Source organism: Alcanivorax sp. 97CO-5, from assembly GCF_000524665.1.
Taxonomy (GTDB): Bacteria; Pseudomonadota; Gammaproteobacteria; order Pseudomonadales; family Alcanivoracaceae; genus Alcanivorax; species Alcanivorax borkumensis.
Genome location: NZ_KI965878.1, coordinates 1 through 112,927, shown reverse-complemented (window position 1 = coordinate 112,927; position 112,927 = coordinate 1). Strand labels below are relative to the sequence as shown.

Below are 112,927 nucleotides of genomic sequence, written 5' to 3'. Positions count from 1 at the left end.
ATTACCCCGCAAGTGGCGCGTATGGATGCCCATAGCTTGCGCCGTAACGCACCTTCTCGTCTTTGTTACTGCTCCAGCGCCCTGCGCACCCGGCCGGTGGTCGCCGGTGGCACGCGCCTGCCCTATCAGTTGGGCGTAGAGCTATTTGGTCACGCCGGTTCAGACAGTGATCTCGAGGTGATTTCCTTGCTGCTGGAAACGCTGGCATTGTCAGGCGTCGAGCAACAGGTGGTACTGGATTTGGGCCACGTGGGTTTGTTCCGTGGTCTGCTCGAGGGCTGTGATTTGAGCGAAACTGAGCAGAACCAATTGGAAGATATCTATGTGCGCAAAGCGCGGGTAGAGCTGGATTCTTTTATTGCCAGCCATGATTTGCCTGCGCCTGCGGCCAAGGCCTTGGCCGCCTTGCCTTGGTTAGCAGGTGGCGTGGAGGTGCTCAATGAGGCCCGTGCGTTATTGTCCCACTTCTCTGGCGCCCTAGCGGCATTGGATGAGCTGGCGGTGCTGGCCGATGTGCTCGGCGCTCGAGGGGTGCGGCTGCACCTGGACTTGGGTGAGCTGCGTGGTTATCACTACCACACCGGTTGTGTGTTTGCGGCGTATTTGCCCGGTGAGAGCGAGCCCGTGGCCAAGGGCGGTCGCTACGATCACATTGGTGAAGTATTTGGTCGGGCCCGCCCGGCCACCGGCTTCAGTGCGGATTTGAAGATGCTGGCTGAGCGTGCGCAATCCGCCGCGCTTACCGGTATTCTGGCTGAAGGGTCGCTGCAGGACGCCGCGTTCGCGACTAGGGTTGCGGCTCTTCGTGAGCAGGGCGAGCGTGTGGTGCTGGCCCTTCCCGGTGCAGATAATGATCCGGCTGAACTAGGGTGCCAGCGTCGTCTGGTTGCTCAGGCCGATGGTTGGGTTGTGACCGACCTCTAAAACCGAATTTCTTTTTTCCTGAATAGATGGCAGCAAGCAATCATGGGTAAGAACGTAGTCATTCTCGGCACCCAGTGGGGTGATGAAGGCAAAGGCAAAATCGTCGATCTGCTTACCGATCAGGCCTCATTGGTCGCCCGCTTTCAGGGTGGCCATAACGCCGGCCATACCCTGGTGATCGATGGCAAGAAAACGGTCCTGCACCTGATTCCGTCAGGCATTCTTCGTGAAGATGTGCAGTGCCTGATCGGTAACGGCGTGGTGCTTTCTCTGGAAGCCTTGCTTAAGGAAATTGGTGGCCTGGAAGATCAGGGTGTTCCTGTTCGCGATCGCCTGCGTTTGTCCGCCTCCTGCCCGCTGATCTTGCCTGTGCACGTGGCTCTAGATCAGGCTCGGGAAGCGGCCCGTGGCAACAAGAAAATAGGCACCACGGGCCGGGGCATCGGCCCGGCCTATGAAGACAAGGTGGCTCGTCGGGGCTTGCGCCTGGGTGATGTGTACCAGCGTGAGCTGTTTGCCGCTAAGCTGGGCGAAGTGATGGATTACCACAACTTTGTTCTGCGCAGCTATTACAATGCCGAGCCGGTGGATTTCCAGAAAACCCTGGATGACACCTTGCAGCTGGGCGAAGACGTTCGCAGCATGGTGACTGACGTGACGGCGGTGCTGCACGGCGCCCGTGAGCGCGGCGAAAATATCATGTTCGAAGGAGCCCAGGGCACCCTGCTGGATATCGACCACGGCACCTACCCTTATGTCACCAGCTCCAATACCACCGCTGGCGGTACCGCTACCGGCACCGGGTTTGGTCCTCTGTACCTAGATTATGTGCTGGGTATTACCAAGGCCTACACCACCCGGGTGGGGAGTGGCCCGTTCCCTACTGAGTTGTTCGACGAGAATGGCCGCTACCTGGCCGAGAAGGGGCACGAATTTGGTTCTACCACGGGCCGTGCTCGCCGTTGCGGGTGGTTCGATGCGGTGGCGCTGAAGCGCTCCATCCAGATTAACTCCATTACAGGCCTGTGCCTAACCAAGCTGGATGTGCTGGATGGCCTGGAAGAGATCAACATCTGTGTGGGCTACCAGGATGCGGCCGGCAACTCGCTGGAGTGCGCCTGGGATGCGGATAGCTACGAAGAAGTGAAGCCGGTTTACGAAAGCCTGCCGGGCTGGAGTGAATCCACCCTGGGCGTGAAGTCGGAAGACGATCTGCCGGCCAACGCCAAGGCTTACCTGCAGCGCATCGAGGAAATCACCGGCGCGCCCATCGACATTATTTCCACTGGCCCGGACCGGGTGGAAACCATCATCAAGCGGCACCCGTTTTCGTAACGAGTTTCCGTAAAGGAACGACAAAAAGGGTGGCTTCGGTCGCCTTTTTTATGGCTTTTAACCCTCGTTCAAATTCTTTCTCCTAATAATTGAAGCCTGTTCACAAATCACAAAGTTGTCGATTCCCTGTGATCAAAATGCAACAAAATCCCGGTTAGATGGTGTCTCGTTCATTCATCGAATATCGGGGATTTGTCATGTCCAAACGCATTTTGCGGGTGGCGCTGACCGGCCTTGCAGCAGGGATTGTTACTGCTGCTCATGGCGCCAGCGTGTCCGTGCCCTCTTATCAGACATCCAGCCAGTGGTTTGCTGATGGTCAGTCTCAGGTTACTGAGAAAATGGCTCAGGAACGCAATGACGTAAAAGCTAAAAACGTGGTCCTGTTTGTGGGTGACGGCATGGGGATTTCCACCCTAACGGCTGCGCGAATCCTGCAAGGGCAGCTGGATGGCAATGATGGGGAAGAGAACCTGTTGTCTTTCGAACAGTTCCCCTACAGCGCGCTGGTCAAAACCTATAACACTAACCAGCAGACCCCGGATTCCGCTGGCACCATGACCGCCATGATGAGCGGGATCAAGAATAAAGCCGGCATGATCAATATCAGTAGTGATGGCCTGCGTGGCGATTGCGCCTCTTCCCAGGGCAACGAGCTGCACACCTTTCTGGACCTGATGGAAGCCACTGGTCGGTCAACCGGGGTGGTGAGTACTGCCCGGGTCACTCATGCTACGCCGGCCGCCACTTATGCCCATGTTCCGGAGCGTAACTGGGAATCCGATGACAGCCTTACCGATGAAGCAAAAACCAATGGCTGCAAGGATATTGCGGATCAGTTGGTGTCCTACGATTTAGGCGACGGTATCGATGTGGTGCTGGGGGGAGGGCGGCGCCATTTCCTTCCTGCTGCCGATGGCGGCAAGCGTGCGGACAGCCGTGACCTGACACAGGAATGGCAGGACCGCTATGAGGATTCTGATAGCTCAGCCCTGTATGTAGAAACCGGTAATGAGTTGGCCACGGCAGACCTGGCCAATGTCGACAAGCTAATGGGCCTGTTCACTTCTTCTCACATGAGTTACGACGCAGACCGGCAGGCCAGTGGTGCGGATGAGCCCACCATTGGCAGCATGGCGGTCGCGGCCGTTGATGTGCTGAAAAAAAATGAAGAAGGCTATTTTCTAATGGTGGAAAGCGGCCGTATTGACCACGCTCACCATGCTGGCAATGCCTACAATGCTCTGCACGATGCAGTGGCATTTTCCGACGCGGTTCAGGCTGTGGTCGACAAGGTGGATCTGGATGAAACCCTGATTCTGGTGACGGCAGATCATAGCCATGTCTTTACCATTGCCGGCTACCCGACCAAAGGCAATCCCATTCTGGGCAAAGTCGTCACCAATGATGGCGCGGGCGCTCCGGAAGCGGCTCCCACCGGTGATGCCGACGGCAACGCTTACACCACGCTGGGTTATACCAATGGCCTTGGCTATGCGGATTTGGGCGCGGAAACCGATGCTGATGCGCGTTATGCCAGCGCACCCCTGAGTGGTCGTCAGGATCTGAGCGGTGTGGATACTGAAACGCCGGGTTATCACCAGGAAGCGCTTGTGCCCATGGGTTCTGAAACCCACGCGGGTGAAGACATTTCCCTGCACGCTATCGGTGCTGATTCCTGGCTGGTGCAGGGCAACATGGAGCAGAACGCCTTGTTCCATATCATGACCCGCGCCACAGCGCTGACCCCGGCCGAATAAAAGGAGCATGACAATGAAAATGAAATCTTTGGTTCTGGCAATCTCGGCCTCGACACTGCTCTACGGCTGTGGTGGTAGCGATAGTAACAATGACGGCACTGCTGGTGGTGGTGACACCGGAGGGGAAAATTCGCTGTCCTTCAGTAGTGATCAGCTTTCCAGTGAGTGGTACACCCAAGCTGAAGCGAAGGTGGATGCTGCCGCCCAGCGAGAGGTCGTTAACGCCACGGGTGCGGCGAAAAATGTGATTCTTTTTGTGGGCGACGGCATGGGCATCTCCACCGTCACTGCAGCGCGAATCCTGGCAGGGCAAATGCAGGGGCTTGACGGGGAAGAGTACCAGCTCAGCTTTGAAAAAATGCCCTTCACCGGTTTGGTGAAGACCTACAATACCAACCAGCAGACCCCGGATTCGGCTGGCACCATGACTGCCATGATGAGCGGTGTAAAAACCAAAGCTGGCGTACTCGGTGTCAGTGAAGAAGTGGTGCGGGCTGATTGTGCTTCCAGTCAAGGTAAGGAGCTGGTGACTGCTCTGGAGCTGGCGGAAGATATGGGGAAAAGCACGGGGATCATCTCTACTGCACGTATTACCCACGCTACCCCGGCGGCAACCTATGCGAAAAGCCCGGAACGTAACTGGGAATCGGATGATGGGTTGACGGCAGAAGCAGCCACCAGTGGTTGCAAGGATATCGCCGATCAGTTGGTCTCGTTTGATGTAGGCGATGGTATAGATGTGGTGATGGGGGGCGGTCGCCGTCATTTTATTCCGAACGCCGATGGCGGTAAGCGTACCGATGGCCGCGACCTGACGGCAGAATGGAAAACCGCACACCCTTCCGGGTCCTATGTGGAAACCGGTGCCGAGCTTGGTGCGGTGGATGCAGCCACGGTGGGGCAGGTACTGGGTTTGTTTACCAGTAGCCATATGAGCTACGACGCAGACCGAACTGCGAATGCCAAGGATGAGCCCTCTCTGACAGAGATGACGGAAAAAAGCATTGATGTGCTTTCCCGGAATGAGGACGGATATTTCCTGATGGTGGAGTCCGGCCGTATTGATCACGGTCACCATGCTGGCAGTGCCTATAACGCGTTGACCGATGCGGTGGAGTTTTCCAATGCGGTGCAAGCTGCCATGGACAAGACCAATGCGGAAGACACCTTGATTATCGTGACCGCCGACCACAGCCATGTGTTCACTATTGCGGGCTACCCCACTCGGGGGAATCCAATTCTCGGTAAGGTGGTGACCAATGATGGCAGCGGTGAGCCGGAAAGCGCCCCGACGCTGGCGTCAGATAATATGCCCTATACCACACTGGGTTATACCAATGGTTTGGGTTTTGCCGATCTGGGGAATGAAACCGACGCTGACGCGGTTTATGGCGGTGTCCCGGATGTCGGCCGTAAGGATTTGACGGCGGTGGACACCGAGGCTTCCGGTTATCACCAGGAAGCGCTGGTGCCATTAGGTAGCGAGACCCATGCCGGGGAGGATGTGGGTGTCTGGGCGCGAGGCCCTGGGGCGCATCTGTTGACGGGGACCAATGAGCAAAGCCTGATCTTCCACGTAATGGCCCACGCTGGTGGTTTGTTGCCGGAATAATATCTCCCTGCAATATTTACGGGCGTCCGTCAGGGGGCCCGTTTTTTATGGAGTGCAAAAATGAAAATCGTATGGGTGTTGATGGGATTGGTGCTGGCGAGTGAGGCTTGCGCACAATGTGTTGGCGGTTCCCTTCAAGGAGAAGGGCAGGTGTTGCATGCCCGTTATCAGGTTTTCTCAGAAGGAGGTCGTCACCAGGTGGATTTTTATCGTTCCGGTAACCAAGTGGCCTGGCAGCGTGGGGATGTGATCAGCGTCTGGAAGAAAGAAGCAGAAAGTGCATCGCTGCTGCGCTCTTTTCCCGGCTATGAGCGTTCCATCTGGTATCCGGCAGGCGATCTGCGGGCGTTGGGGAAGGAAACCCGTTGGCAGGGTGTAACCGGCTGGCCGCAGCCTGAAGAGGCTGGCTTTGCCCGAGTGGAAGGCGGTGATGCCGTTGTGTTGGGGTGCCCGGTGCGGGCATATCAGAATGGGGAGCATGGGCAGGTGCTGTGGCTGGAGCAGGCGGGCGTGCCTGCCCGGGTGGCGGATGCGGCCCAGCAATGGCAGCTGGTGTCTCTTCAGCGAGCATCAATGAGTGATACGTTTGATCGGTGGCGCGAATGGCCCAGTACCGATTTCGCTGATGTTGGCGATAATGAAGCCGATTCTTTCCTGCGGAAAATGATTGCACTGGGGTTTGTCGAGCATGGCGCCAGTGGCTTCTATCAGGCAGACGGTAAGCCGATGCAGGGAGGAGCACACCACCACTGAGTATGGTGGCGTTTATTTGCGGCGGGTAATCACAATCAGTGCCACGGTGACGCCGACCACGGCGATGGGGAAAAACAGCAGGTAGCGTTTGCGGCGGGCTTCTTTCTCCCGGTGAGCATCGGCCTGCTGAATGGCCGGGTGGACGGATTCGGTGGCTTGCACCGTATTGTCCGGTTTGGCGTAGGTGGCCACGGGGGCCAGGGCCAGGCCACAGGCCAGCACAAGTGCAGCGATCACGGGGCGAAGGAGTGTCATATTGACCTGCGCTATCAGTGATTGAGAGGGGCTAGGCCGGGGCTGAAACGAAAAAGGGCCCCCGCTTGGGAGCCCTCTTTCTTAATTGGTGCCGAGGAGAGGACTTGAACCTCCACGCCCTTGCGAGCACTAGCACCTGAAGCTAGCGTGTCTACCAATTTCACCACCTCGGCTTTGCTATGCATTGACTAAATTTATTAGCCGTTCATCGCGAAAGCGGGTGCATTCTAGTATATGATGGCCCAATGTCAAATTCCTTTTCAAAAAAACCTTCGATGACCTCAAAGAAACGCTATAGCGATCCCCATGCCGACCGAGAGGCGGAAAAGTACGAGAACCCCGTTCCCAGCCGGGAGCTGATTCTGGATGTGCTCAATGATCAGGGTAAGCCCCTGTCGTTTGAGCTGTTGGCTCAGCTACTGGAAGTGGATGAAGAGGGGGAAGTCGGACTGGATCGTCGTATCAAGGCCATGCTTCGTGACGCTCAGCTGGTTCAGAACCGCAACGGTAAAGTCGGCGTGGTGTCTCGTATGGACCTTATTGCCGGTCGAGTGCAAGGCCATAAAGATGGCTTTGGCTTTTTGATTCCTGACGACAAAACGCAAGGCGACCTGTTTCTAGCGCCCCGGCAGATGGAAAACGTCATGGACGGTGACCGGGTGCTGGTCAGCAACGCGGGCTATAACCGCTTTGGCAAGAAAGAGGCCCGCATCGTTGAGATCACCGAACGGGTGGCCACCGAAGTGATCGGTCGTTATTCCCGGGAAGCGGGAATCAGCTTTATTGAGCCAGAAAATCGCCGCATTACCAAAGAAGTCCTGATCGAAGACAAAAACGGCATCAAGCCGAATCCGGGCGATCATGTCCGTGCCACCATTACCCAATACCCCAGCCGAGACCACCATGTATTGGTTCGACTGGAAGAAATTATTGCTACCCCGGACGAGGCAGGCATGGAGGTAGAAGTGGCGCTACGCCGTTTTGAAATTCCTCATGTTTGGCCGGAAGGGGTGGAGGCCGCCGCTGAGAAATTCGGTGACAAGGTTCCTCATGAGCCCAAGGCCCACAGGGTGGATCTACGTGATCTTCCGCTGGTAACCATTGATGACGAAACCGCCCGAGATTTCGATGATGCAGTCTATGTAGAGCGTCGTCCCCGCGGTGGTTGGCGCTTGATCGTGGCCATCGCCGATGTGAGCCATTATGTGCAGCCAGGCTCCGAGTTGGATCAGGAGGCGGCCAAGCGCGGCAACTCAGTGTATTTCCCCAATCGGGTGATTCCGATGTTGCCGGAGGCGCTGTCCAACGGGTTGTGTTCCCTGAACCCCCATGTGGACCGTCTGTGCCTGTATTGCGATATGAAGATTTCTGCCAACGGCCGCCTCACCCGGTTTATTTTCCGTGAAGGGGTGATGCGCTCGCGGCACCGTCTGACTTACAACAAGGTCGGCGCGATTATTGAAGAGCCTGAGTCCGAGCTGGCGCAGGACACCGTGGCCAGCCTGGACGATGAGTCCCTGGACATGATCTGGTCGTTCCATGAAATGTTCTTGGCCCTGCGCCGTCGTCGCGCAGAGCGCGGAGCCATCGATTTCGACAGCGATGACACCCGCATCATTTACGACGAGAACAAAAAGATTGAAGCCATTGTGCCGGTGCAGCGCAATGTGGCGCATATCATGATTGAGGAGGCCATGCTGGCCGCCAACATCTGTTCCGCTAAATTGCTGGAAAAAGTCGGTGTACCGGCGCTTTACCGTAACCATGAGCCGCCCAAGGAAGAGCGCCTGAGCAAGTTGCAGCAATTTCTGGGTGGGTTGGGCTTGAGTATCGCTTGGTCGGAAGGGGCGGCGCCAAAGCCGTATGTCTTCCAGGACCTGCGCGAAGAAATTCTGGAGCGCCCGGATCGCAACGTGATCCAGACCATGATGTTGCGCACCATGAGCCAGGCCAAGTACGAGGCCGAGAACAAGGGGCACTTTGGGTTAGCGTACAAGGCGTACACCCATTTCACTTCGCCGATTCGCCGTTACCCGGATTTATTGGTGCACCGTGCCATCCGCTTCCTGATTCGCAGCAATGGTGAGCCGAATCACGTGGATAACCCTGGCAATTTGCCGGAAATCCCGCGTCAGAAAATCCTGCCTTATAACCAGGCGGATATGGTGGCCATTGGTGAGCAGTGCTCCATGACTGAGCGGCGTGCGGATGAGGCCACCCGTGATGTGGTGTCCTGGCTCAAATGCCAGTTCATGGAGGCACACCTGGGGCAGGTGTTTGAGGGTACCATCAGTGGTGTGGCCAGTTTTGGGTTGTTCGTGCAGCTTAGTGATCTGCATATTGATGGCTTAGTGCATGTGGCGAACCTGGATAGCGACTACTACCACTTTGACGAAGTGAGTCTTACTCTCACCGGTGAAAGTACTGGTCGCCAGTTCGGGTTGGGCGATGCGGTCACAGTCTGTGTGGCGGCGGTGCACACGGAAGACCGTAAGATTGACTTGCAGTTGGAGTCCTTTACCCCCAGCGGCAAAGGCCGGCCCAAAGCTGCCAGCAAGAAAAAGCCGTCCGGTGGCAGAGGCAAAGGTGGGCGCTCTGGGAATGCCGGCAAGGCAGAGTCGGGCCAGTCCGAACGGGAAAAGTTGGCCAAGGGCGATATCCCCAAGGCTAAGGCCAAGCGCAAGGGCCCGCCCCGCGGTAAAAAGGCCGCGCGCCGCACCAAAAAAAGCTAACGGCATTGCCCGTAGGGGCGTCGATTGGGTCGCGAATAGATTGCCTTGATGGCATTAATGCGCGGCTTAAGCGCTGCTCCTGCGTTTTGATTCCATTTTCACTGCGTATCGCGTGCTTGCGTGGTGCGTTTAGCGTGCAGGCGTCGTTATGAATAAACCCCTAATGTATTCCGGCTTCCATGCGGTGGAGGCGCTGTTGCGCCATCGGCCGGAGGCAGTGCTGGAGCTGTTCGTTCAGGATACCCGGGCCGACCGGGATGATCCGCGTCTGGCTGCTCTGATGCAGGCAGCAAAAGATTTCGGTATCGCTATCCAGCGAGCTCGGCGCGAGGTGCTTGAAAAGCACGCAGGGCCCCAGAATCAGGGCATCGTGGCGCGGGCGCGACCCCGTCGCCCTTTAGATGAGAGCGCGTTGTTGCAGTGGCTGGACGGCAAGCCGGCCAAGCCGTTGCTGCTGGTTCTGGAAAACGTTACCGATCCGCATAATCTCGGCGCCTGCCTGCGCAGTGCGGATGCTGCCGGGGTTCAGGCAGTGATTGTGCCGCGCCGTAATGCGGCAGGCCTGACGCCGGTGGCATGTCGCACTGCGGTTGGGGCGGCGGAGAGCCTGGCGTATTACGAGATTGGTAATTTGGCTAGCCTGCTGGACCAGCTGCGCGATCGAGGGGTTTGGGTGGTTGGCACGGCTTTAGAAGAACGAAGTGAGTCCCTGTTTACCTTCCAGGCCCCGGAATCCCTGGCCGTGGTGATGGGGGCTGAAGGGAGTGGGTTAAAGCGCCTGACCCGTGATAAGTGCGACCAGTTGTTAGAGATACCCATGGCTGGGGAAGTGCAGAGCCTCAATGTGTCTGTTGCTACTGGGGTTATGCTGTTTCAGGTGCGGGCTCAACGCAGCGTGGAATGACGCAGTAAGTTGCTGCCGGCCACGCTCCGGCGGCGCGCCCTTGCGACTCTCAACCCTTTTTTATTGCCGCCGCCTCGCTCGAGTGTGCATGGCCGTGTTCCGTTATTGTTTTCCCCTTTATTTCAGGGGGTTGCGAGCGGCATCGTTTTCTTTATACGTGTGTAGAGTTGAATTTTATCCGCGCATGCGTTCGTGATGACTAGATGGCAATGGATATGCCTTGAGGTTGCCCCCTGCAATGGGATAGAATCGCGCGCTTCCTGCGTCTCCCCCGGGTTTCGGGCCGGGATGCAGGTCTCCTTGCTTCACCGTGCGTTGATTGTGATCACGGCGGGAAGCTGAATTGGCGTCGTGAGGCGTCGCAACCGTAAGGAGCTAACATGCGTCATTACGAAGTTGTGTTTCTGGTTCATCCGGACCAGAGCGAGCAGGTGTCTGCTATGGTCGAGCGCTACAGCGCGATCGTGACCGACGGCAAAGGCACTATCCACCGTGTTGAAGATTGGGGCCGTCGTCAGCTGGCTTACCCGATCAACAAGATCCACAAAGCTCACTATGTGATGCTGAACATCGAATGTGACGGCGAGACCCTGGGCGAGCTGGAAAACACTTTCCGCTTTAACGATGCCGTAATCCGTCACCTCGTAATTCGTCGCGACAACGCTATTACTGAGCCGTCGCCGCTGGCGAAGCATGACGAGAAGGAAGGGGCTGCCAGCTAACTTTGGAAAGCAACCACTGCGAACTCACTGGTGTGATCGTCACCTTGGAAAAGGTGGCCCTGACTCCAGCCGGAGTGCCCCGCCAGAGAATCTGGTTGGAGCATCGCTCTCGGCAACTGGAAGACGGACACCCCCGTGAAGTCCAGGCCCGCATTGCCGTTATTCTGGCAGGTGGGATGACCCAGCAGGCCGCAGGCCTGAAAGAGGGTCAGCGAATCAAGGTAATCGGATGCCTCAGCCGCGCCGGTTACAAGGGAGACGCCCGGGACCGTTTGCAATTGCTTGCCCAAACGCTGCAAAGCCTTAACTAAGGATTCGACAGGAGATTATCCAATGGCCCGTTTTTATCGCCGCCGCAAGTTCTGCCGCTTTACTGCGGAAGGTGTTGAGTACATCGATTACAAAGATCTCGACACCCTGAAAGCCTACATCACCGAGACTGGCAAGATCGTGCCCAGCCGTATCACCGGCACCAAGGCACGCTACCAGCGTCAGCTGGCCTCTGCTATTAAGCAGGCTCGCTTCCTGGCGCTGCTGCCGTACTCTGACAGCCACGACAATTAAGCCGAGGGGACCATCATGCAAGTGATCCTGCTGGAAACGATCAAGAACCTGGGCGATTTGGGCGCAGTTGTAGACGTACGTTCTGGTTACGGCCGTAACTTCCTGATCCCGCAAGGCAAAGCGCTGCCTGCCACCAAAGCCAATTTGGCTGAAGTGGAACAGCGTCGTGCTGAGCTGGAAAAGCACGCTGCACAGCAGCTGGGTGCTGCCCAGGAACGCGCCGAGAAGCTGAACGAAACCACCGTTTCCATCGCCGCTAAAGCTGGTGACGAAGGCAAGCTGTTTGGTTCTGTGGGCACCCGCGACATCGCGGAAGCCATTTCTTCTTCCACTGGTGTGGATGTTGAGAAAGCAGAAGTGAAGCTGCCTCATGGTGCGTTGCGCACCACCGGTGAGTTCGAAATTGACCTGGCGTTGCACGCCGAGGTCACTGTGGCCATCAAGCTGGCTGTGGTTCCTGCCGAGTAATCGACAGAACTGACAACCGGTTTGCCCCTGCGGGGGTGCGGTGACAGAATCAGGGCATTGTCTGAAAGGACAGTGCCCTTTTTAATGGTAGCTACAAGCAGAAAACTGCAACGCGACCAGAATGCCTCTTAAATTTGGATGCCAGCCGTCGCGCCTAGCGTTTGGGCATGGATAAGGCCTTTCAAATGATTATGCCTTCTTTCTTGTTATGGTTTGTAGCTTGTAGCTCAAAACTTGGCTGTAGTTATTGCTATGAATGAACCCATGTCGCTGGACAAACATCTGCCTGAAAACCTGCGTATTCCCCCCAACTCTGTGGAGGCGGAGCAGGCGGTGCTGGGTGGTTTGCTGCTCAATAACAGCGCCTGGGATGATGTGGCCGAGCGCGTTGGCGCGAGGGACTTTTACCGTAAGGAGCATCGCCAGATTTTCGAGGTGATTGCCCAGCTGGTGGAAGAAGAAAACCCCAGTGACCTGGTTACCGTCTCCCAGGCGCTGAATAACCTGGGCCAGTTGGAATCCATCGGCGGCATGACCTACCTGTCTGAGTTGGCCCGCAACACTCCCAGTGCGGCTAACATTACCGCCTATTCGGATATTGTCCGTGAGCGCAGCATCCTGCGGCAGTTGATCAATGTGTCCCACAAGGTGGCAGACAGCGCGTTTAATACAGAGGGCCGCAAGTCACTGGAAATTCTTGATGAAGCGGAATCCTCCATCTTCAAGATTGCTGAGCAGCAGAAAAAAGGCGATGGCCCGCAGAACATCAAATCAGTGCTTAAAAAAGCAGTGGATCGGATTGATGAGCTGTACAAAACGAAGAGCTCACTTACCGGCCTGACGTCTGGTTTTGAAGAGTTGGATAAAATGACCGGGGGCCTGCAGCCGGCGGACATGATCGTGGTTGCGGGCCGGCCTTCCATGGGTAAGACCACCTTTGCCATGAACCTGTGTGAAAACGTGGCGATCAAGAGTAACAAGCCCGTGCTGGTGTTCTCCATGGAAATGCCGGCGGAGTCCATCGTAATGCGGATGTTGTCCTCGCTGGGCCGCATCAATCAGGGGGCAATTCGTTCCGGTAATCTGGAAAAGGATGATTGGCCGCGCATTACTTCTGCCATTCACATGCTCAGTGAGCAACGCTTTTTTATTGATGATACCCCGGCACTGAGCCCGCTGGAGATGCGTGCCCGTGCTCGTCGGGTAGCGCGCGAATGTGGCGGTGAGCTGGGCCTGATCATGGTCGATTACCTGCAGCTGATGCAGGTGCCTGGGGTGGAAAACCGGGTGAACGAAATCTCGGAAATTTCCCGCTCCCTAAAAGGGATCGCTAAGGAGCTGAATTGTCCGGTGCTGGCGCTCTCCCAGTTGAACCGCTCGCTGGAACAACGCCCCAACAAACGCCCTGTGATGTCCGATCTACGTGAATCCGGGGCGATTGAGCAGGATGCGGATTTGATCGTCTTCCTGTACCGGGACGAGGTGTATAACAAGGACAGCAATGAGCGCGGTGTCGCCGAGATTATTATCGGCAAACAGCGTAATGGTCCTATCGGTACCGTACGCCTAGCCTTCCGCGGTGAGTTCACCCGCTTCGATGACCTGGCCCCGGAATATTATGCGCAGTTGGCCGCAGGGGATGAATAAAACGCAGAATGAAGGCGGTTGGATGCTGAATGCGCAGCCCCCTTTTTTAAAGGTTAACCGTCAGCCACTAGGCGCTGGACTGCAATTTTTATGAGAGGCACGCGCGTAGAAATTCGTCTCGCCGCGCTCAGGAACAACGCACTCCGCGCAGCGGAGTTGGCCGGTGATGCTCAAGTGTTTGCTATGGTTAAGGCTAATGGTTACGGCCATGGGCTGTTGCTGGCGGCAGAGACCATGCTCGATAGCGTGTCGGGTTTGGGCGTGGCAGTGCTGGACGAGGCGCGGACGCTGCGTGAGCATGGTATAGCCTTGCCAATATTGGTTGCCGAAGGGTTCTTCGATGCGGAAGAGCTAGAGGCAGCGGCGCGACTCTCGCTTGAGGTGGTGGTGCATTCCTTATGGCAAGTGGAGTTGCTGCTGGCGAACCCGTGCCCGGTACGTATTTGGTTGAAAGTGAATACGGGGATGAATCGTCTGGGTTTGCGCCCGAATGAAGCTTTGAGCGCGGCTGCACGGTTAAGCCAAGCAGGTAACGCTCCGGTCGGCGTGATGAGCCATTTTGCGTGTGCGGATATGGATGAGGATATCCATTCCGAAAAACAGCTACTGCTGGCGAGAAGTGTAGCAGAGCAATTGCAGCTGCCGCTGTCTGCTTCAAACTCTGCTGCTTTACTGCGTTACCCTCGTGCCCATGCCCAGCGAGTGCGGCCGGGGATCATGTTGTATGGCTCATCGCCGTTTAACTGGCAGACTGCTGCGGAACTTGGTCTGCAAGTCAGCCACCGCTTCAGTGCACGCTTGATCGCCATTAATGCTGTTGAGGCTGGTGAAAGCGTGGGTTATGGCGCTACCTGGACTGCCTCAGATCCACGACAAATCGGGGTGGTGGCAGTGGGCTATGGCGATGGCTACCCACGCCACGCGCCCAGCGGGACGCCGGTAGCGGTGAACGGGGTCGTTACGACGCTGGTGGGGCGAGTTTCCATGGATATGATCACCATCGATGTGACCGGCTTGAGTGCCAGCGTGGGGGATGAGGTGGAGTTGTGGGGTGACGTGGTCGATGTGGATGACGTGGCCCGTGCCTGTGGGACAATCAGCTATGAGCTGTTCTGCCAGATCACGCAAAGACCGGAACGCACTATCGTCTGATCCGAAGGTCAGTTTAGGCGTCCCGCTTGAGGCGAGAACATCAAGTGCGAATTCATCACAGAGCGTGCTGAACGCTCAGAGTAAACCATTTTATCCTCAGCGTTTTTACGTACTTTGTGTAGAAAAGATTGGCTCCCTTCAGGCCCGAATTCGCACCTCAAGCGGCGTTATTCGCTGCGCTCACCCCTTTGGGGCCGCACTCCGTGCGTTACTCCGCTGCGCTACGTTCCTGCAGCGGCTTTGTAGATAGCAATACACAAGAAGGATTTGTTTGTGGCCAAGAAAAAGATCGCGTTTGTATGCACGGATTGCGGAGCGGATTTTCCCAAATGGCAGGGTCAGTGTCCGGCCTGTAATGCCTGGAATACCTTGCAAGAGTTTGTCCACGATCCGGCTACCCCATCATCAAAAGGGGCGGGCAGCCGGGGCGGCTTTTCCGGCCAGCTGTCAGAAGTGCAAAATCTCAATGATATTGTGCTCGAAGAAACCCCGCGCATCAGTTCCGGCATGGGCGAGCTGGATCGAGTGCTGGGTGGCGGGTTGGTGCCTGGTTCGGCCATTCTGATTGGTGGGCACCCCGGTGCGGGGAAATCTACCTTGCTACTACAAACGCTGTGTAGGCTCTCTGACTCCCAAAGCTGTTTGTATATCACCGGCGAAGAATCCTTGTCGCAAGTGGCTATGCGTGCTGACCGCCTGAAGCTACCCAAGGAAAAACTGCGACTGGCGGCGGAGACTGACGTGGAGCAGATTCTCGAATTGGCCCGCAAGGAGATGCCGAAGGTGTTGGTGGTGGATTCTATCCAGGTCATGTTTCTGGCGGCGTTGCAGTCGGCGCCGGGCAGTGTGGCTCAGGTTCGTGAATGTGCTGCCGCTCTGACTCGCTTTGCCAAGCAGACGGGAACAGTGCTGCTGCTGGTGGGCCATGTAACCAAGGATGGCACCCTGGCGGGGCCGAAGGTATTGGAGCACATGATTGATTGTTCCCTGATGCTGGAAGGATCTACGGATTCGCGCTTTCGTACCCTGCGTGGCCTCAAGAATCGTTTTGGGGCGGTGAACGAGCTGGGCGTATTTGCCATGACCGGCGAGGGGCTGAAGGAAGTAAAAAATCCTTCCGCCATTTTCCTTAACCGGGCCGAGGAGATCGCTTCCGGTTCTCTGGTAACGGTGGTCTGGGAAGGAACCCGTCCGCTGCTGGTGGAGCTGCAGGCACTGGTGGACGCCTCCCACTTCGGTAACCCTCGGCGTATCTGTGTGGGGTTGGAGGGGAATCGGTTGGCCATGTTGCTGGCGGTACTGCATCGCCATGGTGGCATTCAGGTAGGCGATCAGGATGTGTTCATGAATGTGGTGGGTGGTGTGAAGGTTACCGAAACGGCTGCAGACTTGGCCCAATTGCTGGCTATTGTGTCCAGCTTCCGTGACCGGGCGCTGGAGCGCGAGCTGGTGGTGTTTGGTGAGGTGGGCTTGTCCGGGGAAATTCGGCCGGTTCCTCAAGGGCAGGAACGGCTTTATGAAGCAGTAAAACACGGCTTTAAAAAAGCCATTGTGCCGAAAGCCAACTTGCCTAGAAAGCTGCCAGACGGGGTGGACATTATCGGCGTCAGTAACGTGGCTGAGGCGCTGGAATACTTATAATTGGTTGAGAGTGGAAGAGTTAACCGCTCGCGGATCGAATTTTTATTTTAAAGGGTGGAGCCACGTCGAGAGGCTGAGCGCAGCTCGCGCTGCCGCTCTATGTTCGAGCCGCTGTGCACCGTTAAAAGATAGGCCCGTGCCTCGCAAGGGGCGGGTGAGGATTTCGTGGTAGGCGTCCTCCATGCCGTTTTCCTCTTGGTAGGGTGTGTTTACCGGTCGTTCAATGACCAGTTGTAGGGTAAAAACCGCACCTTGATACTGCCCTCGCCCAGTGCCGTTTTGCGGTTGTCGGGTATGTCTAAAATATTGGCATACCGCTGGAGGTAAAGGGGTAAGCTGCCGGCGCTTTCTGCAAAATCCTCTTGGTACCAGTCAAATATTTTCGAAACTTCCAGGGTGTCTGTTTCGCTATTGTAGCGGTTGCGTTCACGATCACGGAGAAAACGCTGGGTGCTATCGACCAACTGTTGCTCAAGCTGGTCGCCGACAAAGGCTTCCGGGCGCAACGCAGGGCAACCGATGGAGGCGCAATTGACCGCAAAGTGAATGCGGGGGTCTTTGAGGTTTGGGTTGCCGCGGATAAGTGTGTGCTCTACTTCATCAAGGGTTCTTTTTTGCCCGAGCAGGGTAAAAAAGCGCTGGTCCCAAGGGCCGGAGAAAAAGGTGCCAATATCGCGGATAGAATCAGGGCGCCCGGGTTCTCGCAGAATTAACTCAATGGTGTACGCGTTGTAGGCGTTGATCAGGAAGGCGAGTTGCTGGTCGTTGCTAAACTGAGAGAACGCGTCGGCAGACACTGCGGAGAGGCTGTTGAGATATTTCTTAAGAGCCGCTCGTTCCGCTGCTATACCCTCGTAATTTACTGCGCTGGCGACACCGTTTCGTTGCCAGCTGACGTGCTTTTTCAGCAGGGCGTCCCAGCCACTGTGATCAAACGCCAGTAATGGGCTACTAAGCAATAACAACAAGGATATTAGCAAGCGCATAAACATAGTTACTCCTACTGGTTTTTGCCATGCAAGTGCGGTCTGCCAAAGCATGAAAGGTGTTCTTCAGAGACCGCTTATCGTCGCACGTTATGAATCCGTTCTACCCAACGTAACAGTCCTTCAGGCTTGCGTGCTTTTTTCCATTCTCCGGCGGCAAACTTGTTAGCCTCGGCCATGGTCGGGTAAATGTGGATGGTGCCGAGGATCTTGTTCAGGCCTAGCCCGTGTTTCATGGCCAGCACATATTCGCTGATCAATTCACCCGCATGCTGGCAAACGATGGTGACACCCAAGATTTTGTCGCTGCCTTTGGCAGTGAGGACTTTTACATAGCCAAGGTCCGCACTGTCGGCAATAGCTCGGTCCAGATCATCAATCCCGTAACGAGTGATGTCGTATTCGATGCCTTGTTCGTCAGCTTCTTGCTCGTTGACGCCCACGCGCGCCACTTCCGGGTCGGTAAAGGTGCACCAGGGGATCACCCGGTAATCCACCTTGAAACTTTTCAGGAAACCAAACAGGGCATTGACGCTGGCATACCAGGCTTGGTGGGCGGCGGTATGGGTGAACTGGTACGGGCCGGCCACATCGCCACAGGCATAGATGTTGGGGTAGCGGCTTTGTAGGCGATCATTGGTCTGAATGGTGCCATTGGTCTCGGTGGGCAATTGCAGGGCATCCAGGCCTAGGCCATCAGTGTTGGCCTTGCGACCCACGGCCACTAGCACCTGGTCAAAAGGCAGGGCAGTTTCTTTGCCATCGTGTTCAACCAATAATACTTTCTCGCTGTTCTCTTCGCTGAACCGAACGGCTTTGTGATTAGTAAGTACGTGTACGCCGCTTTCCTTTAGTGAGCGGGTGACAATCTCGCTGGCTTCCGCATCTTCACGAATCATCAGTCGGGGTAGCATTTCGATTTGGGTGACTTCGCTGCCCAGGCGGGCAAAGGTCTGGGCTAGCTCACAACCGATCGGGCCGCCACCCAGTACCAGTAGTCGTTTGGGTTGTTCTTCAATCTGCCAAAGGTTGTCGGAGGTGAGGATATCGATGTCTTCGATGCCCGGAATCGGTGGCACAAAGGGGCGGGCGCCGGAGGCAATAATAATGCTGCGGGCGGTGAGGGTTTCCACGTGATCGCCGTTGCGGATTTCCACTTCCCAGGGCGAGAGGAAGCGCGCTTCGCCTTGACGGCAGTCCACCCCTAGTTCGCTATAACGCTCCACGGAATCATGGGGTTCAATTTTCTCGATCACCTGTTGGACCCGCTCCATCATGCTGGAGAAGCGGAAGCGGCTATTGATAGCCTCGAAGCCGTACTTTTCGGCCTGCTTGTCATTGAACGCAACACGGGCGCTTTTGATTAATGCCTTAGAGGGTACGCATCCAGTGTTCAGGCAGTCGCCCCCCATTTTGTGTTTTTCGATCAGGGTCACTTTCGCTTTCACGGTGGCGGCAATGTAGGCGCTTACTAGGCCTGCGGCCCCTGCTCCGATAACGATCAGGTTGCGGTCGAATTGTTTCGGTTTATTCCAGCCTTTATAGACTTTGCGTGCTTGCACGCGAGCCATGATGCCCTTGGCGATCCAGGGGAATATGCCGAGCAACACAAAGGCGCCGATGAGTTCTACAGACAGCAGTCCTTTAAGACTGTCAATTTGGCCGAGCTGGGTTCCGGCGTTTACATAGACGGCCGTGCCCGCCAGCATGCCGACTTGGCTGACCCAGTAGAAGGTGCGTGCTTTGATGGGCGTTAACCCCATTAACAAGTTAATGATAAAAAACGGCACCACCGGCACCAAACGCAGAGTGAAAAGATAAAATGCGCCTTCTTTCTTAACCCCTTCGTTGAGTTTTTTCAGCCGTTCGCCGAAGCGGCTCTGAACCGCATCATGGAATAAAAAGCGCGATGCTAAGAACGCCAAGGTCGCGCCGGCAGAGGAGGCAAATGAAACCATCACCAGAGCGATCCAGAAACCGAACAGCGCCCCGGCTGCCAGGGTCATGATGGCAGCGCCGGGTAGGCTCAATGCGGTGACCAGCACATATAGCCCGAAGAAGCCGCCGAGAATGAGCGCGGGATTATCATGATAGAGAGCATCAAAGGCACTTTGCTGCTGCTTGATATAATCCAGGCTGAAATATTGGCCGAGATCAAAAACAAAGTAGCAGGCAATCAGCGCGGCTAGGGCAGTGAAGAGGAGGCCTTTTTTGATACTCATGTCAGGTCCTGTTAGTGGTGCGTATAAGAGTAAGCATGACGGTTTGATGGTTTTTCTGGCTGGATGTTACAACCATGAAGAGACCTGTGACTTAGCAACAGGCCTCTGCTCCTGCGTTGCTGGTTTGCAAAAAAGGAACATCCAATCCGCAGCCTGCAAAGATGCCGTAATGGGTTTCGAAGTTACCGATAAATTCGAAGTGGTCAGCGAAACGGCTTTTTTCCAGCATGAGCCACGTGTTGCCGCAAACGGGGAAGACTTTTCCCGCTTCAATAGCGTGGTGATCATCCAGGGTGAACGTATCGCGGCTATTTGGGAGTGTGCCTTTATAGATTACCGCCTGGCCATAATCCTCACAGGCTGGCTCCAGAGTGTCGATATTGAACAGCCGATAGGTGGCCGAGTAGAAGCGGATGTTGCCTAGGGCTTTTTCGATTGCGGGGTTTTCAATGGTTAGTGGGCGGGATTCCACCAGCCGAGGATCTGCAAACCCACAGCGCTTGCTCAGGTTGATGAAGTCATTCCAGTACAAGGCTCCCGACAGGCACTCCCCATACAGGATGGGATCTTTGGCCAGGGCAGAAGGAATTCGACGATCGGCATAAACGTCAGAAAAAAAGAACTCGCCACCGGGTTTGAGTAACCGTTTTACGTCGGCGATGACCTTGGCCTTGTTGGTGCTCAGGTTGATCACGCAGTTGGAAATAACAATGTCGAAATAGCCGTCCTGTAAATCCAGTTTGTCGAGCTCTTCGATGTAGCCTTTTAGGAAGCGTACATTACTTTTGCTATGACCAAAGGCCTCGCGGTGATAGTCCAGATGACGGTTGGCGACAGCCAACTGCTCATCGGTCATGTCCACCCCGATCACTTCTCCTTCTTCGCCGACCAGTGCAGAGAGTAGGTAGACATCGCGGCCTGAGCCGGAGCCCAGATCCAAAATTCGCATGCCTTCCAGTTGCTCAGGGGCAACCAGGCCGCAGCCATAGTAGCGGCTAATCACTTCGTCATGGAGTTGCGCCAGCAGGGGTTTCAGGTATTCCGGTGGCGCCTGATCGCAGCAGGCATTGGTTTGCAGGTCGGCACTGGAGTGCAGTTGTTTACCGTAATAATTCTGCACGTCTTCATGCATTGCAGACTCTCCTCAAGATCGTTGTCCGGGTAGGGCTATTAGGATGCAGTAAACGGCCACAGGTTACAGTGCTGGTGAAATGTTTAATGACCCAGTAAGTCAATACCCTTGCGCTTGAAGGGCATCGCTGTTCAGTGTCGCATCAAGGTCAGGCGGATAGCGTGAAGGCGACGGCATGACGCAATATACGGTGAGTTGAGACGGTACGTTGAGGTATCAGGCGTGGCCACTTGCGGCTGATGTAGGCTGCCCCTTCCTGAGAAGGGGGCAATCGTTATCGGCGGCTGTCGATGCTGAGCAGCGTGTCCTGATCACGGAGTAAATACAAGGCGATACAGGCGGCCAGCATCGGCCAGGCGGCAAAAAACAACAGGTGGTTGAATGGATCAAGATATTGTTGCCAAGAGGATAGGGTGGAGCCGGCGTGCATCAGCAAGATAGCACCATAGCTGTAACGGCGCAGGGCGCCAGCGACGAAAGCCAGAATGACGATCAATTGCAGGCAGGCCAATACCGTAAGGATGCTGCCATCGAGCCCTTCTAGGCCATAAAACTTGGCAAACACCTTGCCGGTATGGGCGGGATTGATGAATTTGTCCAGGGTCCACATCAACATGACGATGAAGACGCCGAGCCTTAACAATAACAGTGAGAGCGCAAGTTTTCTTTCCATGATCTGCCTAAAGGGTGGGAAATGAATAACAGGGATGCGGTAACGCAGGCATTGTTACACGCGACGTCTTGCCTGAGGCATTTCAACCGTGAGCTAAGGATCTCTCGAGGTGTCGAGCTTTTCCAAGATGTCCCGGGTCTGGGCATCATCCAACCTATCCGTTTCGCGAGGGAGAGTGTTCACCAGCACGCGTAGCTGGCGCACATAGCGGCGACAGTGGTGGCACATCAGCAGGTGCATACGCAACGCGATGCGCTCACGCATGGTCAGGGAGGTGCCGTCTACGAGGGCATCCGCTTTTGCGACGACGTCTTTGCATTTCAACATTCGCCTGTCTCCTGAAAGTGGTCCACCAATTCAAACAATCGTGCTCGGGCACGGTGTAACAGCACTCGAACGTTCGATGCGCTAACGTCTAGCATGTTACAGATATCGTCGAAATCCATGCCTTGCAGGTCCCGCAGCTCCAATACCAGACGCTGATTGTCTGGCATTTTCCCTAAGGTTTTTTCCATGCAATGGCGCAGCTCGTCTCGGGTTAGCAGGGCATCGGGCCCATTTAGGTCCCAGTGTTGTGGCGGATGGTCCCAGTGTCCGTCGTCGCGAAAACGGTGGTCTAAAGGCGCCCGCTCATCGATGGGATTAAATTGGATTTCCCGCCCGCCCTTGCGCAGCATCATACGTGCTTGGTTGATCACAATGCGGGTAAGCCAGGTGCGCAGCAGGCTGCGCCCTTCGAATTTGGCGATGGCCCGGTATGCGGCTATCCAAGCATCCTGTACGGCCTCTTCTGCATCCGCAGCCGACAACAGGGTGCGTGCGGTGGCCAGCAACATGTTGTGATGGGTTTTAACCACTTGGCCAAAAGCTACTCGGTCTCCCTGGCGCAGACGTTCAATGAATTCCGGGCTTTCCAGGGTTGGGTCCAAGGTGTTAGGCCTCCGGTGTGAGTAGGGAGGCGGGGTCATCTTCGCCGTCGTCGCCTTGATGGAGCATGACAATGCGGCGCAAGTGCTGCACGTCATCGATTGATGGCCGGTCGAACATGATCCCGATGTCCCGGCCCGCTAAACGTTTCACTTTTGCGGGGAGGGTCAGCGTGACATCGGAATCATCCAGGGTAATGCTCAGGGTGACTGAGGACGAGTCGGGTAGCGCCAGCGATGTGCTGCTGTTGAGGCGCGCGCCTATGATTGAAATGTCGTCCAGTGACACCGGGTGGCTATCCTGCTGGAAAGTCAGGGTGGCTTCTGCGTCGAAGTCCACCCGGTTGGCCCGTCGTCTTTCGTTCATGTTGTCACCCCTGTTGCGCCCCGATACCGGCATGCCTTTCCCCGGTATTGTGGCGTGCGAATCAGACTTCGATTCGCTTGTACTTCATCCGCTTGGGTTGCAGGGCTGCATCACCGAACTGCTTGCGCTTGTATTCTTCATACTCGGTGTAAGAGCCCTCGAACCACTCTACCCGGGCATCGCCCTCGAAGGAGAGGATGTGGGTGGCGACTCGATCCAGAAACCAGCGATCGTGGGAAATGACGATGGCGCAGCCAGGGAAGGCCAGCAGAGCTTCTTCCAGTGCCCGCAGGGTTTCCACGTCCAGGTCGTTGGTCGGCTCATCGAGCAGCAATACGTTGGCGCCCTGTTTAAGTAATTTCGCGAGGTGCAGACGGTTACGTTCACCACCGGAGAGGTCGCCGACACGCTTCTGTTGATCGCCACCTTTGAAATTGAACCGGCCCAAGTAGGCGCGGCTGGGCACTTCATAATTACCTATGCGCAGGATGTCATTGCCGTCGGAGACTTCTTCCCAGACGCTCTTGTTGCTATCCAGGTCTTCGCGGCTCTGGTCCACGTAGGCCATCTGTACGGTGTCGCCGGTGATGATTTCACCGCTGTCCGGGGTTTCCTGGCCTGCCAACATGCGGAATAGGGTGGTTTTACCCGCACCGTTGGGGCCGATAATACCAACGATGGCCCCGCGAGGAATTTGGAAGTCCAAGTCTTCGTATAGCAGCTTGTGGTCGAACTGCTTGGCCACGTTTTTGATTTCGAAAACCTGTTCGCCCAAGCGCTCGCCCGGCGGAATATAAAGCTCTTGGGTTTCGTTGCGCTTCTGGAATTCCTGGCTGGCCAGTTCTTCAAAGGCGGAGACACGGGCCTTGTTCTTGGCGCGGCGGCCTTTCGGGTTCTGACGTACCCATTCCAGTTCCTTTTCCACTGTTTTACGGTGGGCCGATTCGCTTTTCGCTTCCTGCTCCAGGCGCTGTTCTTTCTGTTCCAGCCAAGAGGAGTAGTTGCCTTGCCAAGGAATGCCTTCGCCGCGATCCAGTTCCAGAATCCACTCGCAGGAATTATCGAGGAAGTAGCGATCGTGGGTTACCGCCACCACGGTGCCGGGGAATTCGTGCAGGAAACGCTCCAGCCAGGCCACGGATTCCGCATCCAGGTGGTTAGTGGGCTCATCGAGCAACAGCATATCTGGTGCGCTCATCACTAGCCGGCACAACGCCACTCGGCGGCGTTCGCCACCGGACAGGGTTTGCACGCTGGCATCCCAGGGCGGCAGGCGCAGGGCGTCGGCGGCGATCTCCAGCTTGCGCTCCAAGTTATGGGCGTCGCTGGCTTCGATGATGTCTTCCAGCTTGGCCTGCTCGGCGGCCAGTTTGTCGAAATCCGCATCTTCGGCGGCATAGGCTTCGTAGACTTCTTCTAGGCGCTGCTGGGCGTCACGAATATCGGCCACGGCTTCTTCCACGATTTCGCGGACATTTTTTTCCGGGTCCAGCTCAGGCTCCTGGGGCAGGTAGCCGATGTTGGTACCCGGCTGCGGCCGCGCCTCACCCAGGTAATCCTGGTCAACGCCGGCCATGATGCGCAGCAGCGTGGACTTACCGGAGCCGTTCAGGCCCAGCACGCCGATTTTGGCGCCGGGGAAAAACGACAGGGAGATGTTCTTCAGGATGTGCTTCTTGGGCGGGACAACTTTGCCCACCTTGTCCATGGTGAAGATGTACTGGCTCATAAACTCCGACCGCAGTCTGTATCAATGTGCGAGGCTCGATGCAGGTTGGCTGCAGGCCCCGGCAGGGGTTCTTGGATTGGCGCCTAAGCTAACGGAAAGCGGCCGGGAGTGAAAGTGCATGGTCTGGGTTGATGCCAGAAAAGCAGGTGCGTTGAGCTATGAGATGACCGGCCGGTTTCCATGAGCGGACTTCAAGTGCCAAAGCGGCTAGATTTGGGTAGAATACGCGCCCCTGAATCCACCACTGACTCCGTAGGGTAGCCCATGTTCCCGAAATCCATGTCCATCGCCGAGTTTGACCCGGAAATCAAGGCCGCTATTGAGGCCGAAGAAGTCCGCCAGGAAGAGCATATCGAGCTGATCGCCTCTGAAAACTATGCCTCGCCAAGGGTTATGGAAGCCCAGGGCTCCGTACTGACCAACAAGTACGCCGAGGGCTATCCGGGCAAGCGTTATTACGGCGGTTGCGAGAATGTGGACGTGGTTGAGCAGTTGGCTATCGATCGGGCCTGTGAGCTGTTCGGCGCGGATTGGGCCAATGTGCAGCCGCATTCCGGTTCCCAGGCCAATGGCGCGGTTTACATGGCTATGCTCAAGGCGGGCGATACCGTGTTAGGCATGAGCCTGGATGCCGGTGGCCACCTGACCCACGGTGCTAAGCCGAACTTCTCCGGTAAGACCTATAACGCGGTGCAGTATGGTCTGGACAACGAAACTGGGCTGATTGATTACGATCAGGTGGCGTCTCTGGCCCGCGAGCACAAGCCGAAAATGATCGTGGCCGGCTTCTCTGCCTATTCGCAGATTGTCGACTGGCAGCGTTTCCGTGACATCGCCGACGAAGTGGGTGCGATCCTGCTGGTGGACATGGCCCACGTGGCAGGTCTGGTTGCTGCGGGTGTGTACCCGAGCCCGGTAGGCATTGCGGACATCACCACGACCACTACCCACAAGACCCTAGGCGGCCCCCGTGGCGGTCTGATCATGGGTAAGGCCAGCGAAGAGATTCAGAAGAAGATCAACTCTGCTGTGTTTCCCGGTGGCCAGGGTGGCCCGTTGGAGCACGTGATCGCCGCTAAAGCGATTTGCTTCAAAGAAGCCATGCAGGACGACTTCAAGGGCTACCAGCAGCAGGTAGTGAAGAACGCCCAGGCCATGGCCGGTGTGTTCATCGAGCGTGGCTTTGATGTGGTTTCCAATGGCACCGAGAATCACCTGTTCCTGCTTAGCTTGATCAAGCAGGACATTACCGGTAAAGATGCGGACGCCGCCTTGGGCCGCGCCAACATCACCGTGAACAAAAATGCTGTCCCCAACGATCCGCGCTCCCCGTTCGTTACCTCCGGCCTGCGTATCGGTTCCCCCTCCATCACCCGCCGTGGTTTTGATGAAGCGGATGCCAAGGCGTTGGCTGGCTGGATCTGCGACATCCTCGAGAACATGGGTGATGAAGGCGTGATTGAGCAGGTTAAAGGCAAGGTTAAAGAGATTTGTGCTCGCCTGCCGGTGTACGAGCGCTAAAAAAGCCGCAAGCAGCAATGCGGATAGATGTGCTCGTAGTTTGCCGTTTTGAGGGCCGCGACCGAATTTCGGTGGCGGCTTTCTTGTCTCTGAAATCTCGGTGTTGTGACGCTATCATTGGTAAGGTTTGTGTTTGAAGCTTGTTGCTTTCCGCTAGGCCGTTAGGAGACGTCCATGTACTGCCCGTTTTGCTCTGCTCAGGACACCAAGGTGATCGATTCCCGTCTGGTGGCGGATGGGGTGCAGATTCGTCGGCGTCGCGAGTGCTTAAGTTGTACGGAGCGCTTCACCACCTTTGAGACAGCGGAATTAGTGATGCCGCGGTTGGTGAAAACTGACGGGACCCGTCAGCCGTTCGATGAGGCCAAGCTGCGGGCGGGTATGTTACGGGCGCTGGAAAAGCGGCCGGTGAGTATGGAAGATCTGGAAGCAGCGATCAGTCGTATTTGCCATCGTCTACGGGCCACTGGAGAACGGGAGTTGCCCGCTCGGGAGCTGGGTGAGTTTGTGATGGAAGAGCTGCAGCAGCTGGATGATGTGGCTTATGTGCGCTTCGCCTCGGTGTATCGCAGTTTTCAGGATATTTCCGAGTTTTCCGCTGAAGTGGATCGCCTGAAAAAGGCGGGCGGCAAACCCGGTGACAAGCTGGGTGAGCCAAAAGAATCATGAGTTTTTCGGCTGCCGACCACCAGTACATGGCTCGAGCGTTGCAGTTGGCACGTCGTGGGCTGTATACCACGGACCCTAATCCGCGGGTAGGGTGCGTGTTGGTGCGTGATGGCGCGGTGGTTGGTGAGGGTTTTCATGCCCGCGCCGGGACTCCCCACGCCGAGCGTCATGCACTGGCACAAGCCGGTGAGCGGGCGCGGGGCGCTACTGCCTATGTGACCCTGGAGCCCTGCTCTCACACTGGGCGCACCGGCCCCTGTGCTGATGCGCTAATCGATGCCGGCGTCACGCGGGTGGTGGCTGCCATGGAAGATCCGAATCCGCTGGTGGCGGGGCAGGGTTTGCAGCGCTTGGCGGATGCGGGAATCGCCACTGCAGTCGGTTTGCTGGAAGCGGAGGCCCGAGCCCTGAATCCGGGTTTTGTTTCCCGCATGACCCGTCAGCGTCCCTATATCCGTATCAAGATTGCCGCCAGCGTGGACGGGCGCACCGCCATGGCCAATGGCGAATCCCAGTGGATTACCGGCCCAGCCGCCCGCGAAGACGTGCAGCGTCTACGCGCGCGCAGCTCTGCGGTGATAACCGGTGTGGGTACGGTGCTGGCGGATCGACCCTCTTATACAGTGAGGCCTAGACAGTGGCGCTTGGCCGAATACCGCCAGCATGCGGCTGACGACGATTGGGTGCGACAGCCTCTGCGGGTGATTCTAGATCGCACCCTACGCACGCCGCCGGATGTGCCGGTGGTCAGCGCCTTAGGGCATTGTTTGTTGGTGGCAGGGGAACAACACCCAGGACGCCAGAATGCGCTGGAGTCCGCCGGTGCGGAAGTAATGCTCTTGCCCGCCTCCGGTTCCGGGATCGACTTGCAGCAGTTGTTAATCGAATTGAACCGGCGCGAATGTAACGAAGTGCTGGTAGAATGTGGCGCCACACTGGCCGGTGCCTTTGTTCGCGAGGGTTTGTTCGACGAAATTCTTGTGTATATGGCGCCAACTCTGCTGGGTTCGTCCGCCCGGCCGTTATTGGGGTTGCCGCAACTGGCCAGCATGAGTGAGAAAGTGGCGCTGAAATGGCAGGATGTGCGCCAAGTTGGTGATGATCTGCGTCTGACGCTGGTTTCGGCCTGATCAACGACCCTCCTTTTTCCGCCCGAATTCAAGAGGTTTCCATGTTTACCGGCATTATCGAATCCATGGGCAAGGTGGCCGCGATGACCCCAAAAGGGGGCGATGTGACCTTGTTAATCAAGAGCGAAGGGCTAGATTTCGCCGATGTTAAGCTAGGCGACTCCATTGCGGTGAATGGCGTATGCCTTACTGCAACCGCCCTGCCTGGCGGCGCTTTTGAAGCAGATGTGTCTGGCGAAACCTTATCGTTGACGTCATTGGCGCAGATCAGCGTGGGTAGCACGGTGAACTTGGAAAAAGCGCTGACGCCGTCTTCCCGGCTGGGAGGACACTTGGTCAGTGGTCACGTGGATGGTCTGGGCAAAATTGTCGAGATGAAGCAGGATGCTCGCTCGGTGCGCATCGATATTGAGGCACCTGCGGAGTTGGCCAAATACATTGCCCACAAGGGCTCAATAACCGTTGATGGCATCAGCTTGACGGTGAACAGTGTGGCGGGTGCGGTGTTTTCCCTGAACATCATTCCGCACACCCAGGAGGTGACCACCATCGGCCAATGGAAGGTGGGGACGCCAGTGAACCTAGAAGTTGATATTATAGCGCGCTATCTGGAACGCCTGCTCTTGGGAGAGAAGGCCGCCGAGCCCGCTTCTGAAGGTATTTCCATGGCATTCCTAGCGGAAAATGGGTTTCTGAAAGGCAGTTAAAGGTTGAAAGTTAGAACGCAAATCAGGCGTTGAGGATGGTATTACGCGCCTTGGCCACGATTTGGGCTAAGCGCGGGCACGGCACAGGTGAAGTACTGTGCCAATCCGCGTTCCCACGTTTAATTTTTAACTTTCAACTCCAACAGCGAGTGAAGTTATGCAGCTCAATAGTATTGAAGAACTGATCGAAGATATCCGTCAGGGAAAGATGGTTATTCTGATGGACGATGAGGATCGCGAGAACGAAGGTGACCTGGTGATGGCTGCGGAACATGTGACTGCGGAAGCCATTAACTTTATGGCCAAGTATGGTCGTGGCCTGATCTGTATGCCCATGTCCCGCGAGCGGTGTGAGTTGCTGGATTTGCCCTTGATGGTGCAGAGCAATGGCAGCGGTTTTGGCACTAAATTTACCGTCTCCATCGAGGCCCGCGAAGGTGTCACCACCGGTATTTCTGCGGCCGACCGTGCCCGTACCGTGCAAGCCGCCGTCGCCCGTAATGCCCGCGCCGATGACATTGTGCAGCCGGGCCACATTTTTCCGCTGATGGCGGAGCCGGGTGGCGTACTACGCCGGGCCGGGCATACCGAGGCCTCCTGCGATCTGGCTGCACTGGCTGGCTGCGAGCCGTCCGGGGTGATTTGTGAAGTCATGAATGAAGATGGCTCCATGGCCCGCCGCGAAGACTTGGAAGTGTTTGCCGCGGAGCACGATCTGAAAATCGGGACTATTGCGGACCTGATTCAATATCGTGCCCTGAACGAACAGACCATCGAGCAGGTGTCCGATCACGAGCTAGAGACCTGGTACGGGAATTTCCGTTTGGTGGCGTTCCGCGACACCGTGGATGGGTTGACCCATGTGGCGCTGGTGAAGGGCGATATTCACGAGGATGAAGAAGTGGCAGTGCGGGTGCACCAAGTGGATCCGTTGCGTGATTTAATGAGCGCGAAAATGAATGGCCGCACCGGCTGGAACATGCACCGAGTGCTTGAAACTGTTTCCCAGTCTGATGCCGGTGTGGTGATTATTCTGGGTCAGGATTATGCCTCCAACGATATTGTGGAGCGCCTAGATGTCTTTTTCGGTGGTGCTGCAGGCAAGCCAAAGGGCGAATCCCGTGCTTACCGTAATATTGGCACCGGCTCCCAGATTCTGAAGGCGCTGGGAGTGCGCAAAATGCGCTTGCTCAGTTCTCCTATGAAATTCAATGCGTTGAGCGGTTTCGATTTGGAAATCACTGAGTATGTCGACGCGGATAGTTAAGCGAAACGCTTGATGCTTGACGCCCGACGCCTGACGCTGTCCCATTTAAGCGTTGAGTATTGGGCTTCCTGCGTCAGGCAGCTAATCGAAACCACTGGAAGTACTTGGTTAACCAAGTGCGACTAGCGATCAGGACAAAACAGATGCAAAACATTAAAACCCTTGAAGGTACCCTGAGCAACGTCGGTGGCCGTTATGGCATTGTGGTGGCTCGCTTTAATAGCTTTGTGGTGGAAGCCTTGCTGGATGGCGCTGTTGATGCGTTGGTGCGTCATGGGGTGAGCCGCGATGACATTGAAATTATTCGGGTGCCCGGTGCCTGGGAAATGCCAGTGGCAGTGAAGAAAGTGATTGAGAAGCGCAGCTACGATGCCGTGATCGCGTTGGGCGCGGTGATTCGTGGTGGTACCGCTCACTTTGAGTTCGTGGCCGGTGAAGCCGCAAAGGGTATTGCTTCGGTGCAGAACAGCACGGGCACGCCGGTGGCGTTTGGTGTGCTGACGGTAGACACCATTGAGCAAGCCATTGAGCGTTCCGGCACCAAGGCCGGTAATAAAGGGGCAGAAGCCGCCCTGTGCGCACTAGAAATGGTGTCGCTGTTTAACGCCCTATAATGCCAGGGGCGCAGCGCCCCGGCATCGCTTTTCGTTATCCGAGGTCGCATGAACAATCCATCTACACCCAGTGCCCGTCGCAAGGCACGTCGTTTCACTCTTCAGGCCCTGTACCAGTGGCAGTTGGCCGGTGCCGCGGTGAGCGACATTGAAGCCCAGTTTCTGGCCAATCAGGACTTCGCCAAGGTGGATCGTGAATACTTTCATGATTTGCTGCACGGAGTGCTGGGCCAGGTAAAAACGCTGGACGAGCAGCTCACGCCATATCTGGATCGGCGTGTAGAGGAGCTGTCGCAGGTGGAAAAAGCGATTCTGCGGCTGGGCGCTTTTGAATTAAAAGAGCGTCAAGATGTGCCTTACCGAGTGGTGATTAACGAAGGCATTGAGCTGGCTAAAGTTTTTGGCGCAGAGGATTCCTTCAAATACGTGAATGGCGTGCTCGACAAGCTGGCACGCCAATTGCGCTATGCAGAAGCATCAGAACGCCGCCCCCGTGACTGATCTGCTTTGATAATGTCGGCTTGCCGTGCGTTCTGCCGGTAAGCCGCGTTATGCTTCCCGCCATGACTGATCCCGCCGATTCACCGCAACCCACTTCGCAAGTACCAGCCTTCATGGACGAGTTTTCCCTGATTCGACGTTATTTTCATCATCGTCAGGGGGATTCCGTGGTGTTGGGGCCGGGGGACGATGCGGCCATTCTGGCCCCCCCGGTGGGGCAACAGCTGGTCATGACCCAGGATACCAGCCTGGCGGACCGACACTTTCCGTCAGATATGGCCCCAGAAGATGTGGGCTATCGCTGCCTGGCGGTGAATATTTCAGATCTAGCGGCCATGGGAGCGATGCCGCTGTGGTTTTTGCTTTCCCTGACCTTGCCAAGAGTAGATGAAGATTGGTTGGCCGGTTTTTCCAACGGGTTATTCGAGTTAGCGGATCAGGCGGGAATTAGCTTAGTGGGCGGGGATATCACACGTGGTCCGCTAGCGATTTCCATTCAAGCCACCGGGGCGGTGCCGCCGGGCCAGGCGTTGCGTCGAGAGGGGGCCTGCGCTGGGGATCGGATATGTGTTGGAGGCGTGACGGGGGCCGGGCTGCTGGGGCTGGAGCAGTGGCAGGCGGGGCAGCGTTATGGGCCTGCCATTGAGCACTTTCGTCGTCCTCGGCCGCAGTGGGAGCTGGGCATGGCCCTGCGCGGCCAGGCCAGCGCTTGTATCGATATTTCCGATGGGGTGCTGGCGGACTTGAATCATATTCTGCAAGCATCGGGGGCGTTGGGCGCCTGTATCGACGAGGCGTCCCTGCCGGAGGATCCTTGCGTGCTGGCCGGATGCAGCGCCGACAAGCAGCGCGCCCTGCAGCTGCAGGGTGGAGATGACTATCTGTTATTGTTTACCTTGCCGCCGCCGCTGCCGATCCCTGAAGGCTGTTATTGCCTGGGTCGAATTGAGGCGCAGCCCGGTATCCGTTTACGGCAGCATGACGGGACCGTACGTGCCTTGAAGGTGTCCGGGTGGCAGCATTTTTAACAGCGCGCAACACGCACATAGCTACACGCTAAAAAGCATATAATCCAAAGAAACTGCCAAGACCGAGCCCGCGAGGAATAAAATGGAATTGAAGCGCCCCAAAATGAGTAATCCGGTGCACTTTTTGGCCTTTGGCTTTGGCTCCGGGCTGGCGCCGATTGCGCCTGGCACTTTTGGCACGGTGGCGGCGATGCCCATTTGGTGGCTGTGTGCCCAGCTACCACTGTGGGGGTATTTGGCGGTAACCGCCGCAGTGATTGCAGTGGGGCCTTACCTGTGCGGTAAGACCTCGGATGATATGCATGTGCATGATCACCCAGGCATTGTATGGGATGAGATTGCCGGCCTGTTAATTACCATGATAGCGGTGCCGATCACGCTTTGGGGAGCGCTGGCCGGGTTTGTCGCGTTCCGAGTCTTCGACATTATCAAGCCTTGGCCTATTGGCTGGTTGGATCGACGGGTGGCGGGAGGTCTGGGCATCATGGTGGATGACCTGCTGGCCGGGGTGTATGCCGCCGTGGTAGTACAGCTGTTGATTTGGCAATTGCCCACCCTGTTTACCTGATATCGTTTTGTCACTACCGTTGGCACTAAAAGGATAGCGCTGCTGATGGTTAGCTTTTAGCCTGAAGGAAGCTTTAATAGTAAAGGATTGACCATGTTAGACACGGATCCGCGATCGCGACGGGTGGTGGTTCCCGGGGTGCGCTGGTTGCGTTTCCCTCGACGCATGGAAGGCGAATACCGCAACTACCAGAGCCAGCAGGCGGTAGAGGCCTTCCGGGTGAACGCCTTTTATATCCTACTGCTCTGTATGTTGCTGATTACCGGCATTTACGCGCTGGCGCCGGAGCAGATTCGTGGTTGGTGGTTGTCCGCCTATATCTGGGAGGGGCCCATTGTGTTGGTGGCGGGCCTCCTTGCGCAGATTCGCGTATTGGATCGTTACTTCCCTTATTATGCCGGTGTCGGCTGTTTTCTTGCTGTGGCGCTGGCTGTGGCAATTCCTGGTTTTATGAGCGACCCTCGTGCGATTCTGTTGGCTCATGTGTCGATCATTTATGCCCTCGTTATTATTTATGCCATGGTTGGGCTGCGTTTTACCGTGGCGATGATCGCGGGTTGGACCGGTGGCCTAGTGGGCGTGTTGATCGCTGAAGGGTTAGGGCAGGGGTTGGACTGGCAGGTTCTACACGGCACTTATACTGGGATCAGCTTGGTGGGCATGTTCTTGTGCTATTCTGCGGAAGTCCGCGATAGGTTGCTCTTTTTTAACCAACGCCAGCTTCGTCGTCAGCAACGGCACACCCAGGCGCTGGCAGAACGCCTGCATCGCTTGAGCAGGGAAGACAGCCTTACCGGGCTGGCTAACCGACGTTTTTTTGATGAGGCGTTTGATCGCGAATGGCGGCGTTGCAAGCGCAGCCAGCAACCGCTAACGGTAATGCTGGTGGATGTAGACCGCTTTAAGGCCTACAACGATCGCTACGGACACCTGCAAGGGGATTCGTGTCTGCAAAAACTGGCGGCGGAATTGCATCGCTACAGTCGGCGAGCCGGTGATTTGGTGGCCCGTTTCGGAGGCGAAGAGTTCGCATTATTGTACCCGGAGACGGATGAGTTGGAGGCGCAGCAGCTGGCCTCCCGGTTATGTCGGTCAGTACGCTCGCTGGCGATCCCTCACGCTGATAGCCCGGAGATGAACGAGGTAACGGTCAGCGTAGGGGTTGCAACGATGATTCCGAATCAGCGTCATAGTGCTGGCGATCTGTTGGAAGCTGCGGATCAAGCCTTGTATCTAGTTAAACAGGGTGGCCGTGATAATTGGCGCCTCTATGAAGCACCGCCGGCCGCGGGGCAGCTCTAGCTACGGAGCGCCAAAGCGGCGAAGGGAGCGATAATCTCCCCCGTTCGAGCTTTTCTTTGCTGTTGATGATTAACGCTGGTGGGCTTCTCGTAGCCTTTGCTGCCGGTTTAGCCTTTCACGGATTTGGCGTTCAATACCGGCGGCATCCAGTCCTGCTTGGGCGAGTAATACATCCCGTTTACCGTGATGGATGAAATGATCGGGCAGGGCAAGGTTTAGCACATCCAGTACGACCCCTTCTTCATGCAGCAGCTCATTTACGGCAGAACCGGCGCCTCCCATTTGTTGGTGATCTTCTACGGTGACTAACAGTGTGTGCTGTGCGGCGGCGCGGAGGATGGCGTCACGGTCAAGAGGTTTCACCCAGCGCATGTCTATCACGGTGGCGTTGAGGGGGATAGCCGCTTCTAGTGCTGCAGGAACCATGGCGCCAAAAGCCAGGATGGCCACCTGCAGACCCTCGCGTAGAGTGCGAGATTGGCCGATAGGTAGGGCCGTCATGGTCTGTTCTATGGTGGCGCCGGGGCCAGTGCCGCGGGGGTAGCGCACTGCTGCTGGCCCTTCGTGCTGGTAGGCGGAGTATAACAGTTGGCGGCACTCATTCTCATCGGAAGGGGCTGCAATGATCATGTTCGGTACAGTGCGCAAATAAGCCAGATCAAATACGCCGCCATGGGTGGCACCGTCTTCGCCCACCAGCCCGGCCCGGTCTAGGCCAAAGGTCACATCTAGCTCCTGCAAAGCCACATCGTGAATCAGTTGGTCATAACCGCGCTGCAGGAAAGTGGAGTAGATTGCCACCACTGGTTTTTGATTCTCGCAGGCCAGGCCTCCCGCCAAGGTTACAGCGTGTTGTTCACAGATGGCTACATCGTGATAGCGGCCCGGGAAACGGCGGCTGAATTCCACCATGCCAGAGCCTTCGCACATGGCCGGGGTGATGCCCACTAGTCTTGGGTCTTGCTCCGCCATGTCACAAAGCCATTGCCCAAAGATATCCTGATACTTGGGTAGCTTTTGTTTTGCCGCAGAAGGTTTGCTTGGGACCGCGACCTGAACCTTTGGCTTGGGCTCGATCTTGTTGATGGCATGGTAGCCTACCGGGTCGGCTTCCGCTGGTGCAAAACCTTTGCCTTTTGTGGTGTACACGTGCAGCAGTTGTGGGCCTTCTAGGTCGCGCAAATTCCTCAGGGTACTGACCAGTTCGTTCACATTGTGGCCATCAATAGGGCCAATGTAATTGAAGCCGATCGCCTCGAACAGCATGTCGGGGCTGACCATGTTCTTCATGCTTTCTTCTGTACGACGAATAAAGTCCCAAGCTGCCGGCATAGTTGACAGTACCTTTTTGCCGCCTTCACGTAGGGCGATGTAGCTCTTGCTGGCCCAGATGCGGGCAAAATAATTGGATAGCCCGCCTACGTTGTGGGAAATCGACATGTTGTTGTCGTTGAGGATGACCAGCAAATTGGAGCGAGTGTGCGCCGCGTGGCTCATGGCTTCAAAGGCTTGCCCTGCTGTCATGGCGCCGTCACCGATAATGGCGACTGCCCGGCGGTCGCTGCCGGCCATTTCTGCTCCCAGCGCCATACCCAGTGCGGCACTGATAGAGGTTGATGAGTGGCCGACCCCGAAGGTGTCGTATTCGGATTCGCTTCGTTTGGGAAAACCGGACAGGCCGCCGGCTTGACGAATGCTGGTCAGTGATTCGCGGCGCCCAGTAAGGATCTTGTGCGGGTAGCACTGGTGGCCCACATCCCAGACCAACTTGTCGTCGGGGGTGTGATACAGGTAATGCAGGGCGACGGTGAGCTCCACCACCCCAAGCCCTGCGCCGAAATGCCCGCCACACTGGCCCACTGCGTATAGCAGATATTCACGTAACTCATCGACCACGCGTTCTAGTTGTGGCGTTGGTAGCTGCCGCAGATCCGCAGGGCTGGCCAGTGTGTCCAGCAGAGGGGTGTTAGGTCGCGTCAGCGGAATTTGAGTAAACGTCTTGGGCATAGGGTCATGCAGCCTGATGAGTGCAAGGCAGAGTAATGAGTCAGCGAAACGCTGTATAACAAAAGCGTCCAGGGTCTCGCTCGAACCGCTAGTATAACTGTCTGGAGGGGTAGGCGTCAGTGTTGATCAATGATTCCGGGTAATGATGTACTGGGCGAGTTGCTGTAAAGGAAGTGCCCGCGGCCCATAGCCGGCCAAGGTTTGTTGTGCTTGATCGCAGAGTTGGCGAGCACGTTGCTGACTTTGCTCCAGACCGAGAAGGGATGGGAAGGTGCTTTTTTGCAGCTTTTCATCAGAACCTGAGGGCTTGCCAAGTTGCTCGGTAGCGGCGGTGACGTCGAGGATATCGTCCTGTATCTGAAAGGCCAGGCCAATGGCGTCGCCAAATGCGGTTAGATTGGCTAGTAGCGAAGGGTCGTCTTTTTCTGCGACAAAATAACCTAGTTGTAAGCTGGCGGTGATTAGCCGGCCAGTTTTCAGGTAATGCATTTCTTCCAACGCGGCCACGGTTTGCTGTTGCCCTTGGGCGAGCATATCTTGCATTTGCCCAGCGGCCATTCCATCTACCCCGGCAGCTTGGCAAAGGTGTTGAATCAAGCTGATGCGGCTGTCATCGCGGTAGTCGCCATGACAGGCGAGCAGTTCAAAGGCGCGGGTATGCAGGGTGTCACCGGCAAGAATGGCGGTCGCTTCGTCAAAGGCTTTGTGGCAGGTAGGTTGGCCCCGGCGAAGGTCATCGTCGTCCATGGCGGGAAGGTCGTCGTGAACCAGGGAGTAGGCGTGAATGAGTTCTACTGCCACCGCGGGGACATCTGCTTTGGCTAGGGGAGCCCCGGCAAGCTGGGCGGCGCCGTATACTAGTAACGGGCGGATACGTTTGCCGCCGCTGAGTGCTGCATAGCGCATGGCATGGCTGAGCCGTGAGGCGGCACTATGGGCCGGCAAGTAATGGTCCAGCGCCTGCTCCAGACGAGCCTTGGCGGTATCCGTGAGTTGGTTCAGGGCGGCGAATTCGCGTGTTGCCTTACTGCTCATTGTCACCACCGATAAAGGGCTCAGGGTCTGCCTCGGTGTTCTGTTTCAGCAGGATGCGTACTTTTTGTTCCGCTTGTTGCAGGGCTTGTTGGCATTCCCGGGACAGGCGAACACCTTCCTCGAAGGCTTTCAGGGAATCTTCCAGGGTTAGTTCACCAGACTCCATTTTTTCCACCAGAACTTCTAGGTTGTCTAGCGAGGTCTCCAGCGCGGGGGGTGCGTTTTTTGCCATGAGCGTCTCCTCGGATCCGCCACTAGGACCCCGTTTTTGCTGTGTCTGCCCCTGCCGCGGGGTATGTTGGCGGCAACAGTAATGCAGCGGGTGTGGCGAATCAATTGCAGGTTGCAGGCTGCTAAAGTGGCCGTGCACAGTCCAGAATAACGGTTCAACGAGATTGCTGTATTCTAAGTGATTGATATCATGAGGGTAAGCCCAGGAAAGGAAAGAGGGGGCGAGTTCATTTAAAGGGTTCTAAACAGTGGGGTAGGCTGAACGTGCCGGCGGCTTATGGCGAAGGGCTATGCTGGCGCTCGCAGGCTGTTTCTTTTTCCTGATTTTCTACTGATGGAACGTGCATTATGCCGCACGTAACAGGTTGCAGCATAAGTGCGGAAACTTTCCAGCTGAAAACCAGCAGTCCACGTCCAAGGGCTGGGTGCGGCCTGCTGGTGTGTTGTTCATTGCCACCTTATATCGTGTTGTTGTATGCAACATGATGCCGACTTGCGGCGCTTAAAAATCAAAGCGCATACCGACGGTGAGGACTTGACCATCGCTTTCTGCATGGTAGCCCGCCAGCGGGTTGAAGCTATCGGAGTTGGGCGTGTAGATGGCGTAGCCGAGCTCTTCATAGAAGTATTCAGCGAAGAACTTCAGGTTTTCTGTATGGCGGTAGTCCAGCCCAATCTGGGCAGAATCGCCTTGGAAAAATGCATCGCCTTCGTCGGTTTCTTCACCATGGGCGACCATAGCGCGTAGGGTGTATTTGGCCCAGCTGTAGGAGCCCATCAGGTTGTAGGTTAGCGGGTCGTCATCTTGGACCGTGTTGTTATTGGTTAGCAGTTGTTCCACTTTGGCGGCGAAACGCCAGTTGCCGGGGGCCCAAGCGGCGGAGATGCCAGCCTGGTCGGCATGCTTGGCGGAATCCTGTTCACTATCCTGATAACCAATACCGAATGCCAAATCATCGTTGACCGCGTAAGAGAGGGCATATTGTATGGTGTCTAGATAGCTGGTGCCTTGCTCGTCGGTTAGGTCGACTCCGGAAATGGTGGCGGTGAGGCCGCCCATGCTGGGGGTGGTGTAGGTTATAGCGTCACGGCGGAAGCTGGCCTGGGTTGCGTAACCGGAGTAGAAGGAACTGAAGAAATCCAGAGGGTAAGCCACGGTGTTGTAATAGGCCAGCCATTGGGTGCCGACGCGTAGACTGCCGTAACGGTCGTTGGAGACAGTAATATCGGCAACTCGCGGCATGCTGTTATTGTCTTCTTTATAAAGTTCATGGAAAAAAGTCGGATCTTCCGCTCGCAGCCGTGCGGAGTTAATGGGGAACTCTACCGTTGCAGAAATATCGAAGTGTTCGAAATCATTGTAGTTGGCGGTGACACCCAATCGAGAATACGCATCCCTTAGCCCGGTATAAGAGTCGTCTTCACCGGGCTGCGCCTGATCCACAAATACGGCCTCTGTTTGAATACGCAGAGAGCCGTACGGGGTGACTTCCAGTTCAGCATGGGCGGGCAGGGCGGCAAGTCCCGCCAGCAATGTTGTTGATAGTGGCAAAATGCGTTGCTGTTTCATCGGTTTCTCCCTCGACGGTTGATCTCAAAAAAGCGCAGCCTAGCGAGTGACGAGGCGCCTAGTCTGTAAATTGCAGGGCCGGCGGATATTGCGCCTCGTTTTTGTGTTGGCGGTTTGCCATGCGCGAGGCGCCATAACGAGGGGGGAATACGCAGGCCGAACACAGCGCAAGCGTGGGGTGTGGGGGTATCAGGTGCCAAGGTTACGCGAAGATGTACCCTCTTGCGTCTTCCCGATAAGGCATTGGCAGCGCTAACCATGCAGAAGGCAACATGGAAATAGTGTGTCGATGGCGCCCGCGAATGATGCTTGGTTCATTGCGTTCCCTCACGTTGCTAAGGGGGGCTGCCGCCAGCTTTGCTGGCTTGTAATTGCCCCCGCGTAGCGTCCATTTTGGTACAAATTGTTATTTACCGTGGCAAAGGAGTCACGGCATTGCAAGGGAAACCGGGGGTTTTGTGTTGTGCCTCATTGTGTAGGGAGCCGTGTGCTGAAGGTTTTCCCGTTCAGATTTATTCGTATTCGGTGGCGCGGCAGTAGCCTAGAATGCGCGCCATGAAATTGATTCTGGCTCCGATGGAAGGCCTGGCGGATTTTTGGGTGCGCCAGGCGCTGACCGATGTGGGCGACTATGACTGGTGTGTTAGTGAGTTTGTTCGCGTTAGCGGGCTGCTGCTGCCGCCCAAAGTATTTTACCGCTGGTGCCCGGAGCTAAAACTCGGTGCGCGTACCCGGGCGGGCACCCCTGTGCACCTTCAGTTGCTCGGTTCCGACCCGGCCTGCATGGCGGATAATGCGGAGCGAGCAGTAGAGCTGGGCGCACCCGCCATTGATCTGAACTTCGGCTGTCCGGCAAAAACGGTGAATCGACATCGTGGTGGTGCGGTGCTGCTTGATGAGCCGGACGTGGTGCATGCGGTGACGGCGGCAGTGCGCCAGGCGGTCCCGTCCCAGGTGCCTGTCTCTGTAAAAATGCGTCTGGGTAATGAAGATGACGCTCGTGCCTTGGATAATGCCAGGGCCGTGGTGGACGCTGGGGCGGCTTGGCTGACGGTGCATGGGCGCACCAAACGTCAAGGGTATAAGCCGCCGGCGTTTTGGGACCGTATCGGCCACATTCGTGAGGTAGTGTCGATTCCGGTAATTGCCAATGGCGAAATTTGGACACCGTACGACGCTAGCCGAGCCCAGCGGGAAAGTGGTTGTGAGGATCTTATGTTGGGTCGAGGGGCGGTGGCCAATCCATTGCTAGTCTCGTTGTTGCGGTTCGGCGGCGAAACGAATTGGGATGCGATCTTGCCTATATTGCAACAATTCTGGATGGACGTGGCTGATACCGGCACTGATGCCCAGTTAGCTGGGCGGATCAAGCAGTGGCTAAGCTACCTGCGCCGCCGTTGGCCGCAGGCGGCGCAATTGCTGGAGCAGGTGAAACGAGAAACGAGCCCGGGGGTTATTGGTCGATTGTTGGCGGATTTTGAGCCGCAGTAACCGTTAGCGTAAAAAGTTGAAAGGGGAGGCACGACGTCGCCCCCCCTATGGCGATCCGCCAGCGGGTGAAATGATTGTGCAAATTATCTAACCCCCAGGGTAATGACCTCATATCCAGCGTGAGTTCACCGAATAATTACTCAAGTGTGCCGGTATCACGGTATCACGGTATGCGCCTTGGCCGCAGTGGCGGTTTCGTCCATGAAACTCTGTTGATAATGCTCGCTTTGCTTGCCCCGGTTGATACTGGCGGGTATGGCAAAGTCTGCCTGATAGCGCTTCAACGCCCCCGGGGGAGGTGTGTCCGAACGCTCTGAATCAACACCCATCCGTTGGGGCGGTTATCACTACGCCGTAGCTTTTTTGTTCTTTTCATGCATCTATCCGTGCCGTGCAGGAGAAATTTCCGGTTATGAAATGGCTCCATTACCTGTCACCACGGCCACATTCAAGGCGTGGTCGAAAGGCCACTGCAGCATTAGGTGGGCGGCTTGCGATGCCATGCATGCCAGTGCCTGATCTATTCGGGTAAAACCCACTGCTGAGCAGGCCTGTATTTTCAGTGTAAGGCAGGGCATTTGTGGCATTCGCTTGCGTCGGCCAGCAGGGGGTATGGCTTCGACTAAAGTCATACTGTGTCGCTAGCGTTCTTTGGTTAGTCTTGGTGTTGAGCCTATCCCTTGTTTGCCAGATGAAGGGTGGTGGCCTGATTTCCTGATGACGCAGAGGGACGAGTAATGAAAGAAGAAAACGCCCGCGCCTACTGGGCCGCTAACCTGCGATTGATCTTGATCTACATTGCTATTTGGTTTGCCGTCTCTTATGGCTGCGGCATATTGCTAGTGGATGAACTCAATCAAATTCAATTTTTCGGTTTCAAACTGGGCTTCTGGTTTGCACAGCAGGGGTCTATCTATGTGTTCTTGGTGCTGATCATTAAGTACGCGCACTCCATGAATAAGCTGGACCGCAAGTTTGACGTCCACGAAGACTAACCGCTGAAACAGTAGATAAAGAGAGACATCCTATGGATATTCAGACACTCACTTATCTCTTTGTAGGCGGTTCGTTTGCGCTCTACATTGGGATTGCGATCTGGTCACGTGCCGGTTCGACGAAAGATTTTTATGTGGCCGGTGGTGGGGTTTCCCCTATCGCTAACGGGGCTGCCACTGCGGCTGATTGGATGTCAGCGGCATCGTTTATTTCCATGGCCGGGATTATTGCTTACTCAGGCTACGATGCGTCGGTGTACCTAATGGGGTGGACCGGAGGCTATGTTCTGCTGGCCATGCTGTTGGCGCCTTATCTGCGCAAGTTCGGCAAATTTACCGTGCCTGACTTTATCGGTGATCGTTACTACTCCAGCGTGGCAAGAACGGTGGCGGTGGTTTGTGTAATCTTCGTCTCGTTTACCTATGTGGCCGGACAGATGCGCGGTACCGGTATTGTGTTTGCCCGCTTTCTGGAGGTGAATGTGAATACCGGTGTGGTTATCGGTATGGCGATTGTTTTCTTCTACGCGGTGCTTGGTGGTATGAAGGGGATCACCTACACCCAGGTGGCGCAGTATTGTGTGCTGATTTTTGCGTTCTTGGTGCCGGCGGTTTTTCTTTCCATCATGATGACCGGTCACGTTCTTCCGCAAACCGGGTTTGGAGCCACGGTGCTGGATGCGGCGGGGGGTGACAGTGGTGTTTATCTGTTGCACAAGCTAGATCAGGTAGTAACGGACCTTGGCTTCACCGAATATACAGAAGGCTCCAAGTCTACTATTGATGTGTTCTTTATTACTGCTGCATTGATGTGTGGTACTGCGGGTTTGCCCCATGTGATTGTGCGTTTTTTCACAGTGCCACGGGTAAAAGATGCGCGGATTAGTGCCGGCTGGGCGTTGTTCTTTATTGCCTTGCTGTACACCTCCGCCCCGGCTGTTGGTGCTTTCGCACGGCTCAATCTGATTGATACAGTGAATGAAACCCAATACTCCGAGCTGCCAGAGTGGTTCTATAACTGGGAAAATTCCGGGCTGATTGGCTGGGTGGATAAGAACGACGATGGTGCTGTGCAGATGCGGGCCGGCTCGCCTTTTGAGGGCAAGCCCACCTATGCGGGAAGCCGCGAAGAAACAAAGGGTAGCTACGGCGAGCGGGTACTGACCAATGTGCCTACCAATAATACGTCGGAAGTGTATATCGACCGCGATATTATCGTGCTGGCCAATCCTGAAATTGGTAACTTGCCGGGCTGGGTGATTGCTCTAGTAGCGGCCGGTGGCGTAGCGGCTGCACTGTCCACGGCAGCGGGGTTGTTGTTGGTGATTTCCAGCGCCATCTCCCATGATTTATTGAAGAAAACCCTGATGCCTGACATTAACGAGAAGCAGGAGTTGATGGCAGCCCGTGGGGCGGCAGTGGTGGCCATTGTGATCGCTGGTTACTTCGGAATTAATCCACCAGGTTTTGTGGCGCAAGTGGTGGCGTTTGCTTTCGGTCTTGCCGCGGCTAGTTTCTTCCCGGTAATCCTCATGGGTATTTTCTACAAGCGCATGAATAAGGAGGGCGCCATTGCTGGCATGTTGGTCGGGTTGATCTTCACTTTTAGCTACATTGTGTTCTTCAAGTTCGTCTCGCCGGAGCTGAACACTGCAGAACACTGGTGGTTAGGTGTGTCACCGGAAGGCATCGGGACTTTGGGTATGGTGCTTAACTTTGTAGTGGCTTTCTCGGTCTCCAGAGTAACGGCGCCTCCGCCGGAGCATATCCAGCATATTGTGGAAGATATTCGTATTCCACGAGGTGCCGGTGAAGCGTCTGCACACTGATGAGACGTAAATAAAAAGCCGGTGCGGGTGATAATTCCGTACCGGCTTTTTGCGTTTTGAGGGCGGCCGAGAGCTGGCCAGAAAGGCAATAAAGAAAAACGGCAGGAGTGGCCTGATGATTGAACAGGAACTGAATCAGCATCCGTTCAGCTTGCTGAGTGAAGCAGGACGCCGCCGTTTGCAGGAAGGAACCGATCTGGCCTATTTTCAGCCGGAGGATATTATTCTTGACGCGGCCAGTACTAGTGATTCTGTGTTTGTGGTGCACAAGGGGTGTGTGGCAGAACTAGACGTGAATGCGCCGGACAACCGTCGTCAGGTGAATATTTATGCCGCCGGTGATTTGTTCGGAGCGATCAGCGTATTGAACGGACAAAGCCGTTATCGTTTTTTGGCCGAGCAGCAAACGCTGTGTCATCTGATTCCCGCTAGGCTATTCCGCGAGCTGTGCGAAAGCGAGCCCGATTTTGGTCATTATTTTAGTCAGTGTCTGGCGGAGAAAAATCAGCGCTTGGCAGAGCGCCGTGAAGGAGGCGTTACTCTGGCGGGCTTTATGCTGGCGCGGGTGGACGAATGCATGCGAGCGCCCTTGATTATGCCGGAGCGCGCCACTGTGCGTGATGCGGTAGCCGCTTTGAAGCAGCACGGCGTGGATAGTGTGTTGATTGCTCACCGGCAGCATTACGCGATTGTTACCAAGACGGATTTATTAAGCGCTTTGGTGATGCAGGAACAATCGTCGGATACGCCGTTGGTTCAGGTGGCGGAAACCGAACTGGTTACTGTTGCCCCCGCAGATTACTTGTTCGCGGCCCTGACCCTGATGACCCGCCACAAGGTGGCGCGGGTGGTGGTGATGGAGAGCAATAATGCGGTGGGGGTGGTGGAACTTACCGATGTGCTCAGTTTCTTTTCTAGCCGTTCATATGTGGTGGGGCTGGAAATTGAAAGGGCCGGTACCCTTGAGGCATTGCAGCTAGCCAGTGCCCGCTTGCCGGATCTTGTAAACGCCCTTATGGCTCAGGGTGTAAAAATGCGCTTTGTGATGGATTTGCTGGCCTCACTCAATGGCCGCTTGATGAGTAAGGCTTATGAAATGGTAGTGCCTGCAGAACATCAGCGTGCCAGTCTGATAGTGATGGGGAGCGAAGGGCGCGGTGAACAGATACTGAAAACTGATCAGGATAACGGCCTGATTATTGGCGATCATCAACAGTGGCCAGGCTGTGATCAAGATATGCAGCGCTTTACTCGCACGTTGCTGTCTCTTGGTTATCCCCCTTGCCCAGGTAATGTCATGGTTTCTAACCCGGAGTGGATCGGGACGGTGTCACGCTGGCAGCGGCGTATCCATGATTGGGCGGAGGATCCCGGGGGAAAAGGGCTGTTGAATCTGACCATTCTCACTGATACCCATACCGTGGCTGGAGATTCAGGGCTGATGGAGACAGTACGCAGCACCTTGTTTTCCCGATGCAGTGACGATCAGTTATTGATGGCCCATTTTGCCCGTCCGGCCTTGCAATTTTCTACGCCGTTGAATTTATTCGGCTCGCTCAAGAAACCCCAGCATGGTATCGATATTAAGAAGGGAGCCCTGTTCCCATTGATCCACGGCGTGCGAGCCATGGCCTTGCAGTGCCGTATTCAGGAAACCTCCACGTTGGCACGGCTGAAAAAGCTGGTGGCCGCCGGGGCTATGGAACGGGCCTTTGCGGAGGACTTGGGTGAAGCGATGGAATTCTTTAGCGAGCTGCGGCTGTCTCAACAGCTGGCCAAATTGCGAGGCGAGAATACCCAGGTAGAAGATAATCATATCGTGGTGCAGCATCTGTCTTCTTTGGAGCGTGATGTGCTGCGCGATGCCCTGCATCTAGTCAGCGATTTCAAGCAGCGCCTGTCGCGTCGTTTTCATCTGGAATACTGACGATGCCTGGGGACAGGAGGGGAGCTATGCTGCAGTGGCAGACGTTTAAATGGCGTCGAATTTATGATCGATATTGCCATGGGCGCGGACCTTATGGGCATCTTTTCAGACCCTATAGCGGTGATCAGGTGGTGGCCATCGATTGCGAAACCACCGGGCTGGATAGTCGTACTGCCGAGCTGGTGTCTATTGCTGCGGTGGTGATAAAAGAAGGGCGGGTGCTGAGCAGCCAGAGCCTGAATGTGAAGTTGGCGGCTCCAGATAGCCTTAGAGAAGACAGCATTTGCATTCATCGGCTGAGGCCAGTGGACTTGGAGGGTGGGGCGAGTATCCGTGAAGCGCTAGAGGCGCTGCTGGCGTTGATTGATAACAGGCCTTTGGTGGGCTGGTGTGTGGCGTTTGATGTGGCCATGATCAACCGCTATCTGAGACCGTTAATGGGCTTTGATTTGCCTAATGATACCCTTGAACTGTCTGCGCTATACCAGCGAAAAATGCGTTACTGGCAGCCCGATATAACACCGGATTTGCGCTTTGATGCCATGGCTTCGGCCTTACAAGTGCCGGTAATTGAGCGCCATACTGCCCGTGGAGACGCGGTGACTAGTGCATTGATGTACCTGCAGTTGCAGAAATCCACACTTGGCTGAGCCGGTGTTTGCTTGGTAGGGAGAAAATAAACGTGCTGATGTTTTATGCTGAAAAAACGGCTCTGATTGCGGGCCTTTGTTTTGTTGCGTATGCCTACCTGCGTTACTGGCGGCGCACTGGTGATGGCCAAGGTTTGGTGATGTTCTGGCGCCGGGCGATGGCGTTGAATACGGTGGAATTTAAACTCCAGCGAGGGGGAGTTGCCCTGTTGTTGGCCGCGGTGGCGCTACGTTTTACTCAGGCCCTACTATAAGCTCAAAGGGCAACGTCACAGGTGGCTGCGTATTAAACGTCGCCAAGCGTGGCATGTTACGGCCATGAATGGGGAGAGGCGGTGTTTTCACTGTGGCAATTAGGTGCGCTGGCATTGGCCTATGTATTGGTGTTGTTCGTTATCGCCTGGTGGGGCGATCGAGCCGCCAGGAAGGGACGAAAAACATTTCATAATGCCTGGGTGTACAGTCTTGGACTGGGCGTTTATTGCACCTCGTGGACGTTCTACGGTGCCGTTGGCGAAGCGGCTCAGAGTGGCTGGAACTATTTGCCGATTTATCTAGGGCCTATTATCACCGTGCTGCTGGGTGGCTCATTGATTTACAAAATGGTATCGGTGGCTCAGCAGCAGAACATTACCTCCATTGCCGACTTCCTGGCCGCCCGTTATGGGAAGTCTCGACGCCTTGCTGTATTGGTCACGCTAGTGGCTATTGTCGGAGTGTTGCCCTATATCGCCTTGCAGCTAAAAGCGGTGACCCTGTCATTTGATTATGTGTTGAAAGACTCAGCCCCCGGCCAGCTGGACACGGCATTGGTGGTGGCAGCTTTGATGGCTATTTTCACTCTGCTGTTTGGTACCCGGCATATTGATACCACCGAGCATCAGTCCGGACTGATGCTGGCGGTAAGTTTTGAATCCTTTATCAAGCTGGTGGCGTTTGTTTCTCTTGGGCTGTATTGCGTGTATGCGATTTTTGATGGGCCTGCAGATATGTGGCAGCAACTCAGCGAGCGTACCGATGTGATGCAGGGGTTTGAACCGACGCTGTTCTCACAAAGTTTCGTCACCGCCTTGCTGCTGTCTATGGTGGCGATTTTGTGCCTACCTAGGCAGTTCCATGCCGGCGTGGTGGAAAATAATGATATACGCGATTTGCGTACCACGCGTTGGTTGTTCCCCTTGTATCTGGCGCTGTTTGCCCTCTTTGTATTGCCGATTGTTATTGCCGGGGTGATTACTCAGCCTTACTTGATCGGTCATGCGGATACCTACATGTTATCGCTGCCAATGGCCCAGGGCAGCCATGCCATGTTGGTGTTGTCATTCATTGGCGGTATCGCGGCGGCCACTGGCATGGTGATCGTTTCCACCATGGCACTGGCGATCATGCTAACCAATGAAGTGTTGTTGCCCATGTGGCTGCAATCGCGCCTCAATGAAAAAGACCCGCTCCCTGATCTTGGCACTCAGCTACGTTTTCTGCGCCGGGCCAGCATTCTTGTTTTGCTGGGGTTAGCGTTTGCCTTCCATACACTCATCGATCGCTTCGATGGCCTTGCAAGTATCGGGTTGTTATCGTTTGCTGCGGTGGCGCAATTTGCGCCGGCGTTAATTGGCGCATTGTATTGGCGTAACGGTCATAAAAAGGGTGCCTTCGTCGGCTTGGCGATTGGGTTTGTGGTTTGGTTTTACTGCCTGCTGATGCCGGTCATCTTGCCGCTGGAGTGGATGGCGGTGCTTAGTGAGCAGGGTCTCTTGGGTCTTGGGTTGTTGCGGCCTCACGCTCTGTTCGGTATCGAAGGGTTGGAGCCGTTGACCCATGGCGTCTTTTGGTCGGTATCGATTAATCTGGCCGCGTTTGTCTATTATTCTCGTCGGGCAAACCAGGATGCGTTGGATGAGACCCAGGCGGCTCGGTTTGTGGATATGCCCACAGACTGGTGGCGCGAAGGCATGGGGCATCCTTCTATCACTACCATTGAATTACTCGAAGTATGCAAGCGAGGGTTAGGTCACCCTAGGGCGGAGCCGTTGTTTTTTGATTACATGCGCCGACGGGGCATATCTGAGGAACTGGAATTGCCAGCACCACTGCACTTAGTGCGTTATGTGGAGCGATTGCTGGCAGGCACCATGGGGGCATCCACTGCCCGTATCGTGATGAGCTCGTTGCTGCGCAAGCAGAACGGCCGACACGATGATGTGGTGCGAATGATGGATGAGGCATCAGAGCTGATTCAGTTTAACCATCAGCTATTGCGTACCACCATTGAGACTATCGCCCAAGGTATTTGCGTGGTCGACCGGGAAATGCAGATCGTGGCCTGGAATCAGGCCTACGTGAAGCTGTTCGATTACCCGGATGGGTTGATTGGTTTGGGGCGCCCAATCGCAGATGTGTACCGTTATAACGCAGAGCGAGGCTATTACGATGGAACGAACCTGGAAGAAAATGTCACTCGGCGAGTGCAGTTATTGCGCGAAGGTTATGCCCACCAATTTGAGCGGGAACTGCCCAATGGGATCGTAGTGGAGGTGCGCGGAACGCCTATGGTTGGGGGCGGATTTGTCAGTACCTATATGGATATCACTGAACGCAAAAACGATGAAAAAGCATTGCGACAGATAAATGAGAATCTGGAACAGATGGTGTCCGAGCGCACCCGTAAGCTCTCGGAATTGAATGCTAAGCTAGCCCAGGTTAATGAAGGAAAAACCCTGTTTCTGGCAGCAGCGGGCCATGACTTAATGCAGCCATTAAATGCGGCGCAACTGTTTGCTTCCTCACTGCGTCAGCAGTTACGCAGTCAAGCTGATGGCCAATTTGATCACGAAGTGCAGGTGCTCGGGCACATTGATAGTTCATTGCAGGCCGCCGAACAAATTATTTCTGCATTGCTGGAAATCAGTAAGCTGGATACTGGAACCATGACTACGCATATCCACCCTTTGCGGCTGTCTACACTGATGATTCCACTGGGGCAAGAATTTACGGCTTTGGCTCAGGCGCAAGGATTGCAATTGCGGTGTGTGCCCAGCAGCGCCGTGGCGGACAGTGATGAAGTGCTGTTGCGGCGGGTGCTACAGAATCTGTTGTCCAATGCGGTTCGCTATACGGAGTCTGGCCGTATTTTGTTTGGCGCACGTAGGTTTCACAGTGCAGTGCGAATTGATGTGTGGGACACCGGGCCAGGCATTCCTTATGATCAACACGAGCAGATTTTTCGGGAATTCCAGCGCTTGCCCCAGCTCAATAATCGTCAGCCAAAAGGGCTGGGTCTGGGCCTAGCCATTGCCGACCGGGTTTGTCGTCTACTCGGGCATACTTTGACGGTGCGATCCTGGCCCGATCGAGGTACGGTTTTCAGCGTAACGTTGCCTTTATCGAAAGCAGGTGTGCCACCACTGCTACAGGATGAGCCCTTGCATGAACGCCGAAATATCCAGGGCGTGCGTGTGTTCTGCGTAGATAATGATGCGGCGCTGCTAGCCAGTCTGGTGGCGGCACTGCAAAGCCTTGGCTGTGAGGTGGTGGCAGCTCGTGGCTTGCAGGAGGCAGAGCAAAAGGCAGCGAAAAGCTGGGTGCCGGATGTGATACTGGTGGACTTTCAGCTGGACCACGAAGATGGTTTTGAGGTGATCGAGGCTCTCGATCATTGCTGGGAAGATGTTGTCCCGGCGATATTAATGACCGCCGACCGTCGCCAAGATGTGCGTGGCAGAGCAGAAGAGCAAGGGGTGGGGTTTCTACAAAAACCGATTTCAGAAGCGATACTGCGGCGGGCATTGGAAGGGATTCTGTGAGCTACGCGAACTACGCTCGATTCGGTGAAGAAAAGTTTCCAAAGCCTAGGCCAGTCTATGTCGTTGCTGCAGGAGCAGTGTTTTGGGTGCGAATCGGGCGTACGAGCTGACGGTGAGCGACGCAAATAATTTTCTTCTAGAACCCACGTGAGACAACCCCTCCCCCCTTTTTTCTTGTGTCAACGGTGGTGAGCTGTGTTTGATTTTATCTTGCACCTGGTCGTTAGTGACTGCGCCTCTAGCATGCACATCTCTGCAACGTTTACCCGTTAGTTCAGCCCGGGCGGTTCAATGGCTAGATCTTTCAATGCGAGCACTGCCTGGGTGCGATTACGAACGCCCAGCTTGCGAAAAATAGCGGTCATGTGTGCTTTTACCGTGGCTTCTGACACATCCAGTTCGTAAGCGATAACCTTGTTTTGCATTCCTTCCATCAGCATGCCCATGACACGGAATTGTTGCGGTGTCAGGCTGGTAATCCGATCACTCATGGCTGAGTGATCAGGCAAGGTGGGAGGCATGGCCCGGCGCGCTTTTTCCGGTAACCAGCGTTCACCATCCATGATTTTGTGCATGGCCTCGGTCATGGTATCCACGGAGGCGGATTTGGGAATAAAACCGTCGGCACCAAAGTGAATAGCCCGCTGTATCACGTCCACGTCTTCGGTGGCGGAAATGACTACTAGGGGGACTTTTTTGTATTGCTCGCGCAGGTACACCAGGCCGGAAAAGCCATGGGTGCCGGGCATATGCAGATCTAGAAGTATGACGTCAAAAGGAATCCCTTGCTGGCCGAGCTCTTCCAGGGTAGCCAGCGAGTCCGCTTCGTGGATGGCGGCACCGGAAAAACTGGTGTCTACAGCCTGTTTCAAGGCCGCACGGAAGAGAGGGTGGTCATCTGCAATCAGTATGGTTGTCATGATTCTGATTTAAGCATGTTGATGCGCAGAACCCAAAAGAAAATGGCGTGAAAAAAGAAGCTGTTTAGGGCGTGCAGCGTCAGAGAAAGACAAATAGAAAATGGCCATGTTTGATCATCGCTCACCTAGCATGTGATCCAGTAGGCGCGGTCTCCTGTTCGGGAATCCTAAGCATATAAACCCGTATCCGCTTGCCCATTCTTCTGCCTTGACGCTGAACGTGTTCACTGGGCTGCCCCCACTTGTTGATGGCGTTGCTGATAAGTGGTTTTCGGTGCTACTGGTCTGGAGAGTCCGCTTATCACAGCAGTGCAATGTTTTTTATCTGAATGCGAAGTTTCCGCCCACAGGTCTTCCTTACTGAAAAGAGTATTCACAGAAAATAAATAAAGCCCAAGCCTACTCTGAGTCTGCGAAAAGAGGAGGCATGACTGAATTAGACTTTGGTCTTATTTTCGAAAAGGAGAGGAGGGGGCGTTTTCGGCGTGTGCGCACAGGCGTACGACCTATGGCTAATGGTGTGTCAGGAAAGCGCTCAGCAAGCTGTCAGGAAGAGACATTGACGTGCTGAAGACAATAAGAGGACAGGGCCATGATAGCAAGAAAAGCCACGTACCTGTGCGGTGCCTTGGTGTTGGCGCAAGCGGGGGGAGCCGGTGCGGATACCACGCTGGAGGAGCGTATCGTTGTGCTGGAAGAACGCATGGATGGTATCAAGAGTGGAAATACCCAAATCGATTTTGGTGGCTTTATCAAAGCAGATACCATGATGAGTAAATACAGCGATGGCGATCTGGCTAAAGGCTCTACCGGTCGTGATTTTATGGTGCCCTCAACCATTCCCGTTGGTGGCGGTGGCAGTTCGGAAGAGCTGGACTTTATCGCCAAGCAAAGTCGCTTCTGGCTGAAGAGTGAAACGATGACTTCTGCTGGTGCGGTCCAGGGGTATATCGAAATTGATTTTCAGACCACCGGCCAAGGGGATGAGCGCATCAGTAACAGCTATTCGCCCCGTATTCGCCATGCCTATCTGGCTTGGGGGAATTGGCTATTCGGACAAACATGGTCCACCTTTTTCAACGTAAGTGCGCTGCCAGAAACGTTGGATTTTGTCGGTGCTGCGGGCACCGTTTTTGAACGACAACCACAGATACGCTATACCTCGGGGCCGGTGATGCTGGCTTTTGAAAACCCCTCTACGACCTTATACGGAGGTGATAGCAACCCTAGCGAATATGATGACAACAATGTTCCAGATATCGTTGCTCGCTATAACCTGACCGGAGGTTGGGGCAATGTGAGTCTGTCGGCAATGGGAAGGCAGTTGAAATATGAAGATGACGTTGGTGGCACGCCTTATGATGAGGATGAATATGGTTACGGCTTGTCTGTTGCCGGCCGTGTCATGCTGGGTGCTATGGACGATATTCGTTTCCAGGCGCACTACGGTAATGCTCTAGGGCGTTATACCACGCTCAATGCGTTCCGCTCAGGGCAAATCGAAGCGGATGGCAGTATTGAGTTGATTGATCAGTGGAGTGGTGTGTTGGCTTTGCGTCATCATTGGAGTGATCGCTGGCGTTCCAATTTCGCAGTTTCTGTAAGTGAGGCGGATAACCCGGATACGGTGGCAGCAACCACCAGTAAAACCATCCACAGTGCCCATGCCAATCTGATCTGGCAGGTGGCAGAACCTCTGACTCTTGGTGCTGAACTGATCTATGGCAGTCGGGAACTTGAGAATGGTGATGACGGTAACCTTAAACGGGTGCAGTTCACCGCCAAATATGCCTTCTAGAAAGGGTCGTTATACGCGAGCATGCAAAAACGGGACACCGAAGCGTCCCGTTTTGCATGCAAGTACGTTGCGTACAGCGTGTGAGGGGTTTTCTTAATCCACATCCGCCGGGTACACACCGTTTTCATCGTGCACTTCCTTGCCGCTCAGCGGCGGGGTGAAGGCACAGGCGACAACCATATCTTCGTTTTCGCCACCGTAAAGATAATGCTCGTCGTGTTCGTTGAGCAGGTAGATCGTGCCTGGGGTCAGGTCGTAGACTTTGCCGTCGTCCAGGGTTTCGATCTTGCCGCTCCCGGAAATCACGTATACAGATTCCCAGTGGTTGGCGTATTTAATGTGGGTTTTGGTGCCTTTAAAGATGGTGGTGATGTTGAAAGAGTGGCCCATCTTGTCTTCTTTCAGTGACAGGCGAACAGACTGCCAGTTGCCATTTTCGGCTTTAACACAGCGATCAGACTTTTCGGCTTCAGCCAGAGTGCGAACGATCATGGATAACTCCTGAGCTAAAAAATTGAGGAAGGAATAACGCTCCCCTGTTGAGGGGAGCGGGAACCGCTTAGGCCGTGATGCTGGCGACTGAGTGTGCTTCACCGCGTTTGATGCGGTCGGTCATCACTTCGTCCACGCTCTCTTTAACAATCTCAAGTGCGCGAACCAAATCTTCTTCGCTAATCGTCAGTGGGCACAGGGTTTTAATAACCTGGTCATCGGCACCGGATGTCTCAATCACCAACTGGCGTTTGAAGCAGGCTTTGGTGATTTCGCCAGCGACTTCGCCATCGCGAGCCACCAGGCCTTGCATCATGCCGCGGCCATTGAGATAGAACCAATGGCTGTCGTAACTGTTAGCGATTTCGCGGAAATGGTCGGTAATGATGTCCGCTTTCTTCTGCACTTCCTTGGCGAACTTGTCGTCGCGCCAGTAGTGGTTCAGCGCTGCTGCGGCAGTGACGAAGGCCAAGTTGTGGCCACGGAAGGTACCGTTGTGCTCACCTGGTTTCCACAGATCTAGTTCCGGCTTCATCAGTACCATGGCGAAGGGCAGGCCATAGCCGCTCAAGGATTTGGACAGGGTGATGATGTCCGGGCTGATGCCGATATCATCAAAGCTGAAGAAAGAGCCGGTACGACCACAGCCAGCCTGGATATCATCCAGAATCAGCAGCATGTCGTGCTTGCGGCAGACTTTTTCCAGGTTGCGCAACCAGTCGAAGCTGGCCGCGTTGATGCCGCCTTCGCCCTGAACGGTTTCGACGATAACAGCGGCAGGGTGGTCAACACCGCTGGAGGAGTCGCCTAATACTTTGTCCAAGTACTCGGTGGTGTCGAAGGCATCGCCTAGGTAACCGTCATAGGGCATGGGGGTAACGCCGCCCATGGTGACGCCCGCTACGCCGCGGTGGTGGCTGTTACCGGTGGCAGCCAAAGCGCCCAAGCTTACGCCGTGGAAGCCGTTGGTGAAGCTGATGATGTTCTCGCGACCCTTGATGTTACGGGCAATTTTCAATGCCGCTTCCACCGCGTTGGTGCCGGTGGGGCCGGTGAATTGCATCACGTGATCCATGTCACGAGGTTTTAGAATCGTTTCATAGAAGGTATCCATGAATTCCCGCTTGGCGGCAGTGTGCATGTCCAGGCCGTGAACGATGCCGTCGCGCTGAATGTATTCCATCAGCTTTTCTTTCAGAACGGGGTTGTTATGACCGTAGTTCAGGGTGCCTGCGCCGGCCAAGAAGTCGATGTACTCCTTGCCGTTTTCGTCGTACAGATAACTGCCTTTAGCCTGGTCGAATACCACAGGGAAGCTACGGGCATAACTCATTACTTCCGATTCGTGGCTTTCAAAAATGTCTGTATCCATGGTTCCTGTATTCATGATTCCTGGTCCTCGCTTGAATTCGGGTTGCTGGTTCGGGCTGCGTTTACGCGTCGTCGCGATTGAACGGGCCGATACGTAGCAGGTATTCGTCGTTATGCTCGCCGGCAAAGTGGATGCGCGAGTCGAACAGAATGAATTCTTCCGTTGGCATGCTGCGCTGGTAGGCGAAGCTGCGGAACATGCCCCAAGAGGCTTCGTTGTCGGGGGTGATGGTGGTCTCGATAAACTGAACGTCGGCACTTTCTTCACGTGCAATCAGTTCGGCCAGCATACGCTTGGCTAGGCCCTTGCCCCGGGCTTTCTCATGTACCGCCACCTGCCAGACAAATAATACGTTCTGCTGTTTGGGGGGGATGTAGCCGGAAATGAAGCCGACCAAATCGCCATCCATTTCTGCCGCCACTGAGGTATCAGCAAAGTGGGTGCACTGAAGCAAGTTGCAGTAGACGGAGTTTTCGTCCAACGGCTTACACTCGCTAATCAGTTTGTGAACTCGGCTGCCATCCTGGCTTTCGGGCTTGCGAAAGGTTATGTCATCCGATTTCGTGGTTGATGTATCTGTGTTGTTCGCTTCGTTTGCAGGCATGGTTTCACTTTTGGTCCGTTTTGGAGAAAGAGTTTGCGTTCCGGCGGACATTCATATCTACCGCAGGCTGCGCGCGATCAATGGCTCCCAAGTCCAGCACAGGGGAGGCATCAATGTCGCCAGCGTTCATCATTGCGGCTACGCGCTGTAGGGAGCTTAGAATTAAAGATTGCTCCCAATCTTCAAGGCGGTCAAAGCGTTCAATGAATTCGTCCTGAAGCGGTGTGGGGGCCTTTTTGATGATATCTAGGCCGGCGGAAGTTAGGTGGGCATACACGCGACGCTTGTCTTGTTCGCCGCGTTTGCGGCCCAGCAGCTCCCGCTTTTCCAGGCGGTCGAGAATGGTGGTGACGGTGGCTTGACTCAGTGAAACTTCGTTAGCCAAGTCACCCATGGTCATCTCGCCGTGCGCCGAAATTGCTTGCATGATCAGAAGCTGGGGCGACGTGAGCCCGGAAACTTTGCTCAGTTTGCGAGAGTAAAGGTCCGTGGCGCGAATAATTTGTCGTAATGCGATTAGCACGTCTTCGTGTCTGGCCATTGCCGAAAACTCTCTTGATAACAAAGTAATGTGACCGTAATGAGACATGGTTTGTCTGTAATCACCTTTGAGATGTAAAGGTTTACACCTCCATCAAAGCCGGACAATGACGAATAATCCCTTGCGATAAGTGGGAGGCTATCTTAGAGATAAAACATTTAGATGTCAAAATAAATACCGATTGGTGACGGTGCTATGTTCGGTCGTTTTTCTCTTTTACTTGCAGGGAAGGCCTTTACGGGGAGCCTTGCATCAGGGCAGTCTGTCAGCACAGACGCCAGTGTTTTGGTTGCCAAAGCTCTGCCCAAGTTCCCGTATGCGGGAGCTATTCCGTCGTCGTGTTATAGGCTTTGTCATGATGATTGATTCCTTTCTTCTCGCACTTTCCTGGTTGGACCGCACTCTGGGTGTCATCGAGCGTGTCATTATCGCAGGCTGCATTTTGGTCATGGCGCTATTGATGAGCGTCCATGTGGTCGGGCAGGCCTTATTTGATGAAGGCATACCCGGCACCTACGAGGTGGTGAAAATGCTGATTGTGGTGCTGACGTTCGTGGGGTTGGGGTATGCCGCTCGCCACGCCCGCCATATTCGAATGTCCGCCATCTATGAGCAGCTCAATGGTAAGAGCCGCAAAAGTCTGCAGATGATTATCTGTTTGGGCACGGCAGCGCTGATGTTCTATTTCGCGTGGAAGTCGGGCCAATATGTTTTTGATATTCAGGAGCGTGGCCGAGTGAGTGCCTCATTGCAGGTGCCCATGTGGCTAGTCTATCTGTCGTTGCCGGCGGGCTTTGGCATGGCGGGGATCCAGTACATGCTGACGTTCGCCCGTAATGCGGTGTCGCCGGGTATCTGGCGGTCGTTCAACGAAAAAGAAACTTACGAGGCTGTGCCGCTGGCCGCGGGCAGGGTGGATGATCAGGACGGCCAGCGCTAATGCATGTCCAGGCTTTTGCTGTGAGTACTGCTGAATGAGGGGGTTGCCACTGTGTTAATCATTCTGGCTGTGATCATGCTGGTATTGCTGATGATGGGTTATCCCATGATGGTACCGCTGGCGGTGGGGACATTGTTCATGATGTTCACCGGACTGACCTTTTTTGGCCCGGACCAAGCGGTGACCTGGATGGTCAATGGGGTTGGTAGCTGGGTGCTGGCAGCGGTTCCCATGTTTATTTTTGCGGCGGATATTCTCACCAAGGGGCATACCGCCAACCGGTTGCTGGATCTGGTGGATGCCTTCACTCGGCATTTGCGCGGCGGCTTGCCGATTACCACTGCGGCCTCCTGTGCCGTGTTCGGTGCGGTGTCCGGTTCTACCCAGGCCACCGTTGTCGCTATGGGCGGGCCTATGCGCCCGCGGCTGTTGGCCAAGGGTTATTCTGATAGTTTCGCGTTGGCGCTGATTATTAACGCCAGCGATATCGCTCTGCTGATCCCGCCCAGCATCGGCTTTATTGTGTATGGCGTGGTGATGAAAACCTCTATCGGTGACCTGTTCCTGGCCGGTATTCTGCCCGGCTTGTTGGTGCTGTTAATGTTCTCTGTGTATTGCTGGATTGGCGCTAGAGTTAAAGGTATTGAGCCGGAAGAACGGGCTTCCTGGGGGGATCGATTGAAGGCGATGCGCGGGGCTATCCTGCCTCTGGGCTTCCCGATTCTAGTCGTTGGCGGGATTTATGGTGGTTGGTTCAGTGCGGTCGAAGCGTCGGCCATTGCCGTGGCGTATGCCTTGCTGCTGGAAGTGGTGATTTTCCGCAAGGTCAGTGTCAAGGATCTGGGTGGTTTGGCGTTATCATCAGGGATGATTACCGCAGTGGTATTCATTCTGGTGGCCATTGGCGCTGCGTTTTCGCATACCTTGGGCACCGCCGGCATTCCCGAGAAGCTATTGGGGCCGGCCATTGAATCCATTGGCCAGAACCAAGTGGCGGCATTGGCATTGATCGCCGTGGCGTTCTTTATTGGTTGCATGTTCGTGGATCCGATCGTGGTGATCTTGATTCTGGTGCCGATCTTCAAGCCGCTGATCGAGTCCGCCAATCTTGATCCTATTCACGTGGGGGTTATTGTTACCCTGCAGGCGGCCATTGGTTCGGCTACGCCGCCGTTTGGTTGCGATATCTTTACCGCCATCGCGGTATTTCGTCGCCCTTATCTGGAGGTGATTCGGGGCACGCCACCGTTTATCTTCATGCTGCTGATCGCCACCTTTATCCTTATTCTGTTCCCGCAATTGTCATTGTGGTTGCCGGCCTTGGGAGGCTAATCAATGCGGTCGCTTGGCGTGTTGTGATGCGACTGCGGCCGCAGAGTGGCACCAAAAAGCCCGGCTATTGGGCCGGGCATTTTGGTCAGCAGCTGCGCAAGGAAAAGTTACTCTCCTTTAGCCGCCTTATCAAAGGCGGACAGCAGGGCCCCCAATGATTGCTCACCGCGGGCGCCCACTTCATCAATATATACCTGGCGCACCGGCTTGGCTTTCTCGCGGAAAGCGTTGCGTTGGGCTTCGGTGAGCTCAATGATATTGATGTCGCTTTTGCTCTTGATGGTTTCCAGTCGCTCTTCATTGTACCGGCTCTGGATATCATGACCTTCGCGCACCAAGGTCTTGGTGATGCCGTTGATCATTTTCTGTTGTTCTGCAGACAGGCCATCGTACCAATCGGCATTACCGATCAGGGTGGCCACGAACTGGGACTGCTGCGCGAAGATCATGTAGTCCTGCACTTCGTAGAAGGCCATCTCCTCGTGGGCAAACACTGGTTGAATATTACCTTCTGCCTGCCCTTGTTGCAGAGCGCTATACAGCTCGCCGTAAGCAATGGATGTGGGCGAGGCGCCATAGGCTTTATAGGTGGCACGCAGTAGGCTGTTGTCCATCACTCGGATGCCGAGGTTCTCGATGTCATCCGGTGTTTTCACCGCTTTGTTGCTGGTCCATACCTGATAACCCTCTGGTAGTTCGGCCAGTGGCACCAAGCTGCGTTTGCGGAATGACTCCTGCCACGCCTTGCTCTTCAGAAAGGTGTCGCTGTTCAGGCCTTGAGCGGTTACCCACTGATCGCTGGGCATAATATAGTTCAGGTTGAGCAGTTGGCTTTCCGGTACCGTGCCACCCAGGGCGCCGGAGCCGAAGCCGAGCTGAATGGCTCCACCCTGAATTGCGTCGTACAGAGCGGAATAGCTGGAGCCCCATTTGCCGTAGGGGAGCAGTTGAACGTCAATCGCACCTTCACTTTTTTCTTCCACTAGGGCTTTGAAGCGTTCGGCGTAACTATGCTGAACACTGCCTTCAATTTCTTCTAGGCCAAAACGCCAAGTGTCGGCGTGGACGGTGGTGGTTGTGGCGGCAAGAAAGCCAAAAGTAGCGGCGCATATAAATCGATTAAGTCGCATGCCTTTACCTTGATATTGCTTGTGGGTGCCAGTCACTACATTGCATCGGGGCGGGGCTGTCAAGGGAGCAGCCGGCAAGGCTGGCACCTCAGCAGGCATGATGCGACCATAGGCAATGTTTACAGCGTGTTCAGCCTGAGCGGGTTCCCTTGGCGAATAAGCACAGGCAAAAAGTGATGGAGAGGGGCAAGGCATTGATCAGACAAATTTTGCGTACCGGTGTATTAAGCGTGCTGTTGGCGCTGGCCGCCAGTGTATGGGCGGAGCAAGATGCCAATGTGCCCGTACAAGAACCGAGACCGGAGGCGCAGAGCGAGATCGAGAAGGGCCCCGTGATTTCTCAGTTCCGGGAAAACTGGATTCTCAGTGAATTACGCATCTTGCGCCAGGACATGATGGAATATCGCAACCAGATGAATCTGCTTGTGACTGACCGTGAGTTGGGCGTGGCAGATAAGGCCATGGGCTATGCCACCAATACGGTTACTTATTTCTTTTACCTCATTGCCGGCGCTGCCTCGATCCTTGCTCTGGTGGGTTGGTCCACTATTCGTGATTTGAAAGATAACGTGCGGGTGTACGCGGAAAAAGAAATGGCTCGGCTGACCAGCGAATATGAATCCCGGCTGGCAGATCTGGAGCGCGAGCTGCGCAAAAAATCCCTGTCTATTGCCGAGAACCAGGAAGAAATCGAGCGCACCAATGATATTCATAGCCTGTGGCTCAAGGCCACCAAAGAGCCTAGTGCCCAGGCCAAGATTGAACTCTATGATCGCATCTTGGAGTTGCGCCCGGACGACCCGGAGGCGCTAGCCTGGAAAGCAGATGCTGCCCTAGAGTTGGGTGAGCAGCGCTGGGCGTTGAGTTTGTGTGATCGGGTATTAGAAGTGGATGAAGAGAATCCACATGCTCTCTACCAACGGGCTTGTGCTTGGTCTGGGCTGGGGGAAATAGAGAATGCCTTGACCGACTTGGCTGCGGCCATTCAAACCTCGGAAACCCTGCGCCGGCATGCTCGTAGCGAAGAAATGTTCGAGCCTTTGCGCGAGCTACCGCGCTTCCAAGAACTAGTCAGAAGTGACGAAGATGCGGGCTTATCTGTCTGATAGTCCCTTTCTGTCATGTTGATAGCGAAACCTGAGCCTGGAAATGGTCAATTTGCTGATCAGTTTCTGCTAGACTTGCCCCCCTTGTATGAGCGGGCGATGACGAACAGATTACCGTTTCGTTCACCTGGGCAGCCTTACCTTGGCTGTTTTCAGTGCCCCTATGGAGAATCCCATGACTCGTGACAACGGTGCCGGTAGCACCAAACAGATGCCGGATGTGGCGTCTAACTCCATGGTGGATCATATTCACACCACCCTAGATTGGGTGGGTATGAGTGAGATCCACTTGCCTGCTCGCGTCAGCGATACCTTGGCTGGCGAACGTCCGGTGAGCACTTCTATTCAGGCCTATGTGAATTTGGCCAATGCGGATGCCAAAGGCATTCACATGTCGCGTCTGTTCCTGATGCTGGAAGAGACCTTTGGTGACCATTCGGTCAGTGCGGGCTCCATTGAGCAACTACTGCGTAATTTCTTGCAGACCCATGAGGGCCTCAGCACACGCGGTTTTGTACAGCTCGACTTTGAGTATTCCATGCGCCGCGCAGCCTTGAAGAGCAGCTATTCCGGTTGGAAAAGTTACCCGGTCAGTATTAAAGGCACCCTGTGTGAAGATGGCATGCGCATTGAGTTATCGGTGGAAGTGCCGTATTCCTCTACCTGCCCTTGTTCGGCAGCCCTGTCTCGACAGTTGATTCAGGAGCAATTTCGGAAAGATTTTGAAGAAAGTAAAGTGGACACCGATGCGGTGTTAGAATGGCTTGGCACGGAAGAGGGTATTCTTGCTACTCCTCACAGCCAGCGTTCAATTGCGCAAGTGCGTGTTTTGCTTGATCACAATGTTGGTGATGCCTTTCCTATCACCGCATTGATTGATTCTATTGAAGGTGCTCTGAAGACGCCGGTGCAGACTGCGGTGAAGCGGGTGGACGAGCAGGAGTTCGCGCTGTTGAACGGCCAGAACCTGATGTTCTGTGAAGATGCGGCCCGCCGCTTGAAGACCGCGCTGAACCCGCAGTCGTGTTACAAGGATTTCTGGTTGCGTGTGAATCACCTGGAAAGCCTTCACGCCCATAATGCGGTCGCCATTGTGACCAAGGAAGTGGAGGGTGGTTACCTACCCATTCCTTGATTGAGAAAGGCGGTTGGCAATACGCGGTGCATGCAGCACACAAAAAAAGCCCCCCTTCCCCTGTTGGAAGGGGGGCTTTTTTGTGTTTACCTGACTTATTCTGCGGCCGAGCTTACTCGAAGGGGGGGGCTTCTTGTAGAATAAGGCCTTTCAGAAAATGCGAACCTTTTGAGATATCGCTATTTTCTGGGAAGGTACCCTTCCGGGTAACTCAGAGAATAATTCGCTGATTTAAGTGTTCAGATGAGAGGTGTTCTCCTCTTCTCCCCAGTGCATTGTATTGTCAACCGGGTTTCGCTCATCCACTGATACCGTCGTTATCGTTTATTTCGACTCAGACCTTAAGCTCTCATTCGCTTTTAAAAAAGATCAAAAGGTCACGCTATCTTGGAGGCAGCATGGTGATCTTTGCAGGTATATTGGTGATGGACCAATACAGGTAGTCACTTCGTATTATGCGGTGGGAACGCCGAGGCTTTATTTTACAAGGCCGAACGCAACGTGCTCTTGATGTGCGAATGTTTGAGCGTGGCGAGTCGTCAAAGCACGGGAACGGGCCAAGATTGGTAACGGAATTCAACAGAGTGCAATCTAAGAAAAAATTCACAACCGTAGATATGGCGACAGCTTTAGCATTTTATTACTGCGCCTCTAATCCAAAGCCGCGCATGCTACGAGTGTTATAAATATGAATGAATACCTCCCCCCCACTTTTGTATTGACACCCAAAAATAGCCTTCCGCTTTACAGGGCAGGTGTTTTGGTAATGCTATAATCTGATCTTGAGGTATTTTGGCAAGGCCTTCTCTTAAATGAGATGAGGTTTCGTCATTAAGGCGAGGAATCACGGTGGGGTGAATCAATAATGGGGAAGATCAACTTTGTGGCCGGACAGGTGTTACTGAGTGCTGTTTTTATCTTTTTTTCGGCGCATTCTTATGGCAGTAGTTTCTCATGTCCGTATGGAAAAAAAGCTGCTTGCTTAAATTATGGAGATAGCGCTTGTCCTTCTGATGCGAAATGTGTAAGCCGTGATGCTGTTTGTTTTGATTCCCGTACCTGTGGTTATGATGGTTTCGTATGTAAATCAGAATACGAAGATCTAGGCGATGAGTATGATGATTTGTTGGATGATTGCAAAGAGCTTGCTCATGAGCATGACGATATTATTGATAAATATAATAAATTGCTTAATAGGTATAAAAATAGGGAGTCTGAATATGAAGAGGTTGAGCTCTGCGTTCGCTATGCGACCACTCTAGAAGAAGTAAAAAGCTGTTTTAATGCAGGTTAACTGGGCGTGTCAGGATGTTTATTATCCTCTGAACCTTTTATAAAGAGGACATTCAAATTGTGTGTCACGGTTGACCGCCTTTCCGGCTGATGTGGGCGTGGAGTCTGTTTGGGAAATGGATAGCTCTCTGTCATGGGGTCGATTTTTAGTAACAGCGCTAAAACCTATAAAGTTTTGTCAATGGCTACACCGTGCTCTAGATTACTATGAAAATGCTTCGCAGCAAGACGGTCTGTTACAAAAGGGCTTAGGTAGAAGATTGAAAGATTATTGATGCGAAATGTCTGGGCGCCTTTTCGAGGCGGCCCTCCCGACGTAGATTTGTCGTCAGTGTAATTTTTACAGCCCGACTAGACTGTCGCTAATAAATTGATATGGGGCAGCCCCCGCGGTGTGAGACGGGTGTATGCTGGATCGTAAATTCAACTGAGTTCGGTTTAGCGTATGGGTGTCACCGCGATCAGCTTTCTGTGCGTGCTGGCGTTATTTCTGATTATCGGCATTTCCTCGATCCGGAAAAAACATGAGGACGTTAACGATTATCTGACAGCGGGGTATAACACCCCGGCGTGGATCATCGGGCTGTCTTCCGTGGCCACCAATAACTCCGGGTACATGTTTATCGGCCTGGTTGGCTATACCTGGGTGGCCGGTGTGTCGGCCTTCTGGGTGGCACTAGGCTGGTTAGTGGGGGACTGGTTTGTTTGGCGGGGTTTTCATCGTCGCCTGCGAGAGTATTCGGAAACCCACCCGGTCAATACCATTCCCGCTCTCACCTCCCAGAACCCTGCGTTGGCTTCCAGCCCCCTGCGTATTTTGTCTGCGTTGCTGACCCTAATATTCCTGTCGGTATATGCGGCTGCGCAGCTCAAGGCGGGAAGCAAGGCGTTGCACGTGATGTTTGACTGGCCAATTTGGCTGGGTGCGGTATTGGGTGCGGTCGTGGTGGTGTTGTATTCCTTTGCCGGTGGTTTGCGGGCGTCTATTTGGACTGATGTAGCCCAGTCGTTTGTGATGCTGTTTGGCATGGTACTGCTGTGCATTGTTGCCATGATCAACGTGGGTTTTCCGTGGACGCTGGTCGATGAGCTGCGCAACATTAACCCGGCCCTGCTGGATTGGACCCCGGATAACTTGGCCTTTGGCACCGGTGCTTTTGTACTGGGCTGGGTGGCGGCGGGCATTGGCGCTATTGGTCAGCCGCATATTTTAGTGCGTACCATTGCGTTACGCAGCCCGGACGACGTCCCGGCGGCCCGCAAGGTGTACTTTGCCTGGTACCTGCCCTTTGCGCTTCTGACCGTGACCATCAGTCTCTACGCCCGCGTACTACTCACAGGAGATCTGTCTGATCCGGAGCTGACACTGCCCACCATGGCTCAGGCTTATTTGCCTGATGTGCTGGCCGGCATGGTGCTGGCGGCCATTTTTGCCGCCACCTTGTCCACGGCGGATTCCATGTTACTGTCCTGCTCAGCGGCGATCAGCCAGGATTTGATTCCCCGGTTCGGGCAATCCTATGTCCGAACCAAAATAGCGACCTTGGGCATTACCTTAGTGGTGCTGGTGGTGGCGCTGGCCGCGCCGGCTAATGTGTTTACGCTGGTAGTGTTCGCGTGGTCGTCTCTGGGGGGCACCTTGGGGCCGGTGATTGTGCTGCGGGTGATGAATGCCCGCCTGACTCGGACCACGGCGTTGGTGATGATGCTTGCGGGTTTCACTACACTGATTACCTGGCAGGCGCTTGGTTATTCTGAATCCCTGTATGAATTGTTGCCGGCCCTGGTGGTGTCTTTTGGGGTTTATGCCGTGATGCGGCCTTTCTACCGGAAGGAGGAGTGAATGCCACTGTCCAATCCCGAGCAAGACAAGCGTAAAGCGCTGTATGCGGTAGACCCCTTGGTGCCGCTTGATCAGCTGGATCCCGCCACCGACCTGATCGACCCTGACACCTTGTCCCTGTTGGTGCTGATGGTGTGTGAGGTCCCAGAGGAAAGTCTCGCCCTGTTTCGAAAACGCTTGGTCCCTCCGAGCCAGTTACGCCAGCAGGTGGCTGCGCGAGAAGTGGAGTTGCAGCGTCATATGCTGGATATCACACGAAAGCTGGAATCCATGGGCTATGAAGTGGACTCGCGGGTGGCGCGGGGTAGTAAGACCGGTCAGGTGATTACCGAGGTCGCCGATCGTGAGGCGGTGAATCTGGTCATTCTTCAGCGACGACGACAAAAAAACTGGCAGCGGCTATTGGTTGGTAGTGTTGCAGATTACGTTGCCCGACACATTCGCCAGCCACTGTTGATCATGCCTTATTCATAATGGGGCAATGATTGTGAGGATGAGCAGATGAGCGAATGGGGCTAAGGCTCCTCTCTCCTAACGTGTAGCGCATGACAAACTGTTTTTTTTTGAGCCTTACAAAAAAACGCCCACTAAATAATGGTGGGCGTTTTTGTGCAGCGTGAGTGCTGTGGTGGAATCAGAATCGGCCGTTCAGGCCCAGCCCCACATGAGTGATTTCGTCACCGCTGCGATCCACGAGCCGCATATACTCTAGGTTGATGAACAGGGTCTTGGTGATGGTGAAATCTACACCGAGGCCCAGTGACAGGTCTTTGTAGTTTTCTCCGTCAGAACCACCCAAATCACTCTTCTCGGTGGTTTCCATGTAGGTGACACCGATCAGTCCGTAGGGGCGCACAGGCATGGTGTTGGGGAATTGGCCACGGAAATAGGCGCCGTAGTAACGGTCGATTTCCACGTCAACATTGTTGCTCAGTTCATCTTCATCAATGCCCAAGCCCAGACGCACTTCACCACCAAGGGTCTCATCCTTGTTGATCCAGCTGCCGAATTTGAATTGCAGCGCTTCGGGCTTGGCGCTAGACGTGGTGTTATCAGGTTCAATTTTGCTGCTAATGATATCAATACCAGCAAAACCGCCGGCGTTGGCGACAAGGGGCATTGTCAAAGCCGCGGCAAACAGTACTTTTTTCATGGGTTCTCCCACAGGGTATTAAGTCTCGACGCAATAATAGACTGATTGTAGTGAAAAGTGAGGTCGACGGCGACCAGCGCTGTCTTGGGAGGAAACGGCGGGCTGCTTGCAAAAGGTGAAGAAAATCCCCTGCAAGTAGCCTGCGGTTAGCCGTTTCGACGATTAATGGTCATGACCATCGTCTTCGTCCTCATGGTCTTCTTCGTCATGGTCGGTATCAAGGCCAGCCCAAGCAAGAGCCGCAGGCGGGAAGGTCAAAGGTAGTGATTCTTCAACGCTGCCTTCCTCCAGGTGCACCACGAGGATAAATTGGTTGCCGCTATCGGAAAGATAAACATGTGCGGGCTCACCGGCCACAACCATATGAGTATTGCCCGGCGCGATGGCATCTTCTACGTGCGCATGTTCACTCCAATCGGTTGTGTCAAAGATGCGCAGGTCACCGGCATCATCCAGCAGCACTAGGTGCTCAGCGTGGGGATCAAGGCTATGGTTTTCTAGCGATACGGTGGCGCCTTCGGTCCAATCCAGTTCTTCAGCATCGCCATCTTCCGGATGTATGACGAAGACTCGATCACCGGCATAGCCTATGAAATGGCTCAGTTCGTGATGGCTGTCGAAGCCGCTAATGCGCTCTCCAGCCGCAAGGCCTAGGGTAGCGTTATCCACATGCTCTGCGGTGAATTCCTCACCGTTCTGGTGGACGATCAGGATGCCGTCGTCGCAGCCAAACACAGAATAATCTTCGTTTGAGCCTGCGCCATGTAGCTCTGGGCAGGTTAGTGAGATGGTGTCTTCCTTGTGATAGTGATCGTTGTGCTGATGGTAGACGTCAACGGTTTCCGGGAGGCCGTCGTCGGCGGTGCGGAAGGTGGTGAGCAACACATCGCCACGGGGTTCTGCAACGCCATGGTGAGCGCTGGTTAGCGTTTGGCTGGCTTCGCTGGAGGCCGTTTCCAAAGATTCATCGGTGAGGAGCTCCATCTGGGCCATGACAGCGTTGTCTGCATCGCCATCATAGAACAGAGCGGCCTGTTCACCATGAACCCGAAAGTGGGTTGGTGCCGGGCCAGTCAGCGTTCCTGCGAAGGAGGGAATCACTTCATCCACGTGGTCGTCATGCAAATAGAGGCCGCCATCGATGACCTGTACCTGGTCGTTATCACGCTGTATCGCCAGAACAAAACGCTTGCCCGGGCTGGTGTAGAGTGCGCTGGCATCATAATCCAGGGTCAAGGTGCCGGGCAGCAAGGCATTGGCCTCAAGGTCATACATGTAGAGCTGAGAGCCGTCATCACCAGCGGCAATCACTAAGCGGCCGGGGTGATCACTCTCTGCATGCTCGTGTTCATCTTCACTGCTACCCAGTGAGCTGGAGCCCGTTTCATTACAGCCGACCATGGTAAGAGCGGCAAGCAGGGACAGCGGCAGTGCAGCGTTCTGTTTCAGGTTTTTCATCATGCGTTGCATGGGGTTCTCCATATTCATATTGTTGCGTCCGGCGGAGTAAAGGCGCCGGTACGGATGCCGTTTAACGTTGCGGCTCAAAATTCAATGCGGGTGCCTACGGTGATATTGCGGCCCGGCTCCGGCACGGTGCTGGCTAGGAAAGACGAGTGGTTGAACACTTCTTCACCCAGCAGGTTGTTACCGCGCACATAGAAGGTATAGCGCTGGTTGCCTCGTAGTCGGTAGCTGAGAGTGGCGTTGACCATGTCGTAGGCGGCGGTGCGCTCTTCGAACCCGGAAAGTTGGTCCTGAACGAAGCTGCGATACACTTCCAGTTCACCGTCGAAGTTGCCCAGGTAGCTATTGAGGCGTGTGCCCAGTCGCTTGGCCGGAATGCGAGGCAGGTAGCCGCCGTCATCGAAAGTAGCGCGGACCATATCCCCAAATACGGTGATGCCAACCGGGTCGATACCGTAGTAACTCACGGATGCTTCGGCACCCGTGAAGGTGGCGTCACGTTGGCTGTATTTGATCAGGCGGAAGTCTTCCTGCTGATCCAGAGTGCGGGCATAGATGTAGTTGTTGATACGGTTTTCGAACACGCCCAGATCAAACAACCAATCCCCACGGGTTTTACGTAGGTTCAGGTTGGCGTTGAGGCTGACTTCATCGTCCAAGTCACGTTGTCCTCCACCGCAATCGCTGAGCAGGCCGCATTCATAGGTGTTGGTGGCCAGATGGACCCCCTGTGCATACAACTCTTGGGCGCTGGGTGCTCGGCCAGAGTGGCCTACGGACAGTACTAGCTCGTAACCGGGAACAAAGGCCCAGTTGGCTGCGCCGGAGAAAGACGCATTGTCCGCTGTGACTTTGGCAAGAGCCTGGCCATTGCGTTGGTCCGGTGTTTGCGTCAGGTGCTCCTGGCGCGCCCCCAATTCGAAGGACCATTGTTCATTGAGGACATATTCCTCTACCGCGAATATGGCGATAGATTCAGTTTCGGTTTTCGGCACGAAGGCTTCATGCCCCAGGGAGCTGAAATCGAAGTTGGTGTACTGAAGTCCTACCACGCCGCGCCAGTTACCGAACGGTTTGTGCTCCACTTCCAGCCGGGCGTCTCCACCCTTGTTGGTGAAAGTACTGCCGATGGCCCCTTCTTCGATTTCGTGGTGGCGGTAATCGGTGTGGTTACCTCGAAAACGAATGGCGGCAATGCCAGAGAATGGGTCGCGGTATTCACCTCGAGCATCCACTCGACGGCTGGCCAGATCCACGTAGGGGACAATTTCGCCCTCATGGTCGTGATCATGGCCTCCAGAAGGACAGCTCAAGCTGGTGCCGTTGGCCTCGCACTCTTCAAATTCGTGGCTATGACCGGGCAGCCCGTAGTTATCTCGGCGATAGCTGTAAGCCATGCCGAAGAAACCTTGATCGCCAATCCAGGAGGCTCCAATGCTGGCATTGTCGCTTTCCGCATAGGTGCCTGGGACGGTGAGCTCTTCGAAGCCGTTTACTTCGTAGTCCTCCGCATCGCGACGGCTACCTTCCACCCGAAATACCAAATGGTCGGTAGCGGAAACGGTGATGCCTGCAGCGGTGGCGTTCTCATCGGCCACGCTGTTGGCTCGGATTGCCACGAAACCTTCCACCTCTTCTAGAGGCCGTTGAGTGGGAATGCGGTTGTCTAGCACATTTACAATGCCACCGCTGGCGCCGCTGCCATAAAGCAGAGTAGATGGGCCGCGTAGAACCTCGATCTGGCGAGCCAGCATGGGGTCTACAGTGATGGCATGGTCTGGTGAAATGCTGGAAGCATCCAGCACCTGGGAGCCGTCACTGAGAATACCTATGCGTGGGCCCCCTTGGCCACGGATCACCGGTCGACTGGCGCCACCACCGAAGGTGTCGCTGTGGACTCCGGGCTGGTTTTTCAGGGTTTCACCGAGGGTGTCCTTGTTCTTCTGAGTGAGGGTTTGTTGATCCATCACCGAATAGGGTGTGCTGGAGCTGCTGCTTCCGAGCGGCAGGGCGGACACGTCCACTTGTTTTAGCTCGTGAGCTTTTTCTAGGCCTGCACTGTTGTTTTCAGCTTCAGCCAATACTGCCGTGGGTGCCAATAGGGCCACGGCGACGCATCCGGAGAGGGTCTGGCGTCGAAAAGTCATAACTACCTCTGTCTCTAGCATTCATGCAGGGCATGAGTAAAAGGGCGCAGCTGGATTAAAGGGGCTGGCCGGACTCATGCCGGAAACACGTTCTTTCCTGAAGGCAGCCAAGCACAGCAAATGCCACTCGAGTAGAGAAGCAAGGTGGTGTGCCATCGTGATCAGGTGTTAATAACGGGAATCAGACAGAGAAAGGAGGGCCGCGAGGCGGGTAGGGGTTGCGCTCGTAGCGGTTTGCCACGGTGGTGGCGGGGGCAAGCGGAACGGGCGCTGTGTGTGTGGAATCTAGCACGTTGTAGGCGCTGGGCAGAGCCAGCATGCCGTGGCCATGGGTACAGACCTGGCAATCGGCGGAGGCTAACAGGTCTGTGGTGGGGCTGTGCTGTCCTGCGTCAATGTGGGCGGGGGCGTGCCATGCCAGTATTAATTGGACAAGAAACAGCCCGACAACCAGCGGTAAAACCAGCGGCAAAGAGTGCCCGCGACGGTATGGGCTCAGCATGGCCGCGATCACTGTGAGTGATCCTCGCTGTGATGGTTGCATAGCGGGGTGCACTGATGCTGTTCCTGGTCAGGCTCGGCGCCAGGCACATAGTCAAAGCCGCCTGGGTGCCAAGGGTGACACTTGCACAGCCGTTTCGCTGCCAGTGCGCTGCCGCGCAGGCTGCCATGGGTCTCTACCGCTTGCCGTGCGTATTCCGAGCAGGTCGGGTAGAAGCGGCATTGGTTGCCTATCCAAGGGCTCAACACCTTCTGGTACAGCCAGATGGCGCCAAGCAGAAGCGATTTCACGGGAACAGCGCTGCCTGTCATTAGTTGTAAAAGAGCATGATAAAGGCATCGGGTACGCAGATACCAGCGCTGTTCCATGACGCTAACAGGGAGGGTGATAAGAAAGTGCTGCGCTATAATGATGATATAGGCAAAGCACGTAACCTCAGTACCAAGGTAGGGAAGCCCATGAGAAAAGTGATCGGCCGGGCTATCGAGGTTTTCTTGGCTGACCCGAACACATTGTTGCGCTTTTTCGATAGGTGGGCACACTTTTAACATGGCGTCTAGATTCCGAGCGCGTCTGGGGGCTGAGTACGCAAGGAGCGTTCAGTAGTAGATTAAAGGTAAAAGGAAGCCTGTGCTTATTTTCCTAGCCTTTCATGTGCGGGAATGGTTGGTGCGGGCTATTAAACAATGGCGGGATCCCCGCAGAAACATGTCTGACATGGGCAGTAGTGAGTGCTGCTGCAATGCCAAGCTGGAGGCAGTGAAGCGTTACCCGTAGTTGAAAGGGGACATCTTGGCGCAGAGTCACCGGCCTTGGGTCGCCATCGGCTGTACTGGTAATTGGGGCCAATCTCTTGCCGGCGCTTGTTTGCCTGCGCGCTTGCAGGATACTGAAGTCAGTGTGGATGGATAATCTATTTGTGTTGAAGAGAAAAGTAAGGAGAAGGCCTTTGCAAGCGATGTTTGTGACGTTGTTGTTCACCTTCCTAATGCTGCTGAATCCAGCTTGGGCGGCAAGCTGGAAAATAAGCCAGGAAGGCGAGGTTCGAGGTGATGTTACGACTTATGTGCGGGATGTTTCCAACAGTCCGGTCAAAGCCTTCAAAGGTATTGTTGAGGTTGAGGCATCCGTTACCTCGGTGCTGGCAGTCATTACCGCAGTGGATACTTTACCTGAGTGGATTTTCCAGAGTCAGAGCGCCAAGCGGCTATCAATGGAAGGGCGCGAAGAAATTTACATGCGCTTTAACGGCATCTGGCCGGTATCGGACCGTGATGTGGTGCTGGCCAACACGCTTATCCAGCACGAAGAAACCGGCTCAATTACCTTGCACAGTGTCAATGCCGACAGTGTCAATGCCGAAGGTGTGCTAGGTAAACAGAAAGGTTATGTGCGTATCCCTGCATTAGATAACAAGTTCATTATTACGCCCATGGATAATGGTTGGGTGCGGGTCCAGTTCGAAACCTTCATGGATTTGGGCGGCAGCGTACCGGTATGGTTGACTAATTTGGTGTCCACCAAGGCGCCATTGGAAACTCTGGAAGGTTTGAAGGCGCAGTTGGAAAAGCCACGCTTTGCCAATGCCACCCGAAAAGATTTGCCAGCCCTGCCGGGTATGGACGAGCTGATGCTGGAAGACTGATCTTCGCCAAGAATGGCCGTCTCGGGGCGGCCTTTGGCCTATGCCAGCTATATAGCTTTATTGCCTGTGAGTTTCTGGTTGATAGATGCGATAGCCCGTTATTGAGTTTTGACCGAAAGAGGCTGCGCCCAAGCTATGCTCTAGGCGCGGCCTCTTTCGTTTCAGATAATAAAAATCTGTTTTTCTCGTTGGCTAAGAGCAAGCCGCTTGGCGCTATCTTTCATCGACTCCAGCGGGTGCCTTCGCGGGTATCTTCCAGTTGAATACCTGCTTTGGTGAGTTGCTGGCGGATTTCATCGGCGCGAGCGAAGTTTTTGTCTTTCTTGGCTTGGGTGCGTTCTTCCACCAGGGCGTCGATGGCATCGTTGCTGAGGCCATCTTCGCTCACGTTCTTGTTCTGGAACCAGGCGGTGGGCTCTACGGTGAGCAGGCCGAGCAGGTCGGCGGCGGCCAGTAGTTCGGCTTTCAGCTTGGGCTTGTCGTCAAGCTCGGCCTTGTTCAGTTCACCGGCAATAGCGTGCAAGGCGCTGACCGCTTCGGAGGTGTTCAGATCGTCCTTAAGAGCGTCGAGTACCGGATGGTTGTCCGGCAGTTGATAGCCTGCTTCTGGTGCAACGGTTTCACCGCGACCGAGCAAGGCGTAATAGAGCGTATCCAAGCCTTTTTCTGCATTATCCAGTACATCGGCAGAGAAATTCAGCGGCGAGCGGTAGTGGCTCGATAGTAACGCGAAGCGCAGCGTTTCGCCGTGGTACTGGGTGAGCAAGTCGCGGACCAAACGGAAGTTGCCCAAGGACTTGGACATCTTTTCGCCGTCGATGTTGATGTAGCCGTTGTGCAGCCAGTAACGCACGTAGTCGGTTCCGTGGGCGCAGCAGCCTTGGGCAATTTCGTTTTCGTGGTGCGGGAAGATTAGATCCTGGCCACCACCGTGGATATCAATTACATCACCCAGGTGCTTGTGGATCATGGCGGAACACTCGATGTGCCAGCCAGGGCGGCCACGTCCCCAAGGGGAGTCCCAGCCGGGCTGTTCATCGGTGGACGGTTTCCAAAGAATGAAATCGCCGGGGTGGCGTTTGTAGTCCGCCACTTCCACCCGAGCGCCAGCAAGCATGTCTTCCAGTTTGCGACCGGAGAGCTTGCCGTAGTCGGGCATGGATTCCACCGCGAACAGCACTTGGCCATCGGCTTCGTAGGCGTGCCCTTTTTCTACCAAGATAGCGATCATCTGGATCATCTCGGGGATGTGATCGGTAGCCTTGGGAATGATGCTTGGGGTTTTGGCATTCAATGATGCCATGTCGTCGGCAAAAGCTTGGGTAAAGCGTTCGGTGAGGGTGCTGATCGCTTCGCCGTTATCCGCTGCCGCCTTGATGATCTTGTCATCAATGTCGGTGATGTTACGGGCGTAGACCACGTTCGGGTAGAGCCGTTGCAGTAACCGGTACAGAACATCAAAGACCACCACCGGGCGAGCGTTGCCAATGTGGACGAAGTTGTAAACCGTGGGGCCGCACACGTAAAGGGTGATGCGGTTAGGGTCCAGCGGAATGAAGTCGTCCTTTTTGCCGGTGAGGGTGTTCTGCAATCGTAAGGTCATTTGCCGTACAGCTCTTTGGGGTCTTTGATGGGGGCTTTGTCGATAGTCACGTTGTTGGCGTCGGCTTTCCAGTAGAAGCAGTCGCGGCGGCCGGTGTGGCAAGCGGAGCCGGTCTGGTCCACTTTCACTAGCAAGGCGTCGCCGTCGCAATCAATGCGCAGTTCTTTCAGCGTTTGTACTTGGCCGGAGGATTCGCCTTTACGCCATAACTTCCCTCGCGAGCGGGAAAAATAGCAAACGCGTCCCGTGGCCAGAGTCTCTTCAATGGCCTCGCGATTCATCCATGCCATCATCAATACTTCGCCACTATCGTGCTGCTGAGCAATGGCTGCCACTAGCCCGGCGTCGTTGAACGCCAAGTTGTCGAGGGCTTCTTTGAGGGAAATCTGAAAGCCTTCGGGCTGTTGTTCGTTGTGTTTGAACATGACGCCTCCAGGGCGTTTCTATTCAGGATGTAGGCGCCCCTCTTGAGGGGCGAACCTGCTTGCGAAAGCTTTCCCGAGCACAGTTCGCACCTTGAGGGATACTCTTACCAGTGGCGCCGGGTCAGATCGGTAAGCGTGTTGCTTCGGCCAAGGCCGCCACGGCTTCGTCCAGATCTACGGTTTCGGTGGCTTGGGAGCCAAGGTTACGAATAGCGACTTGGTTGTGTTGTGCTTCCTGCTCGCCAATTACCCAGATACGTGGGGTTTTGGCGCGGGAGTGCTCACGGACCTTGAAGCCAATCTTCTCGTTACGAATATCCAGCTCTGCCGGTATCCCGGCGGCAACCAGTTTCTGCTGCACGGTGGTGGCATACTCGTCGGCGGAGTTGGTAATGGTGCAAACCGCCACCGGCCGCGGCGCTAGCCACAGGGGTAGGTGACCGGCGGTGGACTCGATCAGGATGCCGAGGAAGCGTTCCAAAGAGCCCAGAACAGCACGGTGCAACATGACTGGGCGCTGGCGGGAGCCGTCCTCGGCCACGTATTCGGCATCCAGGCGATCGGGCAGCACAAAGTCCACCTGCAGGGTGCCGCACTGCCAGTCACGGCCAATGGCGTCACGGAGCACGAACTCCAGTTTTGGGCCGTAGAAGGCCCCTTCACCCGGGTTAAGCTCGCATTCCAGGCCCAGGGATTCCACCGCCGAGCGCAGTGCGCCTTCGGCTTTGTCCCAGGTTTCGTCGGAGCCGGCGCGGTTATCCGGGCGGTCCGAGAATTTGATACGGAACGAGTCGAATCCAAAATCTGCGTAGACTTCGCGCAGCATCTTGATGAAGCCGGCGGTTTCTTCGTTAACCTGCTCTTCGGTACAGAAGATGTGAGCATCGTCCTGGCTGAACGAGCGGGCTCGCATCAGGCCATGTAGGGCGCCGTGGGCTTCGTTACGGAACAGGGTGGTGAACTCTCCCAAGCGAATGGGCAAGTCTCGGTAGCTGGTGATCCCCTGTTTGAAGATCTGTACGTGGCCGGGGCAGTTCATCGGCTTCACGGCCATTTCTTTGTGGTCGTGGGTGCAGACGGTGAACATGTCTTCGCCGTATTTGTCCCAATGGCCGGATTGTTCCCAGAGAATACGATCCATCATTTGCGGAGTGGAGACTTCTTCATAGCCTCCTTTTTCCATTTTTCCGCGGATGTAATTTTCCAGGTTTTTGCGCATGCGCCAGCCCTTAGGGTGCCAGAACATGCTGCCTACCGCTTCTTGTTGGATATGGAATAGACCCATTTCCTTGGCCAGTTTACGGTGATCGCGTTTTTCCGCTTCTTCAAGCTGTTTGAGGTAAGCGTTCAACTCTTTCTTGTCGCGCCAGGCGGTGCCGTAGATGCGCTGTAGTTGCGCCTTGTCAGCATCGCCACGCCAGTAAGCGCCAGCGACCTTAGTCAGTTTGAAGCCATCGCCCAGTTTGCTGGTGCTGGGCAGGTGCGGGCCACGACACAGGTCGATGAAATCGCCCTGGCGATAGAGGCTCACTTCTTGATCGGCGGGCAGGTCACGGATGATTTCGGCCTTAAATTCTTCACCTTTTTCCAGGAAAAAAGCGACAGCCTCATCTCGATCCCATATTTCACGCCTTATTTCCTCATTGCGGCGCACAATCTCTAGCATGCGCTTTTCAATGGTTTTCAGGTCATCCGGTGTGAACGGTATGTCCCGATGGAAGTCATAATAGAAGCCGTTGGCAATGGTTGGGCCAATAGTCACCTGGGTGTCTGGAAACAGCTCCTGCACGGCTTGGGCCATAACATGGGCGGCATCGTGACGAATAAGCTCTAGGGCTTCGTCGGTATCTCGGGTGATGATTTCCACCGTGGCGCCGTCGTCGATGGGCAGATAGACATCAATCAGGTTGCCGTTGGCTTTAGCGGCCAAAGCTTGCTTGGCGAGTTTTTTACTGATGCGACCGGCAATTTCCAAGGCGGAGACCGGCTGCTCAAACTCCATATTTGCCCCATCGGGCAGTTGATAGCTCACACTCATGAGTGACAAGGGATCCAGGTGGTTGGCTCAGAACCGGAAGATGGTAGGCAATCAGGCCCTCCGCATCAAGGTGCGGCGACGATTAAACAGGGCTCGATTTAGCCGGCGTGATTGCGATTGACGGGAATTAAATGGCCTGTCGCATAGAGTTTTGCCTGTTCGCGGGCTCCCGCCTATGCTTGGCGGGCAGGCATAGGCGGAATAGATGATAGAGAGACCGATGAGAGTCCAAGGATCAACCCGATGGAGCGGGATAGCTCATGACACCACCCTCTACAGATGCGACAAATGACGGATAGTGAATCGTTGCCACGTTTGTTGCGGGTCGCGCAACATCTCAGTGAGCAAAAGGATGTGCCGCGCTTGCTAAGTGCGCTGCTCAAGGAAGTACGCCACCTGTGCCACGCGGACACCGGCTGGGTATGGTTGTATACCGATGGCCGGCCGCAGGCCGGCTTGAATTGTCTGTGCCATGATGCCACCGGTGAAAGCGATGAAATAAAAGAGAGACCTCACTGGTTCCGCCCATTAGGCAATGACGCTGATGGCGGTATTGTAGAGCAGTGTTTTACCGCCGGAGAACCTCTCACCGTCGCGTTGACGCAAACTCGCCTTGGCGAGGTTGATCAGAAGTTGCTTGCCGAACTGGCTCCGCAGGCCAAAGGACTGCAGCTTTGGCCATTATATAACCATGAAGGCCTTGTTACTGGTGTGCTGCAATTGGCCTATGACAAGCCCGTGCCGCGCAACTTGCAGCGTTTGGGCGGAAATGGTCATCTGATGTTCCAGTCGCTGCTGACCTATGGCGGCATAGCCTTGAGTAACCTTAGCCAGGTACAGGAGCTAAAGGATTTGCTGGATGCCTTTATCAAGGTGCTGGCCCAGGCCATTGATGCGAAGAGCTCCCATACCAGTGCCCACTGTCAGCGAGTGCCGGTCATTACAGAAATGCTGGCCCAGGCGGCCTGTGATGATCAGATACTGTTTCCTGATTTTTCACTGGATGAGGATGGTTGGTACGAGCTGCATGTGGCCGCTTGGTTACACGATTGTGGCAAGTTGGCGACACCGGATTCGGTGCTCGACAAGTCCACTAAGCTGCACACACTGCATGATCGGATTAATGAGGTGGCCAGTCGCTTTGCAACTTTACGTGCGCAGATTCAGTTTCGTTATGAAAAGGCCAGCCTACTTAATCCAGCCGATGAGCCTGCCAGTCGCCTGCGCATGGAAGAGGATATCGGCGTACTGAAAGAGGAATTGGCTTTTCTTGAGCGAATTAACCGAGGTGGTGAGGCCATGGCGGCGGTGGACCAGCAGCGGGTGAAGGAGATCGCGGCGCGTACTTGGACTGATGTCTGGGGGCAGGAAAAGCCGTTGCTCAGCGACGAGGAAGTGTACAACCTGTGTATTGCGCGCGGCACGCTGACACCAGAGGAGCGACAGATTATAAATGGTCATATGGATGTGACCCTAGACATGTTGGGCTCGCTCCCTTTTCCCCGCAAGCTTAAGCAGGTGCCGGAATATGCCGGTGGCCACCATGAGAAAATGGATGGCACCGGCTTTCCGCTTGGACTCACCCGAGAGCAGATGTCGGTCCCCGCTCGCATCATGGCCATCGCTGATGTGTTCGAGGCACTGACGGCTAAGGAACGCCCTTATAAAACACCACTCAAACTCAGTGAAGCGCTAGGTATCATGCAGCGAATGCGCAATAACAATCATTTGGACCCGGATCTTTACCAGCTTTTCATTCGCTCACGGGTGTGGCGCCAGTACAGCGAGAAGCATCTAGACCCAGTGCAGTTGGATGTGGACGATGGCAGTCAATTTTTATGAAGGGCTTTTTGTAGATGCGCCGTTGGTGGCGCTCACAAAACTGCCATCCCATTCGTCTTTGAGGTTTTCTGTGCGTACTCTTTTTTTTGTATTGCTTTGCTTGTTGTCTTCTTTGTCCATAGCGAATGACTGGTTGTTGTCATTGGAAGGTCAACGGACTCAAGGGGCGTTGTTGCGTGGGCAGGTGGAGCGAGGTGTGACGGTGCGGTTTGACGATCGCACGGTGCGGACCACTGATGAGGGTTTTTTCGTTATTGGTGTAGGCCGTGATGCTGATTTACAACAGACGTTGGTGCTGGAAAAAAACGGTGAACAACAACAAGTTCTCGTGACGCTGGATAAGCGTGAGTATGCGATACAGCGTATCGAAGGGGTGCCTAAGCGCACAGTAGAGCCTCCACCGGAGGTGGTGCTAAAACGCATTCGTAAAGAAGTCGCCGAGATCAAAAAAGCACGGAATACAAACTCAGACTTGCTCGCGTTTCTGAGTGATTTTCAATGGCCTCTTACCGGGCGTATCAGTGGGGTGTACGGCAGTCAGCGAGTTTATAACGGCAAGCCTGGTCGGCCGCATTATGGTGTGGATGTGGCTCGGCCCTCGGGCACCGTGGTGGTGGCGCCAGCGGATGCGGTGGTGACGTTGGTGCAGAAAGATAATTATTACTCTGGCGGCACCCTGATTATGGACCACGGTTATGGGGTGTCGTCCACCATGATTCACCTTAGCGAAGTTTTGGTGAAAGAGGGGCAGACGGTCAAACAGGGCGAGCAGGTGGCGAAGGTGGGCGCATCTGGTCGTGCCACCGGGCCACACCTGGACTGGCGCCTGAACTGGTTCGAGGTCAAGTTGGACCCGGTTACTATTGTGCCGCCGATGAAGTAACAACCCTATTATTAGAGCGAAAAAAATCGAGTTTGTGGTGTTTGCTTTGAGAAAACATAACGGAAGTTATATTGCGTTAATGTGCCCTCACGTATCCGACTGTTGCAGATACATTTTCAGCGCTACGGCATTGTTGTGAGCTTCGTCTTTAGCACCATAAACTAGCGTAAGGCCGCTGGTTTTGGCTTTTTTTCGTAATGCATGTTGTGTTTCTTTCTGCATGTTTTTTTGTAATTCATGGTGATATTTCTGGTAAAACGCGGCCCACTTTTTAGGGTCGTGATCGAACCATTTTCGCAACTCATCAGAAGGGGCTAATTCCTTGTTCCATTCGTCTATTTTCAGGTCCTCTTTACTGACGCCTCGTGGCCATATTCGGTCGATGAGAAGCCGATAGCCATCATTGGGTGCCGGCTTTTCGTAGGCGCGTTTGCAGTGAATGTTAATTTGCGTTGAAGACATGTCTGACCTCCCTAGACGGATAGCGGTTGTCTTTTTTTGAAGTAACGGTATCAGGTTTTGTTGCGGTGTTGTTCGCTGGTCTGGCAGTGCTGGGGGCAGGCACTGGAGCCGTGAGGGTGAACATATTGGGCGAGGATATAGACGGCGCCCCACAGGGATGCGGTAACCAAGAGAAGGAGAACAAGGCTGGGTAGCGGACGAATACGTTCGCGTTGTGGTGTTTCTTGCCTAGTCGGTGGTGACATGGAAGACCTCCGGTCAGCGTGAATCCCTGTATAACGCGGCAATGCGAATATGTACCTCGTCGAGCAGTGTATCGATGCGCTGCTGCACACTGGTGATCGCGTTGATCTGACTGCACGATTGGCCGCAGAACAGTGCCATGTCGTCGAGTTTCCCCTGGGCGCCCGTTAACGGTGAATCGGTGGAAAATAGATAAATCGGTTGCCCGTCCTGTTCGCCGATACAGGTATCCGGGTCGGCTTCATCGTAATCGCCTCGAGTGACGGCGTTGCTGAGCACGCGGACCGGCGCGGGTTCATGCCAGTTACGAGAAAAGCGCGTGGTGTAAACGGTATCGTCGGCGCGGGCATCAACGATGCGTTGTTTGTGGTGCGAGTGCGCATTGGCTTCATGGGTGGCAAGGAAAGCGCTGCCCAGGCTGACGCCCTGCGCGCCCATGGAGAACGCCGCCAGCATGGCGCCGCCGCTGGCAATGCCGCCGGAAGCCACCACCGGTACGTCGCTATTGGCGACGACCTGGGGGAGCAGTGACAAGGTGGCCGTGGTGCCACGAACATGGCCGCCGGCTTCGTGCCCTTGCACGATCAAGACATCGGCGCCTGCGGATTGTGCCAGGTCTGCATCGCGCTGGTTGCCCACCTGATAGATCACCTGCTTGCCTTCTTGTTTCAGGTATTGCACCAGGCCGGTATCCACATCCCAAAAGAACACAAAAGCGTCTACCTGTAGCGCCAGGCAAGTGGCAACTTGGTCCATCAGCAGACGCCGTTCTGTGGCGGCGGGAATCAGGTTAACCGCAAACGGGCCATCGTTGATGGCACGTAGTGCTTCCACTTCCTGGCGAATGCGTTCCACGGGTTCACGGACCATGCCCAGTACGCCGAAGCCACCCGCCTGGTTTACCGCCGCCGCCAATTGATGGCGAGACACGCCGCCCATGCCTGCCAGCATGATAGGCAGTTCGCAGCCCAGGGTATGCAGCAGAGGGGTACGTAGTGGCTTAGGAAGCATCACCATTGCCAGATCTGATCCACGCTTTCATATAGGTTGACCAAGCCTTGGCGACTGACTGCCTGTACACCGTCGAGCAGGGTTTGGCGATCCAGGCCTCGCTCTTCCAGGTCTTCGGTAACCGCGAAAACGGGCACGCCACTGTGCAGTAGGTTACCTATATCTCGCGGTAGGTTGGCGGGTTGGGTTTGTGCCCACCCGGCAATCGTTAAGGCCGGTTGTGTTTGGTGCTGAGTGGCGTAATACACGGCATGACCGCTGAGTAGAACGGTTAAATGACCACCGGCACCGCGCATGGATTGGGTAAGCCAGAGAATGGTGTCGTCCTGCTCTTCGGTAGTGGTACGAAATGCCTGATCAATAACTTGTAGGGCTTTCATGGCTTACCTCGTGCCAATGGTGAGAGTGTTGAAGGCCTTGCTGGCGTAGCGCCATAAATCCGGTGGGCCGCCTCGCCCGCAGCCGTCGATCACGTCGTTAACGCCGCGTTCGTCTACACACAGCCCACAGTTGATCCACTCGAAGGTCAGCCCTTTGTCAGTGGCTTTTTGTTGCAAGGCGGCAACCCAATCTTTACTCAGCGGGTGGGATTCTTCTTCACGGTTGAGGCCGTGTACGGCGTTGCCATGGGGGGCTTGTTTGGAAAAAGACAGAGCGACAGCACCTTCGTAGGCAAACACGCGAACGTTAGCGTTTTTTTCCAGCGCGGCGTCCAGCAGTCGAAAAAATGTTACCGTGCGTTCACTCTCGAACGGTGGATCCATGAATGCAAAGGTCAGTGTTTTGCTATTACTCATGATGACTCCAATGACTCAATTCCAGATGACTTTTTCGCCGTCGAGCAGGGCGTCGATAACGGTGTCGAGACTGCTGCTGGCAATGCTTTCTTTCAGGTCCTTCTCCAATATTTGCCGTTGTTTCAGAGAAAAATTATCGGCCAGCACCGGTACGCCCCATTTCAATAGCTTGTCGAAATGCACACTGCGCGCGCCTTTGTGGGCCGGGGTTACCCCGTTTTGTACCAGTGCAGGCGCACGTTATGCCCGGCATCGTAGAGTTGGCCGGCAAGGGCGAACTGGTGCTCGGTGCGGACCTCAGTGAACGGGTCCTGGCTTTGGATAAACAAGTAATCGGACATGGTCACTCCTGATTCAATGGGGCTGGAGGGCAATGGGGTGCGCATCTGCCGGGTTGTTATTGAGTGGGGTGTTATCACGTTCGCAATCGAGTTGCTGACTGCGAATGAGGAAGTCACCAAACGATTCGCCACACTCTCTTTGCTGGGCAAAGGCTTCGAACAACGGAGCAATCAGGTCAATGAAAAGGCTTTCATTGACGTTGCTGGCGTACAGACGGTTGAGTCTGTCGCCGTTAAAACTGCTGCCCAGGTATAAGTTGTAGAGTCCCGGAGCGCGGCAGTTAGGGCAATTTCTGCGAGATAAGGGCGAGCACACCCGTTTGGGTAACCGGTTACGCGCAAGGTGATCGGTACTTGTCTGAGGCCGTATTGCTGTTTGAGGCGATTAAACAGATCAAGCGGGTCTGACATGTAGCGTTCCGCTTCGGCCATGGCCAAACCGCAGGTGGGGAAGGCTACGCAACTGAGCATATGGGCGGCTTGCAGGTCGGGCTTGAGCCGCTGGCTCAGACCTAAATCGTCCAGTCGCCAGCTGATCTGTTCCCGTTCGTGTTCTTCCACGTGGGTCAGCAGCAGGTTCTGGTTGGTGGTCATGCGGATACGTCCGCCGAACTGCTGGAAAAACCCTCCCAGTTGATCTCGCAGGGCGCCATCGACACGGCCATTTTCAAGATGCCGCTGCCCTCGGCAATCAGGATGACCGGAATGTGCGGGTCATCGGGCAAATGGAAGCGGGCGTTGCGGTGCGGATAAATGCGCACGGTGTCACCGGGTTCCAGAGTGAGCAGGTATTGGGAGGCAATGCCGCTTTCCTGCCGACCGGCAATGTCGTAGCGATACGCTTTCACGTTCAAGTGCAGCTCATCGTCGATGTGCTCCAGGCTGTTGGCCACATCGTACAAGCGCGGTTGCAGCGGGCGCAGGGCATCGACCAGGGCTTGCGGGTCCGGTGTGGCGGGCGCCTGACGTAGCAGATCCAGTACCTGGACGGTTTTCAAATATTGCCGCTGTGCCTTGCTGGGGGCTTTCAATTGCTGTTTCAGAATCGGGCTATCACTCGGCTGCGCCCACTGTTCCAAAAAACGGGTGCTGGGGATGGTCAGGTCTTGATGCTGGCGGAGTGCTTGCACCAATGGCATGGATTCGTCCTGAACAATGACCGGCGCCTCTCCAGATAGATGGCAGGCATCCAGCACGGCGGCGACCAATGCCGGTGGGTTGTCGGCGAGTACCCCGACCGCATCCCCAGGGGCGAGGGAGAAGTCCGGGGATTTCAACGCCAGCTCCAGATGATGGATTGGCGTGGTCCGCTGCGGGTGGCTCAAGTTTAGGTTTTCCAGTACCTCGACACTGAGCGGATGCCTTTTGCTGTAGGTCAGTGCGGAGTGGGCGGGCGCACTCGTTATCGTGGATGTGGCTCCACGCTGATCGCTACGGGGCAGCTGCTCGCGTACGGCTTTACCCCAGCGGGCAGCGGGTTCGTCAAAGTCTACGTCGCACTCCTGACGCGGGTGCAAGCGCGTGCCGCCCAGCGCTTCCAGTCGCTCATCCAGCTGCTGGCCGGTGACACAAAAGTGCTCGTAGCTGCTGTCGCCCAGTGCCAGTACCGAGAACTGCAGGCCTTCCAGGCGCGGTGCATTATCGGCCATCAAGGCGTCGTAAAAAGGCACCACGGGTTCGGGAGGGTCTCCATCGCCGTGGGTGCTGCAAATAAGCAATAGGTGTTTGCGTTTGCTGAGTTGTCGTGTCCGCAATTTGGCCAAGTCTTGCACGTCCACGCGAATGCCTTGCTGGAGGGCCTGTTCGGCCAGCACTTGGGCGATGCTCTCACTGTTGCCGGTTTCGCCACCGTAGGCGATAAGCACGGCATTACTTGGGGTGGGGGCAGCCTGTGGAGCGGCCGCCGGCGCGCCGGCAGCCAAGTAGCCACTGAGCCAGAGGGCTTGGCGTTGATCCAATAGGCCTAGCAGTTGTTGAACCTGTTGCCACTGAGGGGCGGAAAAGGGGGTTGTCGTTTGCGGAGGCGTCATGGAATGGGGCGCTCTGGTTATTACCATGACAATGAGTATGAAGGCTCTTTTTTATAGGAAATTATGAAATATAAGGGGATTTAATATCGAAAATGTTGATATAAGTTTGGTTTGAGCTTGTGTGAGGAGCCCCCATTGGATATTGATCTGGCCCGTACCTTTTTGGAAATCGTTCGCACCGGCAGCTTTATGGCAGCGGCGGATCGGTTGCACATAACCCAAACTACCGTTACAGCGCGGGTGCAGAACCTGGAAGGGCAGCTGGGGTGCCGGCTGTTTGTGCGTAACCGCAGCGGGGCGACGCTGACGGATCACGGAGAGCGGTTTGCCAGCCATGCCAGCCAGCTGGTTCAGACCTGGGAAGCTGCCCGCAGGGAGCTGCCGTTACCGCAGGGCGCTGAATCAGTGCTGACATTGGGGGCGGAGATCAGCCTGTGGAATCCACTGCTGCTCAACTGGCTATCGGCGCTGCGGGAGGTGTTGCCGGATGTGGCTTTGCGTATTGAGGTGGGCGAGCCCCGTTCATTGCATGAGCGGCTGGAGCAGAGCGTGCTGGATGCGGTGCTGGTTCATCAGCCGGATTACTGGCCCGGTATGCAGGTGGAGCAGTTGCTTGAAGAGAAACTGATTCTGGTCCGCACCCCCCACACGGCGGAGCCCTATGTATATGTGGATTGGGGGGCGCATTTTCGCCAGCAACACGATGTGGCGCTGCCGGAAAAGGCCCGTGCCGGCCTAACTATGGATTTGGGGCCGCTGGCGATTCAGTACCTAGTGGCTAATGGGGGTAGTGGCTATTTCCGAACCCGTGTTGCTCAGCCATATTTGGAAAACGGGGCGCTGATTCGCGAAACCGACGCCCCCGAGTTCAGTTACCCGGTGTTTCTGGTGTATTCCCGTGCCAGAAAAAGCGTGCAGCTGGAAAGTGCCTTCTCTGTGTTGCAGACCACACTGGATGATCAGCCGCAGTGGTAACAGTGAGATGGCGCTGGGGTGTGAGGATTATAGTGTTTCTGCGCGCCGTTCTATGAGAAACCGCTCTTAAGTGAAAATTCGCGAAAATAATTTTCTCAATAATGAAAACGCCGCTTTCTTTTTTGAGGCTTGCTATATTTATTATTCCGGCTATGGTTGCTTCTATATTCGGTTCAAGCTCAATGTAGGAACGCCGTTGTGTTTTATCTTTTCTCTCTTTGGATGGATTTTCTCCCCACCTTTCCGGTTTAAGCCGGGCGGAACCCGTCCGGCTTATTTTCCGTTTTCGACATCGTTCGATACTCCCCTCTTTTCTTATTAATTTGGTGAACGGTTTATGGCTGCGCTTATGAAGCGTTTGTCGTTGTTTCGCTATGGCTATGGAAAACGCTATTTAGCAAAAACACCCCTGTTCTTTCTTTCGCCGGTTCGGCTCATGGAAGTGATGGAGAAAATTGAGATGTTGCGTGGCGTCGAGAGCGATCTTGCTGCGGCAGCGGTAGGCGATCGCGTTTTTTTATTCAGCTTTGAAGATGAAGAGCAGATGTCTTTCATTTTGGCAGAAGCTGGAAAAAGACCCCTGGATAACAAAGATCTTTCTGTGCTTTCCCCGCTGGGCGCGGCTTTGCTTGGGTCCTTGCCTGGCGCGGTGGTCAATGTGGATTTTCTCGGTCATCGACACCGATATCTTTTGTTGAAAGTAAAAAAACCAGCAGGAAGTAGAATTTTTAACGAGAAGAAGGAGGGTTCTGTTTTGCACGGTTTGCCGTAAAGAATACGAAAAAGTATGCATTCAACTTGAAGGAAAAACGTTATGAGTAAAGAAAAAACGAAGAAAAAACCGCAAAAAACTCTAAAAGAGAAACGACGAGAAAAAAGAGCCAATAAATAATGGCGACAGGGCGCCTTGAGTGCCCTGCTTTAAACTTGTTTGAGCAGGATGCGAAGCTCATCGCTATTATCGGTGAAGTCTGCCAAGTTGTATTGATCTAGAGTCTGAAGAAAGGCGGCTTGGGCTTTGCCTAGTGCGTTTTTCAGCTTGCAGGCAGGGTCTATTGGGCAAGACGATTCTGTGCCAAAACAGTCCAGTAGTTTGAGGTTTTCTGTCTGCCGTATCAGCTCCCCCACGTTTATCTCGTTTGCAGGTTTGGCCATTACCAAGCCGCCGCTCCTGCCTCTTAAACTCTGCACATAACCCAGTTGTACCAGTGTCTGTGCAACCTTGGCTACGTGGTTGTTGGAGATGTGGTACGCATCGGCGATTTCCTGGATGGTGGTTGGGAGCTTGTCATGCCGTAGGGAGAGGTAAATGAGAGTCCGCAGGGCGTAGTCCGTATGTGTTGTGAGTTGCATGGCTTGACCTGCAAAAAATGAGTATCTAATATGCCCATTTAAAAGAGGCATGTAAAATACCTATTATTGGTCGCCAACAGGAGTCACGCCATGCTTACCCAGAGCCAACTGGCTGTTATTAAACAAACCGTTCCTGTGCTGCAGGAAAATGGAGAGACGCTCACTCGGCATTTCTATGCGCGTATGTTTCGGGAAAACCCGGAGGTGCAAGCGTTTTTTAATCCGGCCCATCAGCAGGCCGGAACCCAGCAGCGCGCTCTGGCTGGTGCTATTTGTGCCTATGCCCAGCACGTCGATAACCCGGCTGCACTGGCGGATGCCGTGGAATTGATTGCCCAGAAACACGTTTCTTTGGGGATTCAGCCACAGCACTATCCCATTGTTGGTGCAAACCTGCTGGCCTCCATTCAAGAAGTGCTGGGGATCGATGAATCGTCGGAAATTATTGATGCCTGGGCGGCGGCTTACGGTGCACTGGCGGATATTTTTATTGGGCGTGAAGGAGCGCTGTATCAGCACCAGCAAGATACTTTCGGATGGCAGGGTTTCAAGCCCTTTGTTGTCGCTCGCCGTGAGCAGGAAAGTGAGAATATTGTTTCTCTTTATCTTGCTCGCCAAGATGGGGAGGCACTGCAGCCACATCAGCCTGGCCAGTACATTACTGTGCGGGTGACGCCGCCGGGTGGGCTACCGGTAATGCGTAACTACAGCTTGTCCTGTGCGCCGGGGGAAAGCCATTACCGAATTAGTGTGAAACGGGAGCGAGCCCTCGCTGACGAAGCGCCCGATGGGGTGTGCTCCGGTTATATCCATGAGCATCTTCAGGAAGGTGATGTTGTCGAGGTGGCGCCACCCTGTGGTGAATTTACCCTGGCCGATGCGAATGCTGAGGGAGTGCCATTAGTGTTAGTTGCCGGTGGGGTGGGCGTCACGCCGCTGCTCTCGATGCTACATGGGGCGCTGGCTCACCAACAGGGTCGTGAAGTGATCTTTATCCAGTGTGCCCTGAATGGCGCTGTTCGGCCTTTTGCTGCAGAGTTGCAGCAGTTGGCGGACAACCACGATAACTTGCATTGTCATGTTCGTTATAGTGAGCCGTCTGCCCAAGACCAGGAGAAGGGTGACTTTGACAGCACAGGGTTTCTGGATTGCGCATTGCTGGATCAGCTGGTGGGCGATCGCCGCGCAGAGTATTATTTTTGTGGTCCGGTACCGATGCTCAAAGCGGTGTATGGGCTGTTGCAGGATAAAGGTGTGGACGATGCCGATATCCATTATGAGTTCTTTGGACCGGCAGAAGGACTTGCGGCGTAAATAGCAAGCTGTTGCGGATTAGCGTGCAAACCCACTGTGCCAACTTAATCGGTAGGAGGGCACACTCAACCACGTGTTAGCCGTTTTTGATATGACGCTAAAGCTAAAGGCTTGGCCGCGCTTAACATTCAGGGCGCGGCCTTTGTAAGTAAGAATCAATGAATCAGTTTTGCGTAGCCGCCGTTTAATTCAATACCTCAACCACGCCTTGATTGCTCATCAGTGCTACGCGGTTTCTACCGGAGCCTTTTGCCTGATAAAGTGCTTCGTCCGCCATCTTTAACAGCTGTCCGCCATTTTCTGCATTGCTGTCCGAGCAGGCGACCCCGACACTGATGGTAACTACTTGGCTGATCCGGGAGCCGCTGTGGGGGATTCCGAGCTGTTCTACCCGGTTACGCATGCGCTCGGCAAACACCAGTGCATCGTTGAAGCTGGAGTCCGCCAGGGTAATGACAAATTCCTCGCCACCATAGCGAGCGACGAAATCGGTATCGCTTTGCACCATCCCCAGCGGCACACTCGCTACTTTTTTCAGGCACTCGTCCCCGGCTGGGTGGCCATAGGTGTCATTGTATTGTTTGAAGAAATCGATATCGAACAATATCAGGGTAATGCGCTCGGGGGCATCCGGGGTTTTTTGTTTTAGCTGGTGATAAAGGTGGTTCAGGCGGCTTTCCATTCCCCGGCGATTAATACAGCCGGTCATGCCGTCGACAGTGGCCTGATTTTCCAGCACCAGATTGGCGGAGTGTAATTCATTTCTGTGCTGGAATAGCACGTGTTCGGAGAGAAAGTACTGGCGCAGAAGCCGTTCGTAAACATATTGGCCGAACAGCCCAGTGCTGGTAAAGGCCAGCGAGACCAGCACCAAGGTGGTTGGTTCAAAGGGGTACCGGCCGGGGTTGAGCTGCAGGCTAAAGATCATGCAAGCAATCATGATCGCCGAGCTGCCCAGTGCTACATAGAAGGGCACTCTGATCAAGATGCAGATCATCAGGATAGCCAGTGGTGTATGCAAGAAAAAGGGATAGGACAATGAGGGCTCAATGGTGACGCCTAGATAATTGCCGGTGAGCGAGATGGCAAAAGCGAGCACTAGAGTGGCTTCGTGAAGCCAGTTGCGCCACTGAGGTTTGCGCAGCAGCACAAGGCAGCCACCGGTGAGCATCAAGGTGAACAGCCTTGACCGCCAGGAAAAGCTTAAGACATCGACAGAAATGCGTGACTCAATAAACATGGCGGAGACAATAAGGAATGCCACTAGAGCCAGGGCCCAAGGCGTAGACTTAGCCGCGCTGGCCCGGAAGTAGAGGCGGAAGTCCTTTTCCAGCGGTTTGGGCAAGCGCAGATGCCACGGTAACGTAATATCGTTGCCGGTTGGCAATGGCGTGTGGTTCTGGTTTGCAGTCACAGCGGTAAAGACTCCTGTCGGTCCATGAATCGGTGACGGCGTTTTTTGAGCATCATGTAGTCATCATAGTGCAAAGTGTTGCCGAACAGATAATCGCCGCGTGGTTAGTAGCGGCGTATTGTAGGGACAGAAGGCCGGTTGTCGTTAGTCTTGGCGCGTCAACTTAATCCAAAAGAGCTAATAGTGCTTGTTGCTTGCTCCGGGAGAGTTGGCGAAAGCGTTCCAGTAATGCGGTTTCTTCATTGCCCTGTGGAACGGGGGTTTCTGTGTGGGGCAGGGTTTGGGGCCAATTGTCCAAACTGTGCTCCAGACGGGCAATAATTTCTGCATTCATGCTGCGATGGCTATCATTGGCTGCCTCGGCGACCTGGTTTCGCATGCCATAGGGAAAACGAACCACGAACTTTTCAGTCCGCGTGGTTGCGTTGTTTGTCATATTAACCTCTGAATCACGCCTACTTACATATGGCTGGCGCACGAGGCTTGCCGGCCTATGACAACAGAGCAGGCTGTGCTGTTATCGGGATACGAGCTGCAGGCTGTTGCAATACCTTGAGGGGTGGACACATCGCAATTTTCTTACGGGAACACCTTTGGTACTCAGTTTTTGTGTTTCGTATGGAGCATGGATTGCTAGGCTGATAAAAAATGAGCACATAAAGCATTTGCATCAGACAGCCGAACCTTACGCATTTTTTTGCTTTAAAGCGATACTAGCAGCGTGCCAGTATTGCAATTTGTTAATGCTCGCTACCGTAAAGGCTATTACGGGGGAAAAGGTGTGTTCATGTGAACCGGGGACACGATGTCAGCGCGGATCATACAGTGTTACAATTTCTTTTACTGATGTATGAATGGGCGGCTATTCACTTAATGAATATTGGGGCGGCAGATTTGAATCTGCTCAAGTATCTGGATGTGCTCTTACGCGAGCAGAATGTGACTCGTGCAGCGGAGCAGTTAGGCATTACTCAACCGGCAATGAGTAACTCCCTGAAGCGGCTGCGGGAATTGTTTGGCGACCCGCTGTTGATCCGTACTAGTGATGGTATGACTGCGACGGAACGAGCCCATGAGTTGCGGCCGCTAGTGCGTCAAATTCTTTCTCAGGCAGAGCAGCTGTTCACCCCCGAAGATGTTTTTCAGCCTGCGGATAGCCGTCGTGTTTTCCGGATCATGACCAGCGATTATGCGGAAGCGACCCTGGTGCCGCATATTGTGCGCCGCCTGCGTGCCGAAGCGCCCAATGTGGTGCTCGATTTTTTGACGCCGTCGGATGTGAGCTACCAAGACATGGAGCAGGGCCGGGTCGATATGGCGGTGAACCGCTTTAACGAAATCCCAGGATCGTTCCATCAGGTGAGCCTGTGGAAAGACTCGTTCTCTTGCCTGCTCAATCGGGATAACCCCATCGCGAAAGGGTTCGACTTAGATAGTTATCTGTCTGCTCAGCATATTTGGGTGTCGAAAACTGGTTTCGGGGTAGGGTTTGGTATGAACCCGGAAAAGCTCGGCGGGTTGGGGTGGATTGATCATGCGCTGGAGCAATTGGGCACGAGCCGTAAGATCAGTATCTTTACGCGTCACTATCAAATGCCGGCCTTGTTGGCCATGAACAATGACCTGGTAGCCACGCTCCCTAGCCGTGTGGCAAGAATGCAGGCTCAAAATGAGCGTTTGCTGATCAAGCAACCGCCGTTCGATATTCCCGAATTCGAATTGAAGATGGCCTGGTCGTCGCTGCTGCATCACAACGTAGCCCATCGCTGGCTGCGCCGGCTAATTCAGGAGGAAGCGGAGCGTATTCTGGCAGAGGAATAAGAGACGTTACGCGTGCCGAGCTGAACGTTGAAAACACGAATTGGTGTGTTGTCGGCCTTGTAGCGTTTTGTTCGTGCGCCATGGCCGAGGTGCGAGCTGTGCACTTCGGCTTGGCGCTCCATCGGTAGGGATAGGGTCGTTCCCTTGCTATTAGATTACCGGCGTGCTGCTGAGCCAGCTATTGTGGGTCTTGCCCGGCATGTTTTCGCCGGCGTCGGCAATGGCTCCTTTACCTACGCCTTCGAAGGCCCGGACACGAAAGTGTTTGCCCGGGGCTTCGGTGGCCAGTTGATTGGCAATGTGGCTAGCCAGCTGCTCTACGGTGGTGTCTGTATCGATCATGTAGCAGTGATCTTCCGGGATCACCAGTTCAAAATGCCCCTGCTGTGCATCGTAGCGGAATCGGTGATGGGGGATTTCGTCGATATAGTAAGTGCCTTCCAGGTCCTCTTCGGTGCCTAGATAAATATCTTCCCAGCGATCCGCCCACAGCTTTTCCCAGTAACGGCTGCGGCGGCCATTCTCGAAAATGTGGATATTGGAACGGTGGCCGTGAGCAATGCGCTGGCAGTTGCCATCATGTTTTTTTAGACCGTGTGAATAGTGGTAAAACGGCGCGGTTCCGGTATCTTCTTCGCGCAGAACTACGCGCACTTCCTCCACATTTTTGGGCACTACGGTTTGGATCAGGTCCATCAGATACAGGGTTAGGCTGGCCTTGGTGACTTCCGGGCCGGCCATTAAAAGTAGGCTTTGGTTGGGGGCGATCATACGGATGGTGCCGCCACGATAGATCCACTCAAGGCTGATGTCTTTATCGCGCTCAGTAATAGTGACCTGGTCACTGTCGACCGGAACCAGTAGGCGGTGATCGACATTGTCATCAATGAGCTGTTTGATTTGCTTCTTGATGTGGCCAAAATCGAAGACCATGCCCTGATCATCTAGCTCGCCGCTGAGTTCTAGGTCAACAAGCCATGATTCACCCACCATACCGCGCTTGGAATGGAGGTAAGAGAAATCGGCGACAGTTAAATTTTCGACAAAAAGAGTGGCCATGCTATTCCGGTGATGATGGTGGGTTTAGACAGGTCACTATAATGCCATTATTCTGGGCTGCCGCTAAGGTGCACTGTGGTCCACAGCGAACATTTTACGAGCAGTTATCGCCGTAGCTGTGAACCGGGGCACACCCGATACACAGTGAAATGCACATCATGAGTACCAATGCCCTGCTTTGGTCCAGCGTTACCCAAGGAGTGAAAAGACAATGGCTGAAACCCTGTTCTCCAAGATCATCGACCGTGAAATTCCTGCTGATATCATCTTTGAAGACGACCAGTGCCTGGCTTTCCGGGATATCAACCCGCAGGCGCCTACGCATTTTCTGGTGATTCCCAAGAAGCCGATTGCTAAGTTGTCTGATGCTGAAGAAGCCGATCAGGCGCTGCTTGGGCATTTACTACTGGTGGCCAGCCAGGTGGCCAAACAAGAAGGGCTGGAGGATTTTCGCTTGAACGTGAATAACGGCGCCGGCGCCAGCCAAACTGTATTTCACCTGCATGTGCATGTGCTGGGTGGGCGTTCGTTTAGTTGGCCGCCAGGCTGATCTCCTGGTCGCGTGTAGGTCGACCAAGACCGTTTAATTCCCTTACCGGAGTACCTAAAATGGCGCGCCGTTTGCAGCGCAGTGCGGTGAACAAGGTGTGTGAGTTGCTGTTGCTGGGCCATGCCTTGGATACGCTGAATGCTATTGTTGTGGAACTGAGAGCGCACGGGTACAACCACGCATCCCGCACGGCCATTGTCCGCCTGGATGCCAAGCAGGATGGGGTGCTCCGGCAGTGTGCCCACTCAGCCGATGGGGTATATCGCGATACGGTAGTGTTCCCCTCTCTTGAACAGGAGTGGTCTGCGATGCGAAAGAACCTGGGGTATCGATGGGCGGGTAGTGCGCGGTGAATTACCTCGCCCACCTATCCTTGGCGCAACCTACGGTATCATCGAAGGTTGGCAATGTGCTTGGGGATTTTATGCGTGGAGTGGACGTTAGTGAGCTGACGGGGCCACTGCGCCGAGGCCTGGATAACCACCGTCTGGTGGACCACTTTACCGACCACCATCCTTGGGTTACCTCGCAGCGTCGAACCTTTTCGTCTGGCCGCCGCCGTTTTGCTGGGGTGGCACTGGATGTGCTGTTCGACCATTTCCTTTGGCAGCATTGGGTGCGGTTTTATGACGTCCCCAGAGAACAGGCTATTGCGCACCATTACCGCCAGCTTGAACAGGGATTGCCCTTAATGCACGGGCCCATGCAGCAGCGGGTAGAGCGATTGATCGCGTTTGATTTGCTCAATCAGTACGGTGATTTGACCAAGGTTGGCGAGGCGCTGGATGTGATCGCTGCGCGGATTCGGTTTGCCAATTCCTTCGGTGGCATCATTGAGGAAATCGGGTCACGTTATCGGGAGTTGGAAGAAGGGTTTCTGACGTTTTACCCCCAGTTACAGGCGAAGGTTAGGGAGAGCGGGCTGGAGTGAGGGCGCTTTATTGACAAGCCTCACGTTTCACGCTCCAGAGAGCGCGACATTTTTTCAACAAAAGGGCTGCGCCAAGACTTCGGACGCGGCCCTTCTGTTTCAGAGCTTTTTGCTCTCTTGCGTGTTGCAGCTTGTCGTTGGCAACTCCCCTTGGCTTATAACGCAGGTATACCCAACTCGGCCATGGTGTCGTAATACAACTCATCAGCCAAGCTGCTATTGCGTGCCCGGGGCGAGCGAAGAGCCGTTTTATGGTTAGCGAAATATTCCCCGGTGATGCCTACGTATTGTTTGTCTAAGGCCAGGCTTACCGGAAGCGAAGCGGCTTTTTCCGGGGTGATGAGCGTAGGGCGAATGAGCGCCATAATGGCGTTGGGGACGTGGCGAAAAATCGGGGTGTCCACGCCGCCGGGGTGCAGAGCGTTGCTGGTAATGCCAATTTCTTTCAGACGGTCTGCAAGCACATTGCTGAACAGGATGTTGGCCAGTTTGGACTGCCCGTAAGCATCCATAATCAGATAGGGTTTGCGGCCCTTCCACGTTTTCTTATTGATGCGGCCTAGCCAATGAGCCACAGAAGCCACATGGAGGATGCGCGGTGCGGTGCCTTTTTTTAACAGCGGCAGCATTAGGTGGGTGAACAGTACTGGAGCGAGATAATTCACTCCGAACTGCATTTCATATCCGTCTTTGGTGAATTCCTGCCGGGTCGGGACCACGCCGGCATTGTTGATCAAAACATCAATGTGTCCCAGTTCTTGATAGAGCTGAGCCGCGCAATCACGGACTTGTTCAAGATCTGCCAGATCCAACGGAAATAAGCGTATTTTTGCCTGCGGATGAGCATTCTTGATTTTGGCAATGGCGGCTTGGCCTTTCGTTTGGTCGCGGCAGGCGAGGATGACCTCTGCGCCGCGCGCGACGAGTTGTTCTGCCGTGCAGAAACCAATGCCGGAATTACCGCCGGTGATGAGTACGCGTTTGCTCATGGCTATGGATGCCCTTTTTCCTGTTGGTGTGTTGCCAGCTTAACAGGCCTCACAGGGCGGGGGTGGAGCCGGTCAGGCCATTTTTTGTGTTTTTCTGTGGTGTTTGGCTTCGGGTAAGCCATTGTGCAATGTCCCTGCAAATTCGCTGCCATTCCTGGCTCTGAAGTAACAGGTGTGGCGCTTGCGGGTAGAAACGGTATTTCCCTTGGTTGTTAGCAGATAAATGCTGGCGCAGATTCGTAATGCCGGCCTCGGGGACGGAATGGTCATTGCCTCCGTACAGCAATAGGGTGGGGATGTTGAGGTGGTTAGCGGAATCGCTGGCGCTGTCGGCTAGCTTGATCAGGCCCCAGTAGGCGTCCATGCGTACCTCACGCATAACGCGGGGGTTCTTGGCCAGCCGTTGCGCACTGAGGGGCGACAGGCTAGGGTCGTCAGCTCGGCGCTCCACGGTCAGTAGGTAGCCAGGGGCTAGAGTGGCAGCGGTTGCGATAGCTGCATTCCAGCCGTAGCGGAAGGGAATGCCTTCGCGCACTGCAGGCGCGGCCAGCACCAGTCCAGCGAGTTTGTCCCGTTGTTGTTGGGCGGCCAATATAGCTACAGCACCGCCTAAGCTTTCACCGAACACAAACAGGGGCTGCGGGTATGCCTGGTGCAGTCGACGAATTTGTGTTGCTGCGTCGTCAACCAGTTGGTGCTCACCTGCCCAGCGGCTTTGTTTTTGTCGGTCGCCGAACCCTGCCTGGTCATAGGCCACAAACAGATAGCCGGCGTCCGCGAACCAGGGGCCAACCTGTTCAAAGGCCGCGCCGAAATCACCAAAACTATGTAAGCCTAAGATGACACCCCGAGGCGGGCCAGTAGGCGCCCACTCGCGCAGCGTATTGGTGAGGAGCTTAGGTATACTGCTGCCCTTGGGTGGTTTTTCAGAGTAAAAGCCACACGCAGCCATCAGTGCCCCAATAAAAAGAATAAGAGAAAAGCGAATAACAGGATGAGCAGAGCGGAGAGTCATGCCATGACCATAGCAGTGTCGTTGCAACGGCGAGTGAATGTAGCCCTTTTTTCTTTGGTGTTAGTCGCTAGCTCTTCACTGGCTTCACGTTGTGAAGCGCAAGACGTGCCATCGGTCCCGATGATGGAATTGACAGTGACGGCCTCGGCCTATAATTCACTGTATGGGCAGGGGGCGGGAAGCGACCATGCGTTGGCCGCCTGGGGCGATCGGTTAAAACCGTGTATGCAAGTCATTGCTGTGTCCCGTGATTTGATTTCAATGGGGCTTACGCACAATGTGGAAGTTACCATCGAGGGCTTGCCTGGTGTTTGGCAAGTGAAGGATAAGATGCATCGCCGCTGGAAACGCAAAATTGATATTTATATGGGGGAGGACTTGCAGGCTGCACGTGAATGGGGGCGCCGTAAAGTCAAAATCCGTTTCCCTCGGCCGAAGGAGTAGTTGCAAGCTGAAAATTACAGTAGGTATAACTGGTTTCAGCTTTCAATGCACAGGAGCCGAGGCCAGACCTTGGCCATGGCTCCTTTATTTTTAATCCTTATTATCTTTTCCGTCGTGCGGCAGCTTAACGCTTACGACGTTTTTATTCGCGGCTAAGAAATGTCATGGTCAGCTTGGTGGAAACACTGGGCAATACCTTGTCCATCAACTTAATTAACTTAAATGTGCGGCCTACAGGATTGTGAACCGGCACGTTTTCATTGGCGGCTTGCCAGGCTTTAGCGGCGATGTCTTCGGCGGTGAGATTGACGCCCAAGCGGTCCACTACCGGGGCGCGGAAAATGGCCCCGTCGATCATCGGGGTCTTCACAAAGGGGGGCATGATATCCACCACGCGAATACCCTGGCGTGCCCATTCGATATTGAGGGCTTCGGTGAGTGCTCGCACGGCAAATTTGCTGGCGGAGTAGGACGCTAGATGCGGCACCCCGTAGAGCGCAGAGGCGGAACTCATGTTTATCACTACGGGCTCAGTGCTCAGTTGTAGATGGGGTTGAGCCGCCAAGGTCATGTTGATCAACCCCGTCACATTGATATCAATGATTTGTTTATGCTGCTCGGCACTGATGTCTTCGAAATGCCCCATGCGCAAAACCCCTGCGCAGTTGAAGAGCACATCAAAGCCCTTGCCTTGAGAAAAGCTCTCGCAGGCTTTCTGGCAGGCGGTTGCTTCGGTTACATCCAGACGCTGATACCAGCTGCCATCCAGTTCTCTGGCGAGCTTGGCTAGGGCGGTTTCATTGATGTCGGTAAGGCCCACCTGCCAGCCCTTGTTATGGAAGAAGGTGGCGGTGGCCAAGCCAATGCCGCTAGCTGCGCCAGTAATCATGATGCGTTTCATGCGTGAGCGTCCTCTTCATGGTCATGGATGGCATGTTGGTGAATAAAGCGTGCGCAGGTCATCAGAGCGTGATCCGAGTCTGCAAGTACACCCGCGTGTAATTGAAAATCGTGCCAGCGTTGCGGGTGAATCTGTAGCCGTGTTGGGGTGCCCGCTTCGTTTAAAGCAGCGCACAGACGGTGGCTATCATTAAGCAGAATTTCATCGCCGCCGGCTTGGATTAGCGTGGGGGGCAAGTCACTTAGTTCGCCGAACAGCGGGGAGCACTGGACATTGCGGGTATCATTACCCGCATAGGCGTCAGCCGCGCTGGCTAGCCAGCTATGGCTTAGCATGATATCTCGGTCGGTGTCGTAAAGCTGTCCCAAGGTTAGGTCAACCCAGGGGGAAAAAAGAATAACGCTGCTGGGTAGCGGCTTACCGCTGGCTTTTAACGCTTGCAGCGTGGCCAGTGCTAATCCGCCTCCAGCGGAGTCGCCCATCAACGTTAGAGAGCCGGGGCTTACGCCGCTCTCTAGCAGAGCTAGGTAGACCGCGACGGCGTCTTCGATGGCGGCAGGGCAGGGGTGTTCCGGAGCGAGCCGGTAATCCGGCACCACCACATGGGCATTGGCGAATTTGGCTAGGTGCGAGGTAATGGACTTGTGGCTGTCCGGACTCCCTGCCACGTAACCACCGCCATGCAAATAGAGCACGGTAGTTTGTGCATGCAACGGCTGGTAGTGGCGGCAAGGTACATTGGCTAACGCGTTATCGTGGCTGCCGATGCCTCGGGCTTTGAGGGTGCTGTGGGCCATAATGTCTAGCCAGCGCCGCTGTGCAGTAAAGCTGAAGCGTGGATTGGCAACGGGTTTGAATAGTAGTGCCAGGGATTGGCGTAGCGTGCCTGCCAGTACTTGTTGCAGTGTCGACTGGCTACGGCTGATGCGATCAACAAACAGGCTCATAGGGATTTGTACTCGTAGTCGTTGAGTTGCAAGTGTTGGGTTTGGCGGCGGTAGTCAAAAGTGAAACCGGGCCAGTTGTTGGTGTTCTTACCACTATCGGTTTTGTACCAGCTGTGGCAGCCCTTGTCCCAAACGGTGTCGCTGATTTTGCGCTGCACGTTGTCGTTGAAACGCGCCTGTACGCTCTCGCGTACTTCCATGGAATGAAGCTGTTGGTCGTCCATTTCTGCCAAGCATTGTTGAACGTAATGGATTTGGCTTTCCAGCATGTAAATAATCGAGTTATGGCCCAGGTTGGTATTGGGGCCATAGAGCATGAACAGGTTTGGAAAGCCTCGTACAGTAATGCCGAGGTACGCTTCTGCACCGTCCCGCCAGGTGCTATTCAGGTCTTTTCCGTTGCGGCCAGTAATGGTCATTGGAGTAAGAAATTCGGTGGCCTTGAAGCCGGTACCGTAAATGATGACATCCACTTTGTGGTGGGTGCCGCTACTATCGGTGAGGCCTTTCTTATCTACCGCATCAATACCGTAGTTGATCACTTCCGTATTCGCTTGGGCTAGCGCAGGGTAATAATCGTTGGACATCAGGATGCGCTTACAGCCCATGGGGTAATCTGGGGTTAGTTTTTCGCGCAGTACTGGGTCTTTAATCTGTTTTTTCAGTTGTCGGGCAAAGAGCCATTCGTAGACGAGCATGGCTTTTTGGAAGGAGGTAAACCCCAGCACCCGTGCTTCATTGGCGGCATAGATACGCATGCGATCCAGGGTTTGTGTCACGGGCAACTTTTTCAGCATCCAGTGTTCGGCCTTGCGGTAGGCGCGATCCGGTTTGGGAATCACATGTGCTGCAGAGCGCTGGAACAGTTTGACCTTGCCGGCCACCTTGGCAATTTCGGGAACAAACTGAATGGCGCTGGCGCCGGTGCCGACCACGGCTACGGTTTTACCGGTGAGGTCCTCATCGTGGTTCCAGCGAGCACTGTGAAAGTGCGGGCCCTGAAAGTCTTCAATTCCTGAAAGTGGTGGGTAGGCGGGTTGGTTGAGCTGACCGGTGGCAGTGATCAACGCTCGGCAGGTGATGACCTCGCCGTTGGTCATGGTGATTTCCCACAAGCCGGGTTCATCCAGAAAACGCGCCTCTGCCACTTCTGTGTTGAAGCGTATATGGCGGTATAGATCGTATTTGCGAGCGCAGTATTGCTGGTAGGCAAAAATCTCTTTTTGCTGGGCGAAGCGACGGCTCCAAGGGTAGTGGCGCTCAAAAGAGAAGGAGTACAGATGGGAAGGCACATCACAGGCGGCACCGGGGTAGGTGTTATCGCGCCAGCAGCCCCCCACGTCGTGGCCCTTCTCAATAAGCAGCAGATTATCTTGGCCTTGAGCTTTTAGGCGAATAGCCATGCCCAGCCCGCCGAAGCCGGCACCAATAATGACCACGTTGTGCGTTACTTGCATGGGAAACAATCCGGTTAATAACGTTGCCATCCACTCTAGCGATACATAAACGCTTTGTTTATGGCATTCTGGGACATAAATTTGTGAAATACGGACATTATGGCGGTACAGAGAGCGATAACCAGCGTGCGGATGCAGGTGGCCTTTGCCGAAGAGCAAGGCGTGCCGGCCTCTGTGTGTCTGCACAATTCGGGGATTGATTTGGCGATGCTGGGCCAAGCAGATTGCACTATTGGTGCGGAACAGGAGCTCACGGTGGTACGCAACTTGTGCCGGGCTCTGGGCAACCATGCAGAGCTAGGCTTAGCCATGGGGCAGCGTTACCACCTGAGTAGCTATGGAGTATGGGGGTTTGCGTTGTTGAGTAGCCCCACCTTTCGTCAGGCTGTTGAGCTGGGGCTGCGCTACCTAGACTTAACATTTGCTTTTCTGGATGTCTCTCTCCAGCAGGAGGGGAATGATGCCTTGCTGATTTTGGATGACAGTGGCGTGCCGGAAGAGGTTCGCGAGTATCTGTTGGCCCGGGATGCCAGTGCGGTGATGATGATTCAGGAAGAGTTGTTTGCCGGGCGGGTTCCCTTGTCTTCACTGGAAATACGGTTGCCGCCGCGAACGGCGGCCACCTTCGAATCTATTTTTGGACTGGTGCCGGAATTTGGTCGTCCTCGTAGTCAGGCGCGTTTTGCTCTGGGCCTGCTTGATATGCCACTGCCCCAAGCCAACCCGGTCACGGCGCGTTTATGTGAAGAGCAGTGTCACCAGTTATTGGTGCAGCGTTATCGCAAGGGCAGCGTGGCGGCGCAGGTGCGCCGGCGGTTATTACAACAGCCGGGTCGCTTTCCGGATATGGAGGCGATGGCACAGGAGCTGGCGATCACCAGTCGTACCTTACGCCGTCATCTGCAAGCGGAGGGTACAGGTTATCGGATGTTGTTGGATGAAGTTCGGCAGATGCTGGCGGAGCAATGGCTCACTCTTGGCATCCTCAGCCTGACTGAAATCAGCGAACGTCTGGGCTTTTCGGAGATAGCCAACTTCAACCATGCCTTCCGCCGCTGGACCGGGCAGAGCCCGGGCAGGTTCCGCCGTGAGCGGCAGGGATGATGGTTCTACCATGACAGCCATTCTTAACAGCGCTGTTGTGCTTGTTGAGCTTTGTGACGGCGGAGATAAGCCCGTTTTTTTATGGCATTGCGGGTAGCTTCATTTCTCCTTCCTTGTCGAAGGATAAAGGGATCGGTACCCCGGCCACCCGTGATTTGCCCACTAGCCGGTATTGTAGTGGCTGGTCTTGGTTCTGCTGAATTTCCTGTAATTGCTGCAGGCTGCCCAGCAGACTTGTGGTGATGGCGGTCGTTACTTTGGTATCACCCATGGCCGGCAAGGTAATGCTTTCGTTGGTGAGCCCGCGGGCAAACTTCTCCCCGTTCACGTAGATCTCATAGTCCAAGCTGTTGAGCGTTAGCTCCCGATCGTTGGGGTTTTGGACCCGAAGCGTCAGCCCCCACTCCTGCTCAAACAGGCTGAAGCTGTTCAGATTAATACCGGAGACGCTAACCTCTGGAGACTCTAGGCCAGCGAGGCTCTGGCAGCCGCTCAGGATCAACAGGCCCATGGCGACCCACAAGGAAAGCACTTTCTTCATTCTTTACTCCATTGATATACGTTGTTAGCAGGCAGTTAGAGACCAGCATAACCGGAAAGTTGCGAGAGTGGGGGTGAAAGGCGTGCGCAGATGAACGCGGTATGTGCGATAGCAAGAGGAGGATAATGCGTGCCGGACGGCCCGATCGCCAACCGCACCACCGCGCCCCTTGCGGGGCGCCTGTGGTGCGGCATCCTAACCGGGCCGCCGGCACGAGGACCGAATGACTTAATCATCCGGCTACATGGATGATCGCGTGATCGTTAGGGAGAAGGCAAGTACCCGATGTTGCAGATTTGTATCTGGTAGGCCATGGCCACCACAATAGTCAACGCCGCCTACCTATAGTGAGTACTCTGAAAAACGCCCCTAGAGCGATGTGGATAAATGCTAAAACGGGGGGCACAGACGCCGCGCTTTCAGGTGCAGCAAGCCAAGCAGGGGCGCGATTGACAAGATTGGCTCGCTCCTGTGGGGAGTGAGCTTATTCCGGCGGCTTTTGGGGCTGTGGTATTAGAATGACAAGCGTGAAGCTGCCCGCTGAAATACGGGACTTTATAGGTGCCGTTGACTCCGAACGCTCTCTTGGCCGCGCTGCAATCTGTGTGCACTTTCAAGAGAGCCTTTGGTGTCTTATTTAAAACGTGTGGCTCGGGGCTGCCTCTATAGAGAATCCGTCAACAGGATCCCGAAGCTGTAGCGGTTCTCATAATTGTCGTAATTAATCAGTGAATCCCCGTACCCGGAGAAAACCTGCACCAAGCCTTTGAAGCGTTTGCTTAGCGGGAATGAGTAATTGAGGCGGCCTGCGCCCTTATTCTCCGAACGTAGATTGTTGCGTAGCATCAGTTCGACCACGTGGTTGCCGAATGGGTGTGCGACTTCCAGTTCGAAATTGCCCATGTACTTTTCGATATCCGGGTTGTCGTCACCGCTGGTATCTGTGGGGGAATCTTTTTTATCTTCAGGAATGCGATACCAAGGTTTGAAGGACCAGTAGTAATCCCCTGTCTTGAACACATAGTTCATGAAGATACGGTTCCAGCTACGTGAAACGGGCACATCCTGGCCGTTGGACTCATGGTTGAACCCTAGCGCCAATAGCTCCGAATCTAGAGGTCCTATTTGCCAATCAATTGGTTTGGTAATGAATAATTCCGGCTCGTAATTAGCTTCACGGAATGGGGCCGAGAGGTCACTGTTGTAAGCTTGCCAATAGAACGTGCCGGTAAAGGCCATCCAAAGGGTAATGTCATCGAAAATCTTTTCTTTGATAGGGGCTTTCAGCGATAACTGAAATTTGACCTCAGAGGGTTGTAGATCACTGTCCTTCTTGGTGGGGTCGTTCCACTGCCGATTGGACCAGTAACTATACGGCATCAGGTAGTTTCGGCGATGAGGGGTGATGACAAAGGGATTGCCGCGGGTGGTATTTTCCAGTGCCAGCCTGGCTCGCAGGGCGTTCTCATGGCTACTGATTCTCTCTTGTTCTTCGCCGTTCGTACACCAACCGCGCATTTCGTGCAGTGTTACATTGCCATTAGCGGTCTGGGCACTGCGTAACAGACAGTTATTGAGCTTTTGCTCTTCTGTCATGTTGATGGCTGGGCTGTCGGGTACAGGAGGATCGTTATTGGCCGGCTCCTCGGCGCAAAGAAGGGAGCTGGCCAGCGCTAGGGCGAACATAAGGCGGATATGCATGAGGGCCTTCCTGTGGCGAGGAGTAGTGGGGCTAAATGTTATAGTGACAGGGCTTCTTCATCACTCATGGCGCGTGCCTGCTCTTCCAGCATGACCGGTATGCCATCGCGCACCGGATAGGCTAAGCCGCTGGCTTTGCACTTTAACTCTGCGGTTTTTTCATCGTAGATCAACGGTGCTTTGCTGACCGGGCAGACCAAAATATCCAGTAGATTGGGATCAAGCATTTTCACCACTCCTAAACGGTAATGTCGCGAGTATACCGAAACCTCGGCGGGTTGAATGCCTATCGCAAGCAGACCGATGCTTTTTTACGATTTCCTGGTAATTGTCTTTGAAAACAGGGCGGTTAGCGGGCAAACATTGGTTTCAAACGCTTGTTTGACTTGCGGGTCACAAATAGGGGTGGAGACGTGCCGGAAGCCTGACCTAAGATTAGCCCACTTAAAAGAGTGGCGAGCCACGGCCCGCCTCATTGTTACCGGTAATTTAAGGGAGATTTGAGATGCCGGATTACAAGGCTCCCCTGCGCGACATGCGCTTTGTACTGAATGAAGTGCTCGACCTGGATGGCCACTACGCCAGCTTGGGTTTGGACGATATCAATAGCGAACTGCTGAATGCTTTCCTGGAAGAAGGTGCCAAGTTTTCTGAAAACGAACTGGCTCCCCTAAACCGTTCCGGTGATGAGGAAGGCTGTGGTTTCGAAAATGGTGTGGTGACCACGCCGAAAGGCTTTAAAGAAGCCTACGTCAAATACGTAGAGGGTGGCTGGCCGGCCATGGGTGGTGATCCTGAGTTCGGGGGCCAAGGCCTGCCGGGTTCTGCCGGTATCGCGATATCAGAAATGACCGGTTCTGCCAACTGGTCCTGGAGCATGTACCCGGGCCTGTCCCATGGTGCGGTTGCCACCATTGAAGAACACGGCACTGAAGAGCAGAAACAAGGGTACTTGCCCAAGCTAACCAGTGGTGAGTGGACCGGCACTATGTGTCTGACTGAGCCTAGCTGTGGTTCTGACCTAGGCATTCTCAAAACCAAGGCCGAGCCTAACGACGACGGATCCTACAGCATCACCGGCACCAAGATCTTCATCTCCGCCGGTGAGCATGACATGGCTGAGAACATCATCCATATCGTCCTGGCTCGCCTGCCGGGTGCTCCGAAAGGCACCAAGGGCATTTCCCTGTTCATCGTGCCCAAGTTCATGACTGACGGTAACGGCAGCGTGGGTGAGCGCAATGCGGTGACCTGTGGTTCCATCGAACACAAGATGGGTATTAAGGCTTCTGCTACCTGTGTAATGAACTTCGACGGTGCGACTGGTTACCTGATCGGTCCGGAGAACAAAGGTTTGAACTGCATGTTCACCTTCATGAACTTCGCTCGCCTGGGTACTGCTATTCAAGGTGTTGCGCACGCTGAAATTGGTTTCCAGGGCGGGCTGACCTACGCCAAGGAACGTTTGGCCATGCGTAGTCTGTCTGGACCTAAGAACCCGGAAGGCCCGGCTGACCCGATCATCGTTCACCCAGATGTGCGTCGCATGCTGCTGACCTCCAAGGCATTCGCCGAAGGTGGCCGTGCACTGGTTTACCTGTGTGCCCAGCTGGGCGACAAGGTGAAGCTGGAGAAGGACGAAGCGGCCCGTAAAGAAGCCGACGAACTGATGGCGCTGCTGACACCGATCGCCAAAGCGTTTGTGACCGAAACAGGCCTGGAAGCTGCTAACCACGGTGTGCAGATCTACGGTGGTCACGGCTTTATTCGTGAGTGGGGCATGGAGCAGAACGTTCGTGATGCCCGTATCTCTACTCTGTACGAAGGCACCACCGGTATTCAGGCGCTGGATTTGTTGGGCCGTAAGGTGTTGATGACCCAGGGCCAGGCCCTGCGTAACTTCACCAAGATTGTGCACCAGTTCTGTGAAGCCAATGGTGAGAATGGCGACCTTAAAGAATTTGTTGAGCCGCTGGCCGGCTACAACAAGGAATGGGGCGAGCTGACTCAAGCCATCGGCATGCAGGCCATGCAGAATCCGGAATACGTGGGCGCCGCCTCGGTGGATTACCTGATGTACTCTGGTTACGTGACGCTGGCCTATCTGTGGGCGCGCATGGCATCTGTCGCGCAAGCCCAGCTAGATGCTGGTGCTGGTGATGAGGACTTCTACAAAGCCAAGATCAGTACTGCGCGTTTCTACTTCAAGCGCATCCTGCCGCGCGTGGCTGGCCATAAAGGCGCTATCGAAGGTGGTTTGGACTGCATGATGGACCTGGATGCCGAGCACTTCGCATTCTAAGTCTCTCCTGCTGATAAAAAACCCGCCTTTATGGCGGGTTTTTTTTGGCTGCTTGACCGCTGGTTGAGGCAGAGAGCATGCCGTAGGGTGCGTTGGGTTTAGTTTCAATCTCACTGCGGCCCTTCTTCGGCGCTGATGGGATTGATGCGAAGGAAGACGGACGTTTTCCTGTAAATCGTGTGCTTACTATTATCCTGGGTATAGTCATGCTCAAGGGAGTGTTCAACGTGGCCGTGTCGAAACAGTGTCATAAGGTGGCTGCAGGTCATATCTGGCCTGGGTCTTTTGCAGCGAGCGTTTGCTGAATGCATGCTGTTGTGACATTTCAGGAGTGTGCGCAATGCTTAAAATCACCGCCTGGCGGTTGCTGGCAATATTGTCCGTGGTGCTTGGGGGGATTGGTGTAGTCATCCCTGGTTTGCCCACGGTGCCCTTTTTGTTGCTGGCCGCCTGGGCAGGGACTCATGGTTGGCCTCGGCTGGAAGCTTGGTTGCTGGGGCACCCTAAATATGGCCCCAGTATCCGTGACTGGCGAGAGCATGGCGCGGTGTCGCGTCGGGCCAAAATCGCGGCGTCTGCAATGATGTTGCTCAGCGTAATGATGATTGCGGTTTCTGAGGCCCATGTTGCGTTAAAGCTGGGCGTTCCGGCGACATTGATGGTGACTGCCGCGTGGCTTTGGGCTCGCCCGGAGCCTGCAGCTAAGCAGGGAGATAAGAGCGGGCGCGCCGATCGATAGTGCCGACCCGCCTGCTTTATTGTGCTGAGTAAAAACGGTTACACCACCCCTTGGGCGAGCATGGCATCTGCCACTTTGACAAACCCAGCGATATTTGCACCCCGGACATAACCGGTGGTGCCGTCCACGGTTCCGTACTCAATGCAGGAATGGTGAATGCGCTGCATTATAGAATGCAGTCGCTCGTCCACCTCTCCAGAGGTCCAGTTTAGTCGTAAACTATTCTGGCTCATTTCCAGTCCCGACACCGATACCCCGCCTGCATTGGCGGCTTTGCCGGGCGCAAACAATATATGGGCATCCCGGAAGATGTCTATGGCAGCGAGGGTGCATGGCATGTTCGCCCCTTCGGCAACAACCTGACAATTATTTTTGATCAGGGTGCGGGCGTTGTCCTCGTCAAGCTCATTTTGGGTGGCGCATGGTAAAGCAATATCACAGGGGATGTGCCAGGGGCGCTGGCTTTCCAAGTATTCAGCATTCAAATATTGAGTCGCTTCGCTGAGACGCGCTCCGGGCTTATTTTTCAACTCGGTAATATGAAGAAGATCTTCTTCGGTCATTCCTTGTGGGAAAAACAGGGTGCCGCTGGAGTCAGAAAGAGTCAGCACCTTGCCGCCTAGATCGAGTACTTTCCTGGCAGCAAATTGGGCGACATTGCCAGAACCGGAGATCAGGGTTTTTTTCCCTTCTAGCCCGCTATGGCGTGTTTTCATCATTTCTTCAACGAAATACACGCAGCCATATCCGGTGGCTTCCGGGCGTATTCGTGAGCCGCCGAAGGCGAAGCCTTTTCCAGTAAAGGTGCCGGTGAATTCGTTGGTGAGCTTTTTATACATGCCAAACATATAGCCTACTTCCCGAGCACCGACCCCGATATCGCCGGCAGGAATATCCAGGTTGGGACCAATATGGCGATAGAGTTCGGTAATAAACGCCTGGCAAAAACGCATAATTTCAGCGTCAGATTTGTCTTTGGGGTCAAAGTCCGCGCCCCCTTTACCTGAACCCATAGGTAGGGAGGTCAGCGAGTTTTTAAAGGTTTGCTCGAAGGCGAGAAACTTCAGGATGTCCAGATTAACCGATGGATGAAAGCGTCGCCCGCCTTTGTAGGGGCCGATGGCGCTGTTCATCTGTACCCGATATCCACGATTGACATGGACCTGACCGTTATCATCTTGCTAGGCGATTCTAAATTGAATCACCCGCTCGGGTTCAACAAGCCTTTCCAGTAGGCCCATGGATTGATACTTTGGCTGCAGTTTGAGGAATGGCCATAGTGAGCGCAGAACCTCTTCGCTGGCTTGGTGGAAGGCGGCTTGTTCCGGGTCGCGCCGTTTTATCTGCTGAAGAAAACTCTCTAACCCTGATGTCATATTGGAATCCTGAGCGTCTGAGTGGTGAGTGGTTTTAATTGGTGCGCTATGGCGCACCAATTTGATGCGCTTAGGGGGTACTGTTTGTCTCGGGCTAGGCAGTCAGTGGTGTGCTGAGAGCTGGTTGCAATGCCATAAAGCAAAATACGTAATGTGAACGCTGGGTCACAAATAAGCCTGTCACCCAGCTGCAGGGCTGCCTAAAATTCGCATCCTGCCAACTTTCGGGAGACGTGCAAATGGCGACTTATAAAGCCCCCCTCGAGGACATGCGTTTTGTTCTCAACGATGTGTTCAAAGCGGATCAACTCTGGGCCTCCATGCCGGCCACCGCAGAGGTGACTCAGGATTTGTCCGATGCGATTCTGGAAGAAGCGGGCAAAATGACCGAAGGCTTGCTGTTCCCGCTGAATCGTAACAGCGATGAGCAGGGCTGCACTTGGACCGATGGGGCGGTGACTACCCCGGATGGTTTCAAGGAAGCATTCAAGACCTTTGCCGAAAATGGTTGGAGCGCATTTTCCGGTAACCCGGAGTTTGGTGGCCAGGGTATGCCCAAGTCATTGGCGGTGCTTTTTGAAGAAATGATGCACAGCGCTTGTTCTTCGTTTGCCTTGTATCCGGCACTAACCAGTGGTGCGTGCCTAGCGGTGGATGCCCACGCTTGCGAAGAACTCAAGTCGCAGTACTTACCCAAGCTTTATAGCGGTGAGTGGAGTGGCACCATGTGCCTGACTGAGCCGCATTCCGGGACAGACCTGGGTATTCTACGGACCAAGGCTGTGCCTAACGATGATGGCTCGTTCAACATTACCGGCACCAAGATTTTTATCACCGGTGGTGAACATGACCTGACCGGCAACCATGTCCATCTGGTGCTGGCTAAGTTGCCGGATGCGCCAGCAGGCTCCAAAGGGATCTCCCTGTTCCTGGTGCCCAAGTTTTTGCCTGACGCGGACAACAATCCGGGTGAGGCCAACGGTGTCACCTGTGGTTCCATCGAACATAAGATGGGGATCAAGGGCTCTGCCACCTGTGTTATGAACTTCGACGATGCCAAAGGCTGGATTATCGGTGAGCCGAACCAGGGGCTGGCGTGCATGTTCACTATGATGAACTACGAGCGACTGTCCATCGGGCTACAGGGCTTGGGGTTGGGTGAAGTTAGCTACCAGAGTGCTGTGGAATATGCGCGAGAGCGCCTACAAGGTCGCAGCGCCACCGGTGCGAAAAACCCGCAAGGACCGGCGGATCCGATCATTGTGCACGGTGATGTGCGTCGCATGCTGATGAACATGCGCGCCATCAATGAAGGAGGCCGTGCGCTGGCAGCCTATGTGGGCATGCAGCTGGATACGTCTAAGTTCAGCGAAGACGCGGAGGCCAAGAAGAAAGCGGAGGATCGGGTGGCGCTGTTGACGCCGGTCGCTAAAGCTTTCTTTACCGATCGAGGCCTGGACACCACCATTACCGGGCAGCAGGTATTTGGGGGCCACGGTTATATTCGTGAATGGGGTATGGAGCAGTTTGTTCGCGATTGCCGTATTTCCCAGATCTACGAAGGCACTAACGGTATTCAAGCGTTGGACTTAGCTGGCCGTAAAGTGGTCCGCAACGGTGGTAAATCCGTGGATGCTTTCCTGGCCGATGCCCAGGCCTGGGTGGATGCTAATGCCGATAATGCGCAGCTAGCCGCAGTAAAAGACGACCTGCAAGCGGCTTTGCTATTGCTGAAATCTTCCACCGATACACTGCTGGCCCAGGCCGGCAACAACCCGGATGCGATCAGCGCTGCTGCGGTGGAGTACCTGGATATCTTTGGTTATGTGCTCTACGCATGGCTGTGGGCGCAGATGCTAGCGGCCACCGATGACCGTGATGATGACTTCGCTAAAGCCAAACGTATCACCGGGCAATACTACTTTCAGCGTGTACTGCCAAAGGCCCAATCACTGGCTGCCCAGCTGAATAGCGGTGCGGATGCCATGATGAGCCTGGACGCGGAACAGTTCTGAGTGACAAGTTGAAGGTTCAACGTTAGAACGCGGGAGCAATTTCCCCGTACTGAAATCAAGAGGCCGCGCCCTGTGTTTGGGGGCGGCCTCTTGCGTTAAAAGCGTTGAGTAAAGTGTTCACGTTTCAACTTTGAACCCCTCTATGGAAACTGCATGTTCAGCGGTGAGCTGCCCTGTAGGCGTTGTGCTTGGGCTGGATTATCAATGAAGGGGTTGCGGTTACCCTGCAGTTTTTCAATCACATTATTGCGTTGGCGCTCTTCGTCAGTAACGGGGTCCTCCCTGCTCCAGCGTTGGTACATTTCCAGCGTGCCTAGCAGGGGCAATTCGTAACGCTCGTGGAGATAGAGCATGGCCCGTGCCACGTCACCTTTGGCGTTTACCGGGGGCTCGAACACTTGGAAAGATTGTTTGTAACCGCAATGAGCATTTTTATTCGTTGTATCGGGTAAATCGCCAAACAGGGTCCGCCGACGATCTAGTTCGGCGAGGCGGGTAACGGGGAAAAGGGCATGGCGGTCCTGGTAAATATCAGTGAACTGCGGATTGTTTCTGCAAAGACGGCTACTTCTGCAACCAAAGTGTTGTGCTAGACGGCGCTCATCGTAAATCTGCGTTACTAAAATGCGATCACCGAGTTGGAAAGGTTCCTGACAATAAAGAGTAGAGCCGCCATTAGGGTAGACTTGTTCGAGGAACAATGTATCCATGCCACCGGCGTAGCTGGCGGTAACCGGCAAACACGTTGCCAGCAGCGTCAGTATAATCTTCCGCATGTTGTGAATCCTGTCACATTCTTCTTATTACCATATTAGCCCCCAAGGCCATGATGACGGCTATCTGCAATGTATGCTTGGCAGATAGCTGGTGCCTATGGTGGGACTAGCGGTTGTTCAACAAAAGCGTCACACAGCTACGGATATGTGCAGTGATCGCTGTTTCATCGGGAAGCTGGCTGGGGACCAATAGAGCACAGAGTTGAAAGTCCGCCTTGACCATCCCGAAAAACTGCCGGGCAGCATGATCGCTAGGGCTGGGGCCGGGGAGTTGTCCGCGGTCGTGAAGGCACTGGAGGTAAAGCTGTAATTGTTCCTGTAAAAATTGAGGCCCGGCCGCATATACCGTTTCTCCGAGTTCCGCAAAAGCGGCCCCTTCTGCAATCAGCAAGCGGTACAGTTCCAAGTTAATCGGATCCGTCAATGCTTTGACGAAAGCATGCCCCAGCAGCTCAAGGCCTTCCTGGGCGGGTAGGTCGTCCACCTCTAGGTTGCGAATATCGTGAACCATCTTGTGAGCGTGATGAGTGATGATCGCGCTGAACAGTCCCCGTTTGTCACCAAAATATTCATACAGGCTGCGGCGTGAGCCGCCTGCTTCAGCAATGATCATATCTAGCGTGGTGCGTGCGTAACCGTGCTGTAGGAAGGTATGTGTGGCGGCATCAAGTAAGGCCTGGCGCCGTCGTTGGCCGCGTGCGGTGATCTGCTGAGTCATGAATAAGTCCTGTGCTGTTACCTAATGGTATTGAGCAGGACACTTTTCGGCAATGACGAGACGTGCCAGTACACAGGGCGTAGCGGCAAGAAGAATGGCCCAAATGGGATTAGCGGGCCGAAAATAAAGTTGATTTATAAATAAGAATCAATATCATTGCGATTCTCTTCTGTAGCTGTTCCCTGTCCAAGGAGGCGGACATCCTCATGACGCTTATGGGCCTATTGTTTTCCAGTCGAAAAAAAACCTTTGCAGCAGTGGCGGTGCTGAGTGTGTTGAGCGCTGTGCTTAGCGTCGCGGTGTTAGCCTTCATCAGTCAGCGCTTACTGGCCGGAGGCGCTGATCTGCCCGTTGTATTGCTGCAGTTCGTTTTGCTGTTAGTGGCGTTATTTGTCACCGCTACCTTGGCACAGGTGACCTTGCATGTGCTTGGCCACAGGATGGTCTATGGCTTACGCAGGGATCTGGTGCGTCGAGTGCTGGCAACAGACATCGAGCAGTTGGAAAAAGTGGGAGGGCCGCATCTGCTGGCAGCGTTGAGCACCGACCTGCGTAACCTGACCATTGCCTTTGTGCATCTGCCAGAACTGGTTTACGGCGCGGCGCTTAGTGTGGCGGCTCTGGGATGGCTTGCCTGGCTGGCGCCGGGATTGTTTGTGGTTACCGTGGTCTGGTTGCTGGCAACCGCTGTGATGGGGGTCTGGTTGGTTGGCCGTATCAATTTCCATATTGGCAAGGTGCGCGAAGGGGACGACCACCTGTATCAGGATTATCAGGCCATGATTGATGGCCGCAAGGAGCTGGCATTGAACCGGCCTCGAGCCGCCCGTTTTTTTGATGAAGAGTTTGATGGCCATGCCCGCGCCTACCGGGATCATGTTACTCGGGCGGATATCTATAACGGTCTGGCGGGCAATATGGCCAATGTGCTGGTGCTGGCGTTGATTGGTGTGCTGTTTTATCTGGCGGTTGGTCAAGGGTGGGCTGATGCTAATACTGCGTCGATTTTTGCGCTGACGATTCTGTTACTGCGTACACCGTTGATTGGTGCGGTGGCGGCCTTGCCAACACTGCTGTCGGCACGGGTGTCTTTGCGCAAGCTAGCCGGGCTGCAACTGGCTGCTGATTCTGCTGACCTTCTGCAAAGCACCAGCAATACGCTGTCCGGCTTCAGTACTCTTAGCTTGCAGGGCGTGTGTTACCACTACCCAGAGCAGGACGGAGCACCAGGTTTTGCGGTGGGGCCGCTGGATATCACTATCCGTCGTGGGGAACTGATTTTTGTGCAAGGGGGCAATGGTAGTGGTAAGAGCACTTTTGCGCGTTTGCTGACGGGATTGTATCGGCCTCAGCAGGGTGAGCTGATAGTCGATGGCGAGCCCGTTACGGAATCAACCCGGGTGGCTTTTCGACAGCTTTTCTCTTCTGTTTTTACCGACTTCCATTTGTTCAGTCGCTTGCTCAAAGGCGATGGGACAGACGTGGCTAGCGCAGACGTGGATGCTTGGTTGGCCACCTTGGGGATGCAGCACAAGGTACGCGAGCAAGACGGGCGACTTAGCGATATCCGTTTCTCCCAAGGTCAGCGCAAACGTCTGGCACTGTTAATGGCGGTGGTGGAAAGCCGAGACTGTTTATTGCTGGATGAATGGGCAGCGGACCAGGATCCGCAGTTCCGGCAGTTTTTTTATCTCGATCTGCTGCCCCGGCTGCAGGCTACCGGTAAAACCATTATTGCCATTACTCACGATGATCATTACTTCGATCGTGCAGATCGCTTGTTGAAAATGGACGCTGGCCGTTTGCAGGAAATAGACGATTTGAGTGCTCGTGAGAGTGTTCAGGTATTGCGTGAAGCTAGCCTTTAGATCACCCCCTCGAAAATAGAGTGTTGCGTGTTTGAGCTTTCAGCGCTTGCACGCGTTGTTATTCATCCTGTCACCGGCGAGGAAGCCATGAGTATTGATAATCCTGAAACGGAATTCACCGTCGTCATCAATGACCAAGAACAGTACAGCATCTGGCCTACCTATCGTCCGGTTCCGGCAGGTTGGAAAACCGTTGGTGTCACTGGCAACAAGACTGAATGTCTTGAGCATATTAATCAGAGTTGGACGGATCAGCGCCCACGTCGCCTGCGTGATGCGCAAGCGTCCTGATTTCTCTTGCGCCTGCCCTAACGCCAAGGAGCTGATATGACCTGGTCTGCCAACGAAAATCTAAACCCGGGGCCGGACTGGGCCCCGCTTTCCTGTTCACAACAACGCTTGTGGCTTTTCACGCGGCTCTCTGCGCAGAGTACGGCGTATAACCTTGGCGCCATGCTGTGGCTGGAGGGAGAATTAAACCCAGAAGCACTCGAGCAGACCATTAATTATGTGATTGCACGGCAAGATATTGTGCGGGTGCAATTTGCCGAACGCGATGGGCAGGGGTGGCAAAGAATTGCGCCACATGAAGACCGGGTCTTGCAGTGCGAGGACGTTAGTAATAGGGCGGATCCGGTGGCGGCCGCTTATGCGTTGGGCCATGAGTTTAATGCGACGCCGTTTGATCTGGAGACGGATTCGTTGATGCGGTATCGGTTGGTAAAATTGAATGAGCAGCGACACGTGCTGCTGATTTCCCTACACCATATTGTGGGCGACGCCTGGTCTCTGGGCGTATTCATGCAGGAATTTCTGTATGCCTATAGCGCCTTGCGGGAGGGTTTAGAGCCTAAGCTACCGTCACTGGAAACCCGCTATCTGGATTGGGTGAAAACCGAAGTGCAGTGGCTTGCCAGTGAGAACGCGAAATCACAGCTAGAGTACTGGGTTGAAACGCTGGAGCACGAAGGTGAGCCGCTGGCGTTGCCGCGTCTGTCACCACAAAGTGGGGTATCCAACGCGGCGCGCTATCGCGATTTCTCCCTTAGCATTGAGCAAACGCAGCGACTGAAAAAGTTTTCCAGAACGCAGGGGGTTAGTCGCTTCACGGTATTGCTTTCGGTGCTGCAGTATCTGCTCTTTCGCATATCAGGGCAGTCATTAGTTCGCGTTGGCGTGCCCAGCGCGAACCGTAATAGCAGTAACCAGCTTTTGATGGGATTTTTTGTCAATAATCTGGTGGTGCAGGGCGAAGTGTTGCCAGCCCAATCAGTCAGTGATTGGATTGCCCATATTCACCATGCATTGAGTAACGCAAAAAAACATCGAGATATTCCCTTCGAGAAAATTGTCGATGAGCTCAGTGATTCCCGTCGTGCTGGAAGTCACCCTTTGTTCCAAGTGGCGTTTAACTATCGTCAGCAGGGCAAGGGGTTGAGCTTAAACTTGGGAAACCTGCTGGTGCGGGTGGAAGATCTACCGGTAACGGAGACGCCATTTGATCTAGTGCTGGATGCCTGGCCAGATGAACACGGCGGCCTGACGCTACGTTTGGTTTATGGTGAGGGTATTTTCGATGATGCTTTCGCTGAGCGAATGGTCGCTGGTTTTGAGCAGGTGCTGGATCAGTGGCTGCAAGCCCCCGCGTTACCGTTGACAGAAAGCGCCGCACTGGTCCCGGGTGACGTAGCTTTACTGCAAGAGTGGGGTCAGGGTGAAGGCGAGTGGCAAGCGACGAGTTTTGTGTCCTTATTCTCGCAGCAGGCGGCAAAGCGGGGCGATGCCATTNGTGCACGGTGGCACTCGCGTGTCGTTTGCCGAACTGGACGCGCGCTCTAATCAGCTGGCCCGTTACTTGATGGGCCAAGGCGTGAAAGCGGATCAAGTGGTGGGGGTGTCGTTCGAACGTGGCGTCACCATGGTGGAAGCCTTTATTGCGGTGATGAAAGCCGGTGGTGCTTTTCTGCCGCTGGACCCAGGGTATCCCGCCGATCGTTTGCGCTACATGCTGGAAGACAGTGGCGCGAGCCTGCTGCTCACCTCCTCTGACCTGATCGACACCCTGCCGAGCGTTGAAGCCGTTAACCCCATTGCGGTCGATGAGCTTTCGCTGGACGATTTTGCCTACGGCATCCTTAACGAAGAACCGCACCCAGACCAGCTCGCCTATGTA

The 112,927-nt window shown here is 54.8% G+C and carries 109 protein-coding genes, 1 tRNA gene and 2 pseudogenes (1 of these 112 cut by a window edge); 58 read left to right on the top strand and 54 right to left on the bottom strand.

The window, feature by feature from the left end; genetic code table 11:
* The 5 genes from Y017_RS03225 to Y017_RS03205 form a co-directional block, all read left to right on the top strand.
* On the top strand, positions 1-924 hold the 3' portion of the coding sequence (locus tag Y017_RS03225; protein WP_011589475.1) for an ATP phosphoribosyltransferase regulatory subunit. 252 nt of this gene lie to the left of the window's left edge; 924 of the gene's 1,176 nt are visible here — the last part of the coding sequence; its start codon lies beyond the left edge, outside the window; the stop codon is at positions 922-924.
* 42 nt (positions 925-966) lie between these two features.
* Entirely contained in the window at positions 967-2,259 is a 1,293-nt protein-coding gene (locus Y017_RS03220) for an adenylosuccinate synthase (RefSeq protein ID WP_035458884.1), read from the top strand.
* 197 nt (positions 2,260-2,456) lie between these two features.
* Positions 2,457-4,019 (top strand): alkaline phosphatase, encoded by a 1,563-nt coding sequence (locus tag Y017_RS03215; RefSeq protein WP_035458882.1) that lies wholly within the window; start codon positions 2,457-2,459, stop codon positions 4,017-4,019.
* 13 nt (positions 4,020-4,032) lie between these two features.
* Positions 4,033-5,631 (top strand): alkaline phosphatase, encoded by a 1,599-nt coding sequence (locus Y017_RS03210; RefSeq protein ID WP_101235038.1) that lies wholly within the window; start codon positions 4,033-4,035, stop codon positions 5,629-5,631.
* A gap of 60 nt (positions 5,632-5,691) precedes the next feature.
* Positions 5,692-6,384, top strand: coding sequence for a hypothetical protein (locus Y017_RS03205; protein WP_035458880.1), 693 nt, complete (start codon positions 5,692-5,694; stop codon positions 6,382-6,384).
* 12 nt (positions 6,385-6,396) lie between these two features.
* On the opposite strand, the gene Y017_RS03200 is transcribed toward Y017_RS03205, so the two are convergent.
* Together Y017_RS03200 and Y017_RS03195 are read right to left on the bottom strand one after the other, a co-directional pair.
* Positions 6,397-6,639: a hypothetical protein gene (locus Y017_RS03200; RefSeq protein ID WP_035458878.1), complete on the bottom strand. Its 243-nt coding sequence runs from the start codon at positions 6,637-6,639 to the stop codon at positions 6,397-6,399.
* A gap of 86 nt (positions 6,640-6,725) precedes the next feature.
* Positions 6,726-6,812, bottom strand: a tRNA-Leu gene (locus tag Y017_RS03195).
* 102 nt (positions 6,813-6,914) lie between these two features.
* Between Y017_RS03195 and rnr the strand changes: the two genes are divergently transcribed.
* The 9 genes from rnr (at position 6,915) to radA (ending at position 16,469) form a co-directional block, all read left to right on the top strand.
* Positions 6,915-9,371 carry a ribonuclease R gene (gene rnr, locus Y017_RS03190; RefSeq protein WP_035458928.1) on the top strand — a complete coding sequence of 819 codons (2,457 nt, stop codon included), beginning with the start codon at positions 6,915-6,917 and terminating at the stop codon, positions 9,369-9,371.
* A gap of 148 nt (positions 9,372-9,519) precedes the next feature.
* Positions 9,520-10,275: a 23S rRNA (guanosine(2251)-2'-O)-methyltransferase RlmB gene (gene rlmB / locus Y017_RS03185; RefSeq protein ID WP_011589469.1), complete on the top strand. Its 756-nt coding sequence runs from the start codon at positions 9,520-9,522 to the stop codon at positions 10,273-10,275.
* A 380-nt stretch (positions 10,276-10,655) separates the two neighbouring features.
* The gene (gene rpsF, locus Y017_RS03180; RefSeq protein WP_011589468.1) at positions 10,656-10,997 is read left to right on the top strand and encodes a 30S ribosomal protein S6; all 342 of its coding nucleotides are present in this window, start codon (positions 10,656-10,658) and stop codon (positions 10,995-10,997) included.
* Between the two features lie 2 nt (positions 10,998-10,999).
* Positions 11,000-11,308: a primosomal replication protein N gene (gene priB / locus Y017_RS03175; RefSeq protein ID WP_011589467.1), complete on the top strand. Its 309-nt coding sequence runs from the start codon at positions 11,000-11,002 to the stop codon at positions 11,306-11,308.
* A gap of 22 nt (positions 11,309-11,330) precedes the next feature.
* The gene (gene rpsR / locus Y017_RS03170; RefSeq protein ID WP_007148676.1) at positions 11,331-11,561 is read left to right on the top strand and encodes a 30S ribosomal protein S18; all 231 of its coding nucleotides are present in this window, start codon (positions 11,331-11,333) and stop codon (positions 11,559-11,561) included.
* 15 nt (positions 11,562-11,576) lie between these two features.
* Positions 11,577-12,029 carry a 50S ribosomal protein L9 gene (gene rplI, locus Y017_RS03165; RefSeq protein ID WP_011589466.1) on the top strand — a complete coding sequence of 151 codons (453 nt, stop codon included), beginning with the start codon at positions 11,577-11,579 and terminating at the stop codon, positions 12,027-12,029.
* Positions 12,030-12,281: 252 nt separating this feature from the next.
* On the top strand, positions 12,282-13,676 hold the full coding sequence (dnaB, locus tag Y017_RS03160; protein WP_035458874.1) for a replicative DNA helicase: 1,395 nt from the start codon (positions 12,282-12,284) through the stop codon (positions 13,674-13,676).
* A gap of 90 nt (positions 13,677-13,766) precedes the next feature.
* A complete protein-coding gene (alr, locus tag Y017_RS03155) occupies positions 13,767-14,828 on the top strand; it encodes an alanine racemase (protein WP_035458872.1) in 1,062 nt (353 codons plus the stop codon).
* Between the two features lie 273 nt (positions 14,829-15,101).
* Entirely contained in the window at positions 15,102-16,469 is a 1,368-nt protein-coding gene (gene radA, locus Y017_RS03150; RefSeq protein WP_035458870.1) for a DNA repair protein RadA, read from the top strand.
* Positions 16,470-16,678: 209 nt separating this feature from the next.
* Here the strand turns inward: radA and Y017_RS03145 are convergent, their stop codons facing one another.
* From Y017_RS03145 to ettA, 8 genes are all read right to left on the bottom strand, one after another.
* Positions 16,679-17,461 carry a DUF547 domain-containing protein gene (locus tag Y017_RS03145; RefSeq protein WP_035458868.1) on the bottom strand — a complete coding sequence of 261 codons (783 nt, stop codon included), beginning with the start codon at positions 17,459-17,461 and terminating at the stop codon, positions 16,679-16,681.
* Between the two features lie 71 nt (positions 17,462-17,532).
* Positions 17,533-19,677 (bottom strand): FAD-dependent oxidoreductase, encoded by a 2,145-nt coding sequence (locus tag Y017_RS03140; protein ID WP_035458866.1) that lies wholly within the window; start codon positions 19,675-19,677, stop codon positions 17,533-17,535.
* Positions 19,678-19,768: 91 nt separating this feature from the next.
* On the bottom strand, positions 19,769-20,809 hold the full coding sequence (locus Y017_RS03135) for a methyltransferase domain-containing protein (RefSeq protein WP_011589460.1): 1,041 nt from the start codon (positions 20,807-20,809) through the stop codon (positions 19,769-19,771).
* Positions 20,810-21,083: 274 nt separating this feature from the next.
* Entirely contained in the window at positions 21,084-21,482 is a 399-nt protein-coding gene (locus tag Y017_RS03130) for a hypothetical protein (RefSeq protein WP_035458864.1), read from the bottom strand.
* A 93-nt stretch (positions 21,483-21,575) separates the two neighbouring features.
* On the bottom strand, positions 21,576-21,809 hold the full coding sequence (locus tag Y017_RS03125; protein ID WP_035458862.1) for a zf-HC2 domain-containing protein: 234 nt from the start codon (positions 21,807-21,809) through the stop codon (positions 21,576-21,578).
* On the bottom strand, positions 21,803-22,411 hold the full coding sequence (locus tag Y017_RS03120) for an RNA polymerase sigma factor (protein WP_011589457.1): 609 nt from the start codon (positions 22,409-22,411) through the stop codon (positions 21,803-21,805). The genes Y017_RS03125 and Y017_RS03120 overlap by 7 nt, the downstream gene beginning before the upstream one ends.
* Before the next feature lie 4 nt (positions 22,412-22,415).
* Positions 22,416-22,775 (bottom strand): PilZ domain-containing protein, encoded by a 360-nt coding sequence (locus Y017_RS03115; RefSeq protein WP_035458860.1) that lies wholly within the window; start codon positions 22,773-22,775, stop codon positions 22,416-22,418.
* 61 nt (positions 22,776-22,836) lie between these two features.
* Positions 22,837-24,504, bottom strand: coding sequence for an energy-dependent translational throttle protein EttA (ettA, locus tag Y017_RS03110; RefSeq protein WP_011589455.1), 1,668 nt, complete (start codon positions 24,502-24,504; stop codon positions 22,837-22,839).
* A gap of 264 nt (positions 24,505-24,768) precedes the next feature.
* On the opposite strand from ettA, the gene glyA reads away from it, so the two are divergent.
* From glyA to Y017_RS03060, 10 genes are all read left to right on the top strand, one after another.
* Entirely contained in the window at positions 24,769-26,025 is a 1,257-nt protein-coding gene (gene glyA / locus Y017_RS03105; protein WP_011589454.1) for a serine hydroxymethyltransferase, read from the top strand.
* A 174-nt stretch (positions 26,026-26,199) separates the two neighbouring features.
* Positions 26,200-26,694: a transcriptional regulator NrdR gene (gene nrdR, locus Y017_RS03100; RefSeq protein WP_011589453.1), complete on the top strand. Its 495-nt coding sequence runs from the start codon at positions 26,200-26,202 to the stop codon at positions 26,692-26,694.
* Complete coding sequence (gene ribD, locus Y017_RS03095; RefSeq protein WP_011589452.1) at positions 26,691-27,824, top strand: bifunctional diaminohydroxyphosphoribosylaminopyrimidine deaminase/5-amino-6-(5-phosphoribosylamino)uracil reductase RibD; 1,134 nt, start codon at positions 26,691-26,693, stop codon at positions 27,822-27,824. Before nrdR ends, ribD begins: the two co-directional genes overlap by 4 nt.
* 41 nt (positions 27,825-27,865) lie before the next feature.
* Complete coding sequence (locus Y017_RS03090; protein WP_011589451.1) at positions 27,866-28,531, top strand: riboflavin synthase; 666 nt, start codon at positions 27,866-27,868, stop codon at positions 28,529-28,531.
* 157 nt (positions 28,532-28,688) lie between these two features.
* Positions 28,689-29,798, top strand: coding sequence for a bifunctional 3,4-dihydroxy-2-butanone-4-phosphate synthase/GTP cyclohydrolase II (gene ribBA / locus Y017_RS03085; RefSeq protein WP_011589450.1), 1,110 nt, complete (start codon positions 28,689-28,691; stop codon positions 29,796-29,798).
* 143 nt (positions 29,799-29,941) lie between these two features.
* Positions 29,942-30,412, top strand: coding sequence for a 6,7-dimethyl-8-ribityllumazine synthase (gene ribE / locus Y017_RS03080; RefSeq protein ID WP_011589449.1), 471 nt, complete (start codon positions 29,942-29,944; stop codon positions 30,410-30,412).
* A gap of 48 nt (positions 30,413-30,460) precedes the next feature.
* On the top strand, positions 30,461-30,913 hold the full coding sequence (nusB, locus tag Y017_RS03075) for a transcription antitermination factor NusB (protein ID WP_011589448.1): 453 nt from the start codon (positions 30,461-30,463) through the stop codon (positions 30,911-30,913).
* 62 nt (positions 30,914-30,975) lie between these two features.
* On the top strand, positions 30,976-31,941 hold the full coding sequence (gene thiL / locus Y017_RS03070) for a thiamine-phosphate kinase (RefSeq protein ID WP_231483364.1): 966 nt from the start codon (positions 30,976-30,978) through the stop codon (positions 31,939-31,941).
* An 82-nt stretch (positions 31,942-32,023) separates the two neighbouring features.
* Positions 32,024-32,509 carry a phosphatidylglycerophosphatase A gene (locus tag Y017_RS03065; RefSeq protein ID WP_011589446.1) on the top strand — a complete coding sequence of 162 codons (486 nt, stop codon included), beginning with the start codon at positions 32,024-32,026 and terminating at the stop codon, positions 32,507-32,509.
* Positions 32,510-32,602: 93 nt separating this feature from the next.
* Positions 32,603-33,811, top strand: coding sequence for a diguanylate cyclase (locus Y017_RS03060; RefSeq protein ID WP_035458857.1), 1,209 nt, complete (start codon positions 32,603-32,605; stop codon positions 33,809-33,811).
* 69 nt (positions 33,812-33,880) lie between these two features.
* Here Y017_RS03060 and dxs read toward each other — a convergent pair whose 3' ends face one another.
* From dxs to Y017_RS03040, 4 genes are all read right to left on the bottom strand, one after another.
* Positions 33,881-35,818, bottom strand: a complete 1,938-nt coding sequence (gene dxs / locus Y017_RS03055) for a 1-deoxy-D-xylulose-5-phosphate synthase (RefSeq protein ID WP_035458855.1) — start codon at positions 35,816-35,818, stop codon at positions 33,881-33,883.
* 126 nt (positions 35,819-35,944) lie between these two features.
* Entirely contained in the window at positions 35,945-36,853 is a 909-nt protein-coding gene (locus Y017_RS03050) for a polyprenyl synthetase family protein (protein WP_035458853.1), read from the bottom strand.
* Positions 36,843-37,085, bottom strand: a complete 243-nt coding sequence (locus Y017_RS03045) for an exodeoxyribonuclease VII small subunit (RefSeq protein WP_035458851.1) — start codon at positions 37,083-37,085, stop codon at positions 36,843-36,845. The genes Y017_RS03050 and Y017_RS03045 overlap by 11 nt, the downstream gene beginning before the upstream one ends.
* A gap of 501 nt (positions 37,086-37,586) precedes the next feature.
* Entirely contained in the window at positions 37,587-38,654 is a 1,068-nt protein-coding gene (locus Y017_RS03040; protein WP_035458849.1) for a porin, read from the bottom strand.
* A gap of 546 nt (positions 38,655-39,200) precedes the next feature.
* Here Y017_RS03040 and Y017_RS03035 point away from each other — a divergent pair.
* On the top strand, positions 39,201-40,145 hold the full coding sequence (locus tag Y017_RS03035) for a tRNA-dihydrouridine synthase (protein ID WP_197017538.1): 945 nt from the start codon (positions 39,201-39,203) through the stop codon (positions 40,143-40,145).
* 155 nt (positions 40,146-40,300) lie between these two features.
* On the opposite strand, the gene Y017_RS15165 is transcribed toward Y017_RS03035, so the two are convergent.
* Together Y017_RS15165 and Y017_RS15160 are read right to left on the bottom strand one after the other, a co-directional pair.
* Positions 40,301-40,474 (bottom strand): hypothetical protein, encoded by a 174-nt coding sequence (locus Y017_RS15165; RefSeq protein WP_155849239.1) that lies wholly within the window; start codon positions 40,472-40,474, stop codon positions 40,301-40,303.
* Between the two features lie 81 nt (positions 40,475-40,555).
* On the bottom strand, positions 40,556-40,777 hold the full coding sequence (locus Y017_RS15160; RefSeq protein WP_155849238.1) for a hypothetical protein: 222 nt from the start codon (positions 40,775-40,777) through the stop codon (positions 40,556-40,558).
* 105 nt (positions 40,778-40,882) lie between these two features.
* Here Y017_RS15160 and Y017_RS03030 point away from each other — a divergent pair, with 105 nt between their 5' ends.
* The 6 genes from Y017_RS03030 (at position 40,883) to Y017_RS03005 (ending at position 49,349) form a co-directional block, all read left to right on the top strand.
* A complete protein-coding gene (locus Y017_RS03030; RefSeq protein ID WP_011589437.1) occupies positions 40,883-41,140 on the top strand; it encodes a DUF4212 domain-containing protein in 258 nt (85 codons plus the stop codon).
* Positions 41,141-41,172: 32 nt separating this feature from the next.
* Positions 41,173-42,969 carry a sodium:solute symporter family protein gene (locus Y017_RS03025; protein ID WP_011589436.1) on the top strand — a complete coding sequence of 599 codons (1,797 nt, stop codon included), beginning with the start codon at positions 41,173-41,175 and terminating at the stop codon, positions 42,967-42,969.
* Between the two features lie 115 nt (positions 42,970-43,084).
* Positions 43,085-44,896: a putative nucleotidyltransferase substrate binding domain-containing protein gene (locus Y017_RS03020; protein WP_011589435.1), complete on the top strand. Its 1,812-nt coding sequence runs from the start codon at positions 43,085-43,087 to the stop codon at positions 44,894-44,896.
* Positions 44,897-44,922: 26 nt separating this feature from the next.
* Positions 44,923-45,546 (top strand): 3'-5' exonuclease, encoded by a 624-nt coding sequence (locus Y017_RS03015; RefSeq protein ID WP_035458846.1) that lies wholly within the window; start codon positions 44,923-44,925, stop codon positions 45,544-45,546.
* 38 nt (positions 45,547-45,584) lie between these two features.
* Positions 45,585-45,800 (top strand): hypothetical protein, encoded by a 216-nt coding sequence (locus Y017_RS03010; protein ID WP_035458922.1) that lies wholly within the window; start codon positions 45,585-45,587, stop codon positions 45,798-45,800.
* Positions 45,801-45,881: 81 nt separating this feature from the next.
* Complete coding sequence (locus Y017_RS03005; protein ID WP_035458844.1) at positions 45,882-49,349, top strand: hybrid sensor histidine kinase/response regulator; 3,468 nt, start codon at positions 45,882-45,884, stop codon at positions 49,347-49,349.
* A gap of 269 nt (positions 49,350-49,618) precedes the next feature.
* Here the strand turns inward: Y017_RS03005 and Y017_RS03000 are convergent, their stop codons facing one another.
* On the bottom strand, positions 49,619-50,269 hold the full coding sequence (locus Y017_RS03000; RefSeq protein WP_035458842.1) for a response regulator transcription factor: 651 nt from the start codon (positions 50,267-50,269) through the stop codon (positions 49,619-49,621).
* A 592-nt stretch (positions 50,270-50,861) separates the two neighbouring features.
* Between Y017_RS03000 and Y017_RS02995 the strand changes: the two genes are divergently transcribed.
* Positions 50,862-52,067 (top strand): DcaP family trimeric outer membrane transporter, encoded by a 1,206-nt coding sequence (locus Y017_RS02995; RefSeq protein ID WP_011589431.1) that lies wholly within the window; start codon positions 50,862-50,864, stop codon positions 52,065-52,067.
* 93 nt (positions 52,068-52,160) lie between these two features.
* Here Y017_RS02995 and Y017_RS02990 read toward each other — a convergent pair whose 3' ends face one another.
* From Y017_RS02990 to Y017_RS02975, 4 genes are all read right to left on the bottom strand, one after another.
* Entirely contained in the window at positions 52,161-52,559 is a 399-nt protein-coding gene (locus tag Y017_RS02990; protein ID WP_011589430.1) for an ectoine synthase, read from the bottom strand.
* 67 nt (positions 52,560-52,626) lie between these two features.
* Complete coding sequence (ectB, locus tag Y017_RS02985; protein WP_035458840.1) at positions 52,627-53,931, bottom strand: diaminobutyrate--2-oxoglutarate transaminase; 1,305 nt, start codon at positions 53,929-53,931, stop codon at positions 52,627-52,629.
* A gap of 61 nt (positions 53,932-53,992) precedes the next feature.
* The gene (ectA, locus tag Y017_RS02980; RefSeq protein ID WP_011589428.1) at positions 53,993-54,535 is read right to left on the bottom strand and encodes a diaminobutyrate acetyltransferase; all 543 of its coding nucleotides are present in this window, start codon (positions 54,533-54,535) and stop codon (positions 53,993-53,995) included.
* A gap of 4 nt (positions 54,536-54,539) precedes the next feature.
* On the bottom strand, positions 54,540-55,076 hold the full coding sequence (locus tag Y017_RS02975; RefSeq protein ID WP_035458838.1) for a MarR family winged helix-turn-helix transcriptional regulator: 537 nt from the start codon (positions 55,074-55,076) through the stop codon (positions 54,540-54,542).
* 355 nt (positions 55,077-55,431) lie between these two features.
* Between Y017_RS02975 and Y017_RS02970 the strand changes: the two genes are divergently transcribed.
* Together Y017_RS02970 and Y017_RS02965 are read left to right on the top strand one after the other, a co-directional pair.
* A complete protein-coding gene (locus tag Y017_RS02970; protein WP_035458837.1) occupies positions 55,432-56,016 on the top strand; it encodes a TRAP transporter small permease in 585 nt (194 codons plus the stop codon).
* A 51-nt stretch (positions 56,017-56,067) separates the two neighbouring features.
* Positions 56,068-57,348, top strand: a complete 1,281-nt coding sequence (locus Y017_RS02965; protein ID WP_011589425.1) for a TRAP transporter large permease — start codon at positions 56,068-56,070, stop codon at positions 57,346-57,348.
* 107 nt (positions 57,349-57,455) lie between these two features.
* Here the strand turns inward: Y017_RS02965 and dctP are convergent, their stop codons facing one another.
* Positions 57,456-58,478, bottom strand: coding sequence for a TRAP transporter substrate-binding protein DctP (gene dctP, locus Y017_RS02960; RefSeq protein ID WP_035458918.1), 1,023 nt, complete (start codon positions 58,476-58,478; stop codon positions 57,456-57,458).
* A gap of 194 nt (positions 58,479-58,672) precedes the next feature.
* On the opposite strand from dctP, the gene Y017_RS02955 reads away from it, so the two are divergent.
* The 5 genes from Y017_RS02955 to Y017_RS02935 all read left to right on the top strand — a co-directional run bounded on the left by Y017_RS02955 (position 58,673) and on the right by Y017_RS02935 (position 64,329).
* Complete coding sequence (locus tag Y017_RS02955; RefSeq protein WP_231483362.1) at positions 58,673-59,584, top strand: tetratricopeptide repeat protein; 912 nt, start codon at positions 58,673-58,675, stop codon at positions 59,582-59,584.
* A 175-nt stretch (positions 59,585-59,759) separates the two neighbouring features.
* Positions 59,760-60,719, top strand: coding sequence for a GTP cyclohydrolase FolE2 (folE2, locus tag Y017_RS02950; RefSeq protein ID WP_231483361.1), 960 nt, complete (start codon positions 59,760-59,762; stop codon positions 60,717-60,719).
* 865 nt (positions 60,720-61,584) lie between these two features.
* Positions 61,585-62,013 (top strand): hypothetical protein, encoded by a 429-nt coding sequence (locus tag Y017_RS02945; RefSeq protein ID WP_035458835.1) that lies wholly within the window; start codon positions 61,585-61,587, stop codon positions 62,011-62,013.
* A gap of 444 nt (positions 62,014-62,457) precedes the next feature.
* Entirely contained in the window at positions 62,458-63,855 is a 1,398-nt protein-coding gene (locus Y017_RS02940; RefSeq protein WP_035458834.1) for a sodium/proline symporter, read from the top strand.
* A complete protein-coding gene (locus tag Y017_RS02935; protein WP_011589419.1) occupies positions 63,856-64,329 on the top strand; it encodes a universal stress protein in 474 nt (157 codons plus the stop codon). It begins immediately after the preceding gene.
* A 160-nt stretch (positions 64,330-64,489) separates the two neighbouring features.
* Here Y017_RS02935 and Y017_RS02930 read toward each other — a convergent pair whose 3' ends face one another.
* The 5 genes from Y017_RS02930 to yidD form a co-directional block, all read right to left on the bottom strand.
* Positions 64,490-65,008, bottom strand: a complete 519-nt coding sequence (locus Y017_RS02930; RefSeq protein ID WP_011589418.1) for an outer membrane protein — start codon at positions 65,006-65,008, stop codon at positions 64,490-64,492.
* Positions 65,009-65,170: 162 nt separating this feature from the next.
* Positions 65,171-66,478 (bottom strand): hypothetical protein, encoded by a 1,308-nt coding sequence (locus Y017_RS02925; protein WP_011589417.1) that lies wholly within the window; start codon positions 66,476-66,478, stop codon positions 65,171-65,173.
* Positions 66,479-66,552: 74 nt separating this feature from the next.
* Positions 66,553-68,622, bottom strand: coding sequence for a TonB-dependent receptor domain-containing protein (locus Y017_RS02920; protein ID WP_011589416.1), 2,070 nt, complete (start codon positions 68,620-68,622; stop codon positions 66,553-66,555).
* A gap of 181 nt (positions 68,623-68,803) precedes the next feature.
* On the bottom strand, positions 68,804-69,136 hold the full coding sequence (locus Y017_RS02915) for a hypothetical protein (RefSeq protein WP_035458832.1): 333 nt from the start codon (positions 69,134-69,136) through the stop codon (positions 68,804-68,806).
* Positions 69,133-69,414 (bottom strand): membrane protein insertion efficiency factor YidD, encoded by a 282-nt coding sequence (yidD, locus tag Y017_RS02910; protein WP_197017537.1) that lies wholly within the window; start codon positions 69,412-69,414, stop codon positions 69,133-69,135. Before yidD ends, Y017_RS02915 begins: the two co-directional genes overlap by 4 nt.
* A gap of 668 nt (positions 69,415-70,082) precedes the next feature.
* On the opposite strand from yidD, the gene Y017_RS02900 reads away from it, so the two are divergent.
* The gene (locus Y017_RS02900) at positions 70,083-70,769 is read left to right on the top strand and encodes an START domain-containing protein (protein WP_035458827.1); all 687 of its coding nucleotides are present in this window, start codon (positions 70,083-70,085) and stop codon (positions 70,767-70,769) included.
* A 220-nt stretch (positions 70,770-70,989) separates the two neighbouring features.
* On the opposite strand, the gene cysS is transcribed toward Y017_RS02900, so the two are convergent.
* The 3 genes from cysS to thrS form a co-directional block, all read right to left on the bottom strand.
* Positions 70,990-72,372, bottom strand: a complete 1,383-nt coding sequence (gene cysS / locus Y017_RS02895) for a cysteine--tRNA ligase (protein ID WP_011589413.1) — start codon at positions 72,370-72,372, stop codon at positions 70,990-70,992.
* Positions 72,369-72,797: a phosphoribosyl-AMP cyclohydrolase gene (gene hisI / locus Y017_RS02890; RefSeq protein ID WP_011589412.1), complete on the bottom strand. Its 429-nt coding sequence runs from the start codon at positions 72,795-72,797 to the stop codon at positions 72,369-72,371. Before hisI ends, cysS begins: the two co-directional genes overlap by 4 nt.
* Positions 72,798-72,918: 121 nt before the next feature.
* A complete protein-coding gene (gene thrS / locus Y017_RS02885; protein ID WP_035458825.1) occupies positions 72,919-74,835 on the bottom strand; it encodes a threonine--tRNA ligase in 1,917 nt (638 codons plus the stop codon).
* A 288-nt stretch (positions 74,836-75,123) separates the two neighbouring features.
* Here thrS and Y017_RS02880 point away from each other — a divergent pair, with 288 nt between their 5' ends.
* On the top strand, positions 75,124-76,677 hold the full coding sequence (locus Y017_RS02880; protein ID WP_231483359.1) for an HD domain-containing phosphohydrolase: 1,554 nt from the start codon (positions 75,124-75,126) through the stop codon (positions 76,675-76,677).
* A complete protein-coding gene (locus tag Y017_RS02875) occupies positions 76,658-77,560 on the top strand; it encodes a M23 family metallopeptidase (protein WP_231483358.1) in 903 nt (300 codons plus the stop codon). The genes Y017_RS02880 and Y017_RS02875 overlap by 20 nt, the downstream gene beginning before the upstream one ends.
* 87 nt (positions 77,561-77,647) lie before the next feature.
* Here Y017_RS02875 and Y017_RS02870 read toward each other — a convergent pair whose 3' ends face one another.
* The 9 genes from Y017_RS02870 to Y017_RS02840 form a co-directional block, all read right to left on the bottom strand.
* Positions 77,648-78,022 carry a DUF488 domain-containing protein gene (locus Y017_RS02870; protein ID WP_035458821.1) on the bottom strand — a complete coding sequence of 125 codons (375 nt, stop codon included), beginning with the start codon at positions 78,020-78,022 and terminating at the stop codon, positions 77,648-77,650.
* 50 nt (positions 78,023-78,072) lie between these two features.
* Entirely contained in the window at positions 78,073-78,267 is a 195-nt protein-coding gene (locus tag Y017_RS15155) for a hypothetical protein (protein WP_144412641.1), read from the bottom strand.
* A 13-nt stretch (positions 78,268-78,280) separates the two neighbouring features.
* Positions 78,281-79,276 (bottom strand): nitronate monooxygenase family protein, encoded by a 996-nt coding sequence (locus Y017_RS02865; protein WP_231483357.1) that lies wholly within the window; start codon positions 79,274-79,276, stop codon positions 78,281-78,283.
* On the bottom strand, positions 79,276-79,656 hold the full coding sequence (locus tag Y017_RS02860) for a DsrE family protein (protein WP_011589407.1): 381 nt from the start codon (positions 79,654-79,656) through the stop codon (positions 79,276-79,278). Before Y017_RS02860 ends, Y017_RS02865 begins: the two co-directional genes overlap by 1 nt.
* Before the next feature lie 3 nt (positions 79,657-79,659).
* Positions 79,660-80,073, bottom strand: a complete 414-nt coding sequence (locus Y017_RS02855; RefSeq protein WP_035458819.1) for a DsrE/DsrF/TusD sulfur relay family protein — start codon at positions 80,071-80,073, stop codon at positions 79,660-79,662.
* Positions 80,074-80,088: 15 nt separating this feature from the next.
* Complete coding sequence (locus tag Y017_RS15385) at positions 80,089-80,256, bottom strand: DsrE family protein (RefSeq protein WP_231483355.1); 168 nt, start codon at positions 80,254-80,256, stop codon at positions 80,089-80,091.
* 26 nt (positions 80,257-80,282) lie between these two features.
* Positions 80,283-80,414, bottom strand: coding sequence for a hypothetical protein (locus Y017_RS15515; RefSeq protein ID WP_255346556.1), 132 nt, complete (start codon positions 80,412-80,414; stop codon positions 80,283-80,285).
* 171 nt (positions 80,415-80,585) lie between these two features.
* Positions 80,586-81,047 carry a hypothetical protein gene (locus Y017_RS14980; RefSeq protein ID WP_231483367.1) on the bottom strand — a complete coding sequence of 154 codons (462 nt, stop codon included), beginning with the start codon at positions 81,045-81,047 and terminating at the stop codon, positions 80,586-80,588.
* Positions 81,005-82,444 carry a sulfite reductase flavoprotein subunit alpha gene (locus tag Y017_RS02840; protein WP_231483353.1) on the bottom strand — a complete coding sequence of 480 codons (1,440 nt, stop codon included), beginning with the start codon at positions 82,442-82,444 and terminating at the stop codon, positions 81,005-81,007. Before Y017_RS02840 ends, Y017_RS14980 begins: the two co-directional genes overlap by 43 nt.
* A 135-nt stretch (positions 82,445-82,579) precedes the next feature.
* Between Y017_RS02840 and Y017_RS02835 the strand changes: the two genes are divergently transcribed.
* Entirely contained in the window at positions 82,580-83,419 is an 840-nt protein-coding gene (locus Y017_RS02835; RefSeq protein WP_035458816.1) for a LysR family transcriptional regulator, read from the top strand.
* A 337-nt stretch (positions 83,420-83,756) separates the two neighbouring features.
* Positions 83,757-84,191: a GreA/GreB family elongation factor gene (locus tag Y017_RS02830; protein WP_035458814.1), complete on the top strand. Its 435-nt coding sequence runs from the start codon at positions 83,757-83,759 to the stop codon at positions 84,189-84,191.
* Between the two features lie 149 nt (positions 84,192-84,340).
* Here Y017_RS02830 and Y017_RS02825 read toward each other — a convergent pair whose 3' ends face one another.
* Positions 84,341-84,772, bottom strand: coding sequence for an Rrf2 family transcriptional regulator (locus tag Y017_RS02825; protein WP_011589398.1), 432 nt, complete (start codon positions 84,770-84,772; stop codon positions 84,341-84,343).
* A 90-nt stretch (positions 84,773-84,862) separates the two neighbouring features.
* Between Y017_RS02825 and hmpA the strand changes: the two genes are divergently transcribed.
* On the top strand, positions 84,863-86,086 hold the full coding sequence (gene hmpA / locus Y017_RS02820) for an NO-inducible flavohemoprotein (protein ID WP_035458812.1): 1,224 nt from the start codon (positions 84,863-84,865) through the stop codon (positions 86,084-86,086).
* A 184-nt stretch (positions 86,087-86,270) separates the two neighbouring features.
* On the opposite strand, the gene Y017_RS02815 is transcribed toward hmpA, so the two are convergent.
* Positions 86,271-87,500: a diguanylate cyclase gene (locus Y017_RS02815; protein ID WP_035458810.1), complete on the bottom strand. Its 1,230-nt coding sequence runs from the start codon at positions 87,498-87,500 to the stop codon at positions 86,271-86,273.
* A gap of 163 nt (positions 87,501-87,663) precedes the next feature.
* The gene (locus Y017_RS02810; protein ID WP_011589395.1) at positions 87,664-87,936 is read right to left on the bottom strand and encodes an Arc family DNA-binding protein; all 273 of its coding nucleotides are present in this window, start codon (positions 87,934-87,936) and stop codon (positions 87,664-87,666) included.
* A gap of 437 nt (positions 87,937-88,373) precedes the next feature.
* Between Y017_RS02810 and Y017_RS02805 the strand changes: the two genes are divergently transcribed.
* The gene (locus Y017_RS02805; protein WP_035458916.1) at positions 88,374-89,321 is read left to right on the top strand and encodes a LysR family transcriptional regulator; all 948 of its coding nucleotides are present in this window, start codon (positions 88,374-88,376) and stop codon (positions 89,319-89,321) included.
* A 150-nt stretch (positions 89,322-89,471) separates the two neighbouring features.
* Here the strand turns inward: Y017_RS02805 and Y017_RS02800 are convergent, their stop codons facing one another.
* On the bottom strand, positions 89,472-90,380 hold the full coding sequence (locus tag Y017_RS02800; RefSeq protein ID WP_035458808.1) for a 6-carboxytetrahydropterin synthase: 909 nt from the start codon (positions 90,378-90,380) through the stop codon (positions 89,472-89,474).
* A gap of 211 nt (positions 90,381-90,591) precedes the next feature.
* On the opposite strand from Y017_RS02800, the gene Y017_RS02795 reads away from it, so the two are divergent.
* The 3 genes from Y017_RS02795 (at position 90,592) to Y017_RS02785 (ending at position 91,861) form a co-directional block, all read left to right on the top strand.
* On the top strand, positions 90,592-90,930 hold the full coding sequence (locus Y017_RS02795; RefSeq protein ID WP_011589392.1) for a histidine triad nucleotide-binding protein: 339 nt from the start codon (positions 90,592-90,594) through the stop codon (positions 90,928-90,930).
* A gap of 59 nt (positions 90,931-90,989) precedes the next feature.
* Positions 90,990-91,283 (top strand): GNAT family protein, encoded by a 294-nt coding sequence (locus Y017_RS02790; RefSeq protein WP_186326991.1) that lies wholly within the window; start codon positions 90,990-90,992, stop codon positions 91,281-91,283.
* 71 nt (positions 91,284-91,354) lie between these two features.
* On the top strand, positions 91,355-91,861 hold the full coding sequence (locus Y017_RS02785) for an acyl carrier protein phosphodiesterase (protein WP_011589391.1): 507 nt from the start codon (positions 91,355-91,357) through the stop codon (positions 91,859-91,861).
* 155 nt (positions 91,862-92,016) lie between these two features.
* Here the strand turns inward: Y017_RS02785 and Y017_RS02780 are convergent, their stop codons facing one another.
* Positions 92,017-92,850, bottom strand: a complete 834-nt coding sequence (locus Y017_RS02780; RefSeq protein ID WP_035458805.1) for an SDR family oxidoreductase — start codon at positions 92,848-92,850, stop codon at positions 92,017-92,019.
* Between the two features lie 49 nt (positions 92,851-92,899).
* Complete coding sequence (locus tag Y017_RS02775) at positions 92,900-93,865, bottom strand: alpha/beta fold hydrolase (RefSeq protein WP_231483352.1); 966 nt, start codon at positions 93,863-93,865, stop codon at positions 92,900-92,902.
* Positions 93,866-93,868: 3 nt separating this feature from the next.
* Here Y017_RS02775 and Y017_RS02770 point away from each other — a divergent pair, with 3 nt between their 5' ends.
* Positions 93,869-94,309, top strand: coding sequence for a 3D domain-containing protein (locus Y017_RS02770; protein ID WP_011589388.1), 441 nt, complete (start codon positions 93,869-93,871; stop codon positions 94,307-94,309).
* A gap of 142 nt (positions 94,310-94,451) precedes the next feature.
* On the opposite strand, the gene Y017_RS02765 is transcribed toward Y017_RS02770, so the two are convergent.
* The 3 genes from Y017_RS02765 to Y017_RS02755 are packed head-to-tail and all read right to left on the bottom strand — an operon-like array spanning position 94,452 to position 97,614.
* Positions 94,452-95,210, bottom strand: coding sequence for an SDR family oxidoreductase (locus Y017_RS02765; RefSeq protein WP_035458803.1), 759 nt, complete (start codon positions 95,208-95,210; stop codon positions 94,452-94,454).
* Positions 95,207-96,157, bottom strand: coding sequence for an alpha/beta hydrolase (locus Y017_RS02760; RefSeq protein WP_011589386.1), 951 nt, complete (start codon positions 96,155-96,157; stop codon positions 95,207-95,209). The genes Y017_RS02765 and Y017_RS02760 overlap by 4 nt, the downstream gene beginning before the upstream one ends.
* Complete coding sequence (locus Y017_RS02755) at positions 96,154-97,614, bottom strand: NAD(P)/FAD-dependent oxidoreductase (RefSeq protein ID WP_035458801.1); 1,461 nt, start codon at positions 97,612-97,614, stop codon at positions 96,154-96,156. The genes Y017_RS02760 and Y017_RS02755 overlap by 4 nt, the downstream gene beginning before the upstream one ends.
* A gap of 99 nt (positions 97,615-97,713) precedes the next feature.
* Here Y017_RS02755 and Y017_RS02750 point away from each other — a divergent pair, with 99 nt between their 5' ends.
* Positions 97,714-98,718: an AraC family transcriptional regulator gene (locus tag Y017_RS02750; RefSeq protein WP_011589384.1), complete on the top strand. Its 1,005-nt coding sequence runs from the start codon at positions 97,714-97,716 to the stop codon at positions 98,716-98,718.
* A 79-nt stretch (positions 98,719-98,797) separates the two neighbouring features.
* On the opposite strand, the gene Y017_RS02745 is transcribed toward Y017_RS02750, so the two are convergent.
* The 3 genes from Y017_RS02745 to Y017_RS02735 all read right to left on the bottom strand — a co-directional run bounded on the left by Y017_RS02745 (position 98,798) and on the right by Y017_RS02735 (position 101,187).
* The gene (locus Y017_RS02745; protein ID WP_035458799.1) at positions 98,798-99,259 is read right to left on the bottom strand and encodes an LEA type 2 family protein; all 462 of its coding nucleotides are present in this window, start codon (positions 99,257-99,259) and stop codon (positions 98,798-98,800) included.
* A 663-nt stretch (positions 99,260-99,922) separates the two neighbouring features.
* Complete coding sequence (locus tag Y017_RS02740) at positions 99,923-100,960, bottom strand: phospholipase A (RefSeq protein ID WP_035458798.1); 1,038 nt, start codon at positions 100,958-100,960, stop codon at positions 99,923-99,925.
* Positions 100,961-100,998: 38 nt separating this feature from the next.
* Positions 100,999-101,187 (bottom strand): Trm112 family protein, encoded by a 189-nt coding sequence (locus Y017_RS02735; protein ID WP_035458796.1) that lies wholly within the window; start codon positions 101,185-101,187, stop codon positions 100,999-101,001.
* 278 nt (positions 101,188-101,465) lie between these two features.
* On the opposite strand from Y017_RS02735, the gene Y017_RS02725 reads away from it, so the two are divergent.
* Together Y017_RS02725 and Y017_RS02720 are read left to right on the top strand one after the other, a co-directional pair.
* A complete protein-coding gene (locus tag Y017_RS02725) occupies positions 101,466-103,262 on the top strand; it encodes an acyl-CoA dehydrogenase C-terminal domain-containing protein (RefSeq protein ID WP_011589380.1) in 1,797 nt (598 codons plus the stop codon).
* A 340-nt stretch (positions 103,263-103,602) separates the two neighbouring features.
* Positions 103,603-104,001 (top strand): YbaN family protein, encoded by a 399-nt coding sequence (locus Y017_RS02720; protein WP_035458791.1) that lies wholly within the window; start codon positions 103,603-103,605, stop codon positions 103,999-104,001.
* A gap of 38 nt (positions 104,002-104,039) precedes the next feature.
* Here the strand turns inward: Y017_RS02720 and gdhA are convergent.
* Positions 104,040-105,377 (bottom strand): annotated as a pseudogene (gene gdhA, locus Y017_RS02715) (NADP-specific glutamate dehydrogenase).
* A gap of 239 nt (positions 105,378-105,616) precedes the next feature.
* On the opposite strand from gdhA, the gene Y017_RS02710 reads away from it, so the two are divergent.
* Positions 105,617-107,392 carry an acyl-CoA dehydrogenase C-terminal domain-containing protein gene (locus tag Y017_RS02710; RefSeq protein WP_035458790.1) on the top strand — a complete coding sequence of 592 codons (1,776 nt, stop codon included), beginning with the start codon at positions 105,617-105,619 and terminating at the stop codon, positions 107,390-107,392.
* Positions 107,393-107,532: 140 nt separating this feature from the next.
* Here Y017_RS02710 and Y017_RS02705 read toward each other — a convergent pair whose 3' ends face one another.
* Together Y017_RS02705 and Y017_RS02700 are read right to left on the bottom strand one after the other, a co-directional pair.
* Positions 107,533-108,168, bottom strand: coding sequence for an endonuclease (locus tag Y017_RS02705; RefSeq protein ID WP_011589375.1), 636 nt, complete (start codon positions 108,166-108,168; stop codon positions 107,533-107,535).
* 106 nt (positions 108,169-108,274) lie between these two features.
* Positions 108,275-108,886 carry a TetR/AcrR family transcriptional regulator gene (locus Y017_RS02700; protein ID WP_011589374.1) on the bottom strand — a complete coding sequence of 204 codons (612 nt, stop codon included), beginning with the start codon at positions 108,884-108,886 and terminating at the stop codon, positions 108,275-108,277.
* A 206-nt stretch (positions 108,887-109,092) separates the two neighbouring features.
* Here Y017_RS02700 and Y017_RS02695 point away from each other — a divergent pair, with 206 nt between their 5' ends.
* The 4 genes and pseudogenes from Y017_RS02695 to Y017_RS15380 form a co-directional block, all read left to right on the top strand.
* Complete coding sequence (locus tag Y017_RS02695) at positions 109,093-110,754, top strand: multidrug ABC transporter permease/ATP-binding protein (RefSeq protein ID WP_035458787.1); 1,662 nt, start codon at positions 109,093-109,095, stop codon at positions 110,752-110,754.
* Positions 110,755-110,841: 87 nt separating this feature from the next.
* Positions 110,842-111,045, top strand: coding sequence for an MbtH family protein (locus Y017_RS02690; RefSeq protein ID WP_035458910.1), 204 nt, complete (start codon positions 110,842-110,844; stop codon positions 111,043-111,045).
* A gap of 36 nt (positions 111,046-111,081) precedes the next feature.
* Positions 111,082-112,542, top strand: a pseudogene (locus Y017_RS02685) (condensation domain-containing protein); the annotation flags it as partial.
* Between the two features lies 1 nt (position 112,543).
* Positions 112,544-112,927: AMP-binding protein (locus Y017_RS15380; protein ID WP_231483351.1), on the top strand; the 384-nt coding region annotated here is incomplete at both ends.

What these genes read in the sequence shown, in the direction of transcription:
- Y017_RS03220 (WP_035458884.1), top strand. Translation starts at nt 967, where the DNA reads ATGGGTAAGAACGTAGTCATTCTCGGCACCCAGTGGGGTGATGAAGGC.
- Y017_RS03215 (WP_035458882.1), top strand. Translation starts at nt 2,457, where the DNA reads ATGTCCAAACGCATTTTGCGGGTGGCGCTGACCGGCCTTGCAGCAGGG.
- Y017_RS03210 (WP_101235038.1), top strand. Translation starts at nt 4,033, where the DNA reads ATGAAAATGAAATCTTTGGTTCTGGCAATCTCGGCCTCGACACTGCTC.
- Y017_RS03205 (WP_035458880.1), top strand. Translation starts at nt 5,692, where the DNA reads ATGAAAATCGTATGGGTGTTGATGGGATTGGTGCTGGCGAGTGAGGCT.
- Y017_RS03200 (WP_035458878.1), bottom strand. Translation starts at nt 6,639, where the DNA reads ATGACACTCCTTCGCCCCGTGATCGCTGCACTTGTGCTGGCCTGTGGC.
- rnr (WP_035458928.1), top strand. Translation starts at nt 6,915, where the DNA reads ATGACCTCAAAGAAACGCTATAGCGATCCCCATGCCGACCGAGAGGCG.
- rlmB (WP_011589469.1), top strand. Translation starts at nt 9,520, where the DNA reads ATGAATAAACCCCTAATGTATTCCGGCTTCCATGCGGTGGAGGCGCTG.
- rpsF (WP_011589468.1), top strand. Translation starts at nt 10,656, where the DNA reads ATGCGTCATTACGAAGTTGTGTTTCTGGTTCATCCGGACCAGAGCGAG.
- rpsR (WP_007148676.1), top strand. Translation starts at nt 11,331, where the DNA reads ATGGCCCGTTTTTATCGCCGCCGCAAGTTCTGCCGCTTTACTGCGGAA.
- rplI (WP_011589466.1), top strand. Translation starts at nt 11,577, where the DNA reads ATGCAAGTGATCCTGCTGGAAACGATCAAGAACCTGGGCGATTTGGGC.
- dnaB (WP_035458874.1), top strand. Translation starts at nt 12,282, where the DNA reads ATGAATGAACCCATGTCGCTGGACAAACATCTGCCTGAAAACCTGCGT.
- alr (WP_035458872.1), top strand. Translation starts at nt 13,767, where the DNA reads ATGAGAGGCACGCGCGTAGAAATTCGTCTCGCCGCGCTCAGGAACAAC.
- Y017_RS03145 (WP_035458868.1), bottom strand. Translation starts at nt 17,461, where the DNA reads ATGTTTATGCGCTTGCTAATATCCTTGTTGTTATTGCTTAGTAGCCCA.
- Y017_RS03140 (WP_035458866.1), bottom strand. Translation starts at nt 19,677, where the DNA reads ATGAGTATCAAAAAAGGCCTCCTCTTCACTGCCCTAGCCGCGCTGATT.
- Y017_RS03135 (WP_011589460.1), bottom strand. Translation starts at nt 20,809, where the DNA reads ATGCATGAAGACGTGCAGAATTATTACGGTAAACAACTGCACTCCAGT.
- Y017_RS03130 (WP_035458864.1), bottom strand. Translation starts at nt 21,482, where the DNA reads ATGGAAAGAAAACTTGCGCTCTCACTGTTATTGTTAAGGCTCGGCGTC.
- Y017_RS03125 (WP_035458862.1), bottom strand. Translation starts at nt 21,809, where the DNA reads ATGTTGAAATGCAAAGACGTCGTCGCAAAAGCGGATGCCCTCGTAGAC.
- Y017_RS03115 (WP_035458860.1), bottom strand. Translation starts at nt 22,775, where the DNA reads ATGAACGAAAGACGACGGGCCAACCGGGTGGACTTCGACGCAGAAGCC.
- ettA (WP_011589455.1), bottom strand. Translation starts at nt 24,504, where the DNA reads ATGAGCCAGTACATCTTCACCATGGACAAGGTGGGCAAAGTTGTCCCG.
- glyA (WP_011589454.1), top strand. Translation starts at nt 24,769, where the DNA reads ATGTTCCCGAAATCCATGTCCATCGCCGAGTTTGACCCGGAAATCAAG.
- nrdR (WP_011589453.1), top strand. Translation starts at nt 26,200, where the DNA reads ATGTACTGCCCGTTTTGCTCTGCTCAGGACACCAAGGTGATCGATTCC.
- ribD (WP_011589452.1), top strand. Translation starts at nt 26,691, where the DNA reads ATGAGTTTTTCGGCTGCCGACCACCAGTACATGGCTCGAGCGTTGCAG.
- Y017_RS03090 (WP_011589451.1), top strand. Translation starts at nt 27,866, where the DNA reads ATGTTTACCGGCATTATCGAATCCATGGGCAAGGTGGCCGCGATGACC.
- ribBA (WP_011589450.1), top strand. Translation starts at nt 28,689, where the DNA reads ATGCAGCTCAATAGTATTGAAGAACTGATCGAAGATATCCGTCAGGGA.
- ribE (WP_011589449.1), top strand. Translation starts at nt 29,942, where the DNA reads ATGCAAAACATTAAAACCCTTGAAGGTACCCTGAGCAACGTCGGTGGC.
- nusB (WP_011589448.1), top strand. Translation starts at nt 30,461, where the DNA reads ATGAACAATCCATCTACACCCAGTGCCCGTCGCAAGGCACGTCGTTTC.
- thiL (WP_231483364.1), top strand. Translation starts at nt 30,976, where the DNA reads ATGACTGATCCCGCCGATTCACCGCAACCCACTTCGCAAGTACCAGCC.
- Y017_RS03065 (WP_011589446.1), top strand. Translation starts at nt 32,024, where the DNA reads ATGGAATTGAAGCGCCCCAAAATGAGTAATCCGGTGCACTTTTTGGCC.
- Y017_RS03060 (WP_035458857.1), top strand. Translation starts at nt 32,603, where the DNA reads ATGTTAGACACGGATCCGCGATCGCGACGGGTGGTGGTTCCCGGGGTG.
- dxs (WP_035458855.1), bottom strand. Translation starts at nt 35,818, where the DNA reads ATGCCCAAGACGTTTACTCAAATTCCGCTGACGCGACCTAACACCCCT.
- Y017_RS03050 (WP_035458853.1), bottom strand. Translation starts at nt 36,853, where the DNA reads ATGAGCAGTAAGGCAACACGCGAATTCGCCGCCCTGAACCAACTCACG.
- Y017_RS03045 (WP_035458851.1), bottom strand. Translation starts at nt 37,085, where the DNA reads ATGGCAAAAAACGCACCCCCCGCGCTGGAGACCTCGCTAGACAACCTA.
- Y017_RS03040 (WP_035458849.1), bottom strand. Translation starts at nt 38,654, where the DNA reads ATGAAACAGCAACGCATTTTGCCACTATCAACAACATTGCTGGCGGGA.
- Y017_RS03035 (WP_197017538.1), top strand. Translation starts at nt 39,201, where the DNA reads ATGCGCGCCATGAAATTGATTCTGGCTCCGATGGAAGGCCTGGCGGAT.
- Y017_RS15165 (WP_155849239.1), bottom strand. Translation starts at nt 40,474, where the DNA reads ATGGGTGTTGATTCAGAGCGTTCGGACACACCTCCCCCGGGGGCGTTG.
- Y017_RS15160 (WP_155849238.1), bottom strand. Translation starts at nt 40,777, where the DNA reads ATGACTTTAGTCGAAGCCATACCCCCTGCTGGCCGACGCAAGCGAATG.
- Y017_RS03030 (WP_011589437.1), top strand. Translation starts at nt 40,883, where the DNA reads ATGAAAGAAGAAAACGCCCGCGCCTACTGGGCCGCTAACCTGCGATTG.
- Y017_RS03025 (WP_011589436.1), top strand. Translation starts at nt 41,173, where the DNA reads ATGGATATTCAGACACTCACTTATCTCTTTGTAGGCGGTTCGTTTGCG.
- Y017_RS03020 (WP_011589435.1), top strand. Translation starts at nt 43,085, where the DNA reads ATGATTGAACAGGAACTGAATCAGCATCCGTTCAGCTTGCTGAGTGAA.
- Y017_RS03015 (WP_035458846.1), top strand. Translation starts at nt 44,923, where the DNA reads ATGCTGCAGTGGCAGACGTTTAAATGGCGTCGAATTTATGATCGATAT.
- Y017_RS03010 (WP_035458922.1), top strand. Translation starts at nt 45,585, where the DNA reads ATGTTTTATGCTGAAAAAACGGCTCTGATTGCGGGCCTTTGTTTTGTT.
- Y017_RS03000 (WP_035458842.1), bottom strand. Translation starts at nt 50,269, where the DNA reads ATGACAACCATACTGATTGCAGATGACCACCCTCTCTTCCGTGCGGCC.
- Y017_RS02995 (WP_011589431.1), top strand. Translation starts at nt 50,862, where the DNA reads ATGATAGCAAGAAAAGCCACGTACCTGTGCGGTGCCTTGGTGTTGGCG.
- Y017_RS02990 (WP_011589430.1), bottom strand. Translation starts at nt 52,559, where the DNA reads ATGATCGTTCGCACTCTGGCTGAAGCCGAAAAGTCTGATCGCTGTGTT.
- ectB (WP_035458840.1), bottom strand. Translation starts at nt 53,931, where the DNA reads ATGGATACAGACATTTTTGAAAGCCACGAATCGGAAGTAATGAGTTAT.
- ectA (WP_011589428.1), bottom strand. Translation starts at nt 54,535, where the DNA reads ATGCCTGCAAACGAAGCGAACAACACAGATACATCAACCACGAAATCG.
- Y017_RS02975 (WP_035458838.1), bottom strand. Translation starts at nt 55,076, where the DNA reads ATGGCCAGACACGAAGACGTGCTAATCGCATTACGACAAATTATTCGC.
- Y017_RS02970 (WP_035458837.1), top strand. Translation starts at nt 55,432, where the DNA reads ATGATGATTGATTCCTTTCTTCTCGCACTTTCCTGGTTGGACCGCACT.
- dctP (WP_035458918.1), bottom strand. Translation starts at nt 58,478, where the DNA reads ATGCGACTTAATCGATTTATATGCGCCGCTACTTTTGGCTTTCTTGCC.
- folE2 (WP_231483361.1), top strand. Translation starts at nt 59,760, where the DNA reads ATGACTCGTGACAACGGTGCCGGTAGCACCAAACAGATGCCGGATGTG.
- Y017_RS02945 (WP_035458835.1), top strand. Translation starts at nt 61,585, where the DNA reads ATGGGGAAGATCAACTTTGTGGCCGGACAGGTGTTACTGAGTGCTGTT.
- Y017_RS02940 (WP_035458834.1), top strand. Translation starts at nt 62,458, where the DNA reads ATGGGTGTCACCGCGATCAGCTTTCTGTGCGTGCTGGCGTTATTTCTG.
- Y017_RS02935 (WP_011589419.1), top strand. Translation starts at nt 63,856, where the DNA reads ATGCCACTGTCCAATCCCGAGCAAGACAAGCGTAAAGCGCTGTATGCG.
- Y017_RS02930 (WP_011589418.1), bottom strand. Translation starts at nt 65,008, where the DNA reads ATGAAAAAAGTACTGTTTGCCGCGGCTTTGACAATGCCCCTTGTCGCC.
- Y017_RS02925 (WP_011589417.1), bottom strand. Translation starts at nt 66,478, where the DNA reads ATGCAACGCATGATGAAAAACCTGAAACAGAACGCTGCACTGCCGCTG.
- Y017_RS02920 (WP_011589416.1), bottom strand. Translation starts at nt 68,622, where the DNA reads ATGACTTTTCGACGCCAGACCCTCTCCGGATGCGTCGCCGTGGCCCTA.
- Y017_RS02900 (WP_035458827.1), top strand. Translation starts at nt 70,083, where the DNA reads ATGTTTGTGACGTTGTTGTTCACCTTCCTAATGCTGCTGAATCCAGCT.
- cysS (WP_011589413.1), bottom strand. Translation starts at nt 72,372, where the DNA reads ATGACCTTACGATTGCAGAACACCCTCACCGGCAAAAAGGACGACTTC.
- hisI (WP_011589412.1), bottom strand. Translation starts at nt 72,797, where the DNA reads ATGTTCAAACACAACGAACAACAGCCCGAAGGCTTTCAGATTTCCCTC.
- thrS (WP_035458825.1), bottom strand. Translation starts at nt 74,835, where the DNA reads ATGAGTGTGAGCTATCAACTGCCCGATGGGGCAAATATGGAGTTTGAG.
- Y017_RS02880 (WP_231483359.1), top strand. Translation starts at nt 75,124, where the DNA reads ATGACGGATAGTGAATCGTTGCCACGTTTGTTGCGGGTCGCGCAACAT.
- Y017_RS02875 (WP_231483358.1), top strand. Translation starts at nt 76,658, where the DNA reads ATGGCAGTCAATTTTTATGAAGGGCTTTTTGTAGATGCGCCGTTGGTG.
- Y017_RS02870 (WP_035458821.1), bottom strand. Translation starts at nt 78,022, where the DNA reads ATGTCTTCAACGCAAATTAACATTCACTGCAAACGCGCCTACGAAAAG.
- Y017_RS15155 (WP_144412641.1), bottom strand. Translation starts at nt 78,267, where the DNA reads ATGTCACCACCGACTAGGCAAGAAACACCACAACGCGAACGTATTCGT.
- Y017_RS02865 (WP_231483357.1), bottom strand. Translation starts at nt 79,276, where the DNA reads ATGCTTCCTAAGCCACTACGTACCCCTCTGCTGCATACCCTGGGCTGC.
- Y017_RS02860 (WP_011589407.1), bottom strand. Translation starts at nt 79,656, where the DNA reads ATGAAAGCCCTACAAGTTATTGATCAGGCATTTCGTACCACTACCGAA.
- Y017_RS02855 (WP_035458819.1), bottom strand. Translation starts at nt 80,073, where the DNA reads ATGAGTAATAGCAAAACACTGACCTTTGCATTCATGGATCCACCGTTC.
- Y017_RS15515 (WP_255346556.1), bottom strand. Translation starts at nt 80,414, where the DNA reads ATGTCCGATTACTTGTTTATCCAAAGCCAGGACCCGTTCACTGAGGTC.
- Y017_RS02840 (WP_231483353.1), bottom strand. Translation starts at nt 82,444, where the DNA reads ATGACGCCTCCGCAAACGACAACCCCCTTTTCCGCCCCTCAGTGGCAA.
- Y017_RS02830 (WP_035458814.1), top strand. Translation starts at nt 83,757, where the DNA reads ATGGCTGCGCTTATGAAGCGTTTGTCGTTGTTTCGCTATGGCTATGGA.
- Y017_RS02825 (WP_011589398.1), bottom strand. Translation starts at nt 84,772, where the DNA reads ATGCAACTCACAACACATACGGACTACGCCCTGCGGACTCTCATTTAC.
- hmpA (WP_035458812.1), top strand. Translation starts at nt 84,863, where the DNA reads ATGCTTACCCAGAGCCAACTGGCTGTTATTAAACAAACCGTTCCTGTG.
- Y017_RS02810 (WP_011589395.1), bottom strand. Translation starts at nt 87,936, where the DNA reads ATGACAAACAACGCAACCACGCGGACTGAAAAGTTCGTGGTTCGTTTT.
- Y017_RS02805 (WP_035458916.1), top strand. Translation starts at nt 88,374, where the DNA reads ATGAATATTGGGGCGGCAGATTTGAATCTGCTCAAGTATCTGGATGTG.
- Y017_RS02800 (WP_035458808.1), bottom strand. Translation starts at nt 90,380, where the DNA reads ATGGCCACTCTTTTTGTCGAAAATTTAACTGTCGCCGATTTCTCTTAC.
- Y017_RS02795 (WP_011589392.1), top strand. Translation starts at nt 90,592, where the DNA reads ATGGCTGAAACCCTGTTCTCCAAGATCATCGACCGTGAAATTCCTGCT.
- Y017_RS02790 (WP_186326991.1), top strand. Translation starts at nt 90,990, where the DNA reads ATGGCGCGCCGTTTGCAGCGCAGTGCGGTGAACAAGGTGTGTGAGTTG.
- Y017_RS02785 (WP_011589391.1), top strand. Translation starts at nt 91,355, where the DNA reads ATGCGTGGAGTGGACGTTAGTGAGCTGACGGGGCCACTGCGCCGAGGC.
- Y017_RS02780 (WP_035458805.1), bottom strand. Translation starts at nt 92,850, where the DNA reads ATGAGCAAACGCGTACTCATCACCGGCGGTAATTCCGGCATTGGTTTC.
- Y017_RS02775 (WP_231483352.1), bottom strand. Translation starts at nt 93,865, where the DNA reads ATGACTCTCCGCTCTGCTCATCCTGTTATTCGCTTTTCTCTTATTCTT.
- Y017_RS02770 (WP_011589388.1), top strand. Translation starts at nt 93,869, where the DNA reads ATGACCATAGCAGTGTCGTTGCAACGGCGAGTGAATGTAGCCCTTTTT.
- Y017_RS02765 (WP_035458803.1), bottom strand. Translation starts at nt 95,210, where the DNA reads ATGAAACGCATCATGATTACTGGCGCAGCTAGCGGCATTGGCTTGGCC.
- Y017_RS02760 (WP_011589386.1), bottom strand. Translation starts at nt 96,157, where the DNA reads ATGAGCCTGTTTGTTGATCGCATCAGCCGTAGCCAGTCGACACTGCAA.
- Y017_RS02755 (WP_035458801.1), bottom strand. Translation starts at nt 97,614, where the DNA reads ATGCAAGTAACGCACAACGTGGTCATTATTGGTGCCGGCTTCGGCGGG.
- Y017_RS02750 (WP_011589384.1), top strand. Translation starts at nt 97,714, where the DNA reads ATGGCGGTACAGAGAGCGATAACCAGCGTGCGGATGCAGGTGGCCTTT.
- Y017_RS02745 (WP_035458799.1), bottom strand. Translation starts at nt 99,259, where the DNA reads ATGAAGAAAGTGCTTTCCTTGTGGGTCGCCATGGGCCTGTTGATCCTG.
- Y017_RS02740 (WP_035458798.1), bottom strand. Translation starts at nt 100,960, where the DNA reads ATGCATATCCGCCTTATGTTCGCCCTAGCGCTGGCCAGCTCCCTTCTT.
- Y017_RS02735 (WP_035458796.1), bottom strand. Translation starts at nt 101,187, where the DNA reads ATGCTTGATCCCAATCTACTGGATATTTTGGTCTGCCCGGTCAGCAAA.
- Y017_RS02725 (WP_011589380.1), top strand. Translation starts at nt 101,466, where the DNA reads ATGCCGGATTACAAGGCTCCCCTGCGCGACATGCGCTTTGTACTGAAT.
- Y017_RS02720 (WP_035458791.1), top strand. Translation starts at nt 103,603, where the DNA reads ATGCTTAAAATCACCGCCTGGCGGTTGCTGGCAATATTGTCCGTGGTG.
- Y017_RS02710 (WP_035458790.1), top strand. Translation starts at nt 105,617, where the DNA reads ATGGCGACTTATAAAGCCCCCCTCGAGGACATGCGTTTTGTTCTCAAC.
- Y017_RS02705 (WP_011589375.1), bottom strand. Translation starts at nt 108,168, where the DNA reads ATGCGGAAGATTATACTGACGCTGCTGGCAACGTGTTTGCCGGTTACC.
- Y017_RS02700 (WP_011589374.1), bottom strand. Translation starts at nt 108,886, where the DNA reads ATGACTCAGCAGATCACCGCACGCGGCCAACGACGGCGCCAGGCCTTA.
- Y017_RS02695 (WP_035458787.1), top strand. Translation starts at nt 109,093, where the DNA reads ATGACGCTTATGGGCCTATTGTTTTCCAGTCGAAAAAAAACCTTTGCA.
- Y017_RS02690 (WP_035458910.1), top strand. Translation starts at nt 110,842, where the DNA reads ATGAGTATTGATAATCCTGAAACGGAATTCACCGTCGTCATCAATGAC.